Genomic DNA, 89171 nt, shown 5'->3' with positions numbered 1-89171 from the left:
TCAAACAAAGAGATAGAGCCCCATCCCGATTCCATCGGGATGGAACAGGCTCTAGGCAATTTCCTTGCGGGTCATGGCCGCCAGAAGGACTTCGCGCATTCTCGGCCCACGTCTTCCGGCGTCAGGCCAAGGTCGCGCAACAGGTGATCGTCGATCTCGGCAAGGTCGATCCGCTGCAGATAGCGGTCATACCACCGGGCCAGCGTGCTCGATCGGAACCAGGTGACGAACGGGAACGATTGGCGGCTCTCGAACGGTCCGGAGGTGGAAGCGGTTGTCATCGTCGTCTCCTTGATCTGATCGGAGAATAATGATTATCTGACAAGGATGCTTCGATGGAGAACGAACTATGCGTGAAGGCCCCGACATTGCCCGCATAGCCAGCCTGGTCGGTGATCCGGCGCGGGCCAACATGCTGAGCGCCCTGATGGGCGGCACGGCGCTGACGGCGAGCGAATTGGCACTCGAGGCCGGCGTATCGCTGCCGACCGCCAGCTCGCATCTGTCGAAGCTGATGGAGGGCGGCTTGCTGACGCTGGCGAGCCAGGGCCGGCATCGCTACTACGGCCTCGCCGGTCCGCAAGTGGCCGGAATGATCGAAGCCATCACCGGCGTCGCCGCTTCTGTCGGGCCGCAGCGTGTGCGGCCGGGCCCTCGCGACGCGGCCATGCGTGTGGCGCGCGTCTGCTACGATCACCTCGCTGGCGAGCAGGCCGTGGCGATGCTCGACCGTCTTGTCGAAAAAGAGATTATCCTGTGCAACGACCAGGAGATCAGGCTCGGGCCGTCGGCGGCATCGCATTTCGCCGCCATCGGCATCGATGTCAATGCCAAGCCGCGCCGGCCGGTCTGCCGCGCCTGCCTCGACTGGAGCGTCCGCCGCTCGCACCTCGCCGGCACGCTGGGCGCCGCCATCCTCGACAAGATCCTCGCCGAGAAATGGGCGCGCCGCGAGAAGGACAGCCGCGCGGTCATTTTCTCGCCGCCGGGCAAGCAGGCTTTCGAGAAGGTATTTCTGGCGTGAGTACCGGCGCGCGAACCGCGAACTAACCCCGCTTCAACACCTTGGCCTGCTTGAAGAAATCCTTCCACGGATCGGCTTCGGCCAACTTCGCCAGTGTCGTCTTGTCGCCGATCGGGAAAGCGTTCGGCGCCAGTCCGGCCTCGATCTCGGGCCAGGTCACCGGCATCGACACGGTGGCGCCCTTCTTGGCACGCGACGAATAGGGCGCGACCGTTGTCGAGCCCCGGCCATTGCGCAGATAGTCGACGAAGATTTTTCCCGTGCGTGCCTTCTTCGACAGTGTTGCGGTGTAGCGATCGGGGGAAGCCTGTTCGAGTGCCTTGGCGAAATCATGGGCGAAGGTTTTCACCGCGCCCCAATCCGCCGATGGTTTGAGCGGCACCAGGACATGGTAGCCCTTGCCGCCTGATGTCTTGACGAAATTCGGCAGCGACAGCTCGTCGAGCTTGCCCCGGATATCGAGTGCCGCCTCGCGCACCGCCTTGACCTCGACGCCTTCATCGGGGTCGAGATCGAAGATGATCTGGTCGGGCTTTTCCAGTTCGTCAACGGTGCAGCCCCAGATGTGGATCTCGACCACGCCGTATTGGACGAGTGCGGCGACGCCGTCGAAATCCCTGACGAACAGGATCTCCTCGCCGTCCGTCGGGTCCTTCATCCTCGCGATCTTGTCGCTCATGCCGGCGGATGCATGCTTCTGGAAGAAGCGCGGTCCGCCGACGCCGTCCGGCGCCCGCACCAGGCTGAGCGGCCGGTTGACGATGAACTGTTCCATGCGCGGCCAGACCTGCGCGTAGTGGTCGAGTAGGCCCTGCTTGGATATCTTTTCCTCGGGCCACAGCAGCTTGTCGGGATGGGAGAGTTTTACCGTGGTTGTCATCGCCCCGGCAAGCTCGGCGGCGCCGCTCGATGCCGGCTTCGCCTTGGCCGGGCTCTTGCCTGTCGATGCCTTCGGCTTTTCCTGCACGACTTCCTCCGCCGGCTTGTCCTCGCGCAATCCCTGGAACGAGGCATGGCGTATTATACGGTCGGAGGTCCAGCTGCGGAACTCCACTTCGGCGACCAGCTCCGGCTTGACCCAGACCAGGCCCTTGCCCTTCGGCACGGCCTTGTCGAAAGGCGACGATGTTGCCTTCAGCGCGTCGAGCTTTGTCTTCAGGTCGGTGGCGCCCCTGGCGGAGAAGCCGGTGCCGACGCGCCCGGCATAATGCAGCTTGCCGCCCTCGTGATAACCGACCAGCAGCGAGCGCAGCCCGCGCCCGGTCTTTTCCGAAGGCAAATAGCCGCCGATGACGAATTCCTGTCGCGCGGTACACTTCGACTTCACCCATGACGGGCCACGCCCGCTGCGATAGGGCGCGTCGGCACGCTTGGAGACGACGCCTTCCAGCCCCATGCGGCAGGCATGCTCCAGCATGATCTTGCCGGGTTCGGAAAAATGGTCGCTGAAGCGGACCGCCGCATTCTCGGACGGCTTGCCGAGCAGTTCCTGCAAGGCCTGCTTGCGCTCGACCAGCGGCTCGCCGCGCAGGTCTTGCCCGTCGAGGCGCATCAGGTCGAAGACATAGTAGGTGAAGCGATCTGTCCGCTTCGCCGACAGGTCGGCCTGCAGCAGCGCGAAGGAAGAGACGCCGCTTTCGGCCAGCACGACGATCTCGCCGTCGATGATGGCGTCGCTGCATTTCAGCGCTGCCAGTTCCGCGACGACCTCGCTGCCGAATTTTTCCGTCCAGTCGAGGCCGGTGCGGGTCAGCAGCCGCACGTCTGTGCCGGCGATCTGCGCCTGCATGCGGTAGCCGTCGAACTTCACCTCATGCAGCCAGTCCTTGCCCGGCGGGGCTTCCCGCTCCAGCGTGGCGAGCTGCGGCTCGATGAAGTCGAGGCGCTTGCCGGACTTCACTTTCCCGGCGGCCGGTTTGTTGGAGTGCCAGACGTCGGGCTTCTGGCCCTTCGCGGTCTTGCCCTCGCCGACCTCCTCGACCGTCAGGCCGGACTTCACCGATTCCGGCGCTTCCTTGAGGATATCCTCGCCGGGACGCGCGGCGGCATCGTCGGACTTGATCAGCAGCCAGTTGTCGCGCTTCTCGCCCGCGCGCGGCTTCAACCTGACCAGATGCCAGAGACCGTGCAGCTTGTGGCCGTGCAGCTCGAAGCTGATATGGCCCTTCTTCATCGCCTTGGCCGGGTCGATCTCGGGAACCCAGGTCCCCTCGTCCCAGACGATGACCGAGCCGCCGCCATATTCGCCCTTGGGAATGGTGCCCTCGAATGGAGCGTAGTCGAGCGGATGGTCCTCGACATGCACCGCCAGCCGCTTCTCATGCGGGTCCAGGCTCGGGCCGCGCGTCACCGCCCAGCTCCACAGCACGCCGCCATGCTCGAGGCGAAGATCGTAATGCAGCCGCGTCGCCGCGTGCTTGTGGATGACGAAGATGCCGCCAACACTGCCCTTCTTGCCGAGCGGCACCTTGCCGGCCGGCTCGGACGTCTTCTTGAAATCGCGCTTGGATTGGTACTGTTCGAGCCTGGCCATCTCTGCGTCTCCTCAGGCCGATTTGCGCTTGGGCGCGCCGGCTTTCGGCTTGGCGCGTTTGGCCGCCGGTTTGGCTTTCGCGGACGAAGCCTTCGAGCCTGCATCCGACGACAAGCTCTTCTTCAGCGCGTCGAACAGATTGACGACATTGGAAGGCTTGGGCGCGGCTTCGGCCTTGGGTGCCTTCTTGCCGGCCTTCTTGGCGCGGATCAGTTCGAGCAGGGCGTCCTCGTATTTGTCGTCGAATTTCGACGGATCGAACTTCGCCTTCTTCTTGTCGATGATCAGCTCGGCCAGATCGGTCATCTCCTGGTCCGTCTTCACCGCCTTGATATCGCCGAACACGGTGTTTGGCTGGCGCACCGTGTTGTCGTAGCGCAGCGTCGTCAGCACCATGCCCTTGCCCAACGGTTCGATGACCACCGGCCGTTCGCGCTGATAGAGCACGATGCGCGCCAGCCCGGCCATCTTTTTGCCAGCCATCGCATCGCGGATGACGGCGAACGCTTCCTCCGACACCGCGTCGGCCGGCGCGACATAATAGGGCGTGTCGAGATAGATCTGCTGGATCGAGGATTTGTCGACGAAGCCGTCGAGGCTCATCGTGTGCGAGGACTCGATCTGCACCGCTTCGATCTCGTCTTCCTCGATGTGGACGAAATCGCCGTCGCTGACTTCATAGCCCTTGACCTCGTCGCCGTCGCCGAGCGGTTTGCCGGTTTGCGCATCGACATAGATGCGTTTCACCGTATTGCCGGTCTTGCGGTTCAGCACCCGGAACGAGACCTTCTCGGTATGGGTGACAACGTTGGTCAGTTCGACGGCACAAGTGACCAGCGACAGCTTGAGATAGCCCTTCCAGGCCGGACGCGGCGCCATGACATTTTCCCTTCAGGATGCAGATGAAGGTGAGAACGGACAGACACCGCTCCAGTTCCGCCGCCGCGTGATGATCCGCATGCCGGGCGCCGCGCCGGATTCGGGCAGGCAAGCACGGACATTTCGTGGCGGCGGCAAAATTGAAACAGAACCGCGCGCAGGCGACATTCAAACGAAACATATGTGATGCAAAAGTCACACTGGGCGGAATGGTGACAAAAGGCGCGGAAACACCCCGAATCAGCCGCATTCCGGCCACGAAGCAGGGCCTTTTCGACCAGAAATTAACATCACGTTCACCGACTATTCACGCCTCGATGCTATCGTTCTCGCAAATCGGAAGGGACATCCGAAAATCGGGACAGGGACAGGTAAAATGAACTTCCTCGCGCACCTCATCGGCTATGCCGCCGCCATCCGCGAATTCGTCGCGCCGACCTATCGGCCCGAGCGCTATTACATGCGCGGCCCCGGCCCGGCCTGCGCTCGTCGCGGCAATTCGCTGGGCGCACACTGATCATGACCTTCGAGAGCCGTCACGACAGCCGCATCTGCAGGCCAGCGGCCGAATCCCGCGCCACGACCTATCGCGCCGAGCGGCCCGCTCTCGTCGACAGACGGCGTGCGACATCGCCACGTCTTTGATGCCGCCTCTGGCTGGCCTAGTGTCTTCAGACACGAGCAGCCGAGGCCCGCGTGAGCGACCTTCCCAAGTCAAATTGGCCCAAGTCAAATCGGCCTAAGTCAACCCGTCCCCCCGAGCCCTTCGATGCACGCCATCCGCTGATCGTCTTCGATGGCGTCTGCGTGCTGTGCTCCGGCTTCGTCCGCGTGGTGGTCCGGCTCGACCGCCAAAGCCGCTTCCGCTTCGCCACCGCGCAGTCGCCGTTCGGCCAAGCGCTGTTCAGCAAACACGGGCTGCGGACGGACAGCTACGAAACCAATCTCGTTCTGGTCGACGGCGTCGCCTTCACACGGCTCGACAGCTTCGTTGCCGTCATGTCGGAACTCGGCTGGCCCTGGCGGGCAGCCAGGGTGCTGTTGCTGCTGCCGCGCCCGCTTCGCGACTGGCTCTACGATCGCATTGCCAAGAACCGCTACGCCCTGTTCGGCAGGAAGGACAGTTGCGAGGTCCCTTCCGCCGAGATGCGGGAGCGGTTTCTTGGCTAAGATTGGCTCTGGGGGGAGCAGCGGATGAAACTTCTCATTGTCGGCGGCTACGGAACCTTTGGCGGCCGCATCGTCCAACTGCTGGAGAATGAGCCGCGCCTGACAGTGATCGTTGCCGGCCGCTCGCTGGCCAAGGCGGAGGCCTGGTGCGGGGACCGCGGCGGTGTCGCTGCCCAGCTGGTGCCGGCGGTGTTCGACAGGGATGGCGACCTTGCCGCGCAACTGGCGTCGCTGCGCCCCGACGCGCTGGTCGACGCCAGCGGCCCGTTCCAGGCCTATGGCGAGGGTCGCTATCGGCTGATCGAGGCCTGCATCGCCAAGCGCGTCAACTATCTCGATCTCGCCGACGGATCGGATTTCGTCGCCGGCGTGCCGGCTTTCGATGAGGCAGCCAGGCAAGCTGGGCTGTTCGTGCTCTCGGGCGTTTCCAGTTTTCCGGTGCTGACGGCGGCGGTGGTGCGCCGGCTGTCGTCGGATATGACGCGGGTCGACATGATCAGAGGCGGCATCGCACCGTCGCCCTATGCCGGCGTCGGCGGAAACGTCATCCGCGCCATAGCGGGCTACGCCGGCCAGCCGGTCGAGCTGGTGCGCGACGGCATCAAGACGCAAGGCCATCCGCTTACCGAGCAGATGCGCTACACCATTGCGCCGCCGGGCCGGGTGCCGCTCAACGACACGCTGTTCTCGCTCGTCGATGTGCCGGACCTGCGCGCGCTGGCGGAACTCTGGCCGCAGGCGAAAACCATCTGGATGTGCGCTGGACCGGTTCCTGAAATCCTTCATCGCGCGCTGATCGGCCTTGCCTGGCTGGTGCGGGTCGGGCTGGTCGGCTCGCTGTCGCCGCTCGCTCCGCTGATGCACTGGGCGACCAACCAGCTGCGCTGGGGCGAGCATCGCGGCGGCATGTTCGTTGAAGTCATCGGTGCCAGCCAGGCTGGGGCGCCGGTCAAGCGCTCATGGCATCTGCTGGCGGAAGGCGATGACGGGCCATTGATCCCGTCGATGGCGGTCGAGGCGCTGGTGCGCAAGGCGCTGGACGGTCATGCGCCCGTGGCTGGCGCGCGGGCAGCGGTTGGAGATCTCGAGCTTGCCGACTACGAGGCCCTGTTTGCAGCCAAGACGATCCATACCGGCTTTCGCGACGACACGGACGCCAACCCGGACAGATCGCTCTATGCCGTCCTGCTCGGCGATGCCTGGCAGCGTCTGCCCGAGGAAATCCGAGCCATGCACGACCGCACGAAAATGGCTGAAGGTCGCGCCAATGTCGAGCGCGGATCAAACATCCTTGGCCGGCTAACGGCATCGCTGGTCGGTTTCCCCAGGGCGAACACCGACATCCCGGTTCGTGTCCGCTTCGACGTCGACAGGAATGGGGAGACATGGACGCGGACTTTCGGCAAGCACAGCTTTTCCAGCCGCCAGTTCGCAGGTCGGGGCCGCTCGCATCGCCTGCTTTGCGAACGCTTCGGACCACTGAGCTTTGCCATGGCGCTGGTGGCCGAGGAGGGAAGGCTGTCGCTTGTCCTGCGCCACTGGAGCCTGTTGGGCCTGCCGCTGCCGATGTGGCTCTGCCCGCGCTCGACATCCCACGAAACCGTCGAGGGCGGCAGCTTCCGGTTCCATGTCGAGGTCTCGCATCGGCTCACCGGGTTGATCGTGCGCTATCGCGGCTGGCTGGAACCAGCGGGTTCGCAAGGTTCCAGCACGATCGTGCCGCCGGCCTCTTCGCCAAGTTCGCGGCAGCCCTGAGCCGTGCACAGCGTCCAACCCGCGCCTGTCGCGCCGGAGGCTGCGAGCACGACACGACGCTGCGGATTGACCTTGGGCGCATAGACCCACCAGCCGTCTCGCAGCACCGCGCCTTCCGGCGGTTCCATGCCGGCGCCAGAACCCTTGATGCGGGCCTCGACCACATGCAGGCCGGAAGGCAGCACTTTCCAGTCCTCCTCCCAGCGGGTCCGTTCCACCGAATGCGTCCAGGACAGCGTGAAGGCGGCAATGGAGAGCGTTACCGTCTTGCCGGCGGCCAGGATGCACAGGCTCATGCGGAACGATTTCTTTGCTTGAGCATGATCTCTGGACAAACGAAACCGTTTGTCCGAGAAAACCGGATCCTACTTTTCGGGATCATGCCCTGGTGGACGCCTGCCGTGCGCGCCAGCAGTGCCAGCCGATCCAGACAAGCGACAGCACCCAGCCGGCCTCGTCGGTAAGCGGCACTGCGGCGACCAAAAGCACGCCGGCGGCGAAGGCGACAAGCCGTTCCCACCAGGCCATGCGGCGGGCGAGGAAGCCGACGGCGGCAGCACCCCACAGCACGATGCCCATGCACGCCTTGACGACGATATAGGCGACCTCCACGGGATAGCCGAACTGGGCGGCGATCGGCCCGGCATCCTGCAGCATCAGCGCCGGCGTGTAGACCGCCATGAACGGCACGACGAAACCGGCAATGGCGAGCTTGGTCGCCTGGATGCCGATCTTCAGGCCGCTCTCCTTGGCCATGGGTGCCGCCGCGAAGGCGGCCAGCGCCACCGGCGGCGTCAGGTCGGCCATGATGCCGAAATAGAAGACGAACATGTGGCTGACCACCAGCGGCACGCCAAGCGACAGCAGCGCCGGCCCGGCCAGCGACGAGGTGATGATGTAGTTGGGAATGGTGGGGATGCCCATGCCGAGCACCAGGCAGGTCAGCATGGTCAGCACCAGCGACAGGAACAGATTGTCCTCGCCGATCGAGATGATCCAGCCGATGAAGGTCGAGGCGATGCCGGTCAGCGTCAGCGTGCCGATGACGATGCCGACGATGGCGCAGGCGATGCCGACCGGCAGCGCGTTCTTCGCCCCTTCAGCGAGCGACTCCACGCATATTTGCAGCGTCTCGCGGCCACCCTTGAAAGTGAAGCAGGCGGCGACGAGCGCCGCGATGACAAGGCCAAGGATGTTGACGCCGAATTTCATGAACGAGGCGGCGGCCAGCCCGAGCGCCAGCCAGAAGACGACGCGGAAGGCGAGCGGGCCGATCGCTGCCGCCAGCGGCGTGCCGAGGATGAGCACGATGGTCAGCGCCAGGCCCATCGTGCCGGCGAAGATCGGTGTATAGCCGGCGAACAACAGATAGATGAGTGCGGCAAGCGGCAGCACCAGCGGCCAGTGTTGCCTCACCGCGTCCCACGGATTGGGCAGGTCCGCCTTGGCCATGCCGTGCAGGCCGGCCTTGCCGGCCTCCAGATGCACCTGCCAGAAGCAGGCGCCGAAATAGAGCAACGCCGGGATGATCGCGGCCTTGACCACTTCGGCATAGGGAATGTTCAGTGTCTCGGCCATGATGAAGGCGACCGCGCCCATCACCGGCGGCATGATCTGGCCGCCCATCGAGGAAGTCGCCTCGACGGCGCCGGCGAAAGCCGAGCGGAAGCCGAAGCGTTTCATCAGCGGGATGGTGAACTGGCCGCTGGCCACGACATTGGCGACGCCGGAGCCGGAAATGGTGCCCATCAGCGCCGACGACAGCACGCAGACCTGCGCCGGGCCGCCGCGCCAGGTGCCGACAAGGCCAAGCGCGAAATCGTTGAACAGGGCGATCATGCCGGCGCGTTCGAGAAAGGCGGCGAAGACGACGAAGATGAAGATATAGGCGGCCGATACATAGACCGGCGTGCCGTAGATGCCTTCGGTGCCGTAGGCGAAGGTGTCGACGAGCTGGGCGAAATCATAGCCGCGATGGATGAAGGGCGGCGGCAGATGGTTGCCGACGAAGCAGTAGGCGAGGAAGATGAAGGCGATGACGGCAAGCGGCAGCCCCATCAGCCGTCTGGCGGCCTCGAACACCAGCACCACCAGCACCGCGCCGACGATCAGGTCCGGCGTGGTAAGAAAGCCGGAGCGCCGGATGAGGTCGGTATAGAACACCCAGTTGTACAGGCCGGTGCCGAAGCCGAGCACGCCGAGCGCCCAGAACGCAGCCTTGGCCGGCATGCTTTTTGCGCGCAGGTTGGCGATCAGGCCGAAGCCGAGCAGCAGCAGGAAGCCGACATGCATCGCCCGCACGACCTGGCTCGGAATGCTGCCATAGGCGGCGACGTAGATCTGGAAGGCGGAAAAGGCGACGGCAATGGCAAAGGCGGCCTTGCCGGCGATACCGTCGCCGAAGCCCGGCGGCAGCCCTTCCACCTGCTCTTCGGCGACAGGGGCAAGAACAGTCGGCGTTTCCTGATGGGCGTCAGTCATTGGCGGGCTCCTGGCGGGCGGTCCTCTCTCCCTTGATGGGAGGGTGCCGAGCGAAGCGAGGCAGGTGGGGTCGGTTCAGGCCGCGCACTGCCGCAGCGGCCCCAACCGACCATCCGCCTTCGGTGGCTGTCCACCCTCCCGGCGAGGGGGAGGGATGCCCTACTTCAACAAGCCCTTCTCCTTGTAATAACGCTCCGCACCCGGATGCAGCGGCACCGGCATGCCATCGAGCGCCTTGGCCGGGTCGATCGCCTTGGCGGCCGCATGCGCGGCGGCAAGCTGGTCGAGATGCTCGAACATCAGCTTGGTCATCTGGTAGGCGGTCTCATCGGAGACATCGGCGCGGGTGACAAGGAAATTGCCGACGGCGGCGGTGGCGACATCCTCTGTCTGGCCCTCATAGGTGCCTTTGGGAATAACCACCGAGAGATAGGGCGAGCCGATCTTGGCGACGTCCTCGGCCGGCACGGCAACGACATTGATCGGCACGGAGGTGGCGAGGTCGCGGATGGAGGCGACGCCGAGGCCGGCCGATTGCAGCGTGGCGTCGAGCTGCCGGTTCTTGATCAGTTCGACCGATTCAGCGAAGGGCAGATATTCGACCCGGCCGAGATCCTCGTATCTCAGCCCGGCGGCGGCGAAGATGGCGCGCGCGTTGAGTTCGGTGCCGGAGGCCGGCGCGCCGACCGACAGGCTCTTGCCCTTGAGGTCGGCCAGCGTCTTGATGCCGGACTCCTGGCTGGCGACGATCTGGATGTAGTTGGGATAGATGGCGGCGATACCGCGCAGTTTGTCGAGCTTGCCTGGATATCCGGCTTCGGTGTTGCCCTCGGCGGCCAGCTTGACGGAATCGCCGAGTGCGAAGGCGATCTCGCCCTTGCCCTGCTGCAACAGATTGAGGTTCTCGACCGAGGCCTTGGTCGCCTGCACCTGGGTGCGGGCGCCCGCGATGCCCTTGCCGTAGATTTCCGACAGCGCCACACCAAGCGGATAGTAGACACCCGAGGTGCCGCCGGTCAGCACATTGATGAATTCCTGCGCTCTGGCCGAAACAACGCCAAGGCCAAGTGAAAGCGCCATTGCGGCGGCTGCAACAAATTTCGTTCTGAAATGGAACATCCGGTTTCCTCCCTGAAATACTGACGCACCGCCTCCCCGATGCGAACCGGGGTGAGTTTAGACAGCGAGCCGGAAATGCCAACCCGCAATTCTACCCATTAGACGAACGGTTGAGGGGTTCCAGAACGCATGGCCGCTTGCGCGAGACGTCATCGGAGCGGAAAGTTTTTCTCCAGCCTGTCGAAATCGGAGATGGCCGCGCGACATACGTTCGGCCCGCAACGATGCGGCCCTGTAACCACGGGAGATGACCATGCAGTATCTGCTTCTTATCTATTCCAACGAGGCCGCAATGGCAGCAGCACCCAAGGAGGCGGCCGTCCAGATGAGCGCCGCTTACGGCGCCTATACCGAAGCGATGAAGAAAGCTGGCGTGTTCGTTGGTGGCGAGCGGTTGAGGCCGACGTCGGTGGCAACCTCCGTGCGGGTGGCCGGCGGCAAGACCAACGTGCTTGACGGCCCCTACGCCGATACCAAGGAACAGCTTGGCGGCTACTACATGATCGAAGTGCCGGACATGGATGCGGCAATTTCATGGGCGTCGCGCTGTCCCGGTGCCAGCGCGGGCACCATGGAAGTGCGGCCGATCTGGCCGATGGCGGAATACATGACAAAGTATACTGCGTGACCGCTACCGGATCAGATACCGCGCGGGCGGTCGCGGAGGCGGCCGCCCGGCAAAGCTACGGCAAGCTGATCGCCTATCTCTCCGCGCGGTCCCGCGACGTGGCCGCCGCCGAGGACGCGCTGGCCGACGCCTTTGCCGCGGCGCTCGAACGCTGGCCGCGAACCGGCGTGCCTGAAAAGCCGGAAGCCTGGCTGCTGGCGGTGGCGCGGCGGCGCCGCGTCGATGCGGTGCGGCGGCGGCTGACCAGCGAGGCCGGCCGTGACCATCTCAAGCTGATCGCCGAGGAGGTGGAGGCGCGCATGACCGATGAAGATCTGCCCGACGAACGGCTGCGGCTGATGTTCGCTTGCGCCCATCCGGCGATCGAATCGAGCGTGCGGGCACCGCTGATCCTGCAGACCGTGCTGGGCTTCGACGCGGCGGCGATCGCTTCCGCCTTCCTGGTCTCGCCGGCAACGATGGGTCAGCGCCTGGTGCGCGCCAAGACCCGCATCCGCGAAACCGGCATTCCGTTCCGCGTGCCGGAGCGTGCCGAACTCGGCGAGCGGCTGGACGCGGTGCTGGAAGCCATCTACGCGACCTTCGCCGAAGGCTGGTCCGACCCGGCTGGCACCGAGACGCGGCGGCGCAATCTCGCCACCGAAGGCATCTGGCTCGGCCGGCTGGTGGCTTCGCTGCTGCCGGATGAGCCGGAGGCGCTCGGCCTGCTGTCGCTGATGCTGTTTGCCGAAGCGCGCCGCGCCGCGCGGCGCGATGCGGCCGGAGATTATGTGCCGCTCGCCGAGCAGGATTGCGCGCTCTGGGATCACGCCCTGGTCGACGAGGCGGAAGCCTTGCTCGGTCACGCCGCCACCAAGGGCATCATCGGCCGCTACCAACTCGAGGCAGCCGTGCAATCCGCCCATGCGACACGACGGCGGACGGGGCGCACCGACTGGGTGGCGATCCGCGAGCTCTACGACGCGCTGCTTTCGGTCGCGGGATCGCCGGTGGTGGCGATCAACCGCGCGGTGGCGATCGCCGAAGCCGAGGGCGCCGCGGCGGGACTGGCGGCCCTCTACGTGCTGGGAGACGACAAGCGGCTTGATGACTATCAGCCTTATTGGGCAGCCCGGGCGGGGCTGCTGGCCAGGCTGGGTCAGGTGCAGTTGGCGACCGACGCCTATGAGCGGGCGATCGGCCTCGAACGCGATCCGGCGGTGCGCCGCTTCCTGCAGGGGAAACGGGCCGCGCTCCGAAATTGAGCTTCGCCGCCCGTTTCAGATCGGCCACATCTCGTGCGCCGTGTTGAGCTTCTTCATCAGCGGATGGTCGCGCAGCCTGGCCCACAGCCGTTCTATGTTCGGCCAGGCCGTACGCGCTTTGTCGACGTCGGGGTGCCAGGCCACCAGCATGACCAGATAGATGTCGGCCAGCGACATCAGGTCGCCGACCAGCCAGTCATGGCCTTCGAGAGCGGTATCGAGAACGGCAAAGCCGCGGTCCATCTCGGCGACGGCCGCCTGCTTGACCGCCTTCGTGCCGTCGGCATCGGACGTATAGCGGTTCGCGTAGTAGAACCGCAGCACCGCCGGATAGAGAACCGACGACATGAACGCCATCCAGCGTAGGAAGTCGGCGCGGGCGGGCGCGTCGATCGCCGGCGCCAGTCTGGCGTCGGGATGGCGTTCGGCAAGCAGGACGCAGATCGCCGCCGATTCGGTGATCGAGCGGCCATCCGGCAAGGTCAGCACCGGCACCTGGTTCAAGGGACTGATGCCGAGGAAGGCCGGATCGGGCCGGTCCGTCTTCGGCACGTCGATCTGCTCGAAGGGCGCGTTCGCCAGCGCCAGCGCCGCCTCGACGACGAAGCCGCCGCTGCCGGGACGGGTGTAGAGCTTGTACATGAAATCCTCCCCCGGCCCGCTCAAAGCAGGCCGGTGGCGATATGAACCGGAAGCAGGGTTATGCTCAAGCCGGTGGCGGTCGCCACGGGCGGATTTTCAGCGGGCCAGCGAGCCGTGACCGCTCGTTGAAGCTGTCGTCAACCAACATCCAGGCGGCACCTGCGAGATTAGTCGTGACGCCCCTTCGCTTCGTCATCCACGGGCGGAGCAAGGAGCGAAGCGACGCAGCGCAGACCCGAGGATCCATGCCATGACGTCTCAGCGTTGCAACGGTGCAAAATAGACTTTCATCTTGTACCGCTGCATTCCTCGGCCGCGATCACGGCATGGATCCCAGGGTCTGCGCGTCGCTCCGCCCTGGGATGACGAAGGTGCTAGGCCTACGCTCCAGGGCTAAGCTCCCAGCCCCTCGAACAGGATCGTCGACAGATAGCGTTCGGCGAAGGACGGGATGATCACGACAAGGTTCTTGCCCTTGTTCTCCGGCCGTGAGCCGACCACGATTGCCGCCTGCAGGGCCGCGCCCGACGAGATGCCGACCGGCACGCCTTCGAGGCGGGCGACGAGACGCGCATTGGCGACGGAATCTTCGTTCGAGACCTTGACGATCTCGTCATAGATCGTGGTGTCGAGGATTTTTGGCGCAAAGCCGGCGCCGATGCCCTGGATCTTGTGTGGGCCCGGCTGCCCGCCCGACAGCACCGGCGAGGCTTCCGGCTCGACGGCGACGACATGCACCGAGGGCTTGCGCTTCTTCAGCACCTGGCCGACGCCGGTGATGGTGCCGCCGGTGCCGATGCCGGCGACGAAGATATCGACCTCGCCATGGGTGTCGTTCCAGATCTCCTCGGCCGTCGTCTTGCGATGGATTTCCGGGTTGGCCGGGTTCTCGAACTGCTGCGGGATGATCGCGTTGGGGATCGTCGCCGCCAGTTCATCGGCCTTGGCGATGGCGCCCTTCATGCCTTTCGGCCCTTCGGTCAGCACCAGCTCGGCGCCGAGCAGCGCCAGCATCTTGCGGCGCTCGACCGACATTGTCTCCGGCATGGTCAGGATCAGCTTGTAACCCTTGGCGGCGGCGGCGAAGGCAAGCGCGATGCCGGTGTTGCCGGACGTCGGTTCGACCAGCGTGGTCTTGCCGGGAGAAATCTTGCCGGCGGCCTCCAGCGCCTCGATCATCGCCACGCCGATGCGGTCCTTCACCGAGGCGATCGGATTGAAGAATTCGAGCTTGGCGATGAGATTGGCGACGATGCCCTTTTCCTTGGCGAACTTGTCGAGCCGCACCAGCGGCGTATCGCCGATCGTGTCGGTGATGGAGTTGTAGACGCGGCCGCGACCGGGCACGCGGGCGGATGTGACGGGCTTGTTCATTGGTTTCGCTCCCAGAACTTCAGGCAAGTGAGGATTTCAGGCAAGTGGCACTGCAGCCGGCAAGATAGAGCCTTCGGTCGCGCAAGATAGACTGTCGATTGAAAATATCCGAGTGGAACCCGTGTCTAAAACGCCCCAGCACCGGAAAAGCATTTCCCGGAAAAGCCCGTCCCAGGAATATTTTGGCCGAAAGAGCCCTACTGACGGGCGGCGATCGCCGCAGCGGCGCCGACCATGAAGCCGGCGGCGGTGCGGTTCAGCGCCTTGAGCGCGCGCGGCGATTTGAGGAACCAGCGCGCCTTGGCCGCCAGCGCCAGATACGGCACCAGCACCACCAGGAGCACGACGATCGTCAGCGCGACGAGAATGCCATAGTCGGCCAGCGTGATGGTTTTCAGGTCGACGATGGTCGGCGTGATGGCGAGATAGAAGATCATCGTCTTCGGATTGCCGAGCGTGACGGTGAGACCGGCGACAAAGCTCGACAGAAGCCCGCCCTTGCCTTTCCTCGCCTCGACCGTCTCGGGCGTGATGCCGCTGTTCCAGAAGCGCCAGCCAAGGAAGGCGAGATAAGCGACGCCCAGCCATTTGATGGCGAGAAAGACCATGCCGAAGGTCTGCGCGACAAAGGCAAGGCCAAGCACCACGGCGGTCAGGTAGGTGAGGTCGCCTAGCATCAGGCCGAAGGACATTGCCAGCGACGAGCGGAAACCCGACCCGAGCGCACGCGCGACGAGCGCGGTGATACCGGGGCCGGGAATGGCGGCGGCGATGCCGAGGGCGGCACTGTAGGCGAGGAAACCGGTAAGGGTCATGGCGAATGGTCTCGGATCAGAATGCCTTGTCGCATGAAACGGACTAGGCTTGAATTCCCTGGGGTCGGATTCCATTGCACCAGATATCGCCGCGACACTCGCGGGCCCCTCAACCGGCCGCTTCGCGGCCACCTTCTCCCTCCGGGAGCAGGATCAGGAACGAGCGCCGCCATAGGTGACGCGCCAGATGGTGCCGTTGCCATCTTCGCTGACGATCAGCGCGCCGTCGCTCGCCACCGCCACACCGACCGGTCGTCCCCACACCTCGCCGTTGGAGATGACGAAGTCGGTGATGAAATCCTCGTATTCGCCGGTCGGTTTGCCATCCCGAAACAGCAATCGGACGACCTTGTATCCGGTCCTGTTGCCGCGGTTCCACGAACCGTGCAGGGCCACAAAAGCGTCGCCCTGATACTCCTTTGGGAAATTCTTCCCGTCGTAGAAGGCGATGTTGAGTGGCGCCGAATGCGCCTGCATCAGCACATCGGGAAGGGTCGCCTTGCCGGCAAGGTCGGGGCGTTCGCCCTTGTGGCGCGGATCCTCGTTGTTACCGATATAATACCAGGGCCAGCCATAGAAGGCGCCCTGCTTGACGACAGTTGCGTATTCGGACGGCACATTGTCGCCCAGCGCATCGCGCTCGTTGACCACGCACCACAGCGCGCCGGTCGCCGGCTGAACCGTCATGCCCGAACAGTTGCGCAGGCCGGTGGCGACGATACGGCCATTCTTGCCGTCTGGATCGAAGGCCAGCACATCGGCACGGCCATCCTCGGAACCCCAGGCGGCACCCAGCGGCTTCGATTTCGCCCACGCCGCGAGCCCACCCTGCGGCGCCTTACCCATGTCCTCGGCGGCATTCGATCCCGAGCCGACCGACAGATAGAGCGTCTTGCCGTCCGGCGAGAAGACGATGTCGCGGGTCCAGTGATGATTGGCAGGGATGTTGTCGACGATGGTTTCCGGGCCGCTGGCGGCCTTCAGGTCACCATTGCGGTAGGCAAAGCGCACGATGCTGTCGCTGTTGGCGACATACACCCATTGCGGGTCGTTGCCCGGCGGGTAGAAGGCAATGCCGTAGGGCTGGTCGAGGTTGCCGGCGAAGATGCCGTCCTTGGTGGGCTTGGCGCTGCCCTCGCCGAGGCGATAGACGCGGACCTGGTTGGCTTCGCTGTCGGCGACGAACAGGTCGCCGTTCGGCGCGACGCGCACGACGCGCGGATTGTCGATGCCCGACGCGACCAGTTCGGCCGAAAAGCCCGGCGGCAGTTGCGGCTTGGCGCCTGCCGGCCTTTCGGCTAGGCCGGCGCTGTTCGAAGCGGATTTGGTGACGTAGGGCTTCGGCAGGTCTTCCGGCCTGATCAGGCGGCGCACCCCCGGCCTGTCGGCACGCCAGTCGCCGAAGGCGGCCGCCCCCTTCAGAACCGGCTGATCCGCCTGCTGGGCGAATGCCGCGGTGGTGAGGAACAGTGCGGGAAGCACCAGCCCGGCCAATCGGATCATTCTGTCCTCCACCTGGTCATGAAGGAAAGTAACGGCCGGTTTGCTCGTGGGTTCCGCCTCGCACGATGAGTTGAAGGACGTGACGATCCGATTTCGGGCTCAGCTCCCGGCGGCGTAGAAATCGTCGTCGAGACGTTTTTCCAGCGCGACGAGATCGGCCGGCAGCGGCAGGCCCATGGCGCGCATCTCCCGCAGCTTTTCGCGCAACTGTTCCTGGATTTCGTGCTGGTCTTCCGGCTGGTTGACCATCTCCTCCAGCAGCAGGCTGATCCGGGCCTTGAGTTCTTCGAGCGCCATTATTTTTCTCCTCGGCAGCCTGTTTCGATTTTAGGACCAAGGTGTAGAGATTCAGGTCAGGCCGAGCCGAAAATGGTGGTTTCCGAGAACCGGAGCGGAGCGTACCTTTGTACGTGAGCACCGGAAGCGCTGGAAACTGCCGTTTGCAGGCCGGCATCACCTGAATCTCTACACCTTAGCATAGCATGCGGGAAATCAGCTGCGCCGTATAGTCGACCATCGGCACGATGCGGGCATAATTCAGCCGGGTCGGACCGATCACGCCAAGCGCGCCAACGACGCGTGCATCCTTGTCGCGATAGGGCGCGACGACCAGCGACGAGCCCGACAGCGAAAACAGCTTGTTTTCCGAGCCGATGAAGATGCGCACGCCCGACCCCTCCTCGGCAAGGTCAAGCAGCTGGATCAGCCCATCCTGCGTTTCCATGTCCTCGAACAGGTGCCGCAGCAGTTCAATGTCGGCCTGGGCGGTGACGTTTTCGAGCAGATTGGCGCGGCCGCGCACGATGAGCCGCGCCGGCAGGCCGCTGTCGGCGCCCGCCCACACGGCCAGCCCCTTTTCGACCAGGTCCTGCGACAGCGTGTCGAGCGCCGCCCTGGTCTCTTCCTTGATGCGGGCGATCTCCACCCGGGCCTCGGCCAGCGTTCGGCCACGGATATGGGCGTTGAGGAAATTCGACGCCTCATGCAGTTGCGAGACCGTGATGCCGGCGGGCAGGTCGACAACGCGGTTTTCGACGTCGCCATTCTGCGAGACCAGCACCGCCAGCGCCTTGGTCGGCTCGAGCTGGATGAATTCGATGTGCTTCAGTGCCACTTCGTTCTTGGCGGCAAGCACCAGGCCGGCGCCGCGCGACATGCCCGACAGCATCTGGCTGGCCTCGGTCAGCATGTGTTCCAGCGTCGCGCCCGAGCCGGACGCCCGCACCTGCGCTTCGATGGTGCGGCGCTCCTCGTCGGAGAGGTCGCCAAGCTCCATGAAGGCGTCGACGAAGAAACGCAGACCCGCCTGGGTCGGCAGCCGTCCGGCGGAGATGTGCGGGGCGTAGATCAGGCCGAGATGCTCGAGGTCGCTCATCACATTGCGGATGGTGGCGGGCGACAGCGAGGACGGCAGGATGCGCGACAGGCTGCGTGATCCCACCGGTTCCCCGTCCCTGAGATAGGAATCGACGATGCGCCGGAAGATGTCGCGCGAGCGCATGTCCAGCGCCTGAAGTACCGGCGATTGAAGCGTGGGCGACTGCGAACTGGGATCGACGGCCTTGGTCATTGCGGGCAAAAAACCTCCGTATCAAGGATATAGACTTCACCACGGCCCGCGCAACCCGGTGTCTGTGCCAGATCACCCGGTGTCTGTGTGGGTCTTCAGGCCATTTTCCTTTGCGCCATGCGTCCCATGCGGCTACAAGCCGGCCAAGATTCCGAAAAATGACAAGAAAGCAGCCTGAATGCGCCCTTCCAAACGCCAATTCGACGAAATGCGCGCCATCTCCTTCGAGCGCGGCGTCTCCAAGCACGCCGAAGGTTCGTGCCTGGTGAAGTTCGGCGACACCCATGTCCTGTGCACGGCAAGCCTCGAGGAAAAGGTGCCGGGCTGGATGCGCAATTCCGGCAAGGGCTGGGTGACGGCGGAATACGGCATGCTGCCGCGCTCGACCGGCGAGCGCATGCGCCGCGAGGCTTCCGCGGGCAAGCAGGGCGGCCGCACGCTGGAAATCCAGCGGCTGATCGGGCGCTCCTTGCGCGCCGTGGTCGACCTGCAGGCGCTGGGCGAACAGCAGATCACCGTCGACTGCGACGTCATCCAGGCCGATGGCGGCACCCGCACCGCCTCGATCACCGGCGGCTGGGTAGCGCTGTACGACTGCCTGCGCTGGATGGAAGCGCGGCAGATGGCCAGCGTCGCCAAGGTGCTGAAGGACCATGTCGCGGCCATTTCCTGTGGCATCCATGACGGCCAGCCGGTCATCGACCTCGATTATCTTGAGGATTCCGCGGCCGGAACCGACGCCAACTTCGTCATGACCGGCAAGGGCGGCATCGTCGAGATCCAGGGCACCGCCGAGGGCGAGCCGTTCTCCGAGGAACAGTTCGCGGAATTGATGGGATTGGCCAAGAGAGGCATCCAACGCCTGGTCAGCCTCCAGCAGATGGCGGTGGCCTAGGACCGAAATGCCGAGCTTGAGCACCCCCCTCTGCCCTGCCGGGCATCTCCCCCTCAAGGGGGGAGATTGGATGTCATCTCGGCCTTTGCCAATCGCCAGCACCGCAGGGCACGCGGCACCGTTGAAGCTGCCAATCTCCCCCCTTGAGGGGGAGATGTCCGGAAGGACAGAGGGGGGCGTCTCGTGACACCTTCAGCAATCCTGGAATCGGCTCTCTACGTCACCGACCTTGACGCCGCTGAGAAGTTCTACACCGGCGGGCTTGGACTTCACCTCCTCGGCAAGGTCGAGGGCAGGCATATCTTCTTCCGCTGCGGCCCCGGCGTGCTGCTGGTCTTCAATGCCGAGGCGACCAGGGTGCCGCCGGCGCCCGACGCCCGGCTGCCGGTGCCGCCGCACGGCGCGGTCGGCGAGGGCCATCTCTGCTTTGCGGCGACCGCCGTGGAAATCGCCGGCTGGAGAGCCCATCTCGAGGCCAAGATGATCGCCATCGAAAGCGAATTCGAATGGCCGCAAGGTGGACGTTCGATCTATATACGCGACCCCTCGGGCAATTCGATCGAGTTCGCCGAGCCAAGAATCTGGGGCCTTTGATGCATTCTCTCGATGGAAAGAAGATCGTCGTCGCCAGCCACAATGCCGGCAAGCTGCGCGAATTCGCCGACCTGATGGCGCCGTTCGGCTTCGAAGCGAAATCGGCCAAGGAGTACGGCCTGCCGGAGCCTGACGAAACCGGCACCACCTTCGAGGAAAACGCCTACATCAAGGCGCTGGCCGCCGCGAAGGCCACCGGCCTGCCGGCGCTGTCGGATGATTCCGGCCTGTGCGTCGACGCGCTCGACGGCGCGCCCGGCGTCTACACCGCCAACTGGGCCGAAACCCCGGATGGGTCGCGCGATTTCGGCATGGCCATGCAGCGCACCGAAGTGGCACTGCAGGAAGTCGGCGCCGCCTCGGCCGAACAGCGCAAGGGGCGCTTTGTCGCCGTCATCTGCCTGGCCTTCCCCGACGGTGACGCCGAATATTATCGCGGCGAGGCCGAAGGCACGCTGGTCTGGCCGCCGCGCGGCGAACTCGGCTTCGGCTATGACCCGGTGTTCCTTCCGAATGGCTTCGACAAGACTTTCGGCGAGATGAGCGCCGAGGAAAAGCACGGCTGGAAGCCCGGCCAGGCCAAGGCGCTGTCGCACCGCGCCCGCGCCTTCCAGAAGTTTGCCGAAGCACGATTGAATCTGGCCAGATTGGGATCGACATGAGCATGCTGCTCGACCGGACGCCCGGCTTCGGCGTCTATATCCATTGGCCGTTCTGCGCGGCCAAATGCCCCTATTGCGACTTCAACAGCCATGTTCGCCACCAGCCAGTCGACCAGGAGCGCTTTGCCGCCGCCTTCGAGGCGGAGCTGGCGACAATGCGCCAGCGCACCGGGCCGCGCGAGGTGACCAGCATTTTTCTCGGCGGCGGCACGCCGTCGCTGATGAAGCCGGAAACGGTGGCCAGGGTCCTCGACGCGGTGGCGAAGAACTGGACCGTTCTGGATGGCATCGAGGTGACGCTGGAGGCCAATCCGTCCTCGGTCGAGGCCGAGCGCTTCCGTGGCTATCGGGCGGCCGGCGTCAACCGTGTCTCGCTCGGCGTGCAGGCGCTGAACGACAAGGATCTGCGCTTCCTCGGCCGGCTGCACAATGTCGAGGAAGCGCTGCATGCGATCGGGCTCGCGCGGGAAATATTCCCAAGGCTATCCTTCGACCTGATCTACGCGCGGCCGGGCCAGACGCCGGAGGCTTGGGCATCGGAGCTCGAACAGGCGATCGGCCATGCCGCCGATCATCTGTCGCTCTACCAGCTGACCATCGAGGAGGGCACGCCCTTCCACGCGCTGCATGCGGCGAAGAAATTCGTCATTCCCGACAACGACCATGCCGCCGACCTCTATGCGCTGACACAGGAAATCACCACGGCGCACGGCCTGCCCGCCTATGAGATTTCCAACCACGCCAGGCCGGGCGCCGAAAGCCGGCACAATCTGACCTACTGGCGCTATGGCGAATATGTCGGCGTCGGCCCCGGCGCGCATGGCCGCTTCGTCGAAAACGGCCGCCGCACGGTGACGATCGCCGAGCGGATGCCGGAAACCTGGGCCAACCTGGTCGAGGCCAAGGGCCATGGCGTCACCGGCGGCGAGATCCTGACCCGCTCCGAGGAGGCCGACGAGTTCCTGCTGATGGGTCTGCGGCTGGCCGAAGGCATCGACCTCTCCCGCTATGAAGCGTTTTCAGGACGTGGGCTGTCGAGCGCGCGGCTGTCGATGCTGCAGGGCGAGGGGCTGGTTGCGCCGATCGGCAATGCCCGCCTGCGCGCCACCCCTGCCGGCATGATCGTGCTCGATGCCGTGGTGGCCGATCTGGCGCGGTAAGCATGATCCCGAAAAGTGGAAGCCGGTTTTCGGATAAGATTATGCTTGAGTAAAAAGCCTTGAAGAACGTCCTCTTCGTCTGCAGCCAGAACCGCTTGCGCAGCCCGACGGCCGAGCAGGTGTTCTCCAGGCGCCGCGATATCGAGGTCGCGTCGGCGGGAACCAACCACGATGCCGACACGCCGCTGACGCATGAGCTGGTGGCCTGGGCCGACATCATCTTCGTCATGGAAAAGGCGCACCGTGCCAAATTGCAGAAGAAATTCAAGGTCAGCCTGAAGGCCAGGGTGATCTGTCTCGATATTCCGGACGACTATGAGTTCATGGATCCTGACTTGGTGCGGATTCTCGAGGCTAAGGTGCAGCGGTTTCTGGGGTGACGAATGGCTTGCCGCGCATGCCTGGCGATGAAGCATCAGCCACCGCGCAATCCGAACTGGATTCTACTTCAAAGAAGAAATCCTGATGGCGAAAATCGCCGCCGTCCTCCCAGGATTGTTGCGTGAGGCCGCAGCCTGCATAGGAAAACACGTCGATCTTTGTCGCCCTCGGCGCCTGTATCCATTGTTCGCCAACCTTATGGAACATGTAGTGCGAGGTGGCTGGATCGTTCGAGCGCATATGCAAGTGGATGCCGGGCATTGCGAATTGCCGATCAATGTCCAGTTGCAGATAGGCGGCCGAAAGGTTTTCGATGGTTATCCAGTCGTGGCTGGAAATAGGCCGGTTGAGCGCCGGGTAGCGAATTCTTGCGAATTCGCGTTCTTCAGTCTCGCCGACCAGCGTCCCTCGCAGCGAAAGCGTTTTGCCAAAGAGGCCACTGGCTGCCGTTGCCCTGAACTTGATCGTTCGTGGGATTTGGGAGGGTGATGAAGAGCCGGCCTGTGCGGATTGCGGCGCGACGTGCGATTGTGAGTCGCGGACGAGAGACGTCGCATGATTCCGGGTATCAGCTAAGGATGTGGAGGCGATAAGGCCAACGGCAAGCGCTAATATTCGTGGACCAACCAGCGTTTCAGCCCCGTTGCGCTTCAATTTTTGTGAGCTATCTCGTCAAGCGTCGTGCTTGTGGCGGTGTTTGGCGCGGTCTTTCTCGGCGTGCGGCTCTCCAGCGCGAACCGGCTTGGCGTCGACCTTGTCGCGGCGGGCGCGGTGCTGGTCGCCTATCGGGTGCGATGGAACGCCCTCGCGAGCGCTTTTTGTTTCAAGACGGGTGATGAAAATGTCGAAGCGATTGGGCATCGTCCGGTCAGTGCTCCGTCGTGCTGTCGGTTTCGGTGTCGGAAAGCCTGATATCCGCTGGCGGGGCGATTGCGGCCAGCTCTTTGGTCACGCTGTTTTCGGTCCTGGCAGGCAGGCGCCTGTCCTTGGGCGCGGCAAAGCGTTTGCGGCCGGCATAGTAGGGCGTGAAAGCGTCCTGTATCTTCAGGCTGTTCATCCTGTCCTCCTGCGGAATCAGGGGCAAAATCTGCCAAACCCGGTTTCGTTCCCTACTGTGGCAAAGGAATGGCGGGAATTTCACTTCGCTCGACGCTTTTGCAACCGGGCGTGAGCCGTGCCAAACAGGACCGAACGGAGAAGGCATCAGTGACCGGCGAAACGGGCAAGCGCAGCTATGTGGTCGGGCAGACCGAGATCGCGGCCCGTCCGCTCGAACCGGCGCTATATCTGGTGGCGACGCCGATCGGCAACCTGGCCGACATCACGCTGCGCGCGCTGGAGACGCTGGCCGCCGCCGACATCGTCGCTTGCGAGGACACGAGGGTGTCGCGCGTGCTGCTCGACCGCTATGGCATTCGCCGCCGCACCACGGCCTATCACGAGCACAATGCCGGCGAGGCCGGGCCGAAACTGATCGCGGCACTGCAAGCCGGACAGAGCGTGGCGCTGATTTCCGACGCGGGCACGCCGCTCGTGTCCGATCCAGGCTATCGGCTGGTCGGCGAGGCGCTCGACTATGGCATTCGCGTCGTGCCGATCCCGGGTCCGTCGGCGCCCCTCGCGGCGCTGACGGCCTCCGGCCTACCCTCCGACGCCTTCCTGTTCGCGGGGTTTCTGCCGGTGAAGACAGGCCAGCGGCTGACGCGGCTGGAAGCCTTGAAGGCCGTGCCGGCGACGCTGATCTTCTTCGAATCGCCGCGTCGGCTGGCCGAGTCCCTCGCCGCCATGGTCGAAGCGCTCGGCGGCGGCCGAAAAGCCGCGATCGGCCGGGAATTGACCAAGACTTTCGAGGAGATGCGCACCGGCACGCTGCAGGCTCTTGCCGACCACTACGCGGCCGCCGACACGCCGAAGGGCGAGATCGTCGTCTGTGTCGGCCCGGCCGAGGCCAAGGCTGACGAGCCGGCCGACATCGATCGTCTGCTGTTGTCGCTCGCCGCCGAAATGCCGGCCTCCAAGGCAGCGGCCGAAGCCGCGAAGATGACCGGCGGCCAGAAGCAGGCGCTGTATCGGCGGCTGCTGGAGCTCAAGGACAGACCATGATCCCGAAAAGTGGAAACCGGTTTTCCCCGACAAACGGTTCCGTTTGTCCAGAGATCATGGTCAAACAAAATTCCGGAGAAGGCGACGGTGGCTGAGCGCCCGAGTGCCAGCCGCCAGAAGGCTTACCGGCGCGGCCATCGCGGCGAATGGCTGGCCGCGGCGGCGCTGATGCTGAAAGGCTACCGGATTCTCGCGCGCCGCCACCGCACGCGCTTCGGCGAGATCGACGTGATCGCTCGGCGCGGCGATCTGGTGCTGTTCGTCGAGGTCAAGGCGCGCCGCACGCTGATCGAAGCCATGGAGGCGATCGGCCATGAATCGGAACGCCGCATCGAGGCGGCAGCCGACATCTGGCTCTCTCGTCAGCCCGACTATGGCAAGCTGTCGATGCGTTTCGACATGGTCGCGGTGCTGCCGTGGCGCTGGCCGGTGCATGTCGAGAACGCGTTTTATGGAAGGAATTGAGGGGCAGCCCCTCCTCGTTTCGTCATCCACGGGCGGAGCAGGAGCGAAGCGACGTCGCGGAGACCCGAGGATCCATGCCGCGACCTTCAAGCGCTTCTACGGTGCAGAAAATGGATGATCAAGGACCGCGCCTAGAAATGGCTATTCTCGGCCTCTGTGTCCTTCGGCGGCCGTCGCGGCATGGATCCTCGGGTCTGCGCCGCGTCGCTACGCTCCTTGCTCCGCCCGTGGATGACGAAATCCAGGAGGCTTCGCGGGTCACTCCTCACCCCCAGACCATCAACGCCACCAGACCGACGATCCCCACCACCAGCCGCCACCAGCCGAACAGCGCGTAGCCATTGCGCGATACGTAATCGAGCAGGTAGCGGACCACGACAAGTGCCGTGACGAAGGCAGCGACGAAGCCGATGGCGATGATCGGCAGGTCGGCGCTGCTCAGCACGTTGCGGTTCTTGAACAGGTCGAAGGCGAAGGCGCCGACCATCGTCGGAATGGCGAGGAAGAAGGAAAACTCGGCCGCCGCCCGCTTGTCGACGCCCAGAAGCAGCGCGCCGACGATGGTCGATCCCGAGCGCGATGTGCCGGGGATCAGCGACAGGCATTGGAAAAGCCCGATCTGCAGGTAAAGCCGGGTCGGGAAGCGTTCGACGTCGCGGTAGACCGGTTTGAGGTTCATGCGGTCCACCGCCAGCAGGACGACGCCGCCGATGATCAGCATGATGCAGATCAGCCGCGGCGATTCGAACAGCACCGTCTTGATGAAATCATGCGCCAGCGCGCCGATGATGGCCGCCGGCAGGAAGGCGATGAGGATGCCGATGACGAAATGCCGGGTCAGCCGGTCATGCGGCAGGTCGAGCAGCATCTGCCACAGGCGGCGGAAATAGACGCTCAGGATGGCAAGGATGGCGCCGAGCTGGATCAGGATCTCGAAGGCCTTGCCGGTCGAATGGAAGCCGAGGAAATGGCCGGCGAGCAGGATATGGCCGGTCGAGGACACCGGGATGAACTCGGTCAGCCCTTCCAGCAGGCCGAGCAGCAAGGCTTCGACGATGGTCTGGCTTTCCATGGCTACCTCGGCTTTGGCGTGACGGCTGACAGAACGGTTTGCTTGTCATGGCCTGCAAGTCCCCCTATAGGTCGCAACACCATGACGGCCCGCTAACCGGGCGGCCAAGACTTACCGGTGCGCCCGGCGATTCGCCAGTGTGGCAATCCGGAATTCGCCATACCTGGGAGAAGCGCGGTGCGCGAATTCCGGATTTCTGAGCCACACTGTTCACTCCAAGTTTCTGGTGTGGTTTGGATTTGAAGTTCCTGAGCGCTGATGCCATTGAGGGGGCAGGAACTTCAATTCAACCACACCAGTGCGCTTTATCATCGCGGAACCATGCTGACGCTTTTCCATCATCCCATGTTCGCCACCTGCCGCTTCGTCCGCCTCGCTTTCGGCGAGTATGGCGAGGAGCTGGCTTTGATCGAGGAAAAGCCGTGGACACGGCGCAAGGAGTTCCTGGCGCTGAACCCGGCCGGCACGCTGCCGATCCTGCTGGCCGAGGGCGACGTGCCGATCGTCGGCGCGACCGTGATCGCCGAATATCTCGACGAAACGCGCGGCGTCTTGAAGCGCGACAAGCGGCTGTTCGCCGAGGACCCGATGCAGCGCGCCGAAATCCGCCGGCTCATCGACTGGTATCTCAACAAGGCCGAAAGCGAAGTCACCCGGCATCTGGTGCGCGAACGCGTGCTGAAGCCGATCATGCCGGAAACGGCTGGCGGCGGCTCGCCCGATTCGGGCGCGATCCGCGCGGCGCGCGCCAACATCCGCCAGCACATGAAATACACCAACTGGCTGGCCGGCACCCGCCATTGGCTGGCCGGCAGCAGGGTCACCTATGCCGACCTCGCGGCGGCGGCGACGCTGTCGGTGCTCGACTATCTCGGCGAGATCGACTGGCGCGAGCACCCTGCTGCGCGCGAATGGTACACGCGGGTGAAGTCGCGGCCCTCCTTCAGGCCGCTTTTGACCGACCGGGTGCGCGGCCTGTCGCCGGTGTCACATTATGCGGACCTCGACTTCTGACGCGTCGAAACTGCGCGCGCTGATCGACGCAGAGGCGCATCGCGCCGGCTTCGATGCCGTCGCCGTCACCACTCCCGATGCCATCCCGCTGGCGCCGGCCCGCCTGGCCGAATTCGTCGCCGACGGCTTTCACGGCTCGATGGACTGGATCGCCGAGACGATTGCGCGCCGCGGCGAGCCGACCGCACTCTGGCCGCAGGTACGCTCGATCATCGTCCTGGCGATGAATTACGGCCCCGACCACGATCCGCGCGGAGTGCTGGCCAAGCGCGACCGTGGGGCGATCTCCGTCTATGCGCAGAACCGCGACTATCACGAGGTGATGAAGGGCCGGCTGAAGGAGATCGCCGGCAAGATCGTCGCGCGCGCCGGCGGCGACGTGAAGGTGTTCGTCGACACCGCGCCAGTCATGGAAAAGCCGCTGGCCGAAGCCGCCGGGCTTGGCTGGCAGGGCAAGCACACCAACCTGGTCAGCCGAGAACACGGCTCCTGGCTGTTCCTCGGCACCATCTTCACCACAGCCGAACTCGTTCCCGACAGGGCCGAGATCGACCATTGCGGCTCTTGCCGCGCTTGCCTCGACGCCTGCCCCACCGATGCTTTCCCGGCGCCCTACCGGCTCGATGCGCGGCGCTGCATCTCCTATCTCACCATCGAGAACAAGGGGCCGATCCCGCATGAATTCCGCGAGAAGATCGGCAACCGTATCTATGGCTGCGACGACTGCCTCGCCGCCTGCCCGTGGAACAAGTTCGCCCGGGTCGCTTCCGAGGCCAAGCTTGCCGCGCGCGACGATTTGCGCGAGCCGCCGCTCGCCGAATTGCTCGAATTGGATGACGCGGCCTTCCGTGCCTTCTTCTCCGGCTCGCCGATAAAACGCATCGGCCGCGATCGCTTCGTCCGCAATGTGCTGATCGCTGCCGGCAATTCCGGCGATGCCTCGCTTGCCGACCCCGTGCGTGCCTTGCTGGACGACGCTTCGCCGCTGGTGCGGGGCGCGGCAATATGGGCGCTGGCGCGGCTGGTGCCCGACGCCGAATATTCGCAACGGGCCGCGACCGGCCTGAAAACCGAGAGCGACGAGGCCGTGCGCGATGAATGGCTTCGGACGCGGCCAGACAGGGCACATGCATGAGCGAACGCCAGATCTTCATCTTCGGCGCCGGCTATTCCGGCAAGGCCTTTGCCCGCGCCAACAAGGATGCCGCCACGATCCTCGGCACCACACGCTCGCCGGAGAAATTCGAGGCGTTGCGCCAGGCCGGCATCGCGCCGCTGCTGTTCGATGGCGCACTGACCGGTGAAATCGGCGAGGCGCTGAAAGAAACAACGCATCTGGTGATTTCAGTCGGCCCGGAAGAGGCCGGCGATCCGGTGCTGAATGCCGCCCGCGCGGCAATCAGCCAGATGCCGGCGCTGGAATGGATCGGCTATCTCTCGACCGTCGGCGTCTATGGCAATTATGACGGCGCATGGATCGATGAAACGGCGCAATGCCGGCCAGTGTCGAAGCGCTCGGTGATGCGGGTCGCCGCCGAGCAGGACTGGCTGAAACTCGGCCGGGACATCGGCCGGCCGGTGGCGATCCTGCGCCTTTCCGGCATCTACGGGCCGGGCCGCAACGCTTTGGTCAATCTGGAGAACGGCACCGCAAGACGGCTGGTCAAGCCCGACCAGGTGTTCAACCGCATCCATTGCGACGACATTGCCGGCGCCCTCTGGCAACTCATCGACGGCAACACCGGCGGCATCTTCAACGTCACCGACGACCTGCCGGCACCGCCGCAGGATGTCGTCGCCTACGCCGCTTCGCTGATGGGTGTCGCACCGCCACCCGAAATTCCCTTCGACGCCGCCCAACTTTCGCCCATGGCGCGGTCCTTCTATGGTGAGAACAAGCGTGTCGCCAACGCGGCGATCAAGGCGGCGGGCTATCGCTTTCGCTTTCTGGATTACCGCTCGGCTCTCGACCATATGTGGGCAAGCGGCGACTGGCGCGACGGCGAGCCGCGCAGCCCGATGAAGCGCTAGCGATCGAAGCCGGGGGCACGGCGTGATATGATTCGGGTTGCCGTTCAGGGGGTTGCGGAGGGAAAGGTCGCATGATGTCATCGGTTCGATCGCCGTTGGGCAACAGGACAATCCTGGCCGCTGCGTTTGGCCTGGCCGTCCTGGCCGGGCTCGCCGCGCGGCCGGCAGCGGCCGAGGAACGGGCGAAGGACCTGTTCGGCGCCGAGAAACTGCCGGCGGCGACATCGGCGCAGTCGATCGGCTTCTATTCCAAGGGCTGCTTTGCCGGCGGCGTCGCCATTCCCATGGATGGTCCGACCTGGGAGGTGATGCGGCCGTCACGCAACCGCCGCTGGGGCCATCCGGCGATGATCGCGCTGATCGAGAAACTGTCGCGTGACGCCGCCGCGGACGGTTGGCCGGGCCTGCTGATCGGCGACATTTCGCAGCCGCGCGGCGGTCCGATGATGACAGGCCATGCGTCGCACCAGATCGGGCTCGACGCCGACATCTGGCTGACGCCGATGCCCGGTCGCCCGCTGTCGATGGCGCAGCGCGAAAGCATGAGCGCCACCTTGATGGTCGACGAGAAGACGCATCTGGTGAAGGACGCGCTGTGGACGCCGCAGCATACAAACCTTCTGAAGCGGGCGGCGAGCTACCCCGAGGTCGAGCGCATCCTGGTCAATCCGGGCATCAAGAAAAAGCTCTGCGACACCGTCAAGGGCGATCGCTCCTGGCTGCGCAAGATCCGGCCGTTCTGGGGTCACGACTATCATTTCCACATGCGCATCGGCTGCCAGCCGGGCTCGCCAAACTGCAAGGCGCAGGAGACGACACCGGGCGATGATGGCTGCGGCAAGCCGCTGGCCTGGTGGTTCACCGAACAGCCTTGGCGTCCCAACAAGAACCCCGATGCGCCGAAAGCCCGCGACCTCATGACGATGGCGAACCTGCCCAGGGAATGCCGCGCCGTGCTCGACGCGCCGGGGCCGGCCTCGGTCGAGGCCGCGACCTATCATGGCGGCGCCGTCCCGGTCGCGGTCGCCGCGCCTGAACCTGAGGCGCCGTCCGTGCCGGCAACCACGGCCAGTGGCACGGCCGGCTTGCCGGCTTCGATGAACGCCTTCACCGCGACCCCGGAGATCGGCATCCCGCTACCGCGGCCGCGTCCGGAAAACTGATCGTCGCGGCTTTGTCAGGCACTGAACCGGTTTAGCCGTCGTCTTTTGCGAAACAAGTGGCCGTTTGGCCGCAGAACGGACCTGTGCGCACCATCGGTTTCGAAAACCGTTTCCCTTTTCAAACTCATGCGCTAGTCAACGGGAGAACGGCGACGCGCCGTTCGGGGGCGCCGGGGACGGAAGAGAGCATGCCAGGCACAGGCGATGACGATACTTTGCTGCGGTTCCCGATCCTCATCGGCGATATTGGCGGCACCAATGCGCGCTTCTCGATCGTGCTCGACGCCAATTCCGAGGCCGGTGAGCCGATCATCGTCCAGACCGCCAACTACAACACCATAGACGAGGCGATCCAGGCGGCGGTGCTCGACCGCTCGTCGGTTCGCCCCAATTCAGCGGTGCTGGCGGTGGCCGGCCCGGTCGATGGCGACGAGATCGAGCTCACCAACTGCCCCTGGATCGTCAAGCCCAGGCAGATGTTCGCCAGCCTGGGCCTGAGCGACATCGTCGTGCTCAACGATTTCGAGGCACAGGCGCTGGCCGTCGTCGCACTCGGCGAGGAGCACATGGAAAAGATCGGCGGCGGAGCGCCGGAACCCAATGCCGGGCGCGTGGTGCTCGGGCCCGGAACGGGGCTCGGCGTCGCAGGGCTGGTCTATGCGCTGCGTCACTGGATACCGGTGCCCGGCGAGGGCGGTCACATGGACATCGGCCCGCGCACGCCGCGCGATTTCGAGGTTTTCCCGCATATCGAGAAGCTCGAGGGCCGCATCTCGGGCGAGCAGATCCTGTGCGGACGCGGCCTGGTCAACGTCTACCGGGCGGTCGCCAAGGCGGACGGCAAGCCGTCGCCCTTCACCACCCCGGCCGAGATCACCGCGGCGGCGCTGGCCAAGACCGATCCCGTCGCGCAAGAAGCGCTGGAGACCTTCGTCACCTGCCTCGGGCGCACCGCCGGCGACCTCGCTCTGGTGTTCATGAGCCGTGGCGGCGTCTTCCTCACCGGCGGCATCGCGCAGAAGATCGTGCCGGCGCTGAAAGCCGGCAATTTCCGCGCCGCCTTCGAGGACAAGGCGCCGCACAGCGCGCTGATGCGCACCATGCCCGTCTACGTGATAACCCATCCGCTGGCGGCGCTCCTGGGCCTTGCCGCCTATGCCCGCAACCCCTCGCTGTTCGGCGTCCAGACGGCGGGCCGGCGCTGGCGCGACGAAGTTAGTCAACCCAAGGCATAGGCAAGCCGGCTCCTTGGCGTTAAGAGGGGTGCCAAATTGTCCGGCCGCGGGAAGCGGAAACCTACGAAGCGCTCCGATTTGACACTTCCACCCCCCAACCTGTCGAAACCCCGCGCGGGCGAGATCGTGGCGGTCATCCGCCGCATCCTCGAGGAGAACGGCCGCGACTATCGAGGGGCGTATATTTTCACCATCCTCTGCCTGCTGACCGTGTCCGCGACGACGGCCCTCTCCGCCTGGATCATGAGTCCGGTCGTCAATCAGATCTTCTATGAACGGCGCGGCGATCTGATCCCATGGATCTGTGCCGCCCTGCTGGGGGCTTTCATCCTGCGCGGGCTGGCCGGCTACGGCCAGGCGGTGACGATGGCCAGGATCGGCAACAATCTGGTGGCGCGCTACCAGCAGCGCATCTTCAACCATCTGATGAAGCTCGGTGTCAGCTTCTTCAACGACACCCGTTCCGGGCGGCTGGCGGCGCAGATCAACGAGAACGTCAACGGCATTCGCGACCTCTTGTCGATGACGGTGACGTCGACCGCGCGCGACGCCGTGTCGCTGGTCGGTCTGGTCGGCGTCATGATCTATCAGGATCCGGTGCTGTCGCTCAGTTCGCTGCTGATCGGGCCGCCGCTGATCTACACCGTCACCTACCTGATGCGCCGGGTGCGGCGCATCACCCGCGAATCGGTGCAGATCAACTCGCGGCTGATCGGCGCCATGCAGGAGGCCACGCAAGGCATCGCCATCGTCAAGGCCTTCACCATGGAGGACGAACTGGCGCGCCGCATCGGCAAGCTTGCCAACGATGCGGAACAGCGGTCGAACAAGATCGCCCGCGTCTCGGAGCGGCTGACGCCGATTTCCGAAATGCTGGCCGGTGTCGCTTTCGCCAGCGTCATCGCCTATTCGGGCTACCGGGCCACCGTTCTTGGTCAGCCGCCGGGCGCGGTCTTTTCCTTCATCACGGCGCTGACGCTCGCCTATGACCCGGCCCGCCGGCTGGCGCGCATGCAGGTCGGCATGGAGCGCGCGCTGGTCAATGCGCGCATGATCTACGAGCTTCTCGACCTGGAGCCGCAGCAAGGTGATGTTGCGGGAGCCGCCGAGGCGAAATTCACCTCCGGCGAAGTGCGTTTCAACAACGTGTCCTTCCGCTATGTCGAGGAGGCGCCGGTGCTGCAGGACCTGACTTTTGTCGCCGCCGCCGGCAAGGTGACCGCCATCGTCGGCGCCTCGGGTGCCGGCAAGACGACGCTGGTGGCGCTGCTGCAGCGCTTCCACGATGTCGAGGCGGGTACGATCGAGATCGACGGCCAGGACATCTCGAAAGTCACTAAGCAGTCGCTGCGCAACTCGATCGCCTATGTCTCGCAGCAGCCCTATCTGTTCGAAGGCAGCATCCGCGACAATATCCGCTACGGCCGGCTGAGCGCCACCGACGCCGAAATCGAACAGGCCGCGCGGCAGGCCGCGGCCGACGATTTCATCCGCCAGCAGCCGCAGGGCTATGACACGCCGGTCGGCGAGAACGGCGTGACGCTGTCGGGCGGCCAGCGCCAGCGCGTGTCGATTGCGCGTGCCATCGTGCGGCAGGCGCCGATCCTGCTGCTCGACGAGGCGACATCGGCGCTCGACAACGAGGCCGAGGCTCGTGTCCAGCAGGCGCTCACAACGGTCATGGAAGGGCGCACCACCATCGTCATCGCGCACCGGCTGTCGACGGTGGTCAATGCCGACCACATCGTCGTCATGGAAGAGGGCCGGCTGGTCGAGGAAGGCACCCATGCCTCGCTGATGGCCGACCCGCACAGCGTCTATGCGCGCTTCCACAGGGTGCAGGGCATCAAGGGCCTGGGGCTTGTCGACGACGCCGCGCCGATCCAGACTTCGGCGCCAATCCCATCACAAGATAATGAGACGCAGAGCATCGCCGGGAGCACGACATGAGCGACACGCCCGCAACCGACACGCCAGTAACCGACATGCCAGTAACCGACATGGGCCTCGTGGTGGTCGGCGCGGCCGGCCGCATGGGCCAGACGCTGATCCGCGCCATCCACACCATTCGCGGCGCGCGGGTCATCGGCGCGGTCGAGCGCGCGGATTCGCCCCATCTGGGCAAGGATGCCGGCGAACTGGCCGGCACCGGCCGCATCGGCGTACCGATCAGCGCCGATCCGCTGCCTGTCTTCGCCAGGGCCGACGGCGTGCTCGATTTCACCACGCCGGCCTCGACCGTCGAGTTCGCCGGCTACGCCGCACAGGCGCGCATCGTCCATGTCATCGGCACGACCGGCTGCTCGGCCGAAGACAATGCGAAGATCGAGGCGGCGGCGCGTCACGCGACGATCGTCAAGTCGGGCAATATGAGCCTCGGCGTCAATCTGTTGGCGGTGCTGGTCGAACAGGCGGCGCGCGCGCTCGACGCCGACGATTTCGACATCGAGATCCTCGAAATGCATCACAAGCACAAGGTCGACGCGCCGTCGGGCACGGCACTGCTGCTCGGCGAAGCTGCCGCCGCCGGACGCGGCATCGCGCTGGCCGGCAACGATGTCCGCGTCCGTGACGGCCACACCGGCGTGCGAAAAGTGGGCTCGATCGGCTTTGCCAGCTTGCGCGGCGGCTCGGTGGTCGGCGATCACAGCGTGATCCTGGCCGGCACCGGCGAGCGCATCACGCTGTCCCACCATGCCGAGGACCGCGCCATCTTCGCCCGTGGCGCCGTCAAGGCGGCGCTGTGGGCGCGTGGCAGGAAGCCAGGACTGTATTCGATGCGGGACGTGCTCGGCCTGAGCTGAGGCGGACCATCCACGCCTCTTTGTTTTAACGCAATTCCGGACGGAAAACCGCTTCACACTTTTCCTGGAATTGCTCTTGTAGGGAGCAAACATGTCGAGAACCCTCGTGCTCGTGCGCCACGGCCAGAGCGAATGGAACCTGAAGAACCTGTTCACCGGCTGGCGCGACGTCGACCTGACCGAGCAGGGCCACGCCGAGGCCAAGGCCGCCGGGCAGAAGCTCAAGGCGCGTGGCCTGAAATTCGACATCGCCTTCACCTCGGCGCTGACCCGGGCGCAGAAAACCTGCCAGCACATTCTCGACGCGGTCGGCCAGAGCGACCTGAAGACCATCCGCGACCAGGCGCTCAACGAGCGCGACTATGGCGACCTCTCCGGCCTCAACAAGGACGATGCCCGCAAGAAGTGGGGCGAGGAGCAGGTGCATGTCTGGCGCCGCTCCTATGACGTGTCGCCACCCGGCGGCGAAAGCCTGAAGGACACTGGCGCCCGCGTCTGGCCCTATTACCTGCACGATTTGCAGCCGCACGTGCTGCGCGGCGGCACGGTGCTGGTCGCCGCCCACGGCAACTCGCTGCGTGCGCTGATCATGGCGCTCGACGGCAAGTCGGGCGAGGAGATCGTCAAGCTGGAACTCGGCACCGGCGTGCCGATCATCTACACGCTCAACGCCGATTCGACCGTGGCTTCCAAGGAAGTGCTGGAGGGCTGAGCCGGCAAGCGGCAAACCGCTTTGAAAAAAGCGCGTTGACACACATCGCTTGCCCGCTTACATGAGCCCGCACCAGCCCAGATGGCGGAATTGGTAGACGCGCACGGTTCAGGTCCGTGTTCCGCAAGGAGTGGAGGTTCGAGTCCTCTTCTGGGCACCATCTATCCCACGCAAACGCGTGAAACCCAAGGAAATCAAGGCGTTGAGCGTCCCCAGAGGTCCACTTAAAGGTCCCTCTGGAGGCTCACCCTTGGACATAAACCTTCCCTACGTTCATCAACCCTCCGGCAAGACGCACTATCGCTATCGACGGAAGGTGCCCAACTTCCTGAGACCGGCGCTTGGAAAGGCGTGGATCATTCTCCCCCTTGGCAAGACGCCCGCTGAGGTGGTGCGACATTACGACCACGCCCACAAGCAGGCCGAGACCGAGTTGAAGGCGGCAATGAAGGGCCAGCCCAAGAAGGCCCAGCCCAAGACCGAGTTGGAGCGATACCAATGGGCGACACGAAAGGTTGCCGAATGGGGACCGATGAGCCCCGACGCGGCGGATGCTTTGGCAGACCATCTAGAGGAGACAGGGCAGGGCGATCTCTACCGCGCCTTGGTTGTGCCCGACCGGAAGCCCGCGCCGACGCTTGCCGACGCCGTGAAGCTGTACTTGCAAGACCGGGTCGAGGGGACGCCCGACGAGACAAAGAAGCGTCAACGTGTCGACCGGGTGCAAGCCCACGTGGAGAAGGCCTTGAGCCGGGGTGATCCGCAGATCAGATCGCTGACGCGGACCGACGCCAGAGAGGTCCGGGACCACATGCTGGCCGATGGCGACATGTCTCCCGCGACTGTTCACCGGTATCTGAATGACCTTCGGGCAATCGTCACCCACGCCATCAAGGAGACTGACGACCTAAGAGGCGCGACCAATCCGTTCAACGGGCTTGAGGTCAAGAAGCAGACGCTGGCCAAGGAAGACCGAAAGCCATTCTCCGAGGCGCAACTCAAGGCAGCCAGGGCGAGGGTTCTGGGTCACGCTTCGGTCGACCTTCAGCGCATCTGGAGGATGCTGGAGCAGACCGGGTGCCGACTGGCCGAGGTCACCGGGCTTATGGTCGAGGATGTTCACGTTGATGGCCTTGCCTATCTCGACCTCAAGGTTCACCCGCACAGACGCTTGAAGAACGCCGGCAGTGTTCGCCGGGTGCCGCTGGTTGGGGATGCGCTGAAGGCTGCTCAGGAGGCGCTCGGAGCCGTTACCGCGACAGATGTGGCTCAACCACTTCTCTTCAAGGACTACGCTCGGGAAGGGGGCGCTACGGCGGCCTCAGCCACGCTCATGAAGCATGTCCGGAAGATGGTCGCTGATCGCAAGGTCACGGTGCATTCGCTGCGACACACGATCAAGGACAAGCTGATCAAGGCGGACGTTTCGGAGAACGTTCAGAACATGATCCTTGGTCAATCGTCAGGTGCGGTGAGCGAGGCTTACGGGGGTCCCGAGGCGAGGCTTGAGGCGGCGACGAGGGCGCTGAGGAAGGCACTGGCGTTTAGTCATTAAGGGGGATGAAGGCGGTCACCCCGCCTTCCACATCTTGATTGCGTTCTTGAGGGCAGAGACGCCGATCCAACTGACGATGGCAATTCCCAGTGACAGGTAGAGTTGGACCTGCCGCCAATTCGCCAGCCACTTGTGGCCGCTGCTGAGCGCTTCCCAATACTCCTCCCGCCCGTCGTTCACGACCTGAGAGAAGATGTGGTCGAAGGCGCGTTTGGTGAACAAAAGCTGCAGCATAGTAACAAGCCAGCCGCCGGGAGCGCGGCGGATGATGAGGCCCGATCTCGACTTAGACACCCTCCGGCGCAAAATCCAATCCACCTGCAGTAGGAGGACACGTGGGTAGATGATACTTATCAAAAGGCCAAATCCGGCCACGAACGTGAGCGACGAGATCCAAGCGTCAAGCAAAAACCTGGGCAAGATTAAATGCGCTCCGACGCAGAAGGCGATGTTGGCGGCCACCCACACCAATTTGGCCACTGGATGGGCGGAGAAGTTGCCGATGAAGTCAACGCTATTAAAATACCTGAGGACGAGAAGGGCCAACTTCCCGTGTGCTTCTTTCTTCATGCGAACGCCCCCGACGCAAAGGCAGTCATTGCCGCCTCACGTGCATGGAGAACACGCTGACCCAGCGCGGTCACCGAATAAAGCCTCTTGGGCATGCCCGCCTCATTTGGATTTTGAACGGCCCGCGAGGTGACGAACCCTTTGTCCGTCATACGGTCCAAGGTGACGTAGATTGTGCCGCGCTTCAGGCTGGGGGACGCCTTGATCATCTCAAGGCCATACATCTCACGACTTCGCAGAAGGTTCATGATTTCATACTCCGTGTTGGAGAGGTTTGGGACGTTGGTCATTGATCGTCTTCCCTAAGGCTCGAAGAGATGAGCGACATTGCTCGAAAGCCTCTCTTCGGTGTTAGCTGACTGAATGTAAGAGTTAGTCTTACATATGTCAAGACTGACCTATTTTGCGGGATAGAAGGTCGTGATGAAGGTCGTTATAAAACGACGGAAAAATGTCCGGGCGGGATCGGATAACAGGTACGCGCGCCGACCCCCCGTACCCCATCCGGTTCCAATACAATAGGCCCGACCGGTTTCCGTGACGATGGCCGTTGCGATGCCTTGAGCGAGCGACGCCGGGCTGGGCGATGGGCGGACTAGGGATTGACCGGACCACTAGCACAGGGCAACAGCCTCGACGCCCTCGACCTCGATTAACCCTTGATTTCCGTATGGCATTGGGTACTTTATGGCATTGCTACTGCACAGCCATAGGAAATGCGATGAAAGTCGTCGGTTACGTCCGGGTCTCCACCTTCGAACAGGCCAACTCTGGCGAAAGCCTTGAGACCCAGAAGAGGGCAATCCAAGGCTATGCCATGATGAAAGGCTGGACGATAGCAGAGACGTTCACCGAGGCCGGTGTGTCTGGGTCGATCCCATTGGCCGAGCGTCCCGAGGGTCAGCGCATGGTGGCAGGAATAGAGCCCGGGGACATCATCATTACGCCCAAGCTCGACCGCATGTTTCGCAACGCGACCGACGCGCTGGTGACCCTTGAGGAACTGAAGGGGTCCAAGGTGGAGTTGCATATGCTGGACCTTGGCGGCGACGTGTGCGGCAACGGCATCTCTAAGCTGGTGTTCACCATCCTGTCAGCCGTGGCAGAGAATGAGCGCGACCGTATCAGGGAACGAATTAAGGACGTTAAGCGGAGCATGGCTTCCCGTGGTCTCTACAACGGTGGCAAGCGGCCATTCGGCTTTGATGTGGTTGGGGAAGCTGGCGACAAGCGGCTGGTGCCAAACGAGGTAGAGCAGGCTGTGCTTTCCCGGATGGTAGCAATGCGTAAGGACGGGGCGAGCTTCAACCGGATTGGCGCTGAGGTCGGCATGGACATGAAGACTGTCAGCCGCATCCTTGCAAGGCAGGCAACCGAATAGGGGCACCACTAGCTATGTAGGTCGAACATTAGAGGTCCCTGAATAAGGCCTCCACTGGCACTACGCAGGCGATTTGGGCTTTTCAAGGAGAATAGCCAACCCCCTAGCACAGGGCAGGCGAATAGCCCCTCCACAAGCACTACCCAACGCTCCTCTCTCAGATCGACCATCCTGTTGAAGACCCGACAGGCACCTCCGTTGCTCCTTCCGGGGGTGCTTGAAGGTGTCTCCGGGGTGGTCGGTCTTGGTGAGGCGCGTAGGCTTGGCAGGCATCGCGGAATGTTCAGACGCTTGTCTGCCTATCCGTGCATTTCATGGTGGACAGGTTTGTCCCGAGACCACAACAGAAGGAGCAAGAATGAACGCTGGAGATCACCTCCAGGAATTGATGGAGCAATTCACGGGTGCCGTCACAGGTCCCCCTGAGTTGCGCATTGAGGACATCGAAACGGTGCCCGATCTGTTCCAACCGAGAGGCGGGATCAGCGAGCGGCATGTGTCGGACCTGATCAAGGCGATCAAGGCAGTTGGAGCCCTCGACCCGGTGACCGTCATGGTGGTCGGGAACAGGACCGTCCTGATCGATGGACATCACCGGATTGAGGCCTACGGGGCCGCTAAGTGGGACGCTCCGGTGCCCGTCAGATACTTCGAAGGGACCCCGGAAGAGGCCGTTCTGGTGGCTGGGGAGGCCAACTCTAAAGCCAAGCTGCCGATGGACAACACCGACCGGCAGAACTTCGCGTGGCGTCTGGTGCTGCTCGACAGGCATAGCAAGGCCGAGGTTGCCAAGGCGTCGGGCATCTCGGAAGCCCAGGTTTCCATCATGCGGCGCGCTAAGAAGACTTTAGGCGAGCAGGCGGGCGATTTCTCGTCGTGGTTCCGGGCTCGCCTTGCGGCCAACGGAAAGGACCACGGGCACAACGGAGAAGATGAGCGGGAGCAGTGGATGCAACAGGTTGCTGACAGGTACGCCGACGAGTTGACCAAGAAGTTCTCGACCAAGCTGGCACTGAACCCCGAGATCGCCGCCATGGCACTGGCGAGCTACTTCGGGCGGAGACTGCCGGAGGTCTATGGGTTCCTTAGGGAGCATCTAGGCGAGGACGACAGAAGGACCATTGAGGTCGACAATGACGAGTTCTGAAGCCCGCCTGTGTAATCACTACGGGGTGCAGTTTATACAGGGCGCTCCTCATTGGGCGCTCTTTCCACATCAAGGCAGGAAAGGAGACGATGAGCCCAGATGAGGAAGCGCTGGTCACGCTGAGGGTGCCCGGATGGGACCCTAACGACCACGTTGACCACTACGTTACCCATGAGGCCGTCACGGCGTTCATGGCGCAATACCTCGACCAGCACTCGGACGGGACCTCGACCATTAAGCATGACCCCGTGCGGGGCTGGCAGGGAATGACCAGTGAAACCGGCACTTGCGTCTACCGCCCGACTGCCTTCCAGATCATGCAGGCCTACGACTGCCCAAAGGCATTAACAGACCGGGAAGTCGTGTTCTTGGTCATGACCTCGACGGAAGCCGAGAGCTTCACCCGTGCGGATTGGGACGCCATGGTCGCGGGCAAGATTGCCGAGGCCAGGGTGCGCCAGGAAGCCGACAGGCGGGGCAAGCGGCGCAAACTCGACCATGACGACAGAGCCGAGCGAGGAGGCCGGGAAAGGCTGACGCTCGACCGACTACCGGGCCAGCGCGTGATCCCCGACGAGGCCCTCCCACAGCGCGCCAAGATGCGCAGAACGAAATCACTGAAAGCAGCACAGGAGCGAAGGAAATCGAGACGAATGATAGCGCAGGGCATCGTGGTCCAGCCGAGCAAGGATGAGTGGCGGGCGATGAACCCTGAACAAGTCAAGCAATACCACCAGACCATCGACAGGCTGGTTACGATGGGCACCCTCGATCCGTTCGCGGTGGACGAGATCGAGAACCCCGAGGGCTCGCCAATAGCGTATCTCTACCGGATGGGCCGGATGACCGCCAAGGGTGACCGGGCATGACACCGGATTGGATAAGGCGGCGGGACTGGGTCGCGACCTATCCGACGCGGGAAGCGGCCCTTGCCTTGGTCGAGTGGCTTAAGGCGGACGACTGGGACACCACCACCGAGTTGGACCGGAGACTTGCGGGGATTGGCGTCTCGTGGACCGAAGATTTCTGCGTTGCCGCCGAGCGATGCTTTGAAATCTACGGCTACCCCGAGCTTGAGGGTGGGGCTTGTGCGAGGCGGCTTGCTGAGGTGTCGATGAGACCCGCAGCGTCGCGCGGAGGGGTCGCCGGAGGCAGCGATTGTCTTTCCCGTCCCTCGACCCCAGCGGCACCCAGCGCGCCGCCTGAAGGCCCGCAGACGTTCGGCTTCACGCCACGGCGCTGACCCATCACCAGTGAGAACTGTGTTCAGAATACGTGTGATCTGATCTCACCTATTCACGGGCTCATCATCATCTCCACCAAACCTATCCGCACCGGAGCAATGACGCGCCGTGCGCTCAACCACGACCAAAAGGAACAGACAATATGAACGATTTCAGCAGAGCTTCCGGGCTTCAGATCAACAGCCAGCACGCCAACATCCGCGAGCAGGAAGCGCGGGGCCGGCAGAGCCTCGAAGACCGCGTGGCACAGGTGCGGCGCGACCATGAGCAGGCCGAGCAGAGCCGCAAGGAAGAGGCCTTCAATGAGCAGATCGCAGCCCAGACGGAGGCGGGCCTTCGGGCCAACGAGCAGATGCAGGCAAAGCGGCTTGGCGTTAACACCGGGCAGGCACTTAACGATTGGCAGGCCCAGACCGCGAAGGCGGTAGCCGCGAATGCCAGCGCGTTCAATGCGGCCCCGCAAGCTCTCATCGACCAGCTTCCAGTGACCATCGGCGGCATCCAGCTCGGCCCAACCCAAGCGAAGGAAATGCTTGCACGTGGTGAGATCAGGCAGGCCGACTACGTGGCGGCTGTCAATGTTGCTCTGACGCCGTATGGCCAGTCTTTCAAATAACCTCGCCCGCCCATGAAGAGCCCCAGGAAGCCGATCCTGTGGTGGCGGATGAGGACACGGCAGCAGACGATGAGCAGACTGATGACGAGAAGGACAAGGCCCAGTTTGATGAGTTTGTGCGCATGGCAGACCAGAGCCTCGACAGGTTCCGTGACACCCACAGCGAGCCACAACAGCAGTTCATCATGGACGCGTTCGTGGAGACCGGAGAGATACCGACCGGGGAAGCCTTCGGGATCGAGGCCGTTGAGGCAGATGTGGTGGTGGCTGCGTTCAGCCAGCACTTGGAGCGCAATGTGCTTCGGCAGCATGGGCTGACGCTGGAGACGTACTTTGAGCATGTCGACGACGCGGACTACCCGGCGCTCCGCAAGGCTGCGGCTAAGGGTGAATGGCACGTCTTCCATGGTCACGCTGCGGCAATAGCTGCGGCGCGGAAGGCCCACGGGTTCTAATCCAGCTGGGGGTACTTTTTATCCCCTGATCAAACCAAACCCCTACCCTGACTAGCGAGCCTGCCCCGATGCATCGCCCCAAGAGGTGTATCGGGGTAGGCTTTCGGGGCCAGTACCCGGCGATTAGGTTGCGGGGCTTGCTTGCCTCCGGTGCCGCCGTGTACACGATGACTGGAGGGGGAGGATCAAATGGTATTGGTGCCGGCTTATAGCCAGATGTTGTGGCCCACGATCGTCGCGCTCAAAGAGCTTGGCGGGTCAGCGACAAACGATGAGCTGCTTACAAAAGTAACCGAGGTAATGCAGCTCCCTCCTGAGGTCCAAAACGTTCCCCACACAGACGGGCGACAATCTAAAGTCAGTTACAACCTTCACTGGTCGAAGACTTACCTCAAGAAGGCAGGGTACGTGGACAACAGCGTGCGTGGGGTATGGGCTCTAACCGACGCCGGAGAGAAGGTCACGCAAGCTGAAGTAGCTCAGGTTCCTTCGCTGGTCAGGAAGTTAGACGCCGACGCAAGGAAAGCTGCACCTGTGAGCAGCGAGGAACCCCCAGCTGACGCGCTCGAAATTAACTGGAAAGACCAATTGCTAGACTGTCTGAAGAGGATCCAGCCGGACGCCTTTGAACGATTGTCTCAGCGGCTTTTGCGCGAGGCTGGCTTCATAAAGGTCGAGGTAACAGGCCGCGCAGGGGACGGCGGCATCGATGGCATCGGAGTTCTGAGACTGAACCTCCTTTCGTTCCAAGTCCTGTTCCAATGCAAGCGGTACAGCGGTTCGGTCGGACCCAGCACGATCCGTGATTTCCGTGGCGCGATGGTCGGGCGTAGCGACAAGGGACTGCTGATCACGACGGGGACCTTTACTGCCGAGGCGAAGAAGGAGGCCACGCGCGACGGAGCGCCCGCGATCGAGCTGATTGATGGCGAACAGCTATGCGATCTCCTGAAACAACTAAAGCTCGGGGTCTCGACAGAGATGGTTGAGAAGGTTTTGGTAGACCCAAGTTGGTTCAGTAAGGTGTGAACCGGGTTGTAGCGGCTATCGTTCATCACGAGGCAGCTTGACCGAGGTCCACCGATAGGCCACCTTAGAGGTCCACCATAACCCGGACCTCTGGAGACGGCTAGACGCCCCGACACCTTGGAACATAAGGCTTTGCAGCGGATAGACAGGCGGTTCGATACTGCTCTGTCATGCCTCTTCTGGGCACCAAATTCCCGTTTCGGACAGTCCGAAGCAGTTCAGATGACGAACAGAAAGCCCGGGTTTCCCGGGCTTTTTTGTTGCCTGTGCTCGGTGGCGTCCGAAGCCGTGTGTTGGTAGCCGCCGCTTTTGTTGGATATCTCTGTTGGTATTGCCACCGCATTCGCGGTGGCAAGCCAGTACGAGACACCAACAAAGCCCCTTTCCGGCACACAAAAGCGCGGCGTTGAAAGGGACGACACTGCCCGGAAGGCAAGTGATGGCGGCGGCTTCATGTGCGCAGGTCGTCGACTTGTCTGCCCGGCAGCCGCCTGAGCGGCGATCCATCCGGCCCCGAAAGGACAATCAGCCTGGATCAACATACCGCCCAGGTACCTCTATTGCATAATTGCATACCTCTACGGGCTACTTTTTTATACTGGTTTGCAATGTATATTGCAAAATACATTCAATATTGCCTCCATCCAATATTGCTTCCGCAGCGGGGGTGGGAAAGATTGGTTTTCGCATCCGCATCGATTGGGTTTCATCGCTTCGGTCTCGGGCCGCGATCGGGTGATCTGTCTCTATTGGGTGACGATCCGCGCAGCGTCCTTCTGGATGAGCTGGATGAACCTGGCATTGCCCTCCTGAGTGGCGGAGATCTCCTGTCCGCGGCCGCGATCATCACCGAGCGACATCGCCAGGATCGGCTTCCGCGTGGCTATCTCGCGGCGGCGATCCGACGCCTTTCCTTTTTCGTGCCGATCGATCGCCGGGTGTTCGAAGCGGAAGTGCAGGCCCGGATAGACCGCGCCCTGATCGTCAGGACAGGGCTCGTCGAGCGGCTGGTGACATTCTGGATGAACCATTTCGTGGTCGAGACCGGCGCCAATGGCACTGTCCGGCGCACCGCTGCGGCATTCGAACGGGAAGCCATCCGCCCTTTCGTACTCGGGCGGTTCGAAGACATGCTTGTCGCCGTAACCCGGCACCCGGCAATGCTTTCCTATTTCAACAGCGCGATTTCGGTCGGACCGAATTCGGTGATCGGGCGCCAGTCCGGACGCGGGAGCAATGAAAACCACGCGCGCGAGCTTCTCGAATTGCACACGGTAGGGGTCGAGGCCGGCTATTCGCAAGCGGATGTCACCGCGCTGTCGAAAGTGTTGACCGGCTGGAGCTACAGGGGCGCAAGCGCGGACGATGAGCTTGCCGATGACTATGGATGCTTTTGGTTCGTCGCGGACGCACATGAGCCTGGCGGCCAGCGGGTCATGGATGTCGACTATCCGCAAACCGGCGTGGATCAGGGCGAAGCGGTTCTGTCCACTCTTGCGGCCCATGAAGCAACAGCAAGGCGGATCGCTTGGAAGCTCGTCCGTCACTTCGTCGACGATCAACCCGCGCCCGAGATTGCCGAAGAGATCACGGCAGTCTTCCTGGAGAGCGGCGGGGACCTCAAAGCGTGTGTTCGTACGCTGCTTCTCCACGACAAGGCGTGGGGGCCGGTGGTGAAGATCAAGAGCCCGGGTGAATTCCTGTGGTCGGCTCTCAGGGCTCTGGGTCTCGGCATCGATGTCGCACAGGTCGCGCGCGTGTTGAGCGCCCTGGGTCAGCCATTGTGGAATCCACACGCCCCCAATGGTTTTCCCGATCACGCCGATAGCTGGCTGGCTGGCAATGCGATGACCGATCGCCTCGATTTCGCCGAAGAGCTGGCGGCGCGGGCCCGTATTGACCTGGATCCGCTGGCTCTCACCGATGCGGTGTTGGGCAAGGATTGTTCCGCAAGTACGCGGGAGCACGTTGCCCGTGCCCAAACGAGATCCCAGGCGCTGGCTTTGTTGCTCATGAGTCCGGAGTTCCAGCGGAGATGACGGGGATGCCGCCAACATATGTCTCGAGCGGCAGTTTCGTTGCCTGGTCGAAAACGCCACGCACGGTCTACGCTGCGCCGCGCGATCCACGAATGGTAGTCGTGATCCTGCGCGGAGCTTTGGACGGTCTGGCCGTTGTGCCACCCATCGGGGACCCGAATTACGCGCGGTTGCGGGGCGAGCTTGCAATTGGCGTGGCCGGCATCGGGCGTATCCTGTCGCTGGATGGGTTTTTCGGCTTGCATGATGCGATGCGGACATTGCACGCACACTACGTGGCCGGCGACACCCTGATCGTCCATGCCGCGGCCACGCCCTACAGGGATCGTTCCCATTTCGACGGCCAGGATGTCCTGGAAAGCGGCATGCCTGGGCCAAGAGATACGGTATCCGGCTGGCTCAATCGTGCGGTGCTGGAACTTCCCGTTGGCGATCAGATCGAGGTCGCTCGGCCGGTCGGGCTGGCCATCAGCCCCACCGTTCCGCTGATTTTTCGTGGTGCCGCGCCCACATTGACGTGGACACCGCCAAATTTCCAGTCAGCCTCTCCGGACACGCAAAGTCGTCTTATGGAGCTTTATGGCGAAATCGATCCGGCGCTCTTGCGTGCCTTCGTCGAAGGCCGCGAAATCGACAGTCTGTCAGGTCATGGCGACGTTCCCGTGCCGCGTACAAAGACGGCAGGGCCTTCCTTCCGCGAGGCGGCGGAGGGCGCCGCGAAACTGCTCGCGGCCGAGTCTGGCCCGCGAATTGCCGCACTCAGCTTTGACGGCTGGGACACGCACGCGAACGAGGGCGCCGAACACGGAAAGCTGGCAAGGCTGTTGGCGGCCTTGGATGACGCTTTGGACGGTTTGGCCAGCGGCCTGAAGTCCGTCTGGCACGATACCGTGATCGTCGCCATCACCGAGTTCGGTCGCACGGCGCGGATAAACGGCAATGAGGGGACCGACCACGGTACCGCCACGACGGCCTTCCTGATGGGTGGCGCCGTCAAGGGCGGACGGGTGGTGGCGGACTGGCCGGGACTTGGAAACTCCCAACTACATCAAGGCCGAGACCTTATGCCGACCACCGATCTTCGGGCGGTGCTGAAGGGCCTCTTGCGCGACCATCTCGGTATCTCGGAACTCGCCCTGTCGCAGCGTGTATTCCCGTCCAGCATCGCCGTCAGGCCTTTGAACGGGCTGGTCGGGTAGCGCGCTCATCGCCCGCGCATGATCGAGGTTGTGAGGGGTCGGCGGCCGATCCTCAGGGTTGGCAACCGAACATCGAGACCAAAGCGCGCCGCGATCTTCTGGCAAAGTGTGTGAAGGACTATGAAGGGCCATTGGGCTGATGCAGGCGATTGCTCGCGTGAACCGGGTCTTCCGGATGAGCCGCCGGCCTCCCCTCCAGGCTAGGCGCTGAACAAACCACTTCAAACCGCGCGACTGGTTCGCTAGGTTCGAAACCATGTCTCAATCCGCCACCGCCATCTTCGGTGCCCGTCGCGATCAGGCCTTCCCCACGCTGGCTGAGGCCGACATTGATCGTATGCGCCGGTTCGGCGAGGCCAGCGCCTACGCCGCCGGCCAACACATCGTCACCGCCGGCGATGTGTCGCCCGGCCTGATCGTCGTCCTGTCGGGCAGGGTGGACATCACCCAGGATGGCGGGCTCGGCCGGCGTGAAACGATCGTCACCCACGGTCCGGGCAGCTTCGTCGGCGAACTGGCCCAGCTTTCGGCCCGCCCCTCGCTGGTGAATGCGCGGGCCGCCGAGCCGGTGGAGGCGTTCGTCATCCCCTCGCGCAGACTGCGCGACCTGATGGTGCAGGAGGCCAATCTCGGCGAGCGCATCATGCGGGCGCTGATCCTGCGCCGTGTCGGGTTGCTCGAAAGCGCCGCCAGCGGGCCGATCATCATCGGCCCCGTCGACAATGGCGACGTGTTGCGGCTGCAGGGGTTCCTGGCCCGCAGCGGTCAACCGCACCGCGTGCTTGATTCCGATACCGATCCCTGTGCGAAAACCCTGGTCGAGCGTTTCGACGTCGATCCTCATCACCTGCCGATCGTTCTGTGTCCGAACGGCAGGCTGTTGCTCAATCCCGGCGAGAAGGATCTCGCCCGTTGCATCGGCCTGCTGCGGCCGATCGATGCTTCAAGGCTGTACGACGTCGCCATCGTCGGCGCCGGGCCAGCGGGGCTGGCGGCCGCCGTCTACGCGGCTTCCGAAGGGCTGTCGACGATCGTGCTCGATTGCCGGGCCTTTGGCGGGCAGGCGGGCGCCTCCTCGCGCATCGAGAACTATCTCGGCTTCCCGACCGGTATTTCGGGAATGGCGCTGATGGCGCGCGCCTACAACCAGGCGCAGAAGTTCGGCGTCGAAATGGTGATACCGGACGAGGCGAAGCTGCTGAGCGCCGAGGCCGACGGCGCCCGCTATCTGCTCGATGTCGGCGACGGCGAGAGCGTGCGGACGCGTAGCGTGGTGATCGCCAGTGGTGCGCGCTATCGCCGGCTCGATGTCGCCAACCTGGCGCAGTTCGAGGGAACATCCGTTCACTATTGGGCGTCGCCGATCGAAGCACGGCTTTGCGGCGGCCAGGAAGTGGCATTGGTCGGCGCCGGCAATTCGGCCGGGCAGGCGGCTGTCTATCTGGCCAGCCACGTGCGCAAGGTGGCGCTGCTGGCGCGCGGCGGCAGCCTCGAGGCAAGCATGTCGCGCTATCTGGTGGAGCGCATCAAGGCGCAGCCGAACATCGAGATCCTGACCGGGACCGAGATCGAGGCGCTGGAAGGCAATGAGGGCAATCTTGCCACCGTACGGTGGCGCAACCGCGCGAGCGGCGTGCAAACGACGCGCCCGATCCGCCATCTCTTCCTGTTCATCGGCGCCGACCCGAATACGGACTGGCTGGCGAACTGCAATGTGGCGCTGGACGCCAGGGGTTTCGTGCGCACCGGATCGGACCTGGGATCGGCGCATGGCGTGATGGAGACGAGCCGCAGCGGGGTGTTTGCCATCGGCAACGTCCGCTCCGGTTCGGTCAAACGCGTCGCGGCGGCTGTCGGCGAGGGTGCCCAGGTGGTCGCGGCATTGCATGCATATCTTGCGCAAGACGGCAGCCACGCCACGCAGAGCAATTCCAGGAAAAGTGTGTAACGGTTTTCCCGGGAAAAGCGCACGGCGCTTTCCCCTTGGGAATTGCGCAAAAGGGATAGTTGAGCCTGAACGGATCGGGAGAGTGTGATGGCGGATCAATGCAGACATGCAGCCGGGATCAAGGACGTGACGCCGAGCGCGCTCGGCTGCGAGGAATGCCTGAAGAGCGGTTCGGAATGGGTGCATCTGCGGCTCTGTCGAACCTGCGGCCATGTCGGCTGCTGCGACGACTCGCCCAACCGTCACGCCACCAAGCATTTCCACGCCACCCGCCACCCGATCATCGAAGGTTATGATCCGCCGGAAGGCTGGGGATGGTGCTATGTCGACGAAGTCTTTCTCGACCTCGGCGACCGCACCACGCCGCAGAACGGCCCGATCCCACGCTTCTATTGAGCAGCGCCAGCCTGATCGCGCACGGAGCTCCGAAGAAAGCCCGGTTCGTCCGGGCTTTTCCTGTCTGACGCATCGGTGTCGGTGGCCGATTGTCAGCGAACTGACAGGTTTCCTGTTCCAGTGTCCGGCAAATCACGATCACCGAGCCCGATCCTGGGACGCTTTCTTCAGCGGAATCGTACCTGTGTCATTGAGTGCGGCCAAAAGGGGCCGTCGCCACGACAAAGCTTTGACATGATCGCGGCTAGTTTGGAAATGTTCAAAACTGGAAGGCTCGCATGAACCCCACCTACACAAGCGCGCAGAAGGCCATTCACTGGGCGGTGTTTCTGCTGGTCATCGGTCTTTATGGCTTGACCTATATGGAGGAGCTTTTCCCGCGCGGCGACCCCGGTCGTGCGCTCGTCTGGTGGCTTCATATTTCGTTTGGGCTGCTGCTGTTCGCGCTGGTCGTTATCCGCGTCGGCCTGCGGCTGGTGCTGGGAACGCCTGGACTGCCGACGGAAATGTCAGAGCTTGAACGATGGGCGGCAAAGATCGCGCATCTGCTGCTTTATGGGCTGCTCGTGGCCATTCCCGTTCTTGGCATCCTGCTGACGTGGTACAGGGGCGACGCCTTGAGCTTCTTTGGCCTTTTCACCATCCCGGCTCCGGTTACTCCCGACCGCGATACGGCCCGATTCATCAAGGAGCTGCACAGCCTCTGCGCCAATCTGATCCTCATCCTTGCCGGAGTGCACGCGGCGGCTGCCCTCTGGCATCATTTCATCCGCAGGGACGACGTGCTCAAGCGAATGCTGCCGGAAGCCACGGCCTCCTGAAGCAATACCAGGAAACGGTTTCCGTCCGAGATGGCGTGAAGACAGGGCTCCGGATAGCCAGCCCCTCGATCAGTCTCGCCGTACGGGCGGCGGGGCGGCTTCCTGGTTCTCCACGCTGTTGTCGTTCACCTGCAGGGCTTTGCCTCGGACCGTCTTCTTCTTGAGCGTGTCGCCGGTCTGCGTTTGCGGCGGGCGCTTGGGATTTTGCGCGGTGTTGTCATTCACGTCGAGCGCTCTCGTCATCATGTCCTCCAGTTACTGTCCTGGAACACAATGTCCAACGGTGCGTGGGGTTCCCCGGTAACGGGGCGCTCCTTGCGACCAGGCGTCTTGCAGCCCGCAGTTTAACTGTCATGCGGGCTTGTGCCGTCGCACGATCTTCCACTCCTGCCAGATCAGCACCATCACGGCCGCATCGAAGACGGTCAGGACGAGCAGGCCAAACGAATGGGTGTAGGAGTAGCGGTAGATTTGATAGACCATGAACAAGCCCAATGCCGCGAGCGATGCCGGATACGACCAGAGCTTGCCTCTCAGCAGGCCGACAACCAGGGCCAGTTTTATCAGGCCGTGGCTGAGCAGGTAGAAGGCGTAGAACTCCTTGCTGGCGATCGAAAAATGGCTTGCCATCTGCAACAGATGGCCCGCTATGAAATCGTTCGGATCTTCGATCAATTCCTCTTGGGTGAGTGCCCTTACCCAGGCGGCAATGGTGTCGGTGGAGATGACATAGAGCAGTATCCCACCGATGCATTCGATCAGGGCATGCGCGCCCTTGAGCCACACGCCGACTTCAAAAATCTGATGGATGCGGTGTTCATCGACGGGCTTCAAAGATCCAACCTCACGACCAATCGCGGAAACCGACGCCAAATGAATGCAGTCTTACGCACTGGATAAACGCCGCGGCCGGTATCAGCCCTTTTCTTGATAAGGCAATGGTCGGCATCTCACAAATCGGCGTTCGACACACTCCCTGACCGACGGTGTCGGTGGGGTCATCACTGGCGTCCGGGTGCCATCAAGGCGCGGCTGGCGTACCGGGAGAACTCCCGGCTGGACAAACTGGTGAGCAAGATTCTTTAGGCCGGCGCGGTTCGAAGCTTCCGGACAGGCGTTCGCTACCGGCTGTCGCGCCGTTTACCGCACCGACCCGGTGACGGTCGGATCGAGCGCATTGGGAACGGATTTGCGTTCGTTGCCGGCAAGTGCCGCTATGATCAGCAGGCTGGCAACGACCGGCACGAACAGGATGGCAACGCGGGCTTGCACATAGAAAATGGCGCGCCATTCGCTGCGCTTCTCGGGGCTGTTGCTCATCATACTCACTTTGTCATGCCCCCCGGCGCGTGACATAGCCGCGAACGGTTAAGCAACTCCTTCCGACTTTGTTAACCGGCGGAAAGTTGCGCCCGGCGTCAGCCCAGCCCAATGCGCCTGGCGCCTTGCCGGAAGCGTGCCGCGGCATCGGGCTCGAAGCGGAAAGTGTCGATGAAATCGTCGCTCGAGTAGTGCGGCAATGTCTTGCGGATGGCGGCGGCAAAGCCTCGGGCCTCGTCGAGCCGGCCCGCCAGCGCCAGGCAATGCGCGGCGATCGCCAGGATGATGGTGTGCGCGTTTGGCCGCGCCGCCGCCTTCAGCGCCCATTCGGCCGCCTCCTCGAACTGGCCGAGCCGGACATGCGCCATGGCCCGCGCCCCCAGCATGCCGAACAGCAGCGGGTCGAAGGGGCTGAGATGGCGCGAATGGTCGGATGAGCCGATCGCCGCTTGCGGGTCGCCCGACTGCGAGTGCACGAAGGACAGCGCATAGTGGCCAAGCGCGAAGTTGGGGCTGAGATCCACCGCCCGTTCCAGTTCGAGCAGCGAGCCGTCCTGCTCGCCACGCAGCCACAGCGCCCGGCCCATCGCCCAGTGCGCGGCCGGATTGTGGTCGTCGAGCAGCAGGCTGTGGCCGGCGCTCTCGAAGGCGAGCGCGCTTTCCCGGTCGCGGTCGCCCCAGCGCTGGAAGGCGTTCTGCCAGTGGGTGAAGGACAGGCCGGCATAGGCGCGGGCGAAGGTCGGGTCGAGCCGCAGGGCCATGTCGAAGAAATGCCGCGCCTGCTCGTTCTCGGTCTGGGTGAAGCGGTACATGTGCCAGAGGCCGCGATGATAAGCTTCCCAGGCGTTGAGCGAGTTGGGCGCCTTCAGCATCGCGCGGTTGCGTTCGACCGTTTCGATCTCGGCCGAGATCGATGAGACGATGCTGTCGCAGATATCGTCGAGTACGGCGAAGATGTCGTCGGGCCGGCGCTCGAACGTCTCGGCCCAGACGATCCTGGCCGTGCGCACCTCGATGAGTTCGACACTGACAATGAGCCGGCCGGTAGGGCCACGCACCGTGCCCCCGGTCGGGCTGCGCACCGTACCCGTGGCGACATAGTCGACATTCAGCCTGCGGCCGGCATCCTCGGGGGCGATGTTCTTCTCGGCCAGCGCAAACACCGATCCGCGCGCGATGACGAAGAAATCCCTGAGCTTGGCAAGCCGGGTGATGATGTCGTGGGTGAGGCCGTCGGCGAGCCCGCCGCCGGTGCCGTCGCTGATTTCCTCGACAAACGGCATCACCGCCAGCGAAGCATGGTTTGGCTCCACCGGGCCAGCATCCAGGGGCGTGGCCACCAGGCGTGGTCCCACGGGCACCAGGGCCCGCGGCGTCGGAGGCGAGGCAGCCGGCGGCCTGTCGCGGATCGCCCGCCAGGCCGCGTTGACTGCTCCGAAATCGAGCTCTTCCGATTGGAACAGCCGCGCCGCGGCCGCCAGATGCTGCTCGGCCGCGCCGATCTCGCCGCGCCCGGCCAGTCCGGCCAGCAGCGTCGCATGCGCACGCCCGTCGAACGGCGCCAGTTCCACCCACCTTTGCAGATGGCCGATCGCCTCGTCGCCGCCCGGAGGCAGGCTGCCGGCAAGCTGTTCCAGCACCGCCGCGTGGCACGAACCGAAGCGGTGGCGCTGCGCGATCAGCCAGCTGTTGAAATGCGGGTTGCGCTCGAGCTCCAGCCCGTCGAGGAAATCCCCGGTGAACAGTCTGGCCAGCACACGCAAGCGCTCGACCTCCAACGTGTCGGGCCCTTGCGCGGCGGCGCTGGTAACCTCGAGCGCGTCGACGAGACAATCGCTCAGATCAAGCGCCACCGTGTCGCCTTGCGTGGAGACCCGGCGCCGGCCCGGCTCATCGAGCACGCCGCGCAATTTGCTGAGGCACCAGCGCAACTCGCCACGCGGGTCGTTGGGCACGTCCCATAGAAGCTCGCACAAACGGCCGCGACCGACCGGATGCGGCGCCAGCGCCAGATAGGCAAGGAGCGCGCGCAGTTTGCGTGACGCGGGCAAGACCACCGGAACGCCGTTGCGTGAGATCGTCAGCGGACCGAGCATGCGCACCGACAGGCCGGCCGTTTCGCCGTCCAGTCTCGATCGGGTGGATTCCACGTAAATTTCCACGCCTGCTCCCACGCTGGCCTGTCGGCCTCTCCTGTATCACCGAACGCGACAAGGCGCATCCGGCGGCGAATTTCCGCGCCGGATGCCGCCATTGCCGGCAAGTCAATGCTATCGCGGCAAGGTCTCGAAACCTCGCCGCCCAACTCGCCGGTTTGTAACCGGCCTGTGATGACAACCACGAAGATCGAGGAGATCAAAGATGTTGCAGCAACGGAAAATCAGGACCACGGCCGGCCGCGGCCGCCTGTTCGACAGCATTCTCGACACTGTCGGCGACACGCCGGCGATCCGCATCAACAATCTCGGGCCGGCGCATGCGACGATCTATGTGAAGGCCGAGTTCTTCAATCCCGGGGCGTCGGTGAAGGACCGGCTGGCGCTCAACATCATCGAGGAGGGCGAGCGCAGCGGCGCGCTCAAGCCGGGCCAGACCGTGGTCGAGGCGACCAGCGGCAACACCGGCATCGGGCTGGCCATGGTCTGCGCGCAGAAAGGCTATCCGCTGGTCGTCACCATGGCCGACAGTTTTTCCGTCGAGCGCCGCAAGCTGATGCGCATGCTGGGCGCCAAGGTGGTGCTGACGCCGCGCGCCGAAAAAGGCTTCGGCATGTACAAGAAGGCGGTGGAGCTGGCTGAGGCCAATGGCTGGTTCCTCGCCCGCCAGTTCGAGACGGCGGCCAATGCCGCCATCCACGAGGCGACCACGGCGCGCGAGATCATCAATGATTTCGCCGGGTCGCGGCTCGACTGCTTCGTCACCGGCTACGGCACCGGCGGCACCGTCGTCGGCGTGGCGCGCGTGCTGCGCCGCGAGCGGCCGGAGACCCGCATCGTGCTCTCCGAGCCGGCCAACGCGCAGCTTGTCGGCAGCGGCAAGGCCCAGCAGCGCGGTGCCGACGGCGCCCCGGCCGCCAGCCATCCGGCCTTCGAACCGCATCCTGTCCAGGGCTGGACGCCGGACTTCATCCCCAACGTGCTGCAGGAAGCCATCGACACCAGCCTCTATGACGAGGTGATGCCGATTGCCGGGCCCGAAGGCATCAAATGGGCCAAGGCGCTGGCGCGCCAGGAAGGCATCTTCACCGGCATCTCCGGCGGCGCCACCTTCGCCGTGGCGCGGCAGGTCGCGGAGAAAGCGCCGGCCGGCGCGGTGATCCTGTGCATGCTGCCCGACACCGGCGAGCGCTACATGTCGACGCCGCTGTTCGACGGCATCGAGGCTGAGATGGACGCCGACGAGACGGCGCTGTCACGCTCGACGCCGGGCTGCCAGTTCCCGGCAGCTTGACGGGAGACAGGACATGGACGCCGTGCAGGAAGCCTCTGGCATGCTGGCCGAGGAAACGCTTGACCCCTCCGACTGGGCCGATGTTCAGATCCTGTCGCACCGGGTCATCGATGATGCCGTCGCTTATCTGAGCGATGTTCGCGACCGCCCGGTCTGGCGGGAGATGCCGGCGGATGTGCGAGAGTTCTTCGCGACGCCGCTGCCGCGATCGCCGGCGTCCCTTGCCACCGTCTATGGCGAGGTCTCCCGGACCGTGATGTCCTATCCGATGGGCAATATCCATCCGCGCTTCTGGGCCTGGTACATGGGGTCGAGCAACTTCACCGGCGCGCTTGGCGATTTCCTGGCGGCGGTCCAGGGCTCCAATCTCGGCGGTGGCAACCACGCCGCCGGGCTGATGGACGGCCAGGTGGTCAACTGGTGCAAGCAGATGCTGGGCTTTCCCGCTTCGGCCGGCGGCACGCTGGTCAGCGGCGGCTCGATGGCCAACATCATCGGGCTGACGGTAGCCCGCAACACCAAGGCCGGTATCGACGTGCGCGAACACGGCGTCTCCGCCATCGAAAAGCCGTTGCGCTTCTATGGCTCGGACCAGATCCATTCCTGCCATCGCAAGGCAATGGAAGCGCTCGGCCTCGGCAACAGGGCGCTGCGCCGCATTGCGACCGACGCCAGCCTGCGCATCGACATAGCCGCCTTGCGGGCAGCGATTGCCGAGGACCGCGCGGCCGGGTTCAAGCCGGCCTGTGTCATCGGCAATGCCGGCACGGTGAACACCGGGGCGATCGACGACCTGCGGACGCTTGCCAAACTGGCACACGAGGAAGACCTCTGGTTCCATGTCGACGGCTGCATCGGCGCGCTGATCGCCATCGCGCCACGGAATGCCCATCGCGTTGCCGGCATCGAATGGGCCGATTCGGTCGCGCTCGACCCGCACAAATGGCTGCATGCGCCGTTCGAGGTCGGCTGCGCCCTGGTCAGGGATGCCGTCGCGCATCGCAAGACCTTCGCGGTGACGCCGGAATATCTGGAATCGATGCCGCGTGGCCTCGCCTCCGGCGAATGGCTACACGACTACGGTTTGCAGACGACGCGCGGTTTTCGCGCGCTCAAGGTGTGGATGGCGCTGAAGGAGCATGGCGTCGACAAGTTCGGCCGCCTGATAGACCAGAACATCGCGCAAGCGGCCTATCTCGCCGGGCTGATCGAGGCCGAGCCGCTGCTGCAACTGGTCGCGCCGCCCACCATCAACATCGTCTGCTTCCGCTATCAGCCCGGCCTCGCCGGCGAGGCGATGAAGGCGCTCAACACCGAGATCATGCTGCGGCTGCAGGAACAGGGTATTGCCGCACTGTCGGACACCACCGTGCATGGCGAACACTGCCTGCGCGTCGCGATCAACAACCATCGCACCCGGCGAGAGGATCTCGACCTTCTGGTGCGTGAAACGGTGCGGCTGGGACGGGAAATCACGGCGGAGGGCTCCACGTCTTCCTAGTTCGCGGCAGGCATGCGATTCTGCCGGGATGATTCGGGAGGTCCGATCGTGACACTCTTTCGCATGGCCGTGCTCGCGGCACTGGTCTTCACCACGTCGGCCGAAGCCGCCGACATGGCCTTCTTCGTCAAGAACCTGCGCAAGGAAGCGGTCGCGGTGGAGCTGTTCAGCCATGACCGCGAAACGGTCTGGCCGGGCAACGACCAGGTGTTCCTGATCGATCCGGGCTCGCAGAAATCGGTGCCGCTGTCCTGCAATCAGGGCGAGCACATCTGCTATGGCGCCTGGGTCGACGGCGACGACAGCATCTCCGCCGGCGTCGGGCCGGACAATGACCAGCCCTGCGACACCTGCTGCTTCATCTGCGTGGAACATACCACCGAGACGATCGACCTGGTGCCGTGAGGCGTCGGACCCAAATTAAGTCGGGGGTCAGCCCGCATGGCCCACTTCCGCGATTCGATGCAGCATGCGATGGTCGCCGCGCGGCCGGATGGGCCGCTTATTCAGGGGGCTGTCATGTTTTACGCTTATGCGCGCCGCACGGTGGTCGCGCTCTCTCTTGCCGCGCTGTTTGCGCCGGCGGCGCATGCCGCCGATATCACCTTCGCCATCAAGAACAGCCACCCCAATGCCATGCGCGTCGAGCTCTACAGCCAGGACCGTGACTATGTCTGGCCGGGTGATGGCAAGGATTTCTATCTCGACGACGGCGAGACCAAGCAGATACCGGTTTCCTGCAACGAGGGCGAGTCGATCTGCTACGGCGCCTGGGTCGATGGCGACGAAGAGACCTATTGGGGCGTGGGTCCCGGCAACAAGGAAAAATGCGACGACTGCTGCTACACTTGCAACGGCGGCGAGACTGAGGAAATTGAATTGACCCCGTGAATCGGACTAGCTTGCGGGAGCCGGTCCGGCGTGACAGGAAGCCCTGGCGGGGCCAACAGGAGCGCGGCAATGGCAGGCATGGTCGAAAGCGACAAGATCGACGTCGGATTTTCCGGCAAACGCTGCATCCATTCACGCAATTGCGTGCTTGGCGATCCGCATGTCTTCGTACCCAACGCGCCGGGGCAGTGGATCCACCCCGACGCAGCCAGTGTCGAGAAGGTGGTGGCGATCGCCGAAAGCTGTCCTTCCGGCGCCATCACCTACGTCAGAAAGGACGGCAGGCCGCAGGAACAGCCGCCGGTGGTCAACACCGTGCGGCTGCGGGAAAACGGCCCGCTGGCCGTCCATGCCGAGATCGTGCTCGACGGCGAGACCTTTTATCGCGCCACGCTCTGCCGCTGCGGTGCTTCGGAAAACAAGCCGTTCTGCGACGGCAGCCACACCAAATCGGGTTTTGCCGCCACTGGCGAGCCGCCGCTCAAGGACACGCCGGCGCTGGAGGCGAGGAATGGCCCGCTGATGGTGACGCCGACCACCAACGGCCCGCTCAAGCTCGAGGGCAATGTCGAGATCGTCACCGGCACCGGTCACACGATCGACCGCACGCAACGCACCTTCCTCTGCCGTTGCGGCCATTCGGCCAACAAGCCGTTTTGCGACGGCACGCACAAAAAGATCGGCTTCGTGGCATGAAAGGCCGTTCGCCAGCGTTAGTGTAGGATGAGGGTTCGCGCTCAGGAGGAAATCACCATGCGCACCATGCTTGTTCTTGCCCTGCTTGCCTTTGCCATGCCCGCCTACGCCGCCAATCATGCGGTCCAGATCAAGGGCATGAAATTCAACCCGTCCAAAATCTCGGTCGCCGTCGGCGACACCATCACCTTCACCAATGCCGACGCGATGACGCACACCGCCACCGCGCTCGACGGCTCCTTCGATACCGGCCATCTCGCCACCGGCAAGAGCGCCAAGGTCAAGATATCGGCCGCCGGCGCGCACCCGTTCCATTGTGCGATCCACAGCTCGATGAAGGGCACCGTCACCGCGAAATAGCGGCATCCTCGCCGGACTTGTCTTCCGCCATGCCGAGAACACCTCCAGCGTCGGCGGGATATGGTCACCCAAGAGTGCGCGGCGGTTTTGGGGCAACGGCATGCATGAAAACGGAGGACTTGAGGCCCGTCACGTGAATCCGGTTCAACGCGGCGCGCTATGTCGTTGCGGCCAAAGCTGCTGATCTTCCCCAACACGGGAGACCAGGTCCTCGTCACGGCCATCGCGTGTTGGCCCAGCGCTCGCCGCTTTATCGGCCGGCCCGTATGGGTTAAGGGCGGGGAGCAAAAAGCCTCGCCCGTCCGGATCCGCCAAAAGAATGACCGCCAAGACCAAGCCAAAGCCGCTGTTCCTCGGGATCGACACCGGCGGCACCTACACCGATGCCGTGCTGTGGTCCGAGACGGAAGGCCTGCAGCAGGGGCCGAACAAGGGCAAGGTGCTGGCCAAGGCCAAGGCGCTGACCACGCGGCATGACCTCGCCGTTGGCATTGCCGGCGCCGTCGACGCGGTGCTGCGGAAGGCCGGCACCGATCCGGCTGCCATCAAGCTGGTCTCGATGTCGACGACGCTTGCCACCAACGCGCTGGTCGAGGGCCAGGGTGGCCGCGTCGCGCTGGTGATGATCGGTTTTTCCGAGGGCGACCTCGCCCGTGACGGGCTGAAGGCCGCACTCGGCACCGACCCGGTGGTGTTCTGCCCCGGCGGCCACGATGTGCACGGCAATGCCGCCAGGCTCGATCTATCCGGACTGGAGGCCGCCTTGCCGGAACTCGGCGCCTCGGTGTCCGGCTTTGCCGTCTGCGCCTATTTCGCCACCCGCAACCCGGCGCACGAGATTGCCGCCCGCGACCTGATCCGCGAAAGGACGGGCCTGCCGGTCACCGCCAGCCACGAGCTGTCGGCCAAGCTCGGCGGTCCGCGCCGGGCGCTGACGACGTTGCTCAACGCCAGGCTGATCTCGATGATCGACCGGCTGGTGGCGGCGACCGAAGGCTTCTTGGAAGCACGCAGGATCATGGCGCCCCTGATGGTGGTGCGCGGCGATGGCGCGCTGGTTTCGGCCGCCTTCGCCCGCCAGCGGCCGATCGAGACGATCCTCTCCGGCCCGGCCGCCAGCCTGGTCGGCGCCCACCATATGACCGGGCTCGACAATGCCATTGTCTCCGACATCGGCGGCACCACCACCGACGTCGCCGTGCTCGACAACGGCCGCCCGCGGCTTGATCCGGAAGGCGCCACGGTCGGCGGCTTCCGCACCATGGTCGAGGCCGTCGCCATGCGCACCTACGGCCTCGGTGGCGATTCCGAAGTGGCGCTGGAGGACGGCGCGCTCAACCCGAAGATCCTGCTTGGGCCGCGCCGCCTGGTGCCGCTGTCGCTGGCCGGCATGGCGCATGGCGCCGCCGTCACGACGGAGCTCGAACGGCAGCTGCGCGCACCCAATCCGGGCCGCATGGACGGCCGCTTCGCGGTGCGCACGGGCGTGCCGGACCGGCTCGCCGCCGGGCTGACCGGCGCCGAGGCCAGGCTCTATGAGACGATCGGTGCCGTGCCGCTCGCCATCGACAGGCTTTTGACTTCGAACGCGCAGAACGCGACGCTCAACCGGCTGGTGTCGCGCGGGCTGGTGCATGTCGCCGGCTTCACGCCGTCGGACGCCGCTCATGTGCTGGGCAAGCAGGCGAACTGGGATCCGGTCGCCGCTCGGCTCGGCGCCGAACTGTTCGCGCGCAAGCGGGACGGCCGTGGCCAGCCTATCGCCGCCTCGCCCGAAGCAATCTCGGAGCGCGTGCTGGTGACGCTGACGCGCTGGTCGGCCGAATACATCCTCGAAACCGCCTTTGCCGAGGACGGGCTCGATGGCGCGGCGACGGTGGCGCACGCTCTGGTGCAGCGCGCCGTCGACGCGCATCCCGGCATCGCCCGCCTCAGCGTCGCGCTCGACCGCCCGGTCATCGGCCTTGGCGCCTCGGCGCCGCTGCATTATGCCGGCCTGCCACCGTTGGTCGGCAATGACTGCGTGGTGCCGGAAGATACCGATGTCGCCAATGCGCTCGGCGCCGTCGTCGGTCAGGTGCGGGTGTCGGCCGAGGCGCGGGTCAGCCAGCCCAAGGAAGGGCTGTTCCGTCTTGCCTCGGGTGAAACCGTGCGCGATTTCCTCGACGAGGCCACGGCGATCGCGGCGGCAGAGGCCGATGTCCGCGCCATCGTCGCCCAGCGGGCCAGGGATGCCGGCACCGACAGCGCCGAGATCGACGTCACCACCGAGTTCCGCGTCTCGACCGTCGAAGCCCAGCGCATGTTCATCGAGGCGCATGTCGTGGCGGTGGCCTCGGGAAGGCCGCGCATTGCGGTTTAGCTCTCTTCCTTCTCCCCGTTCACGGGGAGAAGGTGCCCGCAGGGCGGATGAGGGGCAGCGCCAGCCAACGCGATTTCACTGTACCGCGCATCCAACAAACGCCGCGCCGCCCCTCATCTGGCTGCCGCCATCTTCTCCCCGTAAACGGGGAGAAGGACGCTGTTGCTTTCGCCTTCGCCAACTGCCCAAAATGGCCACCTTCACCTTAAGCCGAATTGACCCTGCAAACCTGACATGTCAAAGGCGCGCGAAGCCTTTCGTCTGGAGAAGCCCTTATGACCGATCGCATCGAGATCGCCGGATTGCGGATTGCCCGCGAGCTGCATGATTTTGTGGCTGACGAGGCGTTGCCCGGCACCGGCATCGCGGCGGACGCGTTCTGGAACGGCTTCTCGGTCATCGTCCATGACCTCGCGCCGAAAAACCGGGCGCTGCTGGCAAAGCGCGACGCCATGCAGGAGAAGCTCGACGGCTGGTATCGCGAGCACGGCGCGCCCGTCGACATGGAGGCCTATAAGGCATTCCTGAAAGAGATCGGCTATCTTGTTCCCGAGGGACCGGCCTTCAGCGTCACCACCGACAATGTCGACCCGGAAATCGCCGTGGTCGCCGGGCCACAGCTGGTCGTGCCGGTGATGAATGCCCGCTACGCCCTCAACGCCGCCAATGCGCGCTGGGGTTCGCTCTATGACGCGCTCTATGGCACGGACGCCATTCCCGAGACGGATGGCGCCGAAAAGGGCAAGGCCTTCAATCCGGCGCGTGGCGCCAAGGTCGTGGCCTGGACGAAGACTCTTCTTGATGAGGCAGCACCCCTCACCTTGGGAAAATGGGCCGGCGTCAACGGTCTTTCGGTGGCCAATGGCGCCTTGCGGCTGAGCGCCGGTGCGGGCTCCACGACATTGGCCGACCCCAGACAATTCGTCGGCTATCGCGGCGACGCCGCTAACCCCGACGCCGTGTTGCTCATGAAAAATGGGTTGCACATCGAGATATCGATCGACCGCAACAACCAGATCGGCCGCACCGATCCGGCCGGGATCGCCGACGTCATCCTGGAATCGGCGCTGACCACCATTCAGGACTGCGAGGATTCGGTCGCGGCGGTGGATGCACAGGACAAGGTCGTCGTCTACCGCAACTGGCTCGGCCTGATGAAGGGCGACCTGGCCGAGGAGATCAGCAAAGGCGGCCGCACCTTTACCCGCAAGCTCAACCCCGACCGGTCCTACACCGCGCCCGCCGGCGGCACGCTGACGGTGCCCGGCCGCTCGCTGATGCTGGTCAGGAATGTCGGCCACCTGATGACCAACCCGGCGATAACAGACCGCGACGGCAACGAGGTCCCGGAAGGCATCATGGATGCGGCGATGACGGCGCTGATCGCGCTGCACGATGTCGGGTCCAATGGCCGCCGCGCCAATTCCCGCGCCGGCTCGATGTATGTCGTGAAACCCAAGATGCACGGGCCGGAGGAAGTCGCCTTCGCCGTCGAGATCTTCGATCGTGTCGAAGCGCTGCTCGGCATGGCCCGGAATACCATCAAGATGGGTATCATGGACGAGGAGCGGCGCACCACCATCAACCTCAAGGAGGCGATCCGCGCGGCACGCGAGCGCGTGGTGTTCATCAACACCGGCTTCCTCGACCGCACCGGCGACGAGATCCACACCTCGATGGAAGCCGGCCCGATGATCCGCAAGGGCGACATGAAGCAGGCCGCCTGGATTTCCGCCTACGAGGCCTGGAATGTCGACACCGGGCTGGAATGCGGGCTGGCCGGCCACGCCCAGATCGGCAAGGGCATGTGGGCGATGCCCGATTTGATGGCGGCGATGCTGGAGCAGAAGATCGCCCATCCCAGGGCCGGCGCCAACACCGCCTGGGTGCCGTCGCCGACGGCGGCGACACTGCACGCCACCCACTACCACAGGGTCGATGTCCACGCCGTGCAGGCAGCGCTGAAGAACCGGCCCAAGGCCAGGCTCGACGACATCCTGTCGGTGCCGGTCGCGGTGCGGCCGAACTGGAGCGAGGCCGACATCCAGAAGGAGCTCGACAACAACGCGCAAGGCATTCTCGGCTATGTCGTGCGCTGGATCGACCAGGGCGTCGGCTGCTCGAAAGTGCCAGACATCAACGATGTCGGCCTGATGGAGGACCGCGCCACGCTACGCATCTCCTCGCAGCACATCGCCAACTGGCTGCATCACGGCGTCTGCAGCGCCGACCAGGTGATGGCGACGATGAAGCGCATGGCCGCGATCGTCGACCGCCAGAACGAGGGTGATCCGCTCTATCGGCCGATGGCCACCGATTTCGACCAGTCGATCGCCTTCCTTGCCGCCTGCGACCTGGTCTTCAAGGGGCGCGTCCAGCCCAACGGCTACACCGAACCGGTGCTGCACGCGCGGAGGTTGGAGCTGAAGGCGCGGGACGGGGCCTGAACCGGAGTTCAAGCGTGAGAGCGGGGGGAGACCGCCAGTGCGCCCCACAGGCGGGAACATCAAGCCGCCTGCGCCACCCGCTCCGAGCTCATGCGATAGGAGATCGCTTCGGCGAGATGGATGCGGCCGACGGTTTCGCTGGCGTCGAGATCGGCGAGCGTCCGCGCCACTTTCAGCACGCGGTGATAGGCCCGCGCCGAGAAGGCGAGTTTCTCGCTGGCGTCCCTGAGCAGCGACAGGCCGGCGGCGTCGGGCATGGCGATGTCTTCGATGACAGCCGGCGCGCAATGCGCGTTGGTGGTGGCGCTGGTCACGCCGAACCGTTCGAAACGCTCGCGCTGGATGGTGCGGGCGCGTGCCACGCGCAGCGCCACATCGGCACTCTTCTCCGCCCGGTCGGGCCGGATCAGGTCGCTGGCCGAGACTGCCGGCACCTCGATCCTGAGATCGATGCGGTCGAGCAACGGGCCTGAGATACGCGCCTGGTAGTCGGTGCGGCAGCGCTCGCCTCGCAGGCAGCGATAGCCCGGCTCGCCGGCCATGCCGCATCGGCATGGGTTCATCGCCGCCACCAGCTGGATGCGCGCCGGATAGGTGACGCGATGGTTGGCGCGCGCGATCATGCAGTCGCCGGTCTCCAGCGGCTGGCGCAGCGCATCGAGCGTCTGCGGCGTGAATTCGGGGAACTCGTCGAGGAACAGCACGCCGTGATGGGCGAGCGAGACTTCGCCCGGCCGTGCCCGCAAGCCGCCGCCGACCATCGCCGCCATCGAGGCCGAATGGTGCGGGGCGCGGAACGGCCGCCGGTCGGTCAGCTTGCCCTCGCCGAGCTCTCCCGCCACCGATGCGATCATCGAGACTTCCAGCAATTCCTTCGGCGCCAGCGGCGGCAGGATCGACGGCAGGCGCTGCGCCAGCATCGATTTTCCAGAGCCGGGCGGCCCGACCATCAAGAGATTGTGGCCGCCGGCCGCCGCCACTTCCAGCGCCCGCTTGGCGGTCTCCTGGCCCTTGATGTCGGCAAGGTCGGGCAGGTCGCGCGCCGAGGCGTGGATGCCGGCCTCCGGCCGCGACAGCACCTGCGTGCCGCGAAAATGATTGGCGATGGCGATCAGGCTGCGCGGCGCCAGAATGTCGAAATCGGCACCCGCCCAGGCCGCTTCCGGCCCGCAGGCGAACGGGCAGATCAGGCCCTTGCCCTCGGCGTTGGCGCCGATCGCCGCCGGCAAGGCGCCGGCGACGGCGGCAATCGTACCGTCGAGCGACAATTCGCCAAGCACGACATAGCCGGCCAGCATGTCGCCCGGAATGGCGCCCAGCGCCGCCATCAGGCCAAGCGCGATCGGCAGATCGTAGTGGCTGCCCTCCTTCGGCAGGTCGGCCGGCGCCAGATTGACGGTGACCTTCTTGGACGGCATCGACAGGCCGGAGGCATGCAGTGCCGCCTGCACCCGCTCGCGGCTTTCGGCCACCGCCTTGTCGGCCAGGCCGACAATATGCATGTTGACCTTGCCGGGTGCGATCATCACCTGCACGTCGACCGGCACGGCCTCGATACCCTGGAAAGCGACCGTGCGAACCCGCGCCACCATTTTCCCACCCTGGATATGGGCTTGCCCCAGCCCGTGCGATCAGGGCCTTGATAGCCCTTGGGGAGACAATCACAGTTTCCCAATCAAAGCAAGAACATTACGGGAACGCATAATCGCGTGGGTTGCAGCCGGATTGAGACCGGTTGCAAAAGCGGAACATGGTTAAGACAAAATGAAAACGGTCTACTTCCGCTTGTCCTCGATCGCGTCCCAGAACAGGCTGGCGATGTCGGCGCCGCCGAAGCGCTTGACCTCGCGCACGCCGGTCGGCGACGTCACGTTGATCTCGGTCATGTAGTCGCCGATGACATCGATGCCGACGAGGATGAAGCCGCGCTCCTTCAGCGAGGGCCCGATGCGGGCACAGATCTCGCGCTCGCGCTCCGTCAGCTCGGTCTTTTCGGCGCGGCCGCCGACATGCATGTTGGAGCGGGAGTCATGCTCGGCCGGCACCCGGTTGATGGCACCGACCGGCTCGCCGTCGATCAGGATGATGCGCTTGTCGCCCTTGCGCACCTCCTTCAGGTAGCGCTGCACGATATAGGGTTCGCGGAACATCTGGCCGAACATCTCGAGCAGCGAGGCGAGGTTGCGGTCGGCCTCGTGCAGATGGAAGATGCCGGCGCCGCCATTGCCGTAGAGCGGCTTGACGATGATGTCGCCGAACTCCTTGCGGAAGGCGGCGACTTCCTGGCTGTCCTTGGTGATCAGCGTCTCAGGCATCAGGTCGGCAAACTCGGTGACGAAGATCTTTTCCGGGCTGTTGCGCACCCAGGCCGGGTCGTTGACCACCAACGTCCCGGGATGGATGCGCTCGAGGATGTGCGTGGTGGTGATGTAGTTCATGTCGAAGGGCGGATCCTGGCGCAGCAGGACGACGTCCATTTCCGACAGATCGGTGCGCACCTGCTCGCCCAGCGAATAGTGGCTGCCCTTCTCGTCGCGGACAGTCATTTCCTCAATGCGGGCAAACACCTTGCCGTCGCGCAGCGACAGCCGGTCGGGCGTGTAGTGGAACAACTGGTGGCCGCGCCGCTGCGCCTCCAGCGACAGCGCGAACGAGGTGTCGCCGGCGATCGACACGGTGGAGATATGGTCCATCTGGACGGCGATTTTCAGCTTCATGGCAGGTCTCCGGCGCATCGGATGGGCGACTGCCTTGCCTGTACAGCCTCGCCGCGCGTCTGCCAATCGCGACATTTTGAAGATTGGCATCAGGCAACCGCAAGCCTGGCCGCTACCGGCCAGTTGGAGACAAGGCGAGGCTGCGCGTCATCGTTTTCTTAAGCCTTGCCGTGCAAGGGTAAGCGCCGAATTGACCCGGTCCGCCGCTGCCGCACCGGTTCTCGATGGAACAACGACCATGAACGCCGTCACCGCCATCCGCGCCGCCTCGGCCAAAGAGTTCGAACTCACCATCCTCATGCCGTGCCTCAACGAGGCCGAGACGCTGGCTGTCTGCATCGGCAAGGCGAAGGCTTTTCTGGGCAAGGCCGGGATCTCCGGCGAGGTCTTGATCGCCGACAATGGCAGCACCGACGGTTCGCAGGACATCGCCGCGGCGATCGGCGCCCGCGTCGTGCCTGTGGCCGAAAAGGGGTATGGCGCCGCCTTGCTCGGCGGCATCGCCGCCGCCAAGGGCCGCTTCATCATCATGGGCGATGCCGACGACAGCTATGATTTCGGCGCGCTGGAGGCCTTCGTTGCGCGCCTGCGTGACGGCGCCGACCTAGTCATGGGCAATCGCTTCCAGGGCGGCATCGAGCCCGGTGCCATGCCGCCGCTGCACCGCTATCTCGGCAATCCGGTGCTGAGCTTCGTCGGCCGGCTGTTCTTCCGCATCAAGACCGGTGATTTCCACTGCGGTCTGCGCGGCTTCAACACCGAGAGCATCAGGAAGCTCGATTTGCAGACGACCGGCATGGAATTCGCCAGCGAAATGGTGGTGCGTGGCGCGCTGGCTGGCCTGCGCATCGAGGAAGTGCCGACCAAGCTCAAGCCCGACGGCCGCAGCCGGCCGCCGCATCTCAGGACCTGGCGCGATGGCTGGCGGCACCTGAAGTTCCTGCTGGTCTACAATCCGCGCTGGATGTTCTTCATACCCGGCACGGTGCTCGGCGGCCTTGGCATGCTGTTTGCGGCGCTGCTGGTGTTCGGGCCGCTGCGCGTGATCGACAATCTGTCGCTCGACCTCAACACCTTCGTCGCCGCCTGTTTCATGGTCGTCACCGGCGTCCAGCTCATCACTTTTGGCGCCATTTCGCGCTACTATGCCGAGATAACCGGCATTCTGCCGCCAAGCCGACGTTCCGACTGGCTGACCAGAACCATCAGCACCGATCGTCTCGCCACCAATGCCGGCATCTGCTTCGCCGGCGGCGTGCTGTTCTTCACCTATGCCGTAGCGCGCTGGGCGCATCTCGGCTTCGGTCCGCTGAACGATTCCGAAATCCCGCGTATCGTCGTGCTCGGCCTCAGCCTGATCGTCATTTCATTCCAGGCATTCTTCTCGGCCTTCCTGCTGGGGGTTCTGGAGATACCGGTAAAACGGCTGAAAGCAGGCCAGGCCAACCGATCTGGCGAATCCGTCGCGCCTGCTGAAAAATGAGCGGGCTTGCGCGAAAATTCGCCTCGGTTCGGCTTATCCGGTTCGCCGTGGTCGGCATTGGCGCGGCGCTGCTGTTCTTCGGCCTGTCCTGGGCCCTGGTTTCGGCCGGCTTGCCGCCGTTTGTCGGAAGCGTCATCGCCTATGGACTGGCGTTCGTGGTGGCGTATTCGGCACAGCGCGGCTGGACGTTCGAGGGACGGCACGACCACGCCCATGCGTTGCCACGCTACCTGGTCACCCAACTGGCCTGCGCAACGTTCGCAGGCCTGTCCGCCCATGTCGCGGTATCGATATTTTCCGCGTCGCCGCTGGTCATGTCAGCCATCACCACGGTCGCCGCAAGCGCGGCGAGCTATGTGCTTTCATTGGTCTGGGTGTTTCGCGACGATCAAAGAGCCGCGTGAAGGCGTTCGACCGCGGCCCGCAATTCCCGCAACATATCCGCGAATGACAAACAAAGCGCTTCGCGACATGGACTGCCTTTCGCAAGGCCGGCTTAAGGTTTGCGCAGTGAGTTGGCGCTAGGTTTCCTTTCGCCAAAGGGAGCAATCAAAGGCCGTCCAGTGACTCCTGTCGATGCCATAATGTCCGTGAAGGCCACGCCACGCCCGTCTTGGCGCAACGACCTCGCGCTGGCGCTCATCGCCGCGCTGGTGTTGGTTGCCGTCGGCGCCTGCAACGGATTCCGCGAATTGACCAATGCCGGCGGCGACAATGACAGTCTGCTGCGTCTGGTCGAGGTTCGCGACATGCTGGCCGGACAGGGCTGGTTCGACCTGCATCAGTACAGGATGGGGCTTGAAGGCGGCTTCGTCATGCACTGGTCGCGGCTGGTCGACGCGCCCCTCGCCGCCATCATCCTCTCGGCCTCGGCCCTGACCGGCAGCATGGCCATGGCCGAGGCCATCGCGCAGATACTGTGGCCGGCGCTGCTGTTCTGTGCCGCCGTGTTCTTCACCGCCCGCGCGGCGCGCAGTTTCGCCGGCGCGGGCGCCGTGCTGCCGGCTGTCGTCGTCGGCGCCGCGGCGCTGTATTTCATCGGCATCTTTTCGCCGGGCGCGCTCGATCATCACAATGTCCAGCTGACGCTGACCATGGCCAGCCTGAGTTTGCTGCTCGAGGCACCCGCGCGGCGGTGGGCGGCACTGTTTTCGGGCCTGTGCGCGGCGCTGACGCTGGCTGTCGGCATGGAAACCGCGCCCTATGTCGCCGCCATCGGCGCCTGCGCGGCGATATTGTTTGTCGTCGACCCGGGCGGCGAACGCCGGATCGCAATGGATTTTGGCCTCGGCTTTGCCGGCGTTTCGGCGCTGGTGTTCGTCACCACCATCCCGCCGTCGGCCTGGGGCCAGGCGCAATGTGATGCCTTCTCGACCGTGCAGTTCGTCGTCGCGGCGCTTGCTGGAACTGGCCTTGCGACCATCGTTTCGGTCGATGCGGCCAGCCGCACGCGCCGGCGGCGGCTGATCTCGCTCGGCCTGCTTGCGGTGGTGCTGGGCGCTGTCGTGGTGGCGCTGTTCCCGCAATGCCTGGCAGCCCCCTATGCGAACCTCGATCCGCGCCTCACGGGATTGTGGCTCGATTACATCGACGAGGCGCAGTCGCTGTACAAACTGGTCGTCTACGATCCGGTCCGCGTGGTGGCGCGTTTTGCCACGCCGCTGCTGGCGGTCGCCCTGATGGTGCTTCGCTTCAGCCGAGGCGGCTGGCGGCGGCAGGACAGTCTTGTCGGCGTGCTGCTGACTGTGGCGTTCCTGGTCAGCGCTTGGGAAGTGCGCGGCTCGACGTTCTCCATCGCCTTCGCGGTGATCCCGCTTTCCGCCTGGATCGACAAATGGCGGCAGCAGGCCGAAACCAGCCCGACACGCGGCGCACTGCTCAGGATGGCCGCGGCCTGGCTGATCTCGGTGAACGCAATCTGGTCGGCCACCGCCGAGGCGACATCGAGCGTGTTCGAACCCCGTGTGGCCGTCAAGGACGCCAGTGTCGATGGGTCCTGCCAAGGCAAGGCCTCGTTCGCGGCACTCGGCCAGATGCCGGACACCAGCGTGCTCGCCATTTCCAATCTTGGCTCGCCCATCCTGGCCTATTCCGGACATCGCGTGTTCGCCGGGCCGTATCATCGCAACATCGCGGGAAACCTGCTTGCGCTCGATGCCTTCCTCGGATGGGACACCGATGCCAGGTCGGTGGTCGAAAGCCACCATGTCGGCCTAGTCGCTGTCTGCCGCGGCAGTCCAGAAAGCCAGCTTCTCGCCGCCACGGCGCCGGACGGCTTTCTGGCCGGGCTGATGCGCGGCAACGTGCCGGAATGGCTGGAGCCGGTCGCGGACACCAAGGGCGCCCCGCTCGAACTCTATCGTGTCAGGCCTAACGGCTGAAGAATTGCCTGAAGACGAAGGTTTGACGCGTGCCGCGTCGACCTTCCCGAAGGTGATGCACTTTACCCGCGAATAGTCGATTTGGGGATACGTTTCCTAAAGGGTTTGGTGACAGTCTGGGCCTAAATCCGAAGTCACAAACAGGGACACCGATGCAAACTTCGTTTGGCACCGGTCAGGCAAACAGGGAGAGCACGGATCTGGCATTCACCGATCCGTTGACCGGGCTTGGCAACCATCGCCGCTTCTTCGACAAGGTCGATCGCCTGATCAGCGATCGTGCCGATGACCCGGCACCGTTCACCGTCGGTATTCTCGACCTTGACGGCTTCAAACCGATCAACGACCTGTTCGGCCACAAGGCCGGTGACGATATCCTGATCCAGGTCGCCATGCGGCTGCGCGCCTCGATGGACGGCCATTCCACGGTCTGCCGCATCGGCGCCGACGAATTCGCCTTTCTCTATCCGATGGTGTTCAGCGAGGAAGCGGCGGCGGAAAAATCCCGCATGCTGATCGAGATCCTGTCGGCGCCCTACGATGTCGGCGAACGCACGGCGAGGCTCTCGGCCTCGGTCGGCTGCTCGTTGTTCTATTCCGGCGACGAGACCACCGAAATCCTCGTCAACAAGGCCGAGACGGCGCTCTATCACGCCAAGCGTTCCGGGCGCGGCAGGGTCGTCGTCTACACCCGCGAGATGGAAGAAGCAGCCAAGCGCGTCACCCGCATCGAACAGGCGCTGCGCCGCGCCGTCTCCGCCGGTGAGGTGGAGCCTCATTTCCAGCCCATCGTCGACCTCAACACCCGCCGCACCGTCGGCTTCGAGACGCTGGCGCGCTGGACCGATCGCGACCTCGGCTCAGTGCCGCCGACGGTCTTCATTCCCATCGCCGAGGAGCGCGGCATCATCGGCCCGCTGTCGCAGCTGGTGCTGCGCAAGGCGACCGAGGCGGCCAGAAGCTGGCCGAAGGACCTGTTCCTGTCCTTCAACCTGTCGCCTTCGCAACTCGTCGACCAGAACACCGGCCTGCACATACTGGCGATCCTCGAGCGCACCGGCTTCGATCCGCGCCGGCTGGAAATCGAGATCACCGAGACCGGCCTGATGAACGACCCCGCCTCGGCCGAAAAGATCGTCGAGGATTTGCGCCGTGTCGGCATCCGCGTTTCGCTCGACGACTTCGGCACCGGCCAGTCCTCGCTCGGCCGCTTGCGCGAATTCCATTTCGACAAGCTCAAGATCGACCGCGCCTTCGTCTCCTCCATTCTCGATGACCGCCCCTCGGAACACATCATTCGCGCCATTCTCGCCATGTGCGAGGGGCTCGGCATGGATGTCGTCGCCGAAGGCATCGAGCAGGAAGCGCAGGCCGACCGCCTCGTCCAGTTCGGCTGCGCCGGCGGGCAGGGCTATCTGTTCGGCAAGCCGGTCGATGCCGACGCAACGCTCGGCTATCTCCGCGATTCCTTCCGCGGCGCCTTGCGCGCCAAGGCGGTCTGACCGCCGATATCGACGCCGCCGGCAATCCTGCTGATTGCGCTGCGCACGTCCAGTGCGGCGCATTGTCGTTTTGTCTGACATAAGCCCGCAAATCCGGCTTTTCGCCCTTGCCCGCGCGACGTGTCTGGCTAGGATGCGCGCCGGTCTGACTGCAGCACCGCGTGTCCTTCAGGACGCGCAAAGGACGCAGTAGCAGGTTATGTTTGCGCATGATCCCTTTCCGGAAATCGGTCCGATTTTCGGTCATGCGCTGGGAGAGAACAGATCATGATGCCATCGGCGCATTTTGCCGACCTCAAGGAAGCCTCGGTGCTGATCACCGGCGGCGGCTCTGGAATTGGCGCTGCACTGACCGAGGGTTTTGTGCGCCAGGGCGCCAATGTCGCCTTCATCGACATCGCCGATGGACCAAGCACGGCCCTTGCCGACCGCATCGAAAAAGAGTTCGGTCGCCGGCCGCTCTATCTCAAGACCGACCTGCGCGACGTCGCGGCCCTGCGCGCGTCGGCGGCGAGGGCGGCTGAGGCGCATGGCGATGTCACCGTGCTGATCAACAATGCCGCGTGGGACGAGCGCCACGCCGTCGAAGACGTGACGGTCGAATTCTGGGACAACAACCAGGCGATCAATCTGCGGCCGCACTTCTTCACCGCGCAAGCGGTGGCGCCGGGCATGAAGCGGGCCGGCGGCGGCTCGATCATCAACTTCACCTCGACATCCTACCTCATCAACCACCCCGACATGCCGGCCTACACCGCCGCCAAGGCCGGTATCCTCGGCCTGACCAAGGGGCTGGCCGGCAAGCTCGGCGTGGACGGCATTCGCGTCAATGCCATCGCGCCGGGCTGGGTGATCACCGAGCGGCAGAAGGAGCTCTGGGTGACCGAACAGGCGCTTGCCGCCCACGTCGCCAAGCAGTGCATCAAGCAGGTGATGCAGCCGGACGACATCGTCGGTACCGTGCTGTTCCTGGCCTCGGACGCCTCGCGCATGCTGACCGCGCAGATGCTGATCGTCGATGGAGGTTTTCTGTGAGCCCAGGGTTTGCCGGCAACCCGCCGGCGGTAGCCGCCGTCGACTGGGGCACGACCCGCATGCGGGTCTGGCTGGTCGACAAGGACGGCAAGGTCCTTGCCGAACGCCGTGGCGACGATGGCTTGATCACCGCGCAGCAGAAAGGCTTTTCGACCCTTCTCGAAGGACACCTGGTGGCGATGGGGGCACCCGATGCGCTGCCCGTCATCATCTGCGGCATGGCCGGCTCCCGCCAGGGCTGGCTGGAGGCGCCTTATGTCAGCGTGCCTTCACCGATCGGTGCCATCCTCGGCGGCGCTGCCCGTGTGCCCGGCCAGAGCCGCGACATCCGCATCGTGCCAGGCCTCGCCCAGCGTCTGGCCGATGCCCCCGACGTCATGCGCGGCGAGGAAACGCAGCTTGCCGGCGCCGGCCTGCAGGCCAAGGGACGCCAGCTGGTCTGCATGCCCGGCACCCATTCGAAATGGGTGCTGGTCGAGGACGGCGCCGTTGCCGGCTTCGGCACCTGGCCGACCGGCGAGCTGTTCTCTGTGCTTGCCGCGCATTCCATCCTCAAGCATTCGCTAGGCGAGCATCCCGCTCCCGTCGCTGCGGACAGCCCATTCTTCCGGCAATGGTGCGAACGCGCGCTCGGCGAGGGCGGCGACGTCACGTCGAAGCTGTTTGCCATCCGTGCGGCCGGGCTGCTGCAGGACCTGAAGTCGCAGGATGCGGCAGCCTGCCTGTCCGGGCTTTTGATCGGTGGCGAGATCGCCTCGGCGAAGCGCCGCTATGGCGCTGGCGATGCACCGGTCGTGCTGATCGCTTCAGGCGCGCTCGCCTCGCTCTATTCGGCTGCACTCGACCTTGCAGGGCTTGCCGTCCGCGCCGTCGACGCGGATGAAGCGGTGCGCGCCGGCCTCATCGAAGCCGCGCGCGAAAACGGCATGATCGCCAGAACCGGAGTTGCCCGATGAGCCAGACCGCAGCCTTTCCCAAGCTCGAGCGCGGACTGGTCGCCATCCTGCGCGGCCTCAAGCCGACCGAGGCGGTCGCGATTGGCCAGGCGCTGTTCGACGCCGGCATCGAGGCGATCGAAGTGCCGCTGAATTCGCCCGAGCCTTTTGTCTCGATCGCCAGCATTGTCGAGACACTTCCAGGGACAGCGTTGGTCGGCGCCGGCACGGTGCTGACCGCAGCCGATGTCGATGGCTTGCACAAGGCCGGCGGGCGGCTCCTGGTCAGCCCCAACATCGATGGCGAGGTGATGGCGCGCGCGATGCACCACGGCATGGTCACCATGCCCGGCGTGTTCACGCCGACCGAGGCCTTCCAGGCGATCCGGCTCGGCGCCTCGGCGCTAAAATTCTTCCCGGCGAGCGTGCTCGGCGCGGCAGGCATTTCCGCGATCCGGGCGGTGCTGCCGGCACAGACATTGGTCGGCGCGGTCGGCGGCGTTTCGGAAAAGGACTTTGCCGGCTACAAGGCGGTGGGCGTGACGGTCTTCGGCCTAGGCTCCAGCCTGTTCAAGCCGGGCATGAGCGTCGACGAGGTGGCCGCGCGGGCCCGAGCGGCGGTGACAGCCTGGGATGCTGTGTTCGGAGAAGCATGATGAGCGAAGCGATCGTTTCCGTTTTTTCCGACCATGTCTGCCAGCTCGGCGAAGGACCGAGCTACGATCCCGCCACCGATGCGCTGTTCTGGTTCGACATCGTCAACGGCCAGCTTCTGGAGAAGCAGCTGTCCGGCGGCGCGACCAAGGTCCATGAGCTTGGCCAGATGGCGAGCGCCATCGCCATCATCGACGAGCAGCGCCAGCTGATCGCCACCGAGACCGGGCTCCATGTCCGCGATGTCGCCACCGGCAGACTGACGCTGCACACGCCGGTCGAGGCCGACAATCCGCTCACCCGTTCCAACGATTCCCGCGTCCATCCCTGCGGTGCCCTGTGGACCGGCACGATGGGCAAGAAAGAGGAAAAGGGCGCCGGCTCCATCTACTGGTTCTTCAAGGGCGAGCTGCGCCGCCTGTTTTCGGACATCACCGTCTCGAATTCGATCTGTTTCTCGCAGGATGGCGCGCTCGCCTACTACACCGACACCTCGACCGGGCTGTTGATGCGCGTCGCCTGTGATCCGGCGACCGGCCTGCCTGCCGGCGAACCGAACGTGTTCGTCGATCACCGCTCGTCCAAGGGCTATGTCGACGGATCGGTCGTCGACCGCGACGGCGTGCTGTGGAACGCCGTCTGGGGCGGCAAGGTGGTCAAGGCCTACGCCCCTGACGGCACGTTGCTGCGCTCGGTCGCCATGCCGGTGACGCAGCCATCCTGCCCGGCCTTCGTCGGCAAGAACGCCGATCGGCTGGCGGTCACTTCCGCCTGGTCGGGCAAGGACGAGAAGCAGCGCCAGCTCGACCCGCAGGCGGGCATGACCTTCCTGCTCGACATCCCCGTCAACGGCCGCTTCGAGCCACGCGTCCTGATCGCCTGAACAGACCGGACGACTGGCCTCGATTTCCGGTGCTGTCACGCAGGCGTCCGGCCCGGGTCGGTTTCGCGAAAGCCGTTTGCGTCGGCCGTGCGATGGTGGGTGATCGTAGCGCCGGGAATAGTTCGTTTCATGTCGAGCCACAAGCCAAAACTGATCCTTGTCCATGAGCCGGAGAAGGCATGCTTCGACCGCCTCGTCGCGGAAGGCCATGTGCCGGAGCGCGCCGCCGAGATCGCCTCCTACCTGGCGCAGTCGACCGACCTTGCGCGCGAGTTCGACGCGCTTGCCGCCGCTTGCCTGGCGCGCGGCCTGTCTTTCGCACCCGTCGCGCTCGATGATGCCGCAGCGGCGCTCGCCGGCGAGAATCCCGGCACCACAATGGTCTGGACGCTGACCGACGGCGTCGCCTATTTCCGTGGTGGCGCCGCACCCGCTTTGGCGAGACTGGGCGGCTTCAGGACGATTGGCGCCGACGATGCGCTGTTCGCCCTCTGCCAGGACAAGTTCCGCTCCGGCGCCGTGCTTGGCGCGCTCGGCCTGCCGGTGCCGCAAGCCGGTTTGGCGCGAAACGGGGAATGGCTGGTCGAGCCGCCGGCGTCGCCCGCCGGCTGGTTCGTCAAGCCCAACCGGCTAGGCGCCAAGATCGGCATCTGGCCGGATTCGCGAACCAGTGATCTCGGCCACGCACTGGAGCTCAGCCGCCGGGTGTTTTCGGCCTATCGCGATGATGTCGTCGTCCAGCCTTATGTCGCCGGCCGCAATGTGCGCGCGAGTTTTCTTGGGCTGACACCGGAAGTCGGCGTCGAAGCGCTTGGCATCGCCTTTGTCGATTCCGGCGGCGATTTCCAGACCATGGCGGACAGCCTGGCGCTCTATGGTGAAACCGGCGAAGCGGCGAAGGCGGCGGGACATTATGTCGAACCGGAACTCGTGGCGGTCTCCGACGGCCAGCCAATCGCCGACACCAGGATCCGTACGATCGCCGAGCGGCTGATGAGTGGGCTCGGCTTGCGCGATGTGTTCTCCATCGATCTCAGGGTCGAGGCCGACAACGCCGTCCACCTCATCGAGTTCGAGGTGTGCCCCGGCCTGCCTTGCTTCGATTTCCGGACCTATTGCCGCCAGCAATGGGGCCTGAGCCTTGCCGACGCCATGGCGGAAACCGCCGCCAACCGGCTCTTCTCCTAGACTCCCTCGACCAGCACGATCTCGCCGTCGGCGACCTTCTGGCGGATGGCGACGGCGCGCTGATACTCCGGCGAGTGATAGCAGTCGTGTGCCGCCGCGAGCGACGGAAACTCGATGATGACGTTGCGGGCGCGGCCAGGTCCCTCGGCCTTTTCATGCGCGCCGCCGCGCGCCAGGAATTTCGCGTCGAAGCGGTCGAAGGCGAGTTTCGCGGCGGCGACATAGTCCTTGTAGCCTTCGGCGTCGCGCACATCGACGCGGGCGATCCAGTATCCCTTGGGCATGCTTCTTCTCCGAGTTTGTTCCTGGAAAATCAGGCCGAGCGCATTTCATCGAGAATGGCTTCGGCCGCTTCGCGTCTGTTGGCGGCAGCAACGATCGGCCGGCCGACGACGAGGTGGCTGGAGCCGTTCCGGATCGCTTGTGCCGGCGTCACCACGCGCTTCTGGTCGCCATGGTCGCTGCCCGCGGGCCGTATGCCCGGCGTCACCACCGCCATGTCGGGTCCGGCGATCCGGCGCACCGCTTCCGCTTCTTCGGCCGAGCAGACGATGCCGCCCATGCCGGCGTGCAGCGCCTGTTCCGAGCGCCGCAGCACCAGCGTATGCGGGTCGTATTCATAGCCCGCGTCGATCACGTCCTGCTCGTCCATCGAGGTCAGCACGCTGACGGCAAGCAGGCAAAGGTCGCTGCCTCGCGCTGCTTCCACCGCCGCCCGCATCGCCTTCGGGTAGGCGTGGATGGTCAGCATGGTCATGCCCATCTTGACGATGTTCTCGACGCCCTTGGCCACCGTGTGGTCGATGTCGAGCAGCTTCATGTCGAGGAAGACTTTTGTCCCGCCGCTGGCCAGTTCCCTGGCGAAGTCCAACCCGCCGGCAAAGGCCAGCTGGTAACCGATCTTGTAGAAGGAGACGACGCCGTCGAGCTCGCGCACCGCCTTCTCGGCGTCCTTCACGGTCGGCACGTCGAGGCCGACGATCAGTCTTTCATGCATGGATTGGGGCCGCATGGTTTCGGCGATCACGCCTCGATCCGGGTGGACAGCAGGCGCGAGGTTTCGATCAGCGTGCGGCATAGGTGCTCCATCGATTTGTACAGTCTTTCGTCGCGGAAATTGCCGTCCTCGTCAAAGGCGTTGCCGCCTTCGGGCACCGAGCATTCCGGCGTTACCACCTCCATCTGGCAACGCACCAGCACGGCGCGCAGATGGTTGATGCAGCGGATGCCGGCAAAGTGCCCGTTGGAAGACGAGCAGAGGCCAGCCACCTTGCCGGCAAGCGGCCTCACCGGCCGGCCGCCATCCTTGCGCACCCGGCTCACCCAGTCGATCGTGTTCTTGAGCAGTGGCGGGATGGAGCCGTTATATTCCGGCGTCGCGATCATCACGCCGTCATGGGCGGCAATCAGCCGGCCAAGTTTGATGGCGTTTTCAGGAACGCCCTTTTCCTTTTCGAGGTCCTCATCGAGGATCGGCAGGGGATAGTCGGCAAGCGAGATGCGGGTCACCTCGGCGCCCTGCACGGCAAGCTCCTTTTGCGCCACGTCGGCGGTCCTGCCGCTGTAGGCGCCGCTGCGCACCGAGCCGGCGAAGACGAGGATTTTCGGGATCACTGCCATTGGCCACCCTTGTTCCCGGACAGGTACAGCCAAGGTTCGAGCAAATCAACGCCAACTTCGTCATCCCTGGGCGAAGCAGGAGCGAAGCTCCGTCGCGGAGACCCCTGGAGCAGCTCCAGGGGTCTGCGCCGCGTCGCTACGCTCCTTGCTCCGCCCGTGGATGACGAAGTGATGGGCATTTATGCCAATCGCCAAGGTATTCGGTCAGCGCCAGCGATCCGCGAACGGCTCTGCACCCAGAAACTAATGCGCTTCGCGCCGGTAGATCCAGAGCTGGGTCGGCGGGATGTTGCGGATGACGAAATGGAAATGCTCGACCGTATAGTCGCCGCGGCCGGGCGGGATTGGCGACATCGGGCCATAGGTCAGCTGCACGATCGGCCGGCCGGCCGGGATGCGGTCGAGCAGGCTCTCGATATAGGCGATGCGCTGGGCGACCGGAAAGTTGAGCAGCGGCACGCCGGAAACGACGGAATCGAAGATCATGCCGCTCTTGTCGCCAAGCGTGGCGTCGAGGTTGAAGGCATCGCCCTCGATGACGTTGACGGCCGGATAGAGCCCCCGCAGGTGGCGCACGAAATCCGTGTTGTATTCGACAGCGTAGAGGCTTTCGGGGCGCACGCCCTGGGCCAAGATGGCGCGGGTGATGACGCCGGTGCCGGGACCGACCTCGAGCACCGGCAGGCCGGATTTCGGATCGACGATCGAGGCCATCTTGCGGGCGGTGATCGAACTGGTCGGCACGATCGAGCCGACCGTCTTCGGCTTGTCGATCCAGCCCTTGAAGAATTTGAGCTCGTCGTCGAACTTTTCGGCAAGCGCCTTCCGGAGTCCGGGACCACGTGTCATGCAAGCTCTCCTCAGCGCTCCCCGCAAGCTACTTAGCACCTGGGTGACGCAAGGCAAGGCGCGGCCGTGCCGATGTCGTGGATAAGATAAGTTTCGTCGCGTCCAAAAGGGCGACACGCCATACGGATTCGTGCGTCCTGCCTTGGCGTCCTGCCCTATGCATCAACGCTCGCCGAAGGATTCGAAGAAATCCTTCATGCGGGCGAAAAAGCCGCTCGATTGGGGCGAATTGTCCTGCGAGGAGAGCTGTTCGAACTCTTCCAGCAGTTCGCGCTGGCGGCGGGAAAGACTTTGCGGCGTCTCGACCGCGGTCTGGATGTAGAGGTCGCCGACATTGGGCTGGCGCAGCACCGGCATGCCCTTGCCCTTGAGGCGGAACTGGCGTCCGTTCTGGGTGCCTTCCGGCACCTTCACCTTGGTTTGCGTGCCGTCCAGCGTCGTCACCTCGAAGGAACCGCCGAGGGCAGCCGTCGTCATCGATATCGGCACCTTGCAGTAGAGATCGGCGCCGTCTCGCTGGAAGAACTCATGCGGCTTGACCGCCAGGAAAATATAGAGGTCGCCCGAAGGGCCGCCGCGCAGGCCGGCCTCGCCCTCATTGGCAAGGCGGATGCGGGTGCCGTCCTCGATGCCGGCCGGAATGTTGACCGACAGCGAACGCTCCTCGGTGACGCGGCCCTGGCCTGCGCATTTCGGGCATGGGTCCTTGATGGTCTGGCCGCGTCCCTGGCACTGCGGGCAGGTGCGCTCGATCGAGAAGAAGCCCTGCGTGGCGCGCACCTTGCCGTGGCCGTTGCACATCGAGCAGGTCACCGGCTGGGTTCCGGGCTTGGCGCCGCTGCCCGAGCATTCCGAACACGAGATCGAGGCCGGCACGCGAATCTGCGCGGTCTTTCCCGCGAAGGCTTCCTCCAGCGAGATTTCCATGTTGTAGCGCAGGTCGGCGCCGCGCTCGCGGCCGCCCGACGAGCGGCGCTGGCGTCCGCCCATCATGTCGCCGAAAATGTCCTCGAAGATGTCGGCGAAGCCACCGGCGCCAAAGCCCTGCGCCCCGCCATTCATGCCGCCCTGTTCGAAGGCCGCGTGACCGAAGCGGTCATATGCCGCGCGCTTCTGCGGGTCCTTCAGCGTCTCGTAGGCTTCGTTGATTTCCTTGAACTTGTGCTCGCAGGAATGATCGCCGGGATTGCGATCGGGATGGAACTGCATGGCGAGCTTGCGAAAAGCGCTCTTCAGCTCCTTCTCGTCGGCGCCCTTCTGGACGCCCAGCGTCTCGTAGAAATCAGCTTTCATTTTTTCCCGCTGTCCGGATGCTCAACGTCTTGAAGCATTGTTGCGTCTTCTGCCGGCGCCGCCGTTCCGATTTAGGTGCGATGGAAGCGGGATGCCAGTGTCGACGCGGGTTTGCCCGCATTTTTTCGGCCGGCGCCGCTCTTTTTCTGCAAGGGGTTGCAAAAAAGCCCGGCTTTGCGCCGGGCTTTTCGCTTCACCTGCCGTCAAAAACGGCTCAGGCGGACTTCTTCTTGTCGTCGTCTTCGTCGATTTCCTCGAAATCGGCGTCGACGACGTCACTGTCCTTGGCGGCGTCCGCCTTGGCGTCGGCTTCCGCCGTTTCCTTCTGCGAGGCCTCGTACATGGCCTGGCCGAGCTTCATCGAAGCTTCGGCGAGCACTTGGCTCTTGGCCTCGATCTCGGCCGCGTCATCGCCCTCGGCCGCGGTCTTCAGCGCCGCGATCGCGTCGGCAATCGCCGTGCGGTCGGCTTCCGAGACCTTGTCGCCATATTCCTTCAGCGACTTCTCCGAGGAATGCAGCATCGCTTCGGCCTGGTTGCGGGCCTCGACCAGCGCACGCCGCTTCTTGTCGCTCTCGGCATTGGCTTCGGCGTCCTTGACCATCTTCTCGATATCGGCGTCCGAAAGGCCACCCGATGCCTGGATGCGGATCTGGTGCTCCTTGCCGGTGCCCTTGTCCTTGGCCGAGACGTTGACGATGCCGTTGGCGTCGATGTCGAAGGTGACCTCGATCTGCGGTACGCCGCGCGGGGCCGGCGGGATGCCGACCAGGTCGAACTGGCCGAGCGCCTTGTTGTCGGCGGCCATCTCGCGCTCACCCTGGAAGACCCGGATGGTCACGGCCGACTGCGAATCCTCGGCCGTCGAGAACACCTGGCTCTTCTTGGTCGGGATGGTCGTGTTGCGCTCGATCAGCCGCGTGAACACGCCGCCCAGCGTCTCGATGCCGAGCGACAGCGGCGTCACGTCGAGCAGAAGCACGTCCTTGACGTCGCCCTGCAGCACGCCGGCCTGAATGGCGGCGCCGAGTGCGACGACCTCATCCGGGTTGACGCCCTTGTGGGGCTCCTTGCCGAAGAACTGCTTCACGATCTCCTGGATCTTGGGCATGCGGGTCATGCCGCCGACCAGGACGACCTCGTCGATCTCGCCGGCCTTCAGGCCGGCATCCTTGAGCGCCGCCTTGCAGGGGTCGATGGTGCGCTGGACGAGATCCTCGACCAGGCTTTCGAACTTGGCGCGGGTCAGCTTCAGCGTCAGGTGCTTGGGCCCGGTCGCGTCGGCGGTGATGAAGGGCAGGTTGATCTCAGTCTGCGTCGTCGACGACAGCTCGATCTTGGCCTTTTCAGCCGCCTCCTTGAGGCGCTGCAGGGCAAGCTTGTCGTTCTTCAGGTCGATGCCCTGTTCCTTCTTGAACTCGGCCGCCAGATATTCGACCAGGCGCATGTCGAAATCCTCGCCGCCGAGGAAGGTGTCGCCATTGGTCGACTTCACCTCGAACACGCCGTCGCCGATCTCGAGCACCGAAATGTCGAACGTGCCGCCGCCAAGGTCATAGACGGCGATGGTCTTGCCGTCCTTCTTGTCGAGGCCGTAGGCAAGCGCTGCCGCGGTCGGCTCGTTGATGATGCGCAGCACTTCGAGGCCGGCGATCTTGCCGGCGTCCTTGGTCGCCTGGCGCTGGGCGTCGTTGAAATAGGCCGGAACGGTGATGACCGCCTTCTCGACCTTCTCGCCGAGATAGGCTTCCGCCGTTTCCTTCATCTTCTGCAGGATCATGGCCGAGATCTGGCTGGGCGACTGCTTCTTGCCGCCGGCTTCGACCCAGGCATCGCCATTGTCGCCCTTGACGATCTTGTAGGGGACAAGCTTCTTGTCCTTCTCCGTCACCGGATCGTCATAGCGGCGGCCGATCAGGCGCTTGACCGCGAAGATGGTGTTTTCAGGATTGGTGACCGCCTGGCGCTTGGCCGGCTGGCCGACCAGACGTTCGCCGTCGCCACTGATGGCGACGATGGAAGGCGTCGTGCGCGCGCCTTCCGCATTCTCGATCACCTTCGGTTCCTTGCCATCCATGATGGCGATACAGGAGTTGGTGGTGCCTAGATCGATACCGATTACTTTTGCCATTTTTCTAGTCTCTCCGCTAAGCAGGCTCTCAGGACCCGTACAGGCGTTCCGATGAAAGCCCCTGTTCACAAGAAATTCCGTTCCGGCTACCGGCATTCCGGCGTCGAACGGCTTGGCGCGTATATAAGAACAGGCAGTGCTGCGCGCAAGCATTCTGCGCAAGGCTTCCACCATCCTTGCTGGCTGGCGGGAAACGGCCTAACTATGCATCATGCATAGGATTGTCGCCGGCGGAATGTGGTGATGACCAGGGATCTGGAAAAGCTGCGCCTGGAAAACATCCTTGGCGCCATGAGCCTCGCTCTCGTCGACAAGATGGAGAAGGCGTTCGGCACGGAGACCGGTCTCGGCCCGAGCGCCGTCGCCGCGGTAATCCAGATCGGCTCGAATCCCGGCCTGTCGATCGAGACTCTCCGGCGCTTCATCGCCTTGACGCATTCCGCCACCGTCAGGCTGGTCGATCATCTGGTCGAACAAGGGCTGGTGCTGCGTGGCGAAGGGGTCGAGGGCGACCGCAGGTCGAAGGCGCTGCGCCTCACCGACAAGGGCGATGATGTCTTCCGGCGCAACCTGGCGGCACGGCGCGGTGTTATCGAGCGCGCCGTTGGCGCACTCGATTCCGAAGAAACGCGCAGCCTGGGCCAGCTGGTCGAAAAACTTCTGCCGGCGCTGGTCGACATGGGCGACGACCAGAATGTCGTCTGCCGGGTCTGCGACGAAGCCGCCTGCGTGCGGGAGCGCTGCCCGATCAGCCACATGAGCTGACCCGGCGGGCAGCTTTCATCACGGCAGGCTTCACCACCGCAATCGCGCCCGCTCGGCGCGGTCCGCTCGACCGTTGCCCGGAACACCGTGCCGGAGCCTGATCGGTGAACCTTTCCACCTCCGCCAGCGACTGACATCCAGGTGCCGCATGGTGCGGCCCGGAAAGGAAGCCCCCATGACCAGCAACCCAGAGGCTCTGCGGTCTCCGGGAACAACAGGAGCTCGGCGCGACCACCGTTTCAGGGACGGGGTCGATGCGCTGGGCTTTCCGCTGATTCCGTTGACCCTGCGTAAGAGCAGGCGTATCGTGACTATGAGGAAAGCAGACAATTCGATCAGGGAAGAACGAGCCGGACCGCCGCGCCCTGCCCTGATTTGCGCGGCAAAACCGGACGTTTCTCCCGTGGCTAACGGGGGTAGCTTCATGTCTCGCGTCCGCGGCACGTTCGTGTCTTCTCTTGACCATGGGCCGAGCCGCGCCGGGCGGGCGGGTGGAGGCCTGCTGGCGCTGGCACTCACCGCCGGCCTTTGGCTGGGCGGCACCGCCCAGGCGCAGGAGACCCAGATCATCTATCCCGGCTCGATGGCGGTGACCGGGTTCTCCGGCACCATCATTCCCAATTTCGACGAGGGCCTGCCGCCCAGCGTCGATCCCGTCGACGAGACCTTCATCGACACCACGCGCGCCACCTTGCGCGTCTTCGACGTTTCGCACCTTGGCGGGCCGGCCGCCGGCCAGCTCGTCTTCACGCCGCCGCCCTTCGAGGTGACGGCCGGCCAGATCGGCCAGGTGTTCGGCGTCACCTATGATGACGGCGTGCGCGACGGCATCCCGTCCGGCATTCCCAACCTCTATGCCGGCGCCACCTCGCTGCACGGCATCCGCATCGTGACGCCCGACGCCGACAATGACGGAAGGCCGGAGCGCCAGCGCCGCGGCACATCGGGCGCCGCCTTCATGGACGGCCAGTTCGGTACCGAAAACGGTGGCGGGCCGGGCACCATCTGGAAGATCGACGGCATCACCGGCCAGGTCTCCAAATTCGCCGACATCGACACCAACAGCGGTCCCGGCATCGGCAATCTCACCTTCGACGCCACCCATCGCCAGTTCTTCGCCTCCGACCTCGACACCGGCCTGATGCACCGCATCGACGCCAACGGCGAGCTGATCGACAGCTTCGACCATGGCGTTGCCGGGCGCCCGGCGCATGGGCTGGCTCCGGTCGCCGACGACGGCGCGGTGATGGACATCCACGGCGCTGCCTTCGACAGCGAAGACCCCGACAGCTGGGGCTACACGCAGGACGAACGCCGCGTCTGGGCGGTCTCCTATCATGGCGGCCGGGTCTACTATTCGGTCGGCGAGAAGTCGGAAATCTGGTCGGTGGGCATTGCCCGCGACGGCACCTTTGCCGGCGACCCGCGCTGGGAACTGACGGTCAAGGCCGACAAGGACTACGCCGTCACCGACATCGCCTTCGACAACAGCGGCTTCATGTACCTGGCCCAGCGCGGGCCGGTCGAGAACCGCTACGACTACAGCCAGTTCGCCGATTCCGGCAAGGGCGAGGTCATCCGCTACTGGCGTGAGAACCCGGACGATCCGGCGACGGAATCGGTCTGGGTGGAAGTGCCGCAGGAATATGCCGTCGGCTTCCCGCAAGGCAACCGGCAGTCGGCCGGCGGCCTCGACCTGCAATATGGCTATGATGCGGAGGGCAATCTCGACACCTCGGTCTGCACCCAGACGCTGGTCAACACCGGCGACAAGCTGCGCGACAATCCGGCCCTTGCCGAACAGCTCGCCGCCGGCGGGCCGCTCGCCGTGCATGGCGTGCAGATCACGCCCAGGGAGCTGGTCAAGCCGGCCAACGTGCCGCCCTTCGGTTCCTGGTTCGTCGACTTCGACGGCTATTTCGAGGACCCCGAGGTCGAGGGCCATGTCGGCGACGTCGCCGTCTGGCGCCCTTGCGAGGGCCGCGCCGGCTACTATGAGGAAATCCCGGGCGGCTACCTGCCCCCCTTCTATCCGCCGGACTTCCCACCGCCCGGCAATCGGCCTCCCTGTCTCGATGTCGAGGATATCAGGTATTTCTGCACGCCTTCCGGCCTCGAGGCCGATCTCTATCTCCATGACCATGCCGGCTTCGGCGGCGATTCGATCAAGGCCCAGTCCAGGACGCCAGGCGTCGGGGTGACCACCCCGCAGTCGCATGCGCCCGGCAAGCCCTACACGATCGGCATCACCGGCCATTATCCTGGCGACACAGTCGATGTCGGGCTCTGCTTCTACAGGAAGTCCGACAAGGACAAGGGTGGCTACTACCCTTGCTGCAAGATGACTTTGCCGCTCAGAACCCCAGCCGTCAGCTGCGAACGTTGAGGAGGGAAAGATGAACATTCTTGCCCTGTCCCCACTCGCGACGAACACTCGAGAAACCGTCATGGAGACGATCATGAAACCCCTGTCATATGCCAGGCGCGGCGCGCACTGGCTGATGGCGGCCGGTATCGCGGTCGCCATGCTAACCCCGGTGCAAGTCTTCGCGGAAGACGCCGCCCCGATCACCCCGGAGCTGAAGCTCGACCTCGATAATTCGCGCGTCGTCAATCCGAGGCCCGACCGGATCGTGCCTTTCTTCACCAAGAAAGGCACTCAAAGAGACTGCGACTACGTCGTCTATTCGCTGAGCTTCGGCTTGCGCGGCGATCCGCAGGGCTTTGCCGACCCAGGCCTCGCGGCCAGGCTTAACAAGCTCAAGCTCGACTTCAAGGACCAGCTCCCGCACGGCCTTGAGATCGTCAACGTCAATGTGGCCGGCGACGGCACGGATTCGTCCGGCGGACCTCTACCGGGTGCAACGATCAGCACCTCGGCGAATCCCAACGATACGGCTGACGTTTCGGATTTCCGGATTTCCGCCTCCGATCTCGACGGCGTCGGCGCTCCGAACGAGCGCGTCATCACCTTCCAGATCACCGCCAAGATCGACCACGCGGCATTTCCCTCGCCGACCATCGTCGACAACCAGGGTATGATCAAGGTGACCGCCGGACCGGGCACCGGGACCATCATCCCGTCGCAGGATCCGGGCAAGCCCGACGACGGTGACTTCAAGACCGGTGAAAAGACCTCGATCAAGATCGACGTCACCAAGTGCAACCCGCCGCCACCACCTCCCGGCAAGGAATGCTTCAAGGTGGAACGCGGCACGGTTGATTGCGTGCCCGGTGGCGGCGCCTTCATCTACCACATGCCGGTCGGCCCGGAGATGGGCGGCAAGTGGGTGCAGGTTTCAACGACGACACCCGGCATCACCATCATCCCCGACACGCAGCTGGTGCCGGCGGGCGGCGGTGTGCTCAACTGGAAGATCGTCGGTGCGTCGCCCGGCGACGTCATCCATCTCATCGTCACCGGCATCGAAACCTATGCCGGGCCGAAGGAAGGCTGGGGCCTGTGCTGCACGCAGACCATCGACATCGTCATCCCGCGCGACCAGAGATGTCCGCCCAAGGACAAGGAACCGGACCTCAAGGTCGAGAAACGCGCCGATGTTCCGCGCTGCACGATGGCCGGCGGCTGCGACTTCACCATCAGGGTCACCAATGTCGGCACCGCGCCCTACAACGGCAAGATCGTGCTCAACGAGGTGACGCTGCCGGCCGGCTCGACGCTGAGTTCAGGGCCCAATCCGCCCTGGGTCTGCGTGCCCGGCACCACCCCGATGACGTGCACCTACCCGGTGACCACGCTCAATCCGGGCGCCTTTGTCGACCTTGAGCTCGGCTTCAAGCCGGCTGGGGGCTGGCAAGGCGGTGCTTTGCGCAACTGCGCCGCCTACAACTATGCGGCCAGTGGCAAGCCACTGTTCGGCAGCCAGTCGAACGACCGCGGCTGCGCCTCGATCCCGATCTGCCGGCGTGGCGACCGGGACCGCGACTGCCAGCCGCCGGTTGAAAAGAAGGTTGACCTGATCCTGAAAAAGCGGGCCCGCATCCCGGTCTGCACGGCCGATGGCATCTGCTACTTCGTGATCGACGTCATCAACAACGGCAGCGCCACCTACAATGGGCCTCTGACGGTCATCGACAGCTATCCCGGCGGCGCACCGGCCTCCTCGACCTTCGGGCCGAGCCCGCCCTGGACATGCGGACCGAATGGCCCCGGCCAGTTCCGCTGCGACAACGCAGGCATCTCGCTGCCCGCGGGTGCCTCGACGCCGATCTTCGTCAAGGCGGTCATGCCGGCTGGCTATCAGTCGGACTCGGTGGAGAACTGCGCGGTAGTAAAGCCGATCCCCGGTGAAACCGACCTCACCAACAACAAGGCCTGCGCCAAGGAACGCTTCCGTCATCCCAATGGCGGCAAGCCGACCCTGCGCATCACCAAGGTCTGCAACGGTTCGCTCGCCGGTGCCGCGGTCGTCTCTTGCCGCATCACCGTCAGCAGCCTTGGCACCGCTGCCCCTACCGGTCCGGTGCGGGTTAACGACGCCGCCACATTGGTGGCGGGCGGCGCGCCCGCCCAGATCCAGACCGTCACCCCCGACGGTGCGGAATGGGCTTGCGGACCGGTTCCGGCCAATGCGCTGTCGTGCCAGATTCCCGGTGCCGTCATGACACCCGGAACCAGCCGCCACTTCGACGTGACGGTTTCGGCGAATGGCGAGTTCGAGAACTGCGCGCGCGGCTCCTATGGGCCGGCGCCGGGCGACGATGTCGTCTATCCGATCGGCCAGGCCTGCGCCAAGGGCGGCGGTCCTTCGACCATCCGCGTCGAAAAGACCGGCGACCGCGAATGCCGGCTCGGCCAACCCTGCTCGTTCGACATCACCATCACCAACGATGGGACGGGCCCCTTCTCCGGTCCGGTTCGCATCGGTGATGCGATCGGCGTGGAGGGTCTCGGCAGGCTGGACGGCGTTGCGATCACCTCGATCGACCCGCCCTTCGGCTGCTCGCCGGAGCCGGCAACCTTGCCGGCGTCCTGCATAGCCAACCTGTCGCTTGGCGCGGGCGAAAGCCAGTCGCACCACGTGACGGTGGTTATCCCCGACGATGGCCGCCTGGCCAATCTGCAGGGCGGCGTCAGTGGCCAGAACTGCGTTGGCGTCCTGTCTCCCGACACACGGGTGCAAGGCGGCGGCGACGTGCTGGGCGGCGACCAGACCAACGTGCAGGGTGATCGCGGCAAGGCCTATGCCTGCCATCCCTTCACCATCACGCATGAGGCCAGGAAGGAATGTTCGGCGGGCTTCGTCATGAACGACGCCGGCCGCTGCGTCTGCCCGGAAGGCACCACCTTCCGCAATGGCCAGTGCACTGGCGGCGGCACCAACGTTCTGCCAACGCCGCCGCCGCCGAAGCGCTGCGTGCTGCTCGAAGGCCAGATCCGCACCGAGGACGGACGCTGCGTCTGCCCGCGCGGCACGGGACTGGAGAACGGGAAGTGCGTCAGGACCGACAAGCCCGAGCAGTGCACCATCCGCGGTCAGGTCCATGATGCCTATGGCGATTGTGTCTGCCCGCAAGGGACCGAGGTGCGCAATGGGGCCTGCCGCCCGGTGCGGCCGAAGCCCGAGCAGTGCACCATCCGTGGCCAGGTCCACGACGCCAACGGCGATTGCGTCTGTCCGCAAGGGACCGAGGTGCGCAACGGGGCCTGCCGTCCGGTCCGGCCGAAGCCTGACCAGTGCACCATCCGTGGCCAGGTCCATGACGCCAACGGCGATTGCGTCTGTCCGCAAGGGACCGAGGTGCGCAACGGCGCCTGCCGCCCGGTGCGGCCGAAGCCCGAGCAGTGCACCATCCGTGGTCAGGTCCACGACGCCAACGGCGATTGCGTCTGCCCGAGGGGCACCGAGGTGCAAGGCAACGCCTGCCGGCGCAAGCAGCCGACGCAGGAGCAGTGCGACATCCGCGGCCAGGTCCACAACAAGCGCGGCGAGTGTGTCTGTCCGCGTGGGACGCAGGTGATCGACGGTGCCTGCCGCAAGCCGCAGGTGGAATGCGCACCGGGCTCGCAGATGATCAATGGCCAGTGCCAGCCGATCATCAAACGGCGTTGCCCGGTGGGCACGGTCGGGCGGTATCCGAACTGCGTGCCGATCCGCAGGCAGCCGGGCGTGGAGATCAACCCGAACCTGCTGAACCCGAATATCCTGCAGCTTCTGCCGCGGCGCAGGCCGCCAGTCGAGCAGGATCCGGCGACCCTGCAGAACTTCAAGCCGTAATCGGGCCCAGTCAGACATCGCGAACCCGCCGGAGCAATCCGGCGGGTTCATTTTTTGGATCCCCGAGGACGCTGCGGCGCCACGCGGGTATGTGCGGTCACTGCAAGCTGCGCACTCGACAAGTCACCTGGAGCGCATTAGGCAGTCGATTCGGAGCGGCCACAGGGAAGACCGCTCGGAAAGGCCGCAGCATGAGCAAGAAGACCTTGATCGCACCGTCGGTGCTGGCATCGGACTTTTCCAGGCTTGGCGACGAGGTCGAGGCGGTGGTGGCGGCCGGCGCCGACTGGGTCCATCTCGATGTGATGGACGGACATTTCGTGCCCAACATCACTTTTGGTCCGCCGGTGATCAAGGCGATCCGCAACCGCACCAAGGCCTTCTTCGACTGCCATTTGATGATCGCGCCGGCCGATCCCTATCTGGCCGCCTTCGCCGAGGCCGGCTGCGACGGCATGACGGTGCATGCCGAGGCCGGGCCACATCTCGACCGCTCGCTGCAGACGATCAGGAACCTTGGCAAGAAGGCAGGTGTGTCGCTCAATCCGGCAACGCCGGAAAGCGCGGTCGAATATGTGCTCGACCGGCTCGACCTGATCCTGATCATGACCGTCAATCCGGGCTTCGGCGGCCAGGCCTTCATTCCGGGGATCGTCGACAAGGTGAAGCGGGTCAAGGCGCTGATCGGCGGCAGGCCGATCCGCATCGAGATCGACGGCGGCGTTTCGGCCGAAACCGCGCCGCTGGTCACCGCCGCCGGTGCAGACGTGCTGGTGGCCGGCGCCGCCATCTTCAAGGGCGGCAGCGTCGAAGCCTACCGGCAAAACATTCAGGCGATCCGGACGGCAGCCGACAACGCAGCCGGCTAAACGCACGGCGCCCATCCCGGTTCAATTTCGACATGACGGCCAGCAATTCTGGTGTCGGGCTCGTGAGGTCGGATGCTCCACGGCATCGGGTCTGGAGGAGGCGCGGCCTCATTCGGTTCTAGAGCCTGTTCCATCCCGATGGAATCGGGATGGGGCTCTATCTCTTTGTTTG

At 64.5% G+C, this 89171-nt stretch carries 85 protein-coding genes, 1 tRNA gene and 1 pseudogene; 57 read left to right on the top strand and 30 right to left on the bottom strand.

All coding sequences use genetic code 11. From position 1 onward, the window contains the following. Positions 1–71: 71 nt before the first annotated feature. On the bottom strand, positions 72–281 hold the full coding sequence (locus tag NR193_RS29640; RefSeq protein ID WP_256754240.1) for a DUF1127 domain-containing protein: 210 nt from the start codon (positions 279–281) through the stop codon (positions 72–74). Between the two features lie 68 nt (positions 282–349). On the opposite strand from NR193_RS29640, the gene NR193_RS29635 reads away from it, so the two are divergent. After that, positions 350–1024: a helix-turn-helix transcriptional regulator gene (locus NR193_RS29635; RefSeq protein WP_256754239.1), complete on the top strand. Its 675-nt coding sequence runs from the start codon at positions 350–352 to the stop codon at positions 1022–1024. Positions 1025–1046: 22 nt separating this feature from the next. On the opposite strand, the gene ligD is transcribed toward NR193_RS29635, so the two are convergent. Both ligD and NR193_RS29625 read right to left on the bottom strand, forming a co-directional pair. Next, positions 1047–3557, bottom strand: coding sequence for a DNA ligase D (gene ligD / locus NR193_RS29630; protein ID WP_256754238.1), 2511 nt, complete (start codon positions 3555–3557; stop codon positions 1047–1049). Between the two features lie 12 nt (positions 3558–3569). After that, positions 3570–4436, bottom strand: a complete 867-nt coding sequence (locus NR193_RS29625) for a Ku protein (protein ID WP_256754237.1) — start codon at positions 4434–4436, stop codon at positions 3570–3572. On the opposite strand from NR193_RS29625, the gene NR193_RS29620 reads away from it, so the two are divergent. The 4 genes from NR193_RS29620 to NR193_RS29605 all read left to right on the top strand — a co-directional run bounded on the left by NR193_RS29620 (position 4435) and on the right by NR193_RS29605 (position 7361). Then, positions 4435–4623, top strand: coding sequence for a hypothetical protein (locus tag NR193_RS29620; RefSeq protein ID WP_256754236.1), 189 nt, complete (start codon positions 4435–4437; stop codon positions 4621–4623). The genes NR193_RS29625 and NR193_RS29620 overlap by 2 nt on opposite strands. A 189-nt stretch (positions 4624–4812) precedes the next feature. Next, positions 4813–4953: a hypothetical protein gene (locus tag NR193_RS29615; RefSeq protein WP_013528645.1), complete on the top strand. Its 141-nt coding sequence runs from the start codon at positions 4813–4815 to the stop codon at positions 4951–4953. 179 nt (positions 4954–5132) lie between these two features. Continuing rightward, positions 5133–5606, top strand: a complete 474-nt coding sequence (locus NR193_RS29610; protein ID WP_256754235.1) for a DCC1-like thiol-disulfide oxidoreductase family protein — start codon at positions 5133–5135, stop codon at positions 5604–5606. 24 nt (positions 5607–5630) lie between these two features. Beyond that, entirely contained in the window at positions 5631–7361 is a 1731-nt protein-coding gene (locus NR193_RS29605) for an SDR family oxidoreductase (RefSeq protein ID WP_256754234.1), read from the top strand. On the opposite strand, the gene NR193_RS29600 is transcribed toward NR193_RS29605, so the two are convergent. The 3 genes from NR193_RS29600 to NR193_RS29590 form a co-directional block, all read right to left on the bottom strand. Further along, positions 7274–7657 carry a DUF1850 domain-containing protein gene (locus tag NR193_RS29600; protein WP_256754233.1) on the bottom strand — a complete coding sequence of 128 codons (384 nt, stop codon included), beginning with the start codon at positions 7655–7657 and terminating at the stop codon, positions 7274–7276. The two genes, NR193_RS29605 and NR193_RS29600, sit on opposite strands and share 88 nt — an antisense overlap. Positions 7658–7739: 82 nt before the next feature. Beyond that, positions 7740–9842, bottom strand: a complete 2103-nt coding sequence (locus NR193_RS29595; protein WP_256754232.1) for a TRAP transporter permease — start codon at positions 9840–9842, stop codon at positions 7740–7742. Positions 9843–10001: 159 nt separating this feature from the next. Beyond that, on the bottom strand, positions 10002–10961 hold the full coding sequence (locus NR193_RS29590) for a TAXI family TRAP transporter solute-binding subunit (protein WP_256754231.1): 960 nt from the start codon (positions 10959–10961) through the stop codon (positions 10002–10004). A 253-nt stretch (positions 10962–11214) separates the two neighbouring features. Here NR193_RS29590 and NR193_RS29585 point away from each other — a divergent pair, with 253 nt between their 5' ends. Both NR193_RS29585 and NR193_RS29580 read left to right on the top strand, forming a co-directional pair. Then, positions 11215–11589 (top strand): YciI family protein, encoded by a 375-nt coding sequence (locus tag NR193_RS29585; protein WP_256754230.1) that lies wholly within the window; start codon positions 11215–11217, stop codon positions 11587–11589. Beyond that, positions 11586–12833 carry an RNA polymerase sigma factor gene (locus NR193_RS29580; RefSeq protein ID WP_256754229.1) on the top strand — a complete coding sequence of 416 codons (1248 nt, stop codon included), beginning with the start codon at positions 11586–11588 and terminating at the stop codon, positions 12831–12833. The genes NR193_RS29585 and NR193_RS29580 overlap by 4 nt, the downstream gene beginning before the upstream one ends. A gap of 15 nt (positions 12834–12848) precedes the next feature. On the opposite strand, the gene NR193_RS29575 is transcribed toward NR193_RS29580, so the two are convergent. The 6 genes from NR193_RS29575 to hrcA form a co-directional block, all read right to left on the bottom strand. After that, positions 12849–13475, bottom strand: coding sequence for a glutathione S-transferase family protein (locus tag NR193_RS29575; RefSeq protein ID WP_256754228.1), 627 nt, complete (start codon positions 13473–13475; stop codon positions 12849–12851). Positions 13476–13868: 393 nt separating this feature from the next. Then, complete coding sequence (gene cysK / locus NR193_RS29570) at positions 13869–14849, bottom strand: cysteine synthase A (RefSeq protein WP_256754227.1); 981 nt, start codon at positions 14847–14849, stop codon at positions 13869–13871. Between the two features lie 197 nt (positions 14850–15046). Next, positions 15047–15664 carry a LysE family translocator gene (locus tag NR193_RS29565; RefSeq protein WP_091575827.1) on the bottom strand — a complete coding sequence of 206 codons (618 nt, stop codon included), beginning with the start codon at positions 15662–15664 and terminating at the stop codon, positions 15047–15049. Positions 15665–15817: 153 nt separating this feature from the next. Next, positions 15818–17167 carry a sorbosone dehydrogenase family protein gene (locus tag NR193_RS29560; RefSeq protein WP_256754226.1) on the bottom strand — a complete coding sequence of 450 codons (1350 nt, stop codon included), beginning with the start codon at positions 17165–17167 and terminating at the stop codon, positions 15818–15820. A gap of 99 nt (positions 17168–17266) precedes the next feature. Then, positions 17267–17464, bottom strand: a complete 198-nt coding sequence (locus NR193_RS29555) for a hypothetical protein (protein WP_091576205.1) — start codon at positions 17462–17464, stop codon at positions 17267–17269. A 175-nt stretch (positions 17465–17639) separates the two neighbouring features. Further along, the gene (gene hrcA, locus NR193_RS29550) at positions 17640–18737 is read right to left on the bottom strand and encodes a heat-inducible transcriptional repressor HrcA (RefSeq protein ID WP_256754225.1); all 1098 of its coding nucleotides are present in this window, start codon (positions 18735–18737) and stop codon (positions 17640–17642) included. A gap of 178 nt (positions 18738–18915) precedes the next feature. Between hrcA and rph the strand changes: the two genes are divergently transcribed. The 5 genes from rph (at position 18916) to NR193_RS29525 (ending at position 22428) form a co-directional block, all read left to right on the top strand. Beyond that, a complete protein-coding gene (gene rph / locus NR193_RS29545) occupies positions 18916–19632 on the top strand; it encodes a ribonuclease PH (protein ID WP_256754224.1) in 717 nt (238 codons plus the stop codon). Positions 19633–19815: 183 nt separating this feature from the next. Beyond that, entirely contained in the window at positions 19816–20226 is a 411-nt protein-coding gene (locus NR193_RS29540; protein WP_256754223.1) for a VOC family protein, read from the top strand. Then, positions 20226–20888 (top strand): RdgB/HAM1 family non-canonical purine NTP pyrophosphatase, encoded by a 663-nt coding sequence (gene rdgB, locus NR193_RS29535; protein WP_256754222.1) that lies wholly within the window; start codon positions 20226–20228, stop codon positions 20886–20888. The genes NR193_RS29540 and rdgB overlap by 1 nt, the downstream gene beginning before the upstream one ends. Beyond that, on the top strand, positions 20885–22048 hold the full coding sequence (gene hemW / locus NR193_RS29530; RefSeq protein ID WP_256754221.1) for a radical SAM family heme chaperone HemW: 1164 nt from the start codon (positions 20885–20887) through the stop codon (positions 22046–22048). Before rdgB ends, hemW begins: the two co-directional genes overlap by 4 nt. Before the next feature lie 59 nt (positions 22049–22107). Further along, positions 22108–22428 carry a low molecular weight protein tyrosine phosphatase family protein gene (locus NR193_RS29525; protein ID WP_256754220.1) on the top strand — a complete coding sequence of 107 codons (321 nt, stop codon included), beginning with the start codon at positions 22108–22110 and terminating at the stop codon, positions 22426–22428. On the opposite strand, the gene NR193_RS29520 is transcribed toward NR193_RS29525, so the two are convergent. Next, positions 22403–23083, bottom strand: coding sequence for a hypothetical protein (locus NR193_RS29520; protein WP_256754219.1), 681 nt, complete (start codon positions 23081–23083; stop codon positions 22403–22405). The two genes, NR193_RS29525 and NR193_RS29520, sit on opposite strands and share 26 nt — an antisense overlap. Before the next feature lie 21 nt (positions 23084–23104). Here NR193_RS29520 and NR193_RS29515 point away from each other — a divergent pair. After that, a pseudogene (locus NR193_RS29515) lies at positions 23105–23218 on the top strand (transporter); the annotation flags it as partial. 79 nt (positions 23219–23297) lie between these two features. On the opposite strand, the gene NR193_RS29510 reads toward NR193_RS29515, so the two are convergent. Further along, entirely contained in the window at positions 23298–23486 is a 189-nt protein-coding gene (locus NR193_RS29510) for a hypothetical protein (protein ID WP_256754218.1), read from the bottom strand. Positions 23487–23635: 149 nt separating this feature from the next. Between NR193_RS29510 and rsmI the strand changes: the two genes are divergently transcribed. Both rsmI and NR193_RS29500 read left to right on the top strand, forming a co-directional pair. Further along, positions 23636–24532, top strand: coding sequence for a 16S rRNA (cytidine(1402)-2'-O)-methyltransferase (gene rsmI, locus NR193_RS29505; RefSeq protein WP_256754217.1), 897 nt, complete (start codon positions 23636–23638; stop codon positions 24530–24532). 87 nt (positions 24533–24619) lie between these two features. Continuing rightward, positions 24620–24997: a YraN family protein gene (locus NR193_RS29500; protein ID WP_256754216.1), complete on the top strand. Its 378-nt coding sequence runs from the start codon at positions 24620–24622 to the stop codon at positions 24995–24997. A 265-nt stretch (positions 24998–25262) separates the two neighbouring features. Here the strand turns inward: NR193_RS29500 and NR193_RS29495 are convergent, their stop codons facing one another. After that, on the bottom strand, positions 25263–26069 hold the full coding sequence (locus tag NR193_RS29495; RefSeq protein WP_256754215.1) for an undecaprenyl-diphosphate phosphatase: 807 nt from the start codon (positions 26067–26069) through the stop codon (positions 25263–25265). Between the two features lie 321 nt (positions 26070–26390). Here NR193_RS29495 and NR193_RS29490 point away from each other — a divergent pair, with 321 nt between their 5' ends. The 10 genes from NR193_RS29490 to NR193_RS29445 all read left to right on the top strand — a co-directional run bounded on the left by NR193_RS29490 (position 26391) and on the right by NR193_RS29445 (position 36583). Continuing rightward, positions 26391–27083, top strand: coding sequence for a glutathione S-transferase family protein (locus NR193_RS29490; RefSeq protein WP_256754214.1), 693 nt, complete (start codon positions 26391–26393; stop codon positions 27081–27083). Continuing rightward, positions 27064–28218, top strand: coding sequence for a tRNA epoxyqueuosine(34) reductase QueG (queG, locus tag NR193_RS29485; protein ID WP_256754213.1), 1155 nt, complete (start codon positions 27064–27066; stop codon positions 28216–28218). The genes NR193_RS29490 and queG overlap by 20 nt, the downstream gene beginning before the upstream one ends. Beyond that, positions 28215–29114 (top strand): SDR family oxidoreductase, encoded by a 900-nt coding sequence (locus NR193_RS29480; RefSeq protein ID WP_256754212.1) that lies wholly within the window; start codon positions 28215–28217, stop codon positions 29112–29114. Before queG ends, NR193_RS29480 begins: the two co-directional genes overlap by 4 nt. Positions 29115–29185: 71 nt before the next feature. Next, positions 29186–30277: a penicillin-insensitive murein endopeptidase gene (gene mepA / locus NR193_RS29475; RefSeq protein ID WP_256754211.1), complete on the top strand. Its 1092-nt coding sequence runs from the start codon at positions 29186–29188 to the stop codon at positions 30275–30277. Positions 30278–30465: 188 nt separating this feature from the next. Beyond that, a complete protein-coding gene (locus NR193_RS29470) occupies positions 30466–31512 on the top strand; it encodes a glucokinase (protein ID WP_256754210.1) in 1047 nt (348 codons plus the stop codon). Positions 31513–31590: 78 nt separating this feature from the next. Further along, the gene (locus NR193_RS29465; RefSeq protein WP_256754209.1) at positions 31591–33462 is read left to right on the top strand and encodes an ABC transporter ATP-binding protein; all 1872 of its coding nucleotides are present in this window, start codon (positions 31591–31593) and stop codon (positions 33460–33462) included. Beyond that, positions 33459–34316: a 4-hydroxy-tetrahydrodipicolinate reductase gene (dapB, locus tag NR193_RS29460; protein ID WP_256754208.1), complete on the top strand. Its 858-nt coding sequence runs from the start codon at positions 33459–33461 to the stop codon at positions 34314–34316. Before NR193_RS29465 ends, dapB begins: the two co-directional genes overlap by 4 nt. Positions 34317–34407: 91 nt before the next feature. Then, on the top strand, positions 34408–35028 hold the full coding sequence (locus NR193_RS29455) for a 2,3-bisphosphoglycerate-dependent phosphoglycerate mutase (protein ID WP_256754207.1): 621 nt from the start codon (positions 34408–34410) through the stop codon (positions 35026–35028). Between the two features lie 75 nt (positions 35029–35103). Continuing rightward, a tRNA-Leu gene (locus tag NR193_RS29450) sits at positions 35104–35188 on the top strand. A 90-nt stretch (positions 35189–35278) separates the two neighbouring features. Then, positions 35279–36583: a tyrosine-type recombinase/integrase gene (locus tag NR193_RS29445; protein ID WP_256754206.1), complete on the top strand. Its 1305-nt coding sequence runs from the start codon at positions 35279–35281 to the stop codon at positions 36581–36583. 15 nt (positions 36584–36598) lie between these two features. On the opposite strand, the gene NR193_RS29440 is transcribed toward NR193_RS29445, so the two are convergent. Further along, the gene (locus tag NR193_RS29440; RefSeq protein WP_256754205.1) at positions 36599–37153 is read right to left on the bottom strand and encodes a hypothetical protein; all 555 of its coding nucleotides are present in this window, start codon (positions 37151–37153) and stop codon (positions 36599–36601) included. Further along, on the bottom strand, positions 37150–37443 hold the full coding sequence (locus NR193_RS29435) for a PadR family transcriptional regulator (RefSeq protein WP_256754204.1): 294 nt from the start codon (positions 37441–37443) through the stop codon (positions 37150–37152). Before NR193_RS29435 ends, NR193_RS29440 begins: the two co-directional genes overlap by 4 nt. 431 nt (positions 37444–37874) lie before the next feature. On the opposite strand from NR193_RS29435, the gene NR193_RS29430 reads away from it, so the two are divergent. From NR193_RS29430 to NR193_RS29405, 6 genes are all read left to right on the top strand, one after another. Next, positions 37875–38534: a recombinase family protein gene (locus NR193_RS29430; RefSeq protein ID WP_256754203.1), complete on the top strand. Its 660-nt coding sequence runs from the start codon at positions 37875–37877 to the stop codon at positions 38532–38534. Positions 38535–38892: 358 nt separating this feature from the next. Continuing rightward, entirely contained in the window at positions 38893–39681 is a 789-nt protein-coding gene (locus tag NR193_RS29425) for a ParB N-terminal domain-containing protein (RefSeq protein WP_256754202.1), read from the top strand. A gap of 89 nt (positions 39682–39770) precedes the next feature. Continuing rightward, on the top strand, positions 39771–40550 hold the full coding sequence (locus NR193_RS29420; protein ID WP_256754201.1) for a hypothetical protein: 780 nt from the start codon (positions 39771–39773) through the stop codon (positions 40548–40550). 517 nt (positions 40551–41067) lie between these two features. Next, positions 41068–41541 carry a hypothetical protein gene (locus tag NR193_RS29415; RefSeq protein WP_256754200.1) on the top strand — a complete coding sequence of 158 codons (474 nt, stop codon included), beginning with the start codon at positions 41068–41070 and terminating at the stop codon, positions 41539–41541. A gap of 41 nt (positions 41542–41582) precedes the next feature. Beyond that, complete coding sequence (locus NR193_RS29410) at positions 41583–41996, top strand: hypothetical protein (protein WP_256754199.1); 414 nt, start codon at positions 41583–41585, stop codon at positions 41994–41996. 189 nt (positions 41997–42185) lie between these two features. After that, positions 42186–43025, top strand: a complete 840-nt coding sequence (locus NR193_RS29405; protein WP_256754198.1) for a restriction endonuclease — start codon at positions 42186–42188, stop codon at positions 43023–43025. A gap of 218 nt (positions 43026–43243) precedes the next feature. On the opposite strand, the gene NR193_RS29400 is transcribed toward NR193_RS29405, so the two are convergent. After that, positions 43244–43480 carry a hypothetical protein gene (locus tag NR193_RS29400; RefSeq protein ID WP_256754197.1) on the bottom strand — a complete coding sequence of 79 codons (237 nt, stop codon included), beginning with the start codon at positions 43478–43480 and terminating at the stop codon, positions 43244–43246. Between the two features lie 222 nt (positions 43481–43702). Here NR193_RS29400 and NR193_RS29395 point away from each other — a divergent pair, with 222 nt between their 5' ends. The 5 genes from NR193_RS29395 to NR193_RS29375 all read left to right on the top strand — a co-directional run bounded on the left by NR193_RS29395 (position 43703) and on the right by NR193_RS29375 (position 49428). Next, on the top strand, positions 43703–45064 hold the full coding sequence (locus NR193_RS29395; protein WP_256754196.1) for a DUF1800 family protein: 1362 nt from the start codon (positions 43703–43705) through the stop codon (positions 45062–45064). Beyond that, complete coding sequence (locus NR193_RS29390) at positions 45061–46263, top strand: DUF1501 domain-containing protein (protein ID WP_256754195.1); 1203 nt, start codon at positions 45061–45063, stop codon at positions 46261–46263. The genes NR193_RS29395 and NR193_RS29390 overlap by 4 nt, the downstream gene beginning before the upstream one ends. Positions 46264–46519: 256 nt before the next feature. After that, a complete protein-coding gene (locus NR193_RS29385; protein ID WP_256754194.1) occupies positions 46520–48211 on the top strand; it encodes an FAD-dependent oxidoreductase in 1692 nt (563 codons plus the stop codon). An 87-nt stretch (positions 48212–48298) separates the two neighbouring features. Then, the gene (locus tag NR193_RS29380; protein ID WP_256754193.1) at positions 48299–48607 is read left to right on the top strand and encodes a UBP-type zinc finger domain-containing protein; all 309 of its coding nucleotides are present in this window, start codon (positions 48299–48301) and stop codon (positions 48605–48607) included. A gap of 278 nt (positions 48608–48885) precedes the next feature. Next, positions 48886–49428: a cytochrome b gene (locus NR193_RS29375; RefSeq protein WP_256754192.1), complete on the top strand. Its 543-nt coding sequence runs from the start codon at positions 48886–48888 to the stop codon at positions 49426–49428. Between the two features lie 69 nt (positions 49429–49497). Here the strand turns inward: NR193_RS29375 and NR193_RS29370 are convergent, their stop codons facing one another. The 4 genes from NR193_RS29370 to NR193_RS29355 form a co-directional block, all read right to left on the bottom strand. Then, on the bottom strand, positions 49498–49671 hold the full coding sequence (locus NR193_RS29370; protein WP_256754191.1) for a hypothetical protein: 174 nt from the start codon (positions 49669–49671) through the stop codon (positions 49498–49500). Between the two features lie 108 nt (positions 49672–49779). Next, on the bottom strand, positions 49780–50262 hold the full coding sequence (locus NR193_RS29365; protein ID WP_256754190.1) for a DUF2127 domain-containing protein: 483 nt from the start codon (positions 50260–50262) through the stop codon (positions 49780–49782). A 306-nt stretch (positions 50263–50568) separates the two neighbouring features. Continuing rightward, entirely contained in the window at positions 50569–50748 is a 180-nt protein-coding gene (locus NR193_RS29360; protein ID WP_256754189.1) for a hypothetical protein, read from the bottom strand. 98 nt (positions 50749–50846) lie between these two features. Then, a complete protein-coding gene (locus NR193_RS29355; RefSeq protein ID WP_375162750.1) occupies positions 50847–52898 on the bottom strand; it encodes a transcriptional regulator in 2052 nt (683 codons plus the stop codon). A gap of 211 nt (positions 52899–53109) precedes the next feature. Here NR193_RS29355 and NR193_RS29350 point away from each other — a divergent pair, with 211 nt between their 5' ends. From NR193_RS29350 to NR193_RS29315, 8 genes are all read left to right on the top strand, one after another. After that, positions 53110–54198, top strand: a complete 1089-nt coding sequence (locus NR193_RS29350; protein ID WP_256754188.1) for a PLP-dependent cysteine synthase family protein — start codon at positions 53110–53112, stop codon at positions 54196–54198. A 13-nt stretch (positions 54199–54211) separates the two neighbouring features. Continuing rightward, positions 54212–55699 carry an aspartate aminotransferase family protein gene (locus NR193_RS29345; protein WP_256754187.1) on the top strand — a complete coding sequence of 496 codons (1488 nt, stop codon included), beginning with the start codon at positions 54212–54214 and terminating at the stop codon, positions 55697–55699. 48 nt (positions 55700–55747) lie between these two features. After that, positions 55748–56104, top strand: a complete 357-nt coding sequence (locus NR193_RS29340) for a hypothetical protein (RefSeq protein ID WP_256754186.1) — start codon at positions 55748–55750, stop codon at positions 56102–56104. 114 nt (positions 56105–56218) lie between these two features. Continuing rightward, positions 56219–56590, top strand: a complete 372-nt coding sequence (locus NR193_RS29335) for a hypothetical protein (protein ID WP_256754185.1) — start codon at positions 56219–56221, stop codon at positions 56588–56590. Between the two features lie 69 nt (positions 56591–56659). After that, a complete protein-coding gene (locus tag NR193_RS29330) occupies positions 56660–57286 on the top strand; it encodes a CDGSH iron-sulfur domain-containing protein (protein WP_256754184.1) in 627 nt (208 codons plus the stop codon). 57 nt (positions 57287–57343) lie between these two features. Continuing rightward, positions 57344–57646 carry a cupredoxin family copper-binding protein gene (locus tag NR193_RS29325; RefSeq protein WP_091575798.1) on the top strand — a complete coding sequence of 101 codons (303 nt, stop codon included), beginning with the start codon at positions 57344–57346 and terminating at the stop codon, positions 57644–57646. A gap of 319 nt (positions 57647–57965) precedes the next feature. After that, complete coding sequence (locus tag NR193_RS29320; protein WP_256754183.1) at positions 57966–60008, top strand: hydantoinase/oxoprolinase family protein; 2043 nt, start codon at positions 57966–57968, stop codon at positions 60006–60008. Between the two features lie 275 nt (positions 60009–60283). Continuing rightward, positions 60284–62455: a malate synthase G gene (locus NR193_RS29315; RefSeq protein ID WP_256754182.1), complete on the top strand. Its 2172-nt coding sequence runs from the start codon at positions 60284–60286 to the stop codon at positions 62453–62455. Between the two features lie 59 nt (positions 62456–62514). On the opposite strand, the gene NR193_RS29310 is transcribed toward NR193_RS29315, so the two are convergent. Both NR193_RS29310 and gshB read right to left on the bottom strand, forming a co-directional pair. Beyond that, positions 62515–64047 carry a YifB family Mg chelatase-like AAA ATPase gene (locus tag NR193_RS29310; protein WP_256754181.1) on the bottom strand — a complete coding sequence of 511 codons (1533 nt, stop codon included), beginning with the start codon at positions 64045–64047 and terminating at the stop codon, positions 62515–62517. A 183-nt stretch (positions 64048–64230) separates the two neighbouring features. Then, positions 64231–65172, bottom strand: a complete 942-nt coding sequence (gene gshB, locus NR193_RS29305; RefSeq protein ID WP_256754180.1) for a glutathione synthase — start codon at positions 65170–65172, stop codon at positions 64231–64233. 238 nt (positions 65173–65410) lie between these two features. Here gshB and NR193_RS29300 point away from each other — a divergent pair, with 238 nt between their 5' ends. From NR193_RS29300 to NR193_RS29260, 9 genes are all read left to right on the top strand, one after another. Next, positions 65411–66655 carry a glycosyltransferase family 2 protein gene (locus NR193_RS29300; protein ID WP_256754179.1) on the top strand — a complete coding sequence of 415 codons (1245 nt, stop codon included), beginning with the start codon at positions 65411–65413 and terminating at the stop codon, positions 66653–66655. Then, on the top strand, positions 66652–67059 hold the full coding sequence (locus tag NR193_RS29295; RefSeq protein WP_256754178.1) for a GtrA family protein: 408 nt from the start codon (positions 66652–66654) through the stop codon (positions 67057–67059). The genes NR193_RS29300 and NR193_RS29295 overlap by 4 nt, the downstream gene beginning before the upstream one ends. A gap of 180 nt (positions 67060–67239) precedes the next feature. After that, positions 67240–69036 carry a GtrA family protein gene (locus NR193_RS29290; protein WP_256754177.1) on the top strand — a complete coding sequence of 599 codons (1797 nt, stop codon included), beginning with the start codon at positions 67240–67242 and terminating at the stop codon, positions 69034–69036. Between the two features lie 152 nt (positions 69037–69188). Beyond that, entirely contained in the window at positions 69189–70538 is a 1350-nt protein-coding gene (locus NR193_RS29285; protein ID WP_256754176.1) for a bifunctional diguanylate cyclase/phosphodiesterase, read from the top strand. A 267-nt stretch (positions 70539–70805) separates the two neighbouring features. Then, positions 70806–71573, top strand: coding sequence for an SDR family NAD(P)-dependent oxidoreductase (locus tag NR193_RS29280; protein WP_091576199.1), 768 nt, complete (start codon positions 70806–70808; stop codon positions 71571–71573). After that, the gene (locus NR193_RS29275) at positions 71570–72529 is read left to right on the top strand and encodes a 2-dehydro-3-deoxygalactonokinase (protein ID WP_256754175.1); all 960 of its coding nucleotides are present in this window, start codon (positions 71570–71572) and stop codon (positions 72527–72529) included. Before NR193_RS29280 ends, NR193_RS29275 begins: the two co-directional genes overlap by 4 nt. Continuing rightward, complete coding sequence (locus NR193_RS29270) at positions 72526–73164, top strand: 2-dehydro-3-deoxy-6-phosphogalactonate aldolase (RefSeq protein WP_256754174.1); 639 nt, start codon at positions 72526–72528, stop codon at positions 73162–73164. Before NR193_RS29275 ends, NR193_RS29270 begins: the two co-directional genes overlap by 4 nt. Beyond that, the gene (locus NR193_RS29265; RefSeq protein ID WP_256754173.1) at positions 73164–74045 is read left to right on the top strand and encodes an SMP-30/gluconolactonase/LRE family protein; all 882 of its coding nucleotides are present in this window, start codon (positions 73164–73166) and stop codon (positions 74043–74045) included. Before NR193_RS29270 ends, NR193_RS29265 begins: the two co-directional genes overlap by 1 nt. A 129-nt stretch (positions 74046–74174) precedes the next feature. Beyond that, positions 74175–75233, top strand: a complete 1059-nt coding sequence (locus tag NR193_RS29260) for a D-alanine:D-lactate ligase-like protein (RefSeq protein ID WP_256754172.1) — start codon at positions 74175–74177, stop codon at positions 75231–75233. On the opposite strand, the gene NR193_RS29255 is transcribed toward NR193_RS29260, so the two are convergent. The 6 genes from NR193_RS29255 to dnaK all read right to left on the bottom strand — a co-directional run bounded on the left by NR193_RS29255 (position 75230) and on the right by dnaK (position 81126). Next, positions 75230–75517 (bottom strand): DUF1330 domain-containing protein, encoded by a 288-nt coding sequence (locus NR193_RS29255; protein WP_256754171.1) that lies wholly within the window; start codon positions 75515–75517, stop codon positions 75230–75232. The genes NR193_RS29260 and NR193_RS29255 overlap by 4 nt on opposite strands. 29 nt (positions 75518–75546) lie before the next feature. Next, a complete protein-coding gene (gene pyrF, locus NR193_RS29250) occupies positions 75547–76245 on the bottom strand; it encodes an orotidine-5'-phosphate decarboxylase (RefSeq protein WP_306280651.1) in 699 nt (232 codons plus the stop codon). 11 nt (positions 76246–76256) lie between these two features. Beyond that, positions 76257–76853, bottom strand: a complete 597-nt coding sequence (locus NR193_RS29245) for an NADPH-dependent FMN reductase (RefSeq protein WP_256754169.1) — start codon at positions 76851–76853, stop codon at positions 76257–76259. 243 nt (positions 76854–77096) lie between these two features. After that, positions 77097–77702: a phospholipid N-methyltransferase PmtA gene (gene pmtA, locus NR193_RS29240; protein WP_256754168.1), complete on the bottom strand. Its 606-nt coding sequence runs from the start codon at positions 77700–77702 to the stop codon at positions 77097–77099. A gap of 162 nt (positions 77703–77864) precedes the next feature. After that, positions 77865–78995: a molecular chaperone DnaJ gene (gene dnaJ / locus NR193_RS29235; protein WP_256754167.1), complete on the bottom strand. Its 1131-nt coding sequence runs from the start codon at positions 78993–78995 to the stop codon at positions 77865–77867. Positions 78996–79209: 214 nt separating this feature from the next. Further along, positions 79210–81126: a molecular chaperone DnaK gene (gene dnaK / locus NR193_RS29230; protein WP_091575780.1), complete on the bottom strand. Its 1917-nt coding sequence runs from the start codon at positions 81124–81126 to the stop codon at positions 79210–79212. A gap of 243 nt (positions 81127–81369) precedes the next feature. Here dnaK and NR193_RS29225 point away from each other — a divergent pair, with 243 nt between their 5' ends. The 4 genes from NR193_RS29225 (at position 81370) to rpe (ending at position 88999) form a co-directional block, all read left to right on the top strand. After that, a complete protein-coding gene (locus tag NR193_RS29225) occupies positions 81370–81891 on the top strand; it encodes a MarR family winged helix-turn-helix transcriptional regulator (protein WP_256754166.1) in 522 nt (173 codons plus the stop codon). Between the two features lie 148 nt (positions 81892–82039). Beyond that, a complete protein-coding gene (locus tag NR193_RS29220; protein WP_256754165.1) occupies positions 82040–84277 on the top strand; it encodes a hypothetical protein in 2238 nt (745 codons plus the stop codon). Between the two features lie 10 nt (positions 84278–84287). Continuing rightward, complete coding sequence (locus tag NR193_RS29215) at positions 84288–88130, top strand: DUF11 domain-containing protein (protein ID WP_256754164.1); 3843 nt, start codon at positions 84288–84290, stop codon at positions 88128–88130. A 191-nt stretch (positions 88131–88321) separates the two neighbouring features. Further along, entirely contained in the window at positions 88322–88999 is a 678-nt protein-coding gene (gene rpe, locus NR193_RS29210; RefSeq protein ID WP_256754163.1) for a ribulose-phosphate 3-epimerase, read from the top strand. Positions 89000–89171: the final 172 nt, after the last annotated feature.

The sequence above is a fragment of the Mesorhizobium sp. Mes31 genome, from assembly GCF_024519675.1.
Classification (GTDB): domain Bacteria; phylum Pseudomonadota; class Alphaproteobacteria; order Rhizobiales; family Rhizobiaceae; genus Mesorhizobium.
Note: the sequence above shows the minus strand (reverse complement) of the source record. Positions and strands in the feature narration are given on the sequence as shown.

Bases quoted from the DNA above. Each gene is read 5' to 3' on its own strand.
- NR193_RS29455 (WP_256754207.1), top strand. From the start codon at position 34,408: ATGTCGAGAACCCTCGTGCTCGTGCGCCACGGCCAGAGCGAATGGAAC.
- NR193_RS29215 (WP_256754164.1), top strand. From the start codon at position 84,288: ATGAACATTCTTGCCCTGTCCCCACTCGCGACGAACACTCGAGAAACC.
- NR193_RS29325 (WP_091575798.1), top strand. From the start codon at position 57,344: ATGCGCACCATGCTTGTTCTTGCCCTGCTTGCCTTTGCCATGCCCGCC.
- NR193_RS29375 (WP_256754192.1), top strand. From the start codon at position 48,886: ATGAACCCCACCTACACAAGCGCGCAGAAGGCCATTCACTGGGCGGTG.
- NR193_RS29320 (WP_256754183.1), top strand. From the start codon at position 57,966: ATGACCGCCAAGACCAAGCCAAAGCCGCTGTTCCTCGGGATCGACACC.
- NR193_RS29370 (WP_256754191.1), bottom strand. From the start codon at position 49,671: ATGACGAGAGCGCTCGACGTGAATGACAACACCGCGCAAAATCCCAAG.
- NR193_RS29345 (WP_256754187.1), top strand. From the start codon at position 54,212: ATGGACGCCGTGCAGGAAGCCTCTGGCATGCTGGCCGAGGAAACGCTT.
- pyrF (WP_306280651.1), bottom strand. From the start codon at position 76,245: ATGCGGCCCCAATCCATGCATGAAAGACTGATCGTCGGCCTCGACGTG.
- NR193_RS29265 (WP_256754173.1), top strand. From the start codon at position 73,164: ATGAGCGAAGCGATCGTTTCCGTTTTTTCCGACCATGTCTGCCAGCTC.
- NR193_RS29380 (WP_256754193.1), top strand. From the start codon at position 48,299: ATGGCGGATCAATGCAGACATGCAGCCGGGATCAAGGACGTGACGCCG.
- NR193_RS29575 (WP_256754228.1), bottom strand. From the start codon at position 13,475: ATGTACAAGCTCTACACCCGTCCCGGCAGCGGCGGCTTCGTCGTCGAG.
- dapB (WP_256754208.1), top strand. From the start codon at position 33,459: ATGAGCGACACGCCCGCAACCGACACGCCAGTAACCGACATGCCAGTA.
- NR193_RS29260 (WP_256754172.1), top strand. From the start codon at position 74,175: ATGTCGAGCCACAAGCCAAAACTGATCCTTGTCCATGAGCCGGAGAAG.
- NR193_RS29290 (WP_256754177.1), top strand. From the start codon at position 67,240: ATGTCCGTGAAGGCCACGCCACGCCCGTCTTGGCGCAACGACCTCGCG.
- rpe (WP_256754163.1), top strand. From the start codon at position 88,322: ATGAGCAAGAAGACCTTGATCGCACCGTCGGTGCTGGCATCGGACTTT.
- pmtA (WP_256754168.1), bottom strand. From the start codon at position 77,702: ATGACACGTGGTCCCGGACTCCGGAAGGCGCTTGCCGAAAAGTTCGAC.
- NR193_RS29620 (WP_256754236.1), top strand. From the start codon at position 4,435: ATGACATTTTCCCTTCAGGATGCAGATGAAGGTGAGAACGGACAGACA.
- NR193_RS29430 (WP_256754203.1), top strand. From the start codon at position 37,875: ATGAAAGTCGTCGGTTACGTCCGGGTCTCCACCTTCGAACAGGCCAAC.
- rdgB (WP_256754222.1), top strand. From the start codon at position 20,226: ATGCATTCTCTCGATGGAAAGAAGATCGTCGTCGCCAGCCACAATGCC.
- NR193_RS29480 (WP_256754212.1), top strand. From the start codon at position 28,215: ATGAGCGAACGCCAGATCTTCATCTTCGGCGCCGGCTATTCCGGCAAG.
- NR193_RS29565 (WP_091575827.1), bottom strand. From the start codon at position 15,664: ATGACCCTTACCGGTTTCCTCGCCTACAGTGCCGCCCTCGGCATCGCC.
- NR193_RS29280 (WP_091576199.1), top strand. From the start codon at position 70,806: ATGATGCCATCGGCGCATTTTGCCGACCTCAAGGAAGCCTCGGTGCTG.
- NR193_RS29470 (WP_256754210.1), top strand. From the start codon at position 30,466: ATGCCAGGCACAGGCGATGACGATACTTTGCTGCGGTTCCCGATCCTC.
- NR193_RS29420 (WP_256754201.1), top strand. From the start codon at position 39,771: ATGAGCCCAGATGAGGAAGCGCTGGTCACGCTGAGGGTGCCCGGATGG.
- NR193_RS29495 (WP_256754215.1), bottom strand. From the start codon at position 26,069: ATGGAAAGCCAGACCATCGTCGAAGCCTTGCTGCTCGGCCTGCTGGAA.
- NR193_RS29590 (WP_256754231.1), bottom strand. From the start codon at position 10,961: ATGTTCCATTTCAGAACGAAATTTGTTGCAGCCGCCGCAATGGCGCTT.
- NR193_RS29360 (WP_256754189.1), bottom strand. From the start codon at position 50,748: ATGAGCAACAGCCCCGAGAAGCGCAGCGAATGGCGCGCCATTTTCTAT.
- NR193_RS29315 (WP_256754182.1), top strand. From the start codon at position 60,284: ATGACCGATCGCATCGAGATCGCCGGATTGCGGATTGCCCGCGAGCTG.
- NR193_RS29640 (WP_256754240.1), bottom strand. From the start codon at position 281: ATGACAACCGCTTCCACCTCCGGACCGTTCGAGAGCCGCCAATCGTTC.
- dnaK (WP_091575780.1), bottom strand. From the start codon at position 81,126: ATGGCAAAAGTAATCGGTATCGATCTAGGCACCACCAACTCCTGTATC.
- NR193_RS29440 (WP_256754205.1), bottom strand. From the start codon at position 37,153: ATGAAGAAAGAAGCACACGGGAAGTTGGCCCTTCTCGTCCTCAGGTAT.
- NR193_RS29400 (WP_256754197.1), bottom strand. From the start codon at position 43,480: ATGAAGCCGCCGCCATCACTTGCCTTCCGGGCAGTGTCGTCCCTTTCA.
- NR193_RS29490 (WP_256754214.1), top strand. From the start codon at position 26,391: ATGCTGACGCTTTTCCATCATCCCATGTTCGCCACCTGCCGCTTCGTC.
- ligD (WP_256754238.1), bottom strand. From the start codon at position 3,557: ATGGCCAGGCTCGAACAGTACCAATCCAAGCGCGATTTCAAGAAGACG.
- NR193_RS29425 (WP_256754202.1), top strand. From the start codon at position 38,893: ATGAACGCTGGAGATCACCTCCAGGAATTGATGGAGCAATTCACGGGT.
- NR193_RS29595 (WP_256754232.1), bottom strand. From the start codon at position 9,842: ATGACTGACGCCCATCAGGAAACGCCGACTGTTCTTGCCCCTGTCGCC.
- queG (WP_256754213.1), top strand. From the start codon at position 27,064: ATGCGGACCTCGACTTCTGACGCGTCGAAACTGCGCGCGCTGATCGAC.
- rph (WP_256754224.1), top strand. From the start codon at position 18,916: ATGCGCCCTTCCAAACGCCAATTCGACGAAATGCGCGCCATCTCCTTC.
- NR193_RS29385 (WP_256754194.1), top strand. From the start codon at position 46,520: ATGTCTCAATCCGCCACCGCCATCTTCGGTGCCCGTCGCGATCAGGCC.
- NR193_RS29405 (WP_256754198.1), top strand. From the start codon at position 42,186: ATGGTATTGGTGCCGGCTTATAGCCAGATGTTGTGGCCCACGATCGTC.
- NR193_RS29330 (WP_256754184.1), top strand. From the start codon at position 56,660: ATGGCAGGCATGGTCGAAAGCGACAAGATCGACGTCGGATTTTCCGGC.
- NR193_RS29600 (WP_256754233.1), bottom strand. From the start codon at position 7,657: ATGAGCCTGTGCATCCTGGCCGCCGGCAAGACGGTAACGCTCTCCATT.
- NR193_RS29585 (WP_256754230.1), top strand. From the start codon at position 11,215: ATGCAGTATCTGCTTCTTATCTATTCCAACGAGGCCGCAATGGCAGCA.
- NR193_RS29350 (WP_256754188.1), top strand. From the start codon at position 53,110: ATGTTGCAGCAACGGAAAATCAGGACCACGGCCGGCCGCGGCCGCCTG.
- NR193_RS29270 (WP_256754174.1), top strand. From the start codon at position 72,526: ATGAGCCAGACCGCAGCCTTTCCCAAGCTCGAGCGCGGACTGGTCGCC.
- NR193_RS29225 (WP_256754166.1), top strand. From the start codon at position 81,370: ATGACCAGGGATCTGGAAAAGCTGCGCCTGGAAAACATCCTTGGCGCC.
- NR193_RS29510 (WP_256754218.1), bottom strand. From the start codon at position 23,486: ATGAACAGCCTGAAGATACAGGACGCTTTCACGCCCTACTATGCCGGC.
- gshB (WP_256754180.1), bottom strand. From the start codon at position 65,172: ATGAAGCTGAAAATCGCCGTCCAGATGGACCATATCTCCACCGTGTCG.
- NR193_RS29635 (WP_256754239.1), top strand. From the start codon at position 350: ATGCGTGAAGGCCCCGACATTGCCCGCATAGCCAGCCTGGTCGGTGAT.
- NR193_RS29310 (WP_256754181.1), bottom strand. From the start codon at position 64,047: ATGGTGGCGCGGGTTCGCACGGTCGCTTTCCAGGGTATCGAGGCCGTG.
- NR193_RS29555 (WP_091576205.1), bottom strand. From the start codon at position 17,464: ATGGCGCTCGAAGAACTCAAGGCCCGGATCAGCCTGCTGCTGGAGGAG.
- NR193_RS29255 (WP_256754171.1), bottom strand. From the start codon at position 75,517: ATGCCCAAGGGATACTGGATCGCCCGCGTCGATGTGCGCGACGCCGAA.
- NR193_RS29285 (WP_256754176.1), top strand. From the start codon at position 69,189: ATGCAAACTTCGTTTGGCACCGGTCAGGCAAACAGGGAGAGCACGGAT.
- NR193_RS29220 (WP_256754165.1), top strand. From the start codon at position 82,040: ATGGTGCGGCCCGGAAAGGAAGCCCCCATGACCAGCAACCCAGAGGCT.
- NR193_RS29560 (WP_256754226.1), bottom strand. From the start codon at position 17,167: ATGATCCGATTGGCCGGGCTGGTGCTTCCCGCACTGTTCCTCACCACC.
- NR193_RS29615 (WP_013528645.1), top strand. From the start codon at position 4,813: ATGAACTTCCTCGCGCACCTCATCGGCTATGCCGCCGCCATCCGCGAA.
- NR193_RS29300 (WP_256754179.1), top strand. From the start codon at position 65,411: ATGAACGCCGTCACCGCCATCCGCGCCGCCTCGGCCAAAGAGTTCGAA.
- NR193_RS29435 (WP_256754204.1), bottom strand. From the start codon at position 37,443: ATGACCAACGTCCCAAACCTCTCCAACACGGAGTATGAAATCATGAAC.
- mepA (WP_256754211.1), top strand. From the start codon at position 29,186: ATGATGTCATCGGTTCGATCGCCGTTGGGCAACAGGACAATCCTGGCC.
- NR193_RS29390 (WP_256754195.1), top strand. From the start codon at position 45,061: ATGACGGGGATGCCGCCAACATATGTCTCGAGCGGCAGTTTCGTTGCC.
- NR193_RS29335 (WP_256754185.1), top strand. From the start codon at position 56,219: ATGTTTTACGCTTATGCGCGCCGCACGGTGGTCGCGCTCTCTCTTGCC.
- NR193_RS29605 (WP_256754234.1), top strand. From the start codon at position 5,631: ATGAAACTTCTCATTGTCGGCGGCTACGGAACCTTTGGCGGCCGCATC.
- hemW (WP_256754221.1), top strand. From the start codon at position 20,885: ATGAGCATGCTGCTCGACCGGACGCCCGGCTTCGGCGTCTATATCCAT.
- cysK (WP_256754227.1), bottom strand. From the start codon at position 14,849: ATGAACAAGCCCGTCACATCCGCCCGCGTGCCCGGTCGCGGCCGCGTC.
- NR193_RS29295 (WP_256754178.1), top strand. From the start codon at position 66,652: ATGAGCGGGCTTGCGCGAAAATTCGCCTCGGTTCGGCTTATCCGGTTC.
- hrcA (WP_256754225.1), bottom strand. From the start codon at position 18,737: ATGACCAAGGCCGTCGATCCCAGTTCGCAGTCGCCCACGCTTCAATCG.
- NR193_RS29415 (WP_256754200.1), top strand. From the start codon at position 41,068: ATGAACGATTTCAGCAGAGCTTCCGGGCTTCAGATCAACAGCCAGCAC.
- dnaJ (WP_256754167.1), bottom strand. From the start codon at position 78,995: ATGAAAGCTGATTTCTACGAGACGCTGGGCGTCCAGAAGGGCGCCGAC.
- NR193_RS29625 (WP_256754237.1), bottom strand. From the start codon at position 4,436: ATGGCGCCGCGTCCGGCCTGGAAGGGCTATCTCAAGCTGTCGCTGGTC.
- NR193_RS29245 (WP_256754169.1), bottom strand. From the start codon at position 76,853: ATGGCAGTGATCCCGAAAATCCTCGTCTTCGCCGGCTCGGTGCGCAGC.